The sequence below is a fragment of the Haemophilus parainfluenzae genome (genome assembly GCF_003252725.1).
Classification (GTDB): Bacteria; Pseudomonadota; Gammaproteobacteria; order Enterobacterales; family Pasteurellaceae; genus Haemophilus_D; species Haemophilus_D parainfluenzae_L.
Window position 1 is genome coordinate 1 of the sequence record NZ_QEPO01000003.1, and the last position, 115,343, is coordinate 115,343.

The 115,343-nt window shown below is 40.2% G+C and carries 114 protein-coding genes, 1 other RNA gene and 1 riboswitch (1 of these 116 running past the window's edge); of the genes, 61 read left to right on the top strand and 54 right to left on the bottom strand.

The window, feature by feature from the left end; translation table 11 throughout:
- The coding region (rplS, locus tag DPV85_RS04870) for a 50S ribosomal protein L19 (RefSeq protein WP_111327265.1) at nt 1-317 on the top strand (317 nt) is incomplete at its 5' end.
- A 60-nt stretch (nt 318-377) separates the two neighbouring features.
- Here rplS and rho read toward each other — a convergent pair.
- Nucleotides 378-1,640: a transcription termination factor Rho gene (rho, locus tag DPV85_RS04875; protein ID WP_014064140.1), complete on the bottom strand. Its 1,263-nt coding sequence runs from the start codon at nt 1,638-1,640 to the stop codon at nt 378-380.
- A gap of 230 nt (nt 1,641-1,870) precedes the next feature.
- On the opposite strand from rho, the gene argH reads away from it, so the two are divergent.
- Entirely contained in the window at nt 1,871-3,244 is a 1,374-nt protein-coding gene (argH, locus tag DPV85_RS04880; RefSeq protein WP_054419896.1) for an argininosuccinate lyase, read from the top strand.
- A gap of 58 nt (nt 3,245-3,302) precedes the next feature.
- On the opposite strand, the gene DPV85_RS04885 is transcribed toward argH, so the two are convergent.
- Genes DPV85_RS04885 through serB form a run of 3 tightly spaced genes read right to left on the bottom strand, consistent with a single transcriptional unit; the run spans nt 3,303 to nt 5,240 of the window.
- Nucleotides 3,303-3,779, bottom strand: a complete 477-nt coding sequence (locus DPV85_RS04885) for a hypothetical protein (protein WP_243584652.1) — start codon at nt 3,777-3,779, stop codon at nt 3,303-3,305.
- A 4-nt stretch (nt 3,780-3,783) separates the two neighbouring features.
- Entirely contained in the window at nt 3,784-4,275 is a 492-nt protein-coding gene (locus DPV85_RS04890) for a YajQ family cyclic di-GMP-binding protein (protein ID WP_005695407.1), read from the bottom strand.
- 20 nt (nt 4,276-4,295) lie between these two features.
- On the bottom strand, nt 4,296-5,240 hold the full coding sequence (gene serB, locus DPV85_RS04895; protein ID WP_111327266.1) for a phosphoserine phosphatase: 945 nt from the start codon (nt 5,238-5,240) through the stop codon (nt 4,296-4,298).
- 68 nt (nt 5,241-5,308) lie between these two features.
- On the opposite strand from serB, the gene DPV85_RS04900 reads away from it, so the two are divergent.
- The 5 genes from DPV85_RS04900 to hpf all read left to right on the top strand — a co-directional run bounded on the left by DPV85_RS04900 (nt 5,309) and on the right by hpf (nt 11,028).
- Nucleotides 5,309-5,986 (top strand): YtjB family periplasmic protein, encoded by a 678-nt coding sequence (locus tag DPV85_RS04900; protein WP_111327267.1) that lies wholly within the window; start codon nt 5,309-5,311, stop codon nt 5,984-5,986.
- Nucleotides 5,987-6,071: 85 nt separating this feature from the next.
- On the top strand, nt 6,072-8,069 hold the full coding sequence (gene tkt / locus DPV85_RS04905; protein ID WP_111327268.1) for a transketolase: 1,998 nt from the start codon (nt 6,072-6,074) through the stop codon (nt 8,067-8,069).
- 117 nt (nt 8,070-8,186) lie between these two features.
- A complete protein-coding gene (locus tag DPV85_RS04910) occupies nt 8,187-8,615 on the top strand; it encodes a pyridoxamine 5'-phosphate oxidase family protein (RefSeq protein ID WP_243584654.1) in 429 nt (142 codons plus the stop codon).
- Between the two features lie 267 nt (nt 8,616-8,882).
- Nucleotides 8,883-9,004: riboswitch (glycine riboswitch) on the top strand.
- An 88-nt stretch (nt 9,005-9,092) separates the two neighbouring features.
- On the top strand, nt 9,093-10,463 hold the full coding sequence (locus DPV85_RS04915; protein WP_111327270.1) for an alanine/glycine:cation symporter family protein: 1,371 nt from the start codon (nt 9,093-9,095) through the stop codon (nt 10,461-10,463).
- Between the two features lie 241 nt (nt 10,464-10,704).
- Complete coding sequence (hpf, locus tag DPV85_RS04920; protein ID WP_005695412.1) at nt 10,705-11,028, top strand: ribosome hibernation-promoting factor, HPF/YfiA family; 324 nt, start codon at nt 10,705-10,707, stop codon at nt 11,026-11,028.
- 47 nt (nt 11,029-11,075) lie between these two features.
- On the opposite strand, the gene DPV85_RS09935 is transcribed toward hpf, so the two are convergent.
- From DPV85_RS09935 to pnp, 5 genes are all read right to left on the bottom strand, one after another.
- Nucleotides 11,076-11,219, bottom strand: coding sequence for a hypothetical protein (locus tag DPV85_RS09935; RefSeq protein ID WP_005697833.1), 144 nt, complete (start codon nt 11,217-11,219; stop codon nt 11,076-11,078).
- A gap of 55 nt (nt 11,220-11,274) precedes the next feature.
- Nucleotides 11,275-12,669 (bottom strand): membrane-bound lytic murein transglycosylase MltF, encoded by a 1,395-nt coding sequence (gene mltF, locus DPV85_RS04925; RefSeq protein ID WP_111327271.1) that lies wholly within the window; start codon nt 12,667-12,669, stop codon nt 11,275-11,277.
- Nucleotides 12,670-12,764: 95 nt separating this feature from the next.
- Nucleotides 12,765-14,603 (bottom strand): DEAD/DEAH box helicase, encoded by a 1,839-nt coding sequence (locus DPV85_RS04930; protein ID WP_111327272.1) that lies wholly within the window; start codon nt 14,601-14,603, stop codon nt 12,765-12,767.
- Nucleotides 14,604-14,678: 75 nt separating this feature from the next.
- Nucleotides 14,679-15,620, bottom strand: coding sequence for a lipoprotein NlpI (gene nlpI / locus DPV85_RS04935; RefSeq protein WP_111327273.1), 942 nt, complete (start codon nt 15,618-15,620; stop codon nt 14,679-14,681).
- 63 nt (nt 15,621-15,683) lie between these two features.
- Complete coding sequence (pnp, locus tag DPV85_RS04940) at nt 15,684-17,822, bottom strand: polyribonucleotide nucleotidyltransferase (protein ID WP_111327274.1); 2,139 nt, start codon at nt 17,820-17,822, stop codon at nt 15,684-15,686.
- 242 nt (nt 17,823-18,064) lie between these two features.
- Between pnp and nanQ the strand changes: the two genes are divergently transcribed.
- The gene (nanQ, locus tag DPV85_RS04945; protein WP_049364874.1) at nt 18,065-18,532 is read left to right on the top strand and encodes an N-acetylneuraminate anomerase; all 468 of its coding nucleotides are present in this window, start codon (nt 18,065-18,067) and stop codon (nt 18,530-18,532) included.
- 91 nt (nt 18,533-18,623) lie between these two features.
- Nucleotides 18,624-19,340 (top strand): hypothetical protein, encoded by a 717-nt coding sequence (locus DPV85_RS04950; protein ID WP_111327275.1) that lies wholly within the window; start codon nt 18,624-18,626, stop codon nt 19,338-19,340.
- A gap of 65 nt (nt 19,341-19,405) precedes the next feature.
- Here the strand turns inward: DPV85_RS04950 and DPV85_RS04955 are convergent, their stop codons facing one another.
- From DPV85_RS04955 to polA, 5 genes are all read right to left on the bottom strand, one after another.
- Nucleotides 19,406-19,627: a sulfurtransferase TusA family protein gene (locus DPV85_RS04955; protein WP_005631077.1), complete on the bottom strand. Its 222-nt coding sequence runs from the start codon at nt 19,625-19,627 to the stop codon at nt 19,406-19,408.
- A gap of 9 nt (nt 19,628-19,636) precedes the next feature.
- A complete protein-coding gene (locus DPV85_RS04960) occupies nt 19,637-20,680 on the bottom strand; it encodes a YeeE/YedE family protein (protein WP_111327276.1) in 1,044 nt (347 codons plus the stop codon).
- 164 nt (nt 20,681-20,844) lie between these two features.
- On the bottom strand, nt 20,845-22,149 hold the full coding sequence (locus tag DPV85_RS04965) for an L-cysteine desulfidase family protein (RefSeq protein WP_111327277.1): 1,305 nt from the start codon (nt 22,147-22,149) through the stop codon (nt 20,845-20,847).
- Between the two features lie 19 nt (nt 22,150-22,168).
- Nucleotides 22,169-22,483 carry a cupin domain-containing protein gene (locus DPV85_RS04970; protein WP_111327278.1) on the bottom strand — a complete coding sequence of 105 codons (315 nt, stop codon included), beginning with the start codon at nt 22,481-22,483 and terminating at the stop codon, nt 22,169-22,171.
- Nucleotides 22,484-22,494: 11 nt separating this feature from the next.
- Nucleotides 22,495-25,293 carry a DNA polymerase I gene (gene polA, locus DPV85_RS04975; protein WP_111327279.1) on the bottom strand — a complete coding sequence of 933 codons (2,799 nt, stop codon included), beginning with the start codon at nt 25,291-25,293 and terminating at the stop codon, nt 22,495-22,497.
- A gap of 160 nt (nt 25,294-25,453) precedes the next feature.
- Between polA and DPV85_RS04980 the strand changes: the two genes are divergently transcribed.
- Nucleotides 25,454-25,759: a cell division protein ZapA gene (locus DPV85_RS04980; RefSeq protein WP_111327280.1), complete on the top strand. Its 306-nt coding sequence runs from the start codon at nt 25,454-25,456 to the stop codon at nt 25,757-25,759.
- Between the two features lie 49 nt (nt 25,760-25,808).
- On the opposite strand, the gene DPV85_RS04985 is transcribed toward DPV85_RS04980, so the two are convergent.
- Nucleotides 25,809-26,549, bottom strand: coding sequence for an epoxyqueuosine reductase QueH (locus DPV85_RS04985; RefSeq protein WP_111327281.1), 741 nt, complete (start codon nt 26,547-26,549; stop codon nt 25,809-25,811).
- A gap of 1 nt (nt 26,550) precedes the next feature.
- Complete coding sequence (gene ispB / locus DPV85_RS04990; protein ID WP_111327282.1) at nt 26,551-27,540, bottom strand: octaprenyl diphosphate synthase; 990 nt, start codon at nt 27,538-27,540, stop codon at nt 26,551-26,553.
- A gap of 228 nt (nt 27,541-27,768) precedes the next feature.
- Between ispB and rplU the strand changes: the two genes are divergently transcribed.
- The 4 genes from rplU to cgtA all read left to right on the top strand — a co-directional run bounded on the left by rplU (nt 27,769) and on the right by cgtA (nt 30,657).
- Complete coding sequence (gene rplU, locus DPV85_RS04995) at nt 27,769-28,080, top strand: 50S ribosomal protein L21 (protein ID WP_005695431.1); 312 nt, start codon at nt 27,769-27,771, stop codon at nt 28,078-28,080.
- A gap of 20 nt (nt 28,081-28,100) precedes the next feature.
- A complete protein-coding gene (gene rpmA / locus DPV85_RS05000) occupies nt 28,101-28,358 on the top strand; it encodes a 50S ribosomal protein L27 (protein WP_005539872.1) in 258 nt (85 codons plus the stop codon).
- Between the two features lie 181 nt (nt 28,359-28,539).
- Entirely contained in the window at nt 28,540-29,457 is a 918-nt protein-coding gene (locus tag DPV85_RS05005; RefSeq protein WP_111327283.1) for a DMT family transporter, read from the top strand.
- Nucleotides 29,458-29,484: 27 nt separating this feature from the next.
- The gene (gene cgtA / locus DPV85_RS05010) at nt 29,485-30,657 is read left to right on the top strand and encodes an Obg family GTPase CgtA (RefSeq protein ID WP_049372799.1); all 1,173 of its coding nucleotides are present in this window, start codon (nt 29,485-29,487) and stop codon (nt 30,655-30,657) included.
- A 50-nt stretch (nt 30,658-30,707) separates the two neighbouring features.
- Here cgtA and ykgO read toward each other — a convergent pair whose 3' ends face one another.
- From ykgO to arcA, 4 genes are all read right to left on the bottom strand, one after another.
- Nucleotides 30,708-30,845 carry a type B 50S ribosomal protein L36 gene (gene ykgO / locus DPV85_RS05015; protein WP_005695435.1) on the bottom strand — a complete coding sequence of 46 codons (138 nt, stop codon included), beginning with the start codon at nt 30,843-30,845 and terminating at the stop codon, nt 30,708-30,710.
- 9 nt (nt 30,846-30,854) lie between these two features.
- Complete coding sequence (locus DPV85_RS05020; protein ID WP_014064115.1) at nt 30,855-31,121, bottom strand: type B 50S ribosomal protein L31; 267 nt, start codon at nt 31,119-31,121, stop codon at nt 30,855-30,857.
- A gap of 160 nt (nt 31,122-31,281) precedes the next feature.
- Nucleotides 31,282-31,764 (bottom strand): SsrA-binding protein SmpB, encoded by a 483-nt coding sequence (gene smpB, locus DPV85_RS05025; RefSeq protein WP_049357636.1) that lies wholly within the window; start codon nt 31,762-31,764, stop codon nt 31,282-31,284.
- A 112-nt stretch (nt 31,765-31,876) separates the two neighbouring features.
- Nucleotides 31,877-32,590, bottom strand: a complete 714-nt coding sequence (arcA, locus tag DPV85_RS05030) for a two-component system response regulator ArcA (protein ID WP_049374344.1) — start codon at nt 32,588-32,590, stop codon at nt 31,877-31,879.
- Between the two features lie 179 nt (nt 32,591-32,769).
- Here arcA and DPV85_RS05035 point away from each other — a divergent pair, with 179 nt between their 5' ends.
- The 9 genes from DPV85_RS05035 to DPV85_RS05075 all read left to right on the top strand — a co-directional run bounded on the left by DPV85_RS05035 (nt 32,770) and on the right by DPV85_RS05075 (nt 42,472).
- A complete protein-coding gene (locus tag DPV85_RS05035; RefSeq protein WP_165816484.1) occupies nt 32,770-34,536 on the top strand; it encodes a protein-disulfide reductase DsbD in 1,767 nt (588 codons plus the stop codon).
- A 116-nt stretch (nt 34,537-34,652) separates the two neighbouring features.
- Complete coding sequence (locus tag DPV85_RS05040; RefSeq protein WP_111327285.1) at nt 34,653-35,051, top strand: DoxX family protein; 399 nt, start codon at nt 34,653-34,655, stop codon at nt 35,049-35,051.
- 179 nt (nt 35,052-35,230) lie between these two features.
- Nucleotides 35,231-36,829, top strand: coding sequence for a bifunctional phosphoribosylaminoimidazolecarboxamide formyltransferase/IMP cyclohydrolase (purH, locus tag DPV85_RS05045; RefSeq protein ID WP_111327286.1), 1,599 nt, complete (start codon nt 35,231-35,233; stop codon nt 36,827-36,829).
- Between the two features lie 191 nt (nt 36,830-37,020).
- On the top strand, nt 37,021-38,310 hold the full coding sequence (gene purD, locus DPV85_RS05050) for a phosphoribosylamine--glycine ligase (protein WP_111327287.1): 1,290 nt from the start codon (nt 37,021-37,023) through the stop codon (nt 38,308-38,310).
- A gap of 24 nt (nt 38,311-38,334) precedes the next feature.
- The gene (locus tag DPV85_RS05055) at nt 38,335-39,558 is read left to right on the top strand and encodes a DUF711 family protein (protein ID WP_111327288.1); all 1,224 of its coding nucleotides are present in this window, start codon (nt 38,335-38,337) and stop codon (nt 39,556-39,558) included.
- A gap of 63 nt (nt 39,559-39,621) precedes the next feature.
- Nucleotides 39,622-40,167, top strand: coding sequence for a hypothetical protein (locus DPV85_RS05060; protein ID WP_111327289.1), 546 nt, complete (start codon nt 39,622-39,624; stop codon nt 40,165-40,167).
- A 79-nt stretch (nt 40,168-40,246) separates the two neighbouring features.
- The gene (locus tag DPV85_RS05065; RefSeq protein WP_232087721.1) at nt 40,247-40,819 is read left to right on the top strand and encodes a hypothetical protein; all 573 of its coding nucleotides are present in this window, start codon (nt 40,247-40,249) and stop codon (nt 40,817-40,819) included.
- A gap of 115 nt (nt 40,820-40,934) precedes the next feature.
- Nucleotides 40,935-42,197 carry a serine hydroxymethyltransferase gene (gene glyA, locus DPV85_RS05070; RefSeq protein WP_065243799.1) on the top strand — a complete coding sequence of 421 codons (1,263 nt, stop codon included), beginning with the start codon at nt 40,935-40,937 and terminating at the stop codon, nt 42,195-42,197.
- Nucleotides 42,197-42,472: a DUF1294 domain-containing protein gene (locus DPV85_RS05075; RefSeq protein ID WP_111327291.1), complete on the top strand. Its 276-nt coding sequence runs from the start codon at nt 42,197-42,199 to the stop codon at nt 42,470-42,472. Before glyA ends, DPV85_RS05075 begins: the two co-directional genes overlap by 1 nt.
- A gap of 74 nt (nt 42,473-42,546) precedes the next feature.
- Here the strand turns inward: DPV85_RS05075 and dsbB are convergent, their stop codons facing one another.
- Both dsbB and nhaB read right to left on the bottom strand, forming a co-directional pair.
- Nucleotides 42,547-43,080, bottom strand: coding sequence for a disulfide bond formation protein DsbB (gene dsbB, locus DPV85_RS05080; RefSeq protein WP_111327292.1), 534 nt, complete (start codon nt 43,078-43,080; stop codon nt 42,547-42,549).
- A 19-nt stretch (nt 43,081-43,099) separates the two neighbouring features.
- Complete coding sequence (gene nhaB / locus DPV85_RS05085; protein ID WP_111327293.1) at nt 43,100-44,638, bottom strand: Na(+)/H(+) antiporter NhaB; 1,539 nt, start codon at nt 44,636-44,638, stop codon at nt 43,100-43,102.
- A 133-nt stretch (nt 44,639-44,771) separates the two neighbouring features.
- On the opposite strand from nhaB, the gene fadR reads away from it, so the two are divergent.
- The 4 genes from fadR to ruvX are packed head-to-tail and all read left to right on the top strand — an operon-like array spanning nt 44,772 to nt 47,272.
- Nucleotides 44,772-45,500 (top strand): fatty acid metabolism transcriptional regulator FadR, encoded by a 729-nt coding sequence (gene fadR, locus DPV85_RS05090; protein ID WP_111327294.1) that lies wholly within the window; start codon nt 44,772-44,774, stop codon nt 45,498-45,500.
- 58 nt (nt 45,501-45,558) lie between these two features.
- A complete protein-coding gene (gene rsmE, locus DPV85_RS05095) occupies nt 45,559-46,293 on the top strand; it encodes a 16S rRNA (uracil(1498)-N(3))-methyltransferase (RefSeq protein WP_049362330.1) in 735 nt (244 codons plus the stop codon).
- Complete coding sequence (locus DPV85_RS05100) at nt 46,293-46,853, top strand: YqgE/AlgH family protein (protein ID WP_049364895.1); 561 nt, start codon at nt 46,293-46,295, stop codon at nt 46,851-46,853. The genes rsmE and DPV85_RS05100 overlap by 1 nt, the downstream gene beginning before the upstream one ends.
- Nucleotides 46,853-47,272, top strand: a complete 420-nt coding sequence (gene ruvX, locus DPV85_RS05105) for a Holliday junction resolvase RuvX (protein WP_005695457.1) — start codon at nt 46,853-46,855, stop codon at nt 47,270-47,272. The genes DPV85_RS05100 and ruvX overlap by 1 nt, the downstream gene beginning before the upstream one ends.
- 40 nt (nt 47,273-47,312) lie before the next feature.
- Here ruvX and pgeF read toward each other — a convergent pair whose 3' ends face one another.
- Both pgeF and rluD read right to left on the bottom strand, forming a co-directional pair.
- Nucleotides 47,313-48,059, bottom strand: coding sequence for a peptidoglycan editing factor PgeF (pgeF, locus tag DPV85_RS05110; RefSeq protein WP_111327295.1), 747 nt, complete (start codon nt 48,057-48,059; stop codon nt 47,313-47,315).
- 1 nt (nt 48,060) lies between these two features.
- Nucleotides 48,061-49,035 carry a 23S rRNA pseudouridine(1911/1915/1917) synthase RluD gene (gene rluD / locus DPV85_RS05115; protein WP_111327296.1) on the bottom strand — a complete coding sequence of 325 codons (975 nt, stop codon included), beginning with the start codon at nt 49,033-49,035 and terminating at the stop codon, nt 48,061-48,063.
- Nucleotides 49,036-49,144: 109 nt separating this feature from the next.
- Here rluD and DPV85_RS05120 point away from each other — a divergent pair, with 109 nt between their 5' ends.
- The 7 genes from DPV85_RS05120 (at nt 49,145) to DPV85_RS05150 (ending at nt 55,616) form a co-directional block, all read left to right on the top strand.
- Nucleotides 49,145-49,936, top strand: a complete 792-nt coding sequence (locus DPV85_RS05120) for an outer membrane protein assembly factor BamD (protein ID WP_111327297.1) — start codon at nt 49,145-49,147, stop codon at nt 49,934-49,936.
- Between the two features lie 91 nt (nt 49,937-50,027).
- Nucleotides 50,028-50,225, top strand: a non-coding RNA gene (ssrS, locus tag DPV85_RS05125) — 6S RNA.
- A gap of 26 nt (nt 50,226-50,251) precedes the next feature.
- On the top strand, nt 50,252-50,824 hold the full coding sequence (locus DPV85_RS05130; RefSeq protein ID WP_111327386.1) for a 5-formyltetrahydrofolate cyclo-ligase: 573 nt from the start codon (nt 50,252-50,254) through the stop codon (nt 50,822-50,824).
- Nucleotides 50,825-50,959: 135 nt separating this feature from the next.
- A complete protein-coding gene (gene clpB, locus DPV85_RS05135) occupies nt 50,960-53,530 on the top strand; it encodes an ATP-dependent chaperone ClpB (protein ID WP_111327298.1) in 2,571 nt (856 codons plus the stop codon).
- A 112-nt stretch (nt 53,531-53,642) separates the two neighbouring features.
- Nucleotides 53,643-54,236: a molybdopterin adenylyltransferase gene (gene mog, locus DPV85_RS05140; protein WP_049362318.1), complete on the top strand. Its 594-nt coding sequence runs from the start codon at nt 53,643-53,645 to the stop codon at nt 54,234-54,236.
- Nucleotide 54,237: 1 nt separating this feature from the next.
- Nucleotides 54,238-54,576 (top strand): nitrogen regulatory protein P-II, encoded by a 339-nt coding sequence (gene glnB / locus DPV85_RS05145; protein WP_005697836.1) that lies wholly within the window; start codon nt 54,238-54,240, stop codon nt 54,574-54,576.
- On the top strand, nt 54,576-55,616 hold the full coding sequence (locus DPV85_RS05150; RefSeq protein ID WP_049369524.1) for an AI-2E family transporter: 1,041 nt from the start codon (nt 54,576-54,578) through the stop codon (nt 55,614-55,616). Before glnB ends, DPV85_RS05150 begins: the two co-directional genes overlap by 1 nt.
- A gap of 82 nt (nt 55,617-55,698) precedes the next feature.
- On the opposite strand, the gene secF is transcribed toward DPV85_RS05150, so the two are convergent.
- The 9 genes from secF to DPV85_RS05195 all read right to left on the bottom strand — a co-directional run bounded on the left by secF (nt 55,699) and on the right by DPV85_RS05195 (nt 65,188).
- On the bottom strand, nt 55,699-56,673 hold the full coding sequence (gene secF, locus DPV85_RS05155; RefSeq protein WP_049367187.1) for a protein translocase subunit SecF: 975 nt from the start codon (nt 56,671-56,673) through the stop codon (nt 55,699-55,701).
- A 10-nt stretch (nt 56,674-56,683) separates the two neighbouring features.
- Nucleotides 56,684-58,534 (bottom strand): protein translocase subunit SecD, encoded by a 1,851-nt coding sequence (gene secD / locus DPV85_RS05160; RefSeq protein WP_111327299.1) that lies wholly within the window; start codon nt 58,532-58,534, stop codon nt 56,684-56,686.
- Nucleotides 58,535-58,557: 23 nt separating this feature from the next.
- The gene (gene yajC / locus DPV85_RS05165) at nt 58,558-58,848 is read right to left on the bottom strand and encodes a preprotein translocase subunit YajC (RefSeq protein WP_005695468.1); all 291 of its coding nucleotides are present in this window, start codon (nt 58,846-58,848) and stop codon (nt 58,558-58,560) included.
- Nucleotides 58,849-58,949: 101 nt separating this feature from the next.
- Entirely contained in the window at nt 58,950-59,177 is a 228-nt protein-coding gene (locus DPV85_RS05170; protein WP_005695469.1) for a sulfurtransferase TusA family protein, read from the bottom strand.
- A gap of 3 nt (nt 59,178-59,180) precedes the next feature.
- Nucleotides 59,181-59,693, bottom strand: a complete 513-nt coding sequence (locus DPV85_RS05175) for a hemerythrin domain-containing protein (protein WP_111327300.1) — start codon at nt 59,691-59,693, stop codon at nt 59,181-59,183.
- 52 nt (nt 59,694-59,745) lie between these two features.
- Complete coding sequence (tgt, locus tag DPV85_RS05180) at nt 59,746-60,918, bottom strand: tRNA guanosine(34) transglycosylase Tgt (protein ID WP_111327301.1); 1,173 nt, start codon at nt 60,916-60,918, stop codon at nt 59,746-59,748.
- Nucleotides 60,919-61,029: 111 nt separating this feature from the next.
- Entirely contained in the window at nt 61,030-62,121 is a 1,092-nt protein-coding gene (gene queA / locus DPV85_RS05185) for a tRNA preQ1(34) S-adenosylmethionine ribosyltransferase-isomerase QueA (protein WP_111327302.1), read from the bottom strand.
- A gap of 193 nt (nt 62,122-62,314) precedes the next feature.
- Nucleotides 62,315-63,694, bottom strand: coding sequence for a prephenate-dependent tRNA uridine(34) hydroxylase TrhP (gene trhP / locus DPV85_RS05190; protein WP_005695474.1), 1,380 nt, complete (start codon nt 63,692-63,694; stop codon nt 62,315-62,317).
- A 177-nt stretch (nt 63,695-63,871) separates the two neighbouring features.
- Complete coding sequence (locus DPV85_RS05195) at nt 63,872-65,188, bottom strand: NCS2 family permease (protein WP_111327303.1); 1,317 nt, start codon at nt 65,186-65,188, stop codon at nt 63,872-63,874.
- A 200-nt stretch (nt 65,189-65,388) separates the two neighbouring features.
- On the opposite strand from DPV85_RS05195, the gene DPV85_RS05200 reads away from it, so the two are divergent.
- Entirely contained in the window at nt 65,389-65,919 is a 531-nt protein-coding gene (locus tag DPV85_RS05200; protein WP_005695476.1) for an inorganic diphosphatase, read from the top strand.
- Between the two features lie 679 nt (nt 65,920-66,598).
- Here DPV85_RS05200 and DPV85_RS05210 read toward each other — a convergent pair.
- On the bottom strand, nt 66,599-69,832 hold the full coding sequence (locus DPV85_RS05210; protein WP_111327305.1) for a S8 family serine peptidase: 3,234 nt from the start codon (nt 69,830-69,832) through the stop codon (nt 66,599-66,601).
- A 205-nt stretch (nt 69,833-70,037) separates the two neighbouring features.
- Between DPV85_RS05210 and galE the strand changes: the two genes are divergently transcribed.
- The 4 genes from galE (at nt 70,038) to DPV85_RS05230 (ending at nt 75,275) form a co-directional block, all read left to right on the top strand.
- Nucleotides 70,038-71,054 carry a UDP-glucose 4-epimerase GalE gene (galE, locus tag DPV85_RS05215; RefSeq protein ID WP_005700019.1) on the top strand — a complete coding sequence of 339 codons (1,017 nt, stop codon included), beginning with the start codon at nt 70,038-70,040 and terminating at the stop codon, nt 71,052-71,054.
- A gap of 80 nt (nt 71,055-71,134) precedes the next feature.
- Nucleotides 71,135-72,415, top strand: a complete 1,281-nt coding sequence (locus DPV85_RS05220; RefSeq protein ID WP_111327306.1) for an MFS transporter — start codon at nt 71,135-71,137, stop codon at nt 72,413-72,415.
- Nucleotides 72,416-72,508: 93 nt separating this feature from the next.
- A complete protein-coding gene (gene adk / locus DPV85_RS05225) occupies nt 72,509-73,153 on the top strand; it encodes an adenylate kinase (RefSeq protein WP_049374331.1) in 645 nt (214 codons plus the stop codon).
- A 97-nt stretch (nt 73,154-73,250) separates the two neighbouring features.
- Nucleotides 73,251-75,275, top strand: coding sequence for a hypothetical protein (locus tag DPV85_RS05230; RefSeq protein WP_111327307.1), 2,025 nt, complete (start codon nt 73,251-73,253; stop codon nt 75,273-75,275).
- Between the two features lie 69 nt (nt 75,276-75,344).
- On the opposite strand, the gene lipA is transcribed toward DPV85_RS05230, so the two are convergent.
- The 10 genes from lipA to DPV85_RS05280 form a co-directional block, all read right to left on the bottom strand.
- Nucleotides 75,345-76,307, bottom strand: a complete 963-nt coding sequence (gene lipA, locus DPV85_RS05235) for a lipoyl synthase (RefSeq protein WP_111327308.1) — start codon at nt 76,305-76,307, stop codon at nt 75,345-75,347.
- A gap of 62 nt (nt 76,308-76,369) precedes the next feature.
- On the bottom strand, nt 76,370-77,011 hold the full coding sequence (lipB, locus tag DPV85_RS05240) for a lipoyl(octanoyl) transferase LipB (RefSeq protein ID WP_111327309.1): 642 nt from the start codon (nt 77,009-77,011) through the stop codon (nt 76,370-76,372).
- A 1-nt stretch (nt 77,012) separates the two neighbouring features.
- Nucleotides 77,013-77,291, bottom strand: a complete 279-nt coding sequence (gene ybeD / locus DPV85_RS05245; protein WP_111327310.1) for a DUF493 family protein YbeD — start codon at nt 77,289-77,291, stop codon at nt 77,013-77,015.
- A 108-nt stretch (nt 77,292-77,399) separates the two neighbouring features.
- A complete protein-coding gene (locus DPV85_RS05250; RefSeq protein ID WP_111327311.1) occupies nt 77,400-78,587 on the bottom strand; it encodes a D-alanyl-D-alanine carboxypeptidase family protein in 1,188 nt (395 codons plus the stop codon).
- Nucleotides 78,588-78,605: 18 nt separating this feature from the next.
- Nucleotides 78,606-79,466 carry a septal ring lytic transglycosylase RlpA family protein gene (locus tag DPV85_RS05255; RefSeq protein WP_111327312.1) on the bottom strand — a complete coding sequence of 287 codons (861 nt, stop codon included), beginning with the start codon at nt 79,464-79,466 and terminating at the stop codon, nt 78,606-78,608.
- A 53-nt stretch (nt 79,467-79,519) separates the two neighbouring features.
- Nucleotides 79,520-80,635, bottom strand: a complete 1,116-nt coding sequence (gene rodA / locus DPV85_RS05260; RefSeq protein ID WP_111327313.1) for a rod shape-determining protein RodA — start codon at nt 80,633-80,635, stop codon at nt 79,520-79,522.
- Nucleotides 80,635-82,611: a penicillin-binding protein 2 gene (gene mrdA, locus DPV85_RS05265; RefSeq protein WP_111327314.1), complete on the bottom strand. Its 1,977-nt coding sequence runs from the start codon at nt 82,609-82,611 to the stop codon at nt 80,635-80,637. The genes rodA and mrdA overlap by 1 nt, the downstream gene beginning before the upstream one ends.
- Nucleotides 82,612-82,626: 15 nt before the next feature.
- On the bottom strand, nt 82,627-83,094 hold the full coding sequence (rlmH, locus tag DPV85_RS05270; protein ID WP_111327315.1) for a 23S rRNA (pseudouridine(1915)-N(3))-methyltransferase RlmH: 468 nt from the start codon (nt 83,092-83,094) through the stop codon (nt 82,627-82,629).
- Between the two features lie 39 nt (nt 83,095-83,133).
- Nucleotides 83,134-83,442 carry a ribosome silencing factor gene (gene rsfS, locus DPV85_RS05275; RefSeq protein WP_005695495.1) on the bottom strand — a complete coding sequence of 103 codons (309 nt, stop codon included), beginning with the start codon at nt 83,440-83,442 and terminating at the stop codon, nt 83,134-83,136.
- A gap of 152 nt (nt 83,443-83,594) precedes the next feature.
- Entirely contained in the window at nt 83,595-85,247 is a 1,653-nt protein-coding gene (locus tag DPV85_RS05280; protein WP_111327316.1) for a putative transporter, read from the bottom strand.
- A 165-nt stretch (nt 85,248-85,412) separates the two neighbouring features.
- Here DPV85_RS05280 and DPV85_RS05285 point away from each other — a divergent pair, with 165 nt between their 5' ends.
- The 4 genes from DPV85_RS05285 to mreD all read left to right on the top strand — a co-directional run bounded on the left by DPV85_RS05285 (nt 85,413) and on the right by mreD (nt 90,070).
- Nucleotides 85,413-87,203: an ABC transporter ATP-binding protein/permease gene (locus tag DPV85_RS05285; protein ID WP_111327317.1), complete on the top strand. Its 1,791-nt coding sequence runs from the start codon at nt 85,413-85,415 to the stop codon at nt 87,201-87,203.
- A gap of 171 nt (nt 87,204-87,374) precedes the next feature.
- Nucleotides 87,375-88,430: a rod shape-determining protein gene (locus DPV85_RS05290; RefSeq protein WP_014064069.1), complete on the top strand. Its 1,056-nt coding sequence runs from the start codon at nt 87,375-87,377 to the stop codon at nt 88,428-88,430.
- Nucleotides 88,431-88,517: 87 nt separating this feature from the next.
- Entirely contained in the window at nt 88,518-89,582 is a 1,065-nt protein-coding gene (gene mreC / locus DPV85_RS05295) for a rod shape-determining protein MreC (RefSeq protein WP_070582548.1), read from the top strand.
- Entirely contained in the window at nt 89,582-90,070 is a 489-nt protein-coding gene (gene mreD, locus DPV85_RS05300; protein ID WP_111327318.1) for a rod shape-determining protein MreD, read from the top strand. The genes mreC and mreD overlap by 1 nt, the downstream gene beginning before the upstream one ends.
- 41 nt (nt 90,071-90,111) lie before the next feature.
- Here the strand turns inward: mreD and rhlB are convergent, their stop codons facing one another.
- From rhlB to DPV85_RS05340, 8 genes are all read right to left on the bottom strand, one after another.
- Nucleotides 90,112-91,371, bottom strand: a complete 1,260-nt coding sequence (gene rhlB, locus DPV85_RS05305; protein ID WP_111327387.1) for an ATP-dependent RNA helicase RhlB — start codon at nt 91,369-91,371, stop codon at nt 90,112-90,114.
- 90 nt (nt 91,372-91,461) lie between these two features.
- On the bottom strand, nt 91,462-91,743 hold the full coding sequence (locus DPV85_RS05310; protein WP_111327319.1) for a GNAT family N-acetyltransferase: 282 nt from the start codon (nt 91,741-91,743) through the stop codon (nt 91,462-91,464).
- On the bottom strand, nt 91,740-91,946 hold the full coding sequence (gene yacG / locus DPV85_RS05315; RefSeq protein ID WP_111327320.1) for a DNA gyrase inhibitor YacG: 207 nt from the start codon (nt 91,944-91,946) through the stop codon (nt 91,740-91,742). The genes DPV85_RS05310 and yacG overlap by 4 nt, the downstream gene beginning before the upstream one ends.
- On the bottom strand, nt 91,939-92,559 hold the full coding sequence (coaE, locus tag DPV85_RS05320) for a dephospho-CoA kinase (protein ID WP_111327321.1): 621 nt from the start codon (nt 92,557-92,559) through the stop codon (nt 91,939-91,941). Before coaE ends, yacG begins: the two co-directional genes overlap by 8 nt.
- 86 nt (nt 92,560-92,645) lie before the next feature.
- Complete coding sequence (locus tag DPV85_RS05325) at nt 92,646-93,323, bottom strand: prepilin peptidase (RefSeq protein ID WP_111327322.1); 678 nt, start codon at nt 93,321-93,323, stop codon at nt 92,646-92,648.
- A complete protein-coding gene (locus tag DPV85_RS05330) occupies nt 93,320-94,543 on the bottom strand; it encodes a type II secretion system F family protein (protein ID WP_111327323.1) in 1,224 nt (407 codons plus the stop codon). The genes DPV85_RS05325 and DPV85_RS05330 overlap by 4 nt, the downstream gene beginning before the upstream one ends.
- Nucleotides 94,544-94,551: 8 nt before the next feature.
- On the bottom strand, nt 94,552-95,931 hold the full coding sequence (locus DPV85_RS05335) for a GspE/PulE family protein (protein ID WP_111327324.1): 1,380 nt from the start codon (nt 95,929-95,931) through the stop codon (nt 94,552-94,554).
- A gap of 6 nt (nt 95,932-95,937) precedes the next feature.
- Nucleotides 95,938-96,381 (bottom strand): prepilin-type N-terminal cleavage/methylation domain-containing protein, encoded by a 444-nt coding sequence (locus DPV85_RS05340; RefSeq protein ID WP_049369499.1) that lies wholly within the window; start codon nt 96,379-96,381, stop codon nt 95,938-95,940.
- Nucleotides 96,382-96,523: 142 nt separating this feature from the next.
- On the opposite strand from DPV85_RS05340, the gene ampD reads away from it, so the two are divergent.
- The 6 genes from ampD (at nt 96,524) to tadA (ending at nt 101,167) form a co-directional block, all read left to right on the top strand.
- A complete protein-coding gene (gene ampD, locus DPV85_RS05345; RefSeq protein ID WP_111327325.1) occupies nt 96,524-97,087 on the top strand; it encodes a 1,6-anhydro-N-acetylmuramyl-L-alanine amidase AmpD in 564 nt (187 codons plus the stop codon).
- Between the two features lie 484 nt (nt 97,088-97,571).
- Complete coding sequence (gene rppH, locus DPV85_RS05355; protein WP_049369497.1) at nt 97,572-98,165, top strand: RNA pyrophosphohydrolase; 594 nt, start codon at nt 97,572-97,574, stop codon at nt 98,163-98,165.
- The gene (locus DPV85_RS05360) at nt 98,165-98,959 is read left to right on the top strand and encodes a sulfite exporter TauE/SafE family protein (protein WP_111327326.1); all 795 of its coding nucleotides are present in this window, start codon (nt 98,165-98,167) and stop codon (nt 98,957-98,959) included. Before rppH ends, DPV85_RS05360 begins: the two co-directional genes overlap by 1 nt.
- A gap of 8 nt (nt 98,960-98,967) precedes the next feature.
- Nucleotides 98,968-99,777, top strand: a complete 810-nt coding sequence (lgt, locus tag DPV85_RS05365) for a prolipoprotein diacylglyceryl transferase (RefSeq protein ID WP_111327327.1) — start codon at nt 98,968-98,970, stop codon at nt 99,775-99,777.
- A gap of 10 nt (nt 99,778-99,787) precedes the next feature.
- The gene (locus DPV85_RS05370) at nt 99,788-100,639 is read left to right on the top strand and encodes a thymidylate synthase (RefSeq protein WP_111327328.1); all 852 of its coding nucleotides are present in this window, start codon (nt 99,788-99,790) and stop codon (nt 100,637-100,639) included.
- 9 nt (nt 100,640-100,648) lie between these two features.
- Complete coding sequence (tadA, locus tag DPV85_RS05375; protein ID WP_111327329.1) at nt 100,649-101,167, top strand: tRNA adenosine(34) deaminase TadA; 519 nt, start codon at nt 100,649-100,651, stop codon at nt 101,165-101,167.
- Here the strand turns inward: tadA and ung are convergent.
- Nucleotides 101,164-101,838 carry a uracil-DNA glycosylase gene (ung, locus tag DPV85_RS05380; protein WP_257282558.1) on the bottom strand — a complete coding sequence of 225 codons (675 nt, stop codon included), beginning with the start codon at nt 101,836-101,838 and terminating at the stop codon, nt 101,164-101,166. The genes tadA and ung overlap by 4 nt on opposite strands.
- 249 nt (nt 101,839-102,087) lie before the next feature.
- On the opposite strand from ung, the gene grcA reads away from it, so the two are divergent.
- The 8 genes from grcA to DPV85_RS05420 all read left to right on the top strand — a co-directional run bounded on the left by grcA (nt 102,088) and on the right by DPV85_RS05420 (nt 109,363).
- Nucleotides 102,088-102,471 (top strand): autonomous glycyl radical cofactor GrcA, encoded by a 384-nt coding sequence (grcA, locus tag DPV85_RS05385; protein ID WP_005697846.1) that lies wholly within the window; start codon nt 102,088-102,090, stop codon nt 102,469-102,471.
- A gap of 168 nt (nt 102,472-102,639) precedes the next feature.
- Nucleotides 102,640-104,436 carry a translation elongation factor 4 gene (gene lepA / locus DPV85_RS05390; protein WP_049362389.1) on the top strand — a complete coding sequence of 599 codons (1,797 nt, stop codon included), beginning with the start codon at nt 102,640-102,642 and terminating at the stop codon, nt 104,434-104,436.
- 12 nt (nt 104,437-104,448) lie between these two features.
- Nucleotides 104,449-105,498, top strand: coding sequence for a signal peptidase I (gene lepB, locus DPV85_RS05395; RefSeq protein WP_005697919.1), 1,050 nt, complete (start codon nt 104,449-104,451; stop codon nt 105,496-105,498).
- Nucleotide 105,499: 1 nt separating this feature from the next.
- The gene (gene rnc / locus DPV85_RS05400) at nt 105,500-106,183 is read left to right on the top strand and encodes a ribonuclease III (RefSeq protein ID WP_005699979.1); all 684 of its coding nucleotides are present in this window, start codon (nt 105,500-105,502) and stop codon (nt 106,181-106,183) included.
- On the top strand, nt 106,180-107,094 hold the full coding sequence (gene era / locus DPV85_RS05405; protein ID WP_111327330.1) for a GTPase Era: 915 nt from the start codon (nt 106,180-106,182) through the stop codon (nt 107,092-107,094). Before rnc ends, era begins: the two co-directional genes overlap by 4 nt.
- A gap of 77 nt (nt 107,095-107,171) precedes the next feature.
- The gene (locus tag DPV85_RS05410; RefSeq protein ID WP_111327331.1) at nt 107,172-107,777 is read left to right on the top strand and encodes a CDP-alcohol phosphatidyltransferase family protein; all 606 of its coding nucleotides are present in this window, start codon (nt 107,172-107,174) and stop codon (nt 107,775-107,777) included.
- Nucleotides 107,778-107,788: 11 nt separating this feature from the next.
- Complete coding sequence (locus DPV85_RS05415) at nt 107,789-108,421, top strand: lysophospholipid acyltransferase family protein (protein ID WP_111327332.1); 633 nt, start codon at nt 107,789-107,791, stop codon at nt 108,419-108,421.
- Nucleotides 108,422-108,430: 9 nt separating this feature from the next.
- Complete coding sequence (locus tag DPV85_RS05420; RefSeq protein ID WP_207798035.1) at nt 108,431-109,363, top strand: phosphatidate cytidylyltransferase; 933 nt, start codon at nt 108,431-108,433, stop codon at nt 109,361-109,363.
- Between the two features lie 50 nt (nt 109,364-109,413).
- Here the strand turns inward: DPV85_RS05420 and DPV85_RS05425 are convergent, their stop codons facing one another.
- Nucleotides 109,414-110,628 carry a pyridoxal phosphate-dependent aminotransferase gene (locus DPV85_RS05425; protein ID WP_111327334.1) on the bottom strand — a complete coding sequence of 405 codons (1,215 nt, stop codon included), beginning with the start codon at nt 110,626-110,628 and terminating at the stop codon, nt 109,414-109,416.
- Nucleotides 110,629-110,781: 153 nt separating this feature from the next.
- Here DPV85_RS05425 and DPV85_RS05430 point away from each other — a divergent pair, with 153 nt between their 5' ends.
- The 4 genes in view from DPV85_RS05430 to DPV85_RS05445 are tightly spaced (at most 53 nt apart) and all read left to right on the top strand, a layout consistent with a single transcriptional unit that may run on beyond the window.
- A complete protein-coding gene (locus DPV85_RS05430; protein ID WP_111327335.1) occupies nt 110,782-112,062 on the top strand; it encodes an isochorismate synthase in 1,281 nt (426 codons plus the stop codon).
- Between the two features lie 5 nt (nt 112,063-112,067).
- Nucleotides 112,068-113,774 carry a 2-succinyl-5-enolpyruvyl-6-hydroxy-3-cyclohexene-1-carboxylic-acid synthase gene (gene menD / locus DPV85_RS05435; RefSeq protein WP_111327336.1) on the top strand — a complete coding sequence of 569 codons (1,707 nt, stop codon included), beginning with the start codon at nt 112,068-112,070 and terminating at the stop codon, nt 113,772-113,774.
- A 47-nt stretch (nt 113,775-113,821) separates the two neighbouring features.
- Nucleotides 113,822-114,565, top strand: a complete 744-nt coding sequence (gene menH / locus DPV85_RS05440) for a 2-succinyl-6-hydroxy-2,4-cyclohexadiene-1-carboxylate synthase (protein ID WP_111327337.1) — start codon at nt 113,822-113,824, stop codon at nt 114,563-114,565.
- A 53-nt stretch (nt 114,566-114,618) separates the two neighbouring features.
- A protein-coding gene (locus tag DPV85_RS05445; RefSeq protein WP_049363035.1) for an MFS transporter crosses the window boundary here: on the top strand, nt 114,619-115,343 show its 5' portion. The gene runs 592 nt beyond the window's last position; only the first 725 of its 1,317 coding nucleotides appear in the window; the start codon lies at nt 114,619-114,621; its stop codon lies off the right edge, out of view.

The window sequence follows — 115,343 nt, forward strand, 5'->3', positions numbered from 1 at the left end:
AATTAAAACAAAACGTACCTAGCTTCCGCCCAGGTGATACTTTAGAAGTTAAAGTATGGGTAGTTGAAGGTAGCAAACGTCGTTTGCAAGCATTCGAAGGCGTGGTTATTGCAATTCGTAACCGTGGTTTGCATTCAGCATTCACTTTACGTAAAATTTCTAACGGTGTAGGTGTTGAGCGTGTATTCCAAACTCACTCACCAGTCGTAGATTCAATCACTGTTAAACGTAAAGGTGCAGTACGTAAAGCTAAACTTTACTACTTACGTGAACGTTCAGGTAAATCTGCTCGTATTAAAGAGCGTTTGGGCGAATAATTCGCAAAATAAAAAAGGCTTGGTTTTCCAAGCCTTTTTTGTTTTTAAGTGCGGTCAGAATTAAGACCGCTTCATAATTTCAAAAAACTCATCATTGGTTTTTGCCACCATAAGTTTGTCGATGAGGAATTCCATTGCTTCCACTTCACCCATTGGGTTAAGGATTTTGCGTAGAATCCACATTTTTTGTAATTCATCTGGTGTGGTAAGTAAATCTTCTTTACGCGTACCAGAACGGTTGAAGTCGATCGCTGGGAACACACGTTTTTCTGCAATTTTGCGAGAAAGATGTAATTCCATATTACCGGTACCTTTAAATTCTTCAAAGATAACCTCATCCATTTTTGAACCGGTATCCACAAGTGCAGTCGCAATAATGGTTAAACTACCACCTTCTTCCACGTTACGCGCCGCACCAAAGAAACGTTTTGGACGATGTAAAGCATTTGCATCCACACCACCAGAAAGAATTTTACCGGATGCTGGTGTCACGGTATTGTAAGCACGTGCTAAACGAGTAATAGAGTCGAGTAAAATCACCACATCTTTTTTATGCTCAACAGAACGTTTTGCTTTCTCAATAACCATTTCTGCTACTTGAACGTGACGGGTTGCTGGTTCATCAAAGGTAGAAGCAATCACTTCACCTTTTACCGAACGTTGCATTTCCGTTACTTCTTCTGGACGTTCATCAATTAAAAGCACGATAAGCTCACATTCTGGATAATTGTGCGTGATGCTTTGTGCAATGTTTTGTAACAACATGGTTTTACCGGCTTTTGGTGGAGCCACGATAAGACCACGTTGACCTTTACCAATCGGAGACGCTAAATCCAAAATACGCGCGGTTAAATCTTCGGTTGAGCCATTACCACGTTCCATTCTTAAGCGAGAATTCGCGTGTAATGGGGTTAAGTTTTCGAAAAGGATTTTGCTACGAGAGACTTCAGGTTTGTCATCGTTGACTTGGTCGACTTTTAAAAGTGCAAAATAACGTTCGCCTTCTTTTGGTGGGCGGATTTTGCCTTCGATTTTATCACCAGTTTGTAGATTGAAACGACGAATTTGACTTGGGGAAACGTAGATGTCATCAGGACCAGCAAGGTAGGAACTGTCGGCGGAGCGTAAGAAACCGAAACCATCGGGTAAAATCTCTAACACGCCGCCGCCAAAAATATCTTCACCGCTTTTTGCGTGCTGTTTCAAAATAGCAAAAACAATATCTTGTTTACGTAAACGGGCAAGATTTTCCAAACCCATTTGTTCTTCGCCAAGTTTCACAAGATCAGAAACAGGCGTATTTTTAAGTTCTGTAAGATGCATAATTAATAATGATGGAATTAATAAGAGTTGATAATACTGAATTGTTTGAATGGTGGGCAATGCCCTTAAGAATGCTGCGTAAATTACCACTAAAATGCAGTACTGTCTAGTTTTTGTTAGAAAAAACAGGGTAAAATAGCGGACGATATAGAGATTATCATTGCATATTGATTAATTATGCGTGATAATTGAATAATTAATCATTTTTATAATCGAGATAAGGATAACTTATGGCTCTCTGGGGTGGTCGTTTTACACAAGCGGCAGACAAACGTTTTAAAGATTTTAATGATAGCCTGCGTTTTGATTATCGCTTGGCAGAGCAAGATATTGAAGGCTCAATTGGTTGGTCTAAAGCTTTAGTGAATGTTGGTGTATTAAGTGCTGAAGAGCAACAACAACTAGAGGTTGCCTTAAATGAATTATTAATCGAAGTGCGGTCAAATCCACAAGCGATTTTACAAGATGATGCAGAAGATATTCATAGCTGGGTAGAAAGTAAGCTCATCGATAAAGTGGGGAATTTAGGCAAAAAATTACATACGGGTCGTAGCCGTAATGACCAAGTTGCACTTGATATTAAAATGTGGTGTAAACAGCGTGTAGTCGAGTTGCAAGAGTCAGTTCGTAATCTTCAACGTCACTTGGTACAAACTGCTGAAAATACGCAAGATGCGGTGATGCCGGGGTATACCCATTTACAACGTGCACAACCAATCACTTTTGCCCATTGGTGTATGGCTTATGTGGAAATGTTTGAGCGTGATTATTCACGTCTCACCGATGCTTATAAACGCATGAATAGCTGCCCATTAGGTAGTGGTGCACTTGCGGGGACAGCCTATGCAGTCGATCGTGAGCAATTAGCTACCGATCTTGGTTTTGCTTTTGCGACGCGTAATAGTTTGGATAGCGTCTCTGATCGTGACCATATTGTGGAATTGCTGTCAACGGCATCTTTAAGTATGGCGCACCTTTCTCGTTTCGCAGAAGATATGATTATTTTCAACAGTGGTGAAGCGAATTTTGTGGAGTTGTCAGATCGTGTGACTTCAGGTTCGTCTTTAATGCCACAAAAGAAAAATCCGGATGCTTGTGAATTGATTCGTGGTAAAGCGGGCCGTGTAATGGGCGCATTAACCGGTATGTTGATGACCTTAAAAGGTTTACCGTTAGCGTATAACAAAGATATGCAAGAAGACAAAGAAGGGATCTTTGATGCATTGGATACTTGGCAAGATTGTGTAGATATGGCGACTTTTGTACTAGATGAATTAAAAGTGAATACCGATCGTACACGCGAAGCTGCCCTAAAAGGTTACTCAAATGCAACAGAGCTAGCAGATTATCTTGTAGCAAAAGGTGTACCATTCCGTGATTCTCACCATATTGTCGGAGAAACCGTGGTTTATGCGATTGAAAAAGGCAAAGCCTTGGAAGACTTAACCATTCCTGAATTCCGTCAATTCAGTGATGTGGTAGGGGATGATGTATATGACATTCTTTCGTTACAATCTTGTTTAGATAAACGTTGTGCGAAAGGTGGGGTTTCACCACTTCGAGTGGCAGAAGCGATTGCAGAAGCAAAAGCGAGATTAGCTTAATTAGCGTAAATAAAAAGAGCGGTCAAAAATGTTGTGTTTTTTGACCGCTCTTTCGTTTTTATGGAGTAGGTGGATTCATTAATTCAAGGATTTTATCGGTAGGCTCTTTTATATCGAAACTCGATCCCATTAATAATGAAAAAGTCTCGTCATTTCGTTTGCAAGCAGCATGAGAAATTAGCTTACCTTTCTTATTACGCAAATCGATAGTAACTTGACTGATGCTCGTCTTATCTACTGCTCTTTCTTTTATTATCGTCCACAACTGATTATTTTCTGTTGGTGGAAGAAAAATAGTCGCTTCTGTGGCATAAGCTTGTAAGTAAGCATTATCTATCGTTTGATCAGCCACATTCACATCGTTTTTCATGTAAGTGAATGTTTTAAGATTATTTAGCGCGACCCAAATCTTTTCACCTTTGGTGGTTTCACATTTTACAACATCAATGACGCTCTCACCGAGATTCATAGCATTCTCATTTGCGAGCGAACATGCTGGAACTGCAGCCAAAAATACCCACAGATATTTTTTCATTGAATTAATCTCTGAAGTTATTAAATTGGAATGGTTGGCCTAATTCAGCGCCTTTCACCAATTGAATAACGGCTTGTAAGTCATCACGCGATTTACCGGTTACACGCACTTGTTCACCTTGAATTTGGGTTTGAACTTTGATTTTTGAATCTTTCACTAATTTCGTGATTTTCTTCGCCATCTCTGTTTCAATCCCTTGTTTTAATTTAATTTCTTTGGTGTAAAGTTTACCGTGGTGTTCACTTTCTGTTGGAATATCCAATGAGCTATGCTCAATGCCACGTTTTACAAACGCACCAATTAAGATTTCAATTAATTGTTCTAATTGGAAATCAGATTCGGTCGTCACTTTCACGGTTTCGCTTTTTTCATTTAATTCAATCACCGCTTCCACGCCACGGAAATCATAACGTGTACTTAATACGCGGTTTGCATTTTCAACCGCATTACGAACTTCGTGCATAGTAATTTCAGATACGATATCAAAAGATGGCATAAGTTTTCTCCCAAAATGAATTAAATTCGATCATTTGCACTTAAAAGACATAAAAGTGCGGTTAAGTTAGCAAAGTTTACCACAATTTGCGCTTGTTGTTGCACCTTCGGTTTGGCATGGAATGCTACGCCCAATCCGGCGACATTCATCATCGCCAAATCATTGGCGCCATCACCAATGGCGAGGGTGTTTTTGCGTGGAATATGGTATTCTTCAGCGAGTTTTTGCAAGGTATTCGCTTTGTATTGTGCATCGACTACGCTACCTTTTACATTGCCGGTCAGCGTGCCATCAATAATTTCAAATTGATTAGAAGCCGCAAAGTCGAGGTTTAATAAACTTTTTAAATAATCGGCGAAATAGGTAAAGCCACCAGAAGCGATGGCGGTTTTCCAACCATGTTGTTGTAATGTCTTAATGGTTTCAATTAAGCCTGGCATTAAAGGCAATTTTTCACGTACTTGCTGCAAAATACTTTCTGGTGCACCTTTAAGTGTTCCCACTCGACGACGCAAACTTTGTTCAAAATCGAGCTCTCCACGCATTGCACTTTCAGTAATGGCAGAAACTAATTCACCTGTGCCAGCCAGTTTAGCAATTTCATCGATACATTCAATTTGAATCGCCGTAGAATCCATATCCATTACCAATAAACCTTTTTCTGATAATTTTGCATCAAAATCCAGTTTGGCGATGTCTAATTGCAGGTCATGAGCATGGGCAATAAAATCGGCTAGCCATTTGCCTTTTAAAAGGACAACGGTATTTTTTTCAACGTTCCATGCATCATAACATTGGAAAGATTGACCGCACTTTTGTTGAAATTTGAGTAATTTCGCTAAATTCAGCGTTGTACCGTATAAAATAAACGCATGCGATTCATCGGAGCGAGGCAAATCAGACGAAAGTGCGGTGGGGAATTGGGGATATTTTTGGGTAATGCTTGCAAGGTTTTGAATTTGCATAGAAAATCCTGTAAATTGTGAATACTCATCTATTCTAGCCGATCTTGGCGAAAAAATGGAAAAACAACGTGCAATTAATTAAAGAAAAACTTCAAAAATCACTGATGTTTGGGCTAATCGTGCTGCTTTGTATCGGTGCCATGGCCGTGATTTTGTTTGGTGTTAAACAATTTAAGATTGGTTCACAGCTTTCAAGTGTGAATCAAGTGGCGAATTTATCGCATACTTTGGTTCGTCAGCAAGCCAATTTATTTTCGGTTTTGTTAACTAATAATGCGAAATCCGATCAGCTCGTTGAAAATTTAGATAATTTAGTCAAAGAAAACTTTGTGCTTGATGCGACCATTTATGATTATAACGGTAAAGAATTGGCACAAAGTACCAATACCGGTAATCTTCGAGAGCAACTTGGTCTAGAACATAAAAATGAAGGTGAGTTTTCAACTCAACAAATTGTTGAGCCGATTTATTCCGCTTCCAATAATGCCATTCGAGGTTTTTTGCGGGTAACATTTGACGCGCAATATGCTCAAACGACGCAGAGCAAAATTAATCAAGTCTTCCACCGCTTATATGGTGAAATTGTCGTGGTCTTTTTATTAGGTGCTTTATTCGCCAGTTCCATTCATTATTTTTTAAGTCATTATCGTCGAACATATCGAAAACCAGTAGAAACTAAAACGGTGGTAAATTTACAAGGTAAATCGAGTAGCCAACGTTTCCATCAACGTCGTCGAAGAATTTGATCAAGGTAAATAAAATTGCAGATATTGCTCAAGTCAATCAGTAAATAAGGTAGAATACTCAGAATTATTTAGACAGGAGAAAAACATGGCAACTCGTAGACAACTCGCCAACGCAATTCGTGCGCTATCAATGGATGCAGTACAAAAAGCAAAATCAGGCCACCCTGGCGCACCAATGGGAATGGCGGATATCGCTGAGGTATTATGGCGCGATTTCTTAAAACACAATCCAAACAACCCTAAATGGGCTGATCGCGACCGTTTTGTGCTTTCTAACGGCCACGGTTCAATGTTGATTTATAGCTTATTACATTTAACAGGCTACGATCTTTCTATCGAAGATTTAAAACAATTCCGTCAATTACATTCTAAAACGCCTGGCCACCCAGAATATGGTTATGCACCAGGTGTTGAAACCACAACTGGTCCGTTAGGTCAAGGCATCACTAATGCTGTAGGGATGGCGATTGCTGAGAAAACCTTAGCGGGCCAATTTAACCGTGAAGGCCATGAAATCGTGGACCACCACACTTATGTGTTCTTAGGTGATGGCTGTTTAATGGAAGGGATTTCTCATGAAGCTTGCTCTTTAGCAGGCACATTAGGCCTTGGTAAATTAATCGCATTCTACGATGACAATAACATTTCGATTGATGGTCATGTAGATGGTTGGTTCAGCGATGATACCGCAGCTCGTTTCGAAGCTTATGGCTGGCAAGTGATCCGCAATGTGGATGGTCACGATGCAGAACAAATTCGTGCAGCGACTATTCTTGCTCAAGCAGAAAAAGAAAAACCAACGTTGATTATTTGTAAAACGATCATTGGTTTTGGTTCACCAAATAAATCTGGCTCTCACGATTGTCACGGTGCACCATTAGGTGATGAAGAAATCGCATTAACCCGTAAAGCACTAGGCTGGGAATATGGTCCATTTGAAATTCCGGCTGAGTACTATGCTGAATGGTCTGCAAAAGAAAAAGGCGCTGTAGCAGAAAAATCTTGGGAAGAAAAATTTGCCGCTTATGCTAAAGCATATCCAGAACTTGCTGCAGAGTTTACACGTCGTGTAAACGGTGAATTACCAGCAAATTGGGCGGCTGAATCTAAAGCGTTCATCGAAAAATTACAAGCGAACCCAGCAAGCATTGCAAGTCGTAAAGCATCACAAAATGCAATCGAAGCTTATGCACACGTATTACCTGAATTCTTAGGTGGATCTGCAGACTTAGCAAGCTCTAACTTAACGTTATGGAGCGGTTCTAAACCAATTCGTGCACACGAAAACGTAGGTGGTAATTACCTTAACTATGGTGTGCGTGAGTTCGGTATGTCAGCGATCATGAATGGTATTGCTTTACATGGCGGTTTCATTCCTTACGGCGCAACCTTCTTAATGTTCTACGAATACGCACACAATGCAGTGCGTATGGCGGCATTAATGAAACAACGCACTTTATTCGTTTATACTCATGACTCGATCGGTTTAGGCGAAGATGGTCCAACTCACCAACCGGTTGAGCAAACCACCTCATTACGCTTAATTCCAAATCTTGAAACATGGCGTCCATGTGACCAAGTGGAATCAGCTATAGCATGGCAACAAGCGGTTGAACGTCAAGATGGTCCAAGTGCATTGATCTTTACCCGTCAAAACTTAGCCCAAATGGACCGCACTTCTGCACAATTAGATGCGGTTAAGCGTGGTGCTTATGTGTTAAAAGACTGCGATGGTACACCTGAGTTAATCTTCATTGCAACAGGTTCTGAAGTAGAATTAGCGGTGAAAGCGGCTGAAGCATTAAGTGCAGAAGGTAAAAAAGTACGTGTCGTCTCTATGCCAAGCACTAACCGTTTCGATAAACAAGATGCAGCGTACCGCGAAAGTGTATTACCTGCAGCTGTAACCAAACGTGTTGCGATTGAAGCAGGCATTGCCGACTTCTGGTATAAATACGTTGGCTTTGAAGGTCTCGTGGTAGGTATGAATAGCTTCGGCGAATCAGCACCGGCAGATCAATTATTTAAACTCTTTGGTTTCACCGTGGATAACGTGGTGGCAAAAGCAAAAGAGATTTTATAATCCTTAAAATTGAAGGCAGATATTTATCTGCCTTTTTTATTTAATAAGCAAGGGAAGTATAATATGGAATGTTCTAAGATTAGACGTAAGGATAGGACGATCACTAATTATCATCGTATGTTAGAAATTATGAATCAGTGTGATATTTGCCGTTTAGGATTACAAGATGATGAAAGTGTTTATATTGTTCCATTAAATTTTGGTTTTAAGGCAGATAATGAAGAACTTACTCTTTATTTCCATGGATTTGTTAAAGGGAAAAAGATTGAACTGATTAAAAAGAATAAATTAGCTGGTTTTGAAATGGACCGTAAACATGAAATTGTAAAAGCAGAAATTGCTTGTGATTATTCTTTTTTATATCAGAGCATTATTGGGAAAGGGAATTTATTCATTATTGAAGATAAAGATGAGAAGATTGATGCTTTACAATATTTAATGGAACACTATACACAGAAAAATGATTGGCAGTTTAGTGAGAATGAGTTAAACAAAATCGTGGTTATTAAGATGAATGTGACTCAATGGTCATGTAAAGAGCACTAATTTTATTGCTGAGAGAAGTGCGGTCAAAAATAAGAAAATTTTTGACCGCACTTTTTTTTATCTGCTTTCACCTTGTTATCTAAGCCTTTTTTCGTCAATCCATTGAGTTCGCTTTTTAAGTTTGTTAAAATTTGCAGCACTTTTTGCAATAAGAATAAAACGTAAAAAGTGAGTTCGGAAGAAGGTAGCTGGAGAGTAGGGAATTGCCCCTACGCCGACGAGGTAAAATCTTTCAGGCGCAATCGCAAGATTGCAGGGACTGTTACTGGACGAACCCTTGGAGAGATCCATTGCATTTTATTGATGTAAATGGACGCCGAAGGCGCAAAAGAGCGGTCGATTTTTCGATTGTTTTCCAAACGCTCAGGCAAAAGGACAGGGGCAAAAGACAATCGGTATTATCAAAAATATTTCTATCGGGATTCTTCTTGTCTCCTTGTCGAGTTTATTTGTATTTTAAACGACGAGGAATCATCAATGTCATTACAGACAACCTTATCTGCGATTAGCAGCTTTGTATGGGGACCGCCCCTACTTATTCTTTTGTCCGGAACCGGACTTTATCTCACCCTTCGTTTAGGTTTCTTGCAAATTCGTTATTTGCCGCGTGCATTGGGCTATTTATTTGCTCGTGGTGCGAATAAAGGCAAGGGAGATGTATCTTCTTTTGCCGCACTTTGTACGGCATTAGCGGCGACCATTGGTACAGGGAATATCGTGGGGGTAGCGACTGCAGTACAAGCGGGAGGACCAGGCGCAATTTTTTGGATGTGGCTAGTTGCATTATTAGGCATGGCAACTAAATATGCTGAATGTTTACTTGCCGTGAAATATCGTGTGCGAGATAAATACGGTTTTATGGCTGGTGGACCGATGTACTACATCGAACGCGGTCTTGGTATTAAATGGCTAGCCAAATTATTTGCGCTCTTTGGGGTATTGGTGGCCTTTTTCGGTATTGGTACCTTCCCTCAAATAAATGCAATTACGCATGCGATGCAAGACACATTCAATGTACCCGTTATTATTACGGCAACAGTGGTGACGGTGTTGGTCGCTATGATTATTCTCGGTGGTGTAAGACGTATCGCGACAGCTTCTTCAGTAATTGTGCCTTTTATGGCAATTGGCTATGTGGCGACCTCAATTATCATCTTAATCGTTAATTACGACAAATTGCCTGCTGCAATTGCATTAATTATTCAGAGTGCGTTTAACCCACAAGCGGCTTTAGGCGGTGCAGTTGGTTTTACCGTGATGAAAGCGATTCAATCGGGTGTGGCACGCGGTATTTTCTCAAATGAATCTGGTTTAGGGAGTGCGCCTATTGCTGCTGCAGCGGCGCAAACGAAAGAGCCCGTTCGCCAAGGTTTAATTTCGATGACAGGGACATTTTTAGATACCATCATCGTATGTACGATGACGGGATTAGTACTTGTTATTACGGGGGCATGGAGTAATCCTGAGCTTTCTGGCGCAAGTGTGACCAACTACGCTTTTGCACAGGGCTTAGGCACATCAATCGGTGCAACCATTGTAACGGTTGGCTTATTATTCTTTGCTTTCACTACAATTTTAGGGTGGTGTTACTATGGAGAGCGTTGCTTCCTTTACTTAGTTGGTATCCGTGGTATTAAATTGTATCGCTTCGTATTTATTGTTCTGGTTGGAGCGGGTTCATTCCTCACCTTAGATTTAATCTGGATCTTAGCGGATATTGTGAATGGTTTAATGGCCTTCCCGAACTTGATAGCATTAATTGGTTTGCGTAAAGAAATTATTTCAGAAACTAAGGATTACTTCGAACGTTTAAAAGCAACGCAACATGATCAAGATGAATTAGCCTAATTTATCTCATAAAAAGAAAAGGGAAGCCGAGTGCCTCCCTTTGTTGTTTACAGCTTTACATCATAACAAGTTTATACAGAAAGAAAATCATATTTTTGCAGAAATGAGATCACGATCATATTTTTGAACATTTGTTTTTTTATTTGACTAAAAGCACTTGAAAAAGCAGTGTAAGGTCGATATGTTGTTACTAAAGATGAACTGAACCGAAGGGTTCATTTAACCAAAAGAGGTAAATGCTATGACACTCAATATCACAAGCAAACAAATGGAAATCACCCCTGCAATCCGTGAACATGTGGAGGGAAGACTTGCAAAATTAGAGAAATGGCACACTCAACTGATTAGTCCGCACTTTGTTTTAAGTAAAGTACCAAACGGCTTTTCTGTAGAGGCTTCAATTGGAACTCCACTAGGTAATCTGTTAGCCACTGCAACGGCTGATGATATGTATAAAGCGATCAATGAAGTTGAAGAAAAATTAGAGCGTCAATTAAATAAACTTCAACATAAAGGTGAATCTCGTCGAGCAGATGAGCGTTTGAAAGATTCTTTTGAAAAATAAAGGATAATGAATAAATTGAAAGGGCGAACATGATGTTCGCCCTTTTTTTAGATATCTTGAATCACTAATTGTAATGCATGGCGTTGGAATTGTTTTGCTTTACGGTGTTTTAAGCGTCGTAAACGCAAGTTACGTGAAGCAGAGATATCTCTTGATGCTTTTTTCTTTAAAAAAGTTTTTCTTTTTAACATCTTTTTCTCCTTGTTTTCTTTGAGTTCAATAAAACATTGTTTTTTCTGACTAAACTTACTCTGTCGCAGTCGCTTGGTTTTCTTGAACGCGATGATAATTCACAATACTATTCATGTAACGTCGAATATTTTCGACATATTGGTAGGCTTCATAGCCGCGAGCATAGCCATATTTTAAGTTTGAATAATGACGCTTTTCCGATAATAGCTGAAGATTATTTTTTACATCTAACCAGTTATCAGGATTGCCGCCTAATTTTTTAGTTAGGCGACGAGCATCTAAAATATGCCCTAACCCCATATTGTATGCCGCTAAAGAATACCAAATTCGATCTTCTTCTGGAATACTGTCAGGCATTTGGTCGAGTAGCCAATGCAAATATTCCGATCCCGCTTTTATACTTTGTTCGGCATCCGTGCGATTATTAATATTCATCCGCACAGCCGTATCTTTGGTAAGCATCATCATCCCGCGCACACCTGTTGGAGAGGTAGCATAAGGGTCCCAATGTGATTCTTGATAGGCTACAGCGGCTAATAATCGCCAGTCTAAATTTCCTTTGTATTTTTCAAAGAGCGGTTGATATTGAGGGAGAATTTTTTCAACTGCCTCTAAATAAGCCTGAGTATCTACATAGTCAAAGGCAGTAATATGGCGGAAATATTTTTCCTCAATACGATCAATTAATCCCGTTTCAATGGCATTATTCATAAAATCCAACAAGCCTGCTTGCAACTCATTATAGGATTTATTGGAGAGATACCAATGCACAGTCATTTCATCCGTTAGGTCAAATGCAATTGCTAAGTTAGGGCGAATTTGTTGTGCAGCCGCCACATCAATACTATTTGCAATGGTATAAGGAATTTTGCCTTCCGCCACTTGAATCAATAATTCTTCTTGGGTTAATTGCTTGTTATTCTGCCATTTAAGTGCAGGAAGTTTTTTCTGTGCAAGAGATAATAATTTTTCTAAGTCTTCCCCCGCAGAAATGATAATTTCTTGCTGTACTTGCGCTAAATCTTTCGGACGATTTTCACCTTTTTTATACACAAGCTGCCAAGAGGCAGAAGTATAAGAGGGCCCTAACTGAAATTTTTCTGCACGTTGAGGCTGGAATAAAAGATTCGCAGCTGCAATATCAATATTGTTGTTCTCTAATTCGTTAAAAAGTTGATCGTTATTTTCTAAGGTTTTAATTTGTAAACGAACCCCTAAATAATCAGCAAAGTTTTTTGCTAATTCGTATTCCAAGCCAGATTCGCCCTCATTCCCAATAAAATAGTAAATGGGATTGTTAATGGTGCCAACAATAAGGCTACCGCGATTTTTGATCGCAGTGTAAGGGTTTTGCTCCGATTGCATAATTTTTTGCCAAGGGAACACCATATCCAGTGCCCAAAGTAATAATGCAAAGGCAGCAATAATACGTAAAAATAGACCTTTCAATAGATAAACCTTATAAATTGAAATAAGAGACGATTGTAACGAGAATTAAGACAATAAAAAAGCCCCTTTTACTTCAAGGGGCTGTTAAATAAGGATTAACGTTGGCGATCTCGGCGACCACGTTCATTAAAAGTGCGGTCGTTTTTATCGTTAAATTTACGCTGACGACGCTCACCATTACGTTCACCACGGAAGCGATCTTGACCACGGTCTCCACGATCATTACGACGGCCTTTTCCGCCAAAATCGTTACCACCACGTCCGCTATCTGATTGTGTCGCGCCCATAAAGCTCATTTGCATTTGTTTATTTAAAACGCGAGTTTTACCGAATTGTTGAAGCAATTCTTTTGGCATGCCTTGTGGTAATTCAACGGTAGAGTAGTCATCATAAAGTTTGATATGGCCAATATAACGACTGTTAATATCACCTTCATTGGCGATAGCGCCCACGATATGACGCACTTCTACACCATCCGCGCGACCTACTTCGATACGATATAAATCCATCGGTTGTGGTGTGCCGTAGCCTTTACGTTCACCACGACGTTCAGCTGAACGCGGATTTTCACGGCGATCACCGCGATCATTGCGGTCACGACGACGTTTATCCATTGGTGGATCAGGTGGAAGAATCAGTTTTTGTTTACCTTGAAGCAACATTAACATCGCCGCAGCAATATCCTCTTGATCCTGATCCGCGGTGAATAAATCTTCCAATAAGCTACGATACATTTCCAAGTCGTGATGTTCTAATTGCTTGGTAATCTTGTCTTGGAATTTTTTACGACGACAGGCTTGCAACACTTCATGATTTGGCAATTCAACTTCATTAATTGGTTTTTTCATCAAGTGTTCGATATTACGAAGTAAACGGCGTTCACGTGGTTCAACGAATAATAATGCACGACCAGAACGACCTGCACGACCAGTTCGACCGATACGGTGAACGTACGACTCTGCATCAAGTGGGATGTCATAGTTCACCACAAGACTGATTCGTTCAATATCGATACCGCGCGCAGCAACATCAGTTGCAACCACAATATCAAGGCTCCCATTACGTAAGCGATCTAAGGTTTGTTCACGTAATTGTTGTGTCATATCACCGTTTAATGCCGCAGCACGGAAACCGTGTTTTTCTAATAATTCAGTCACATCAAGTGTGCCCGTTTTAGTACGGGTAAAAATGATTGCCGCATCAAAATCTTCCACTTCTAAGAAGCGTAATAATGCATCATTTTTACGGAAACCTTGAACATACCAACAGTTTTGCTCAATATCAGGCGCATTATCGTTATTTACTTTGATTTTCACTTCTTGCGGATTATTCATGAAGCGTTTTGTGATGCGACGAATTGGCTCAGGCATGGTTGCTGAGAAAAGGGCAGTTTGGTGCTCTTCCGGTAATTCAGCCATAACGGTTTCTACATCATCAATAAAGCCCATACGAAGCATTTCATCTGCTTCATCAAGTACGATCGCTTTTAATTCAGATAGATTTAATGTGTTACGACTGATATGATCCAAAATACGACCCGGTGTACCTACAACAACTTGTGCACCTTGTTTTAATGCACGTAATTGGATGTCATAACGTTGACCACCATAAAGGGTCACGATATTGATGCCTTTTGCATATTTCATGAAGTGTTCACAAGCATCAGCAACTTGAATTGCAAGTTCACGGGTTGGTGCCATCACCAATAATTGTGGATGTTTTGCGGCAGGATCAATTTTTGCCAAAATAGGTAAAGAGAATGCAGCAGTTTTACCACTACCGGTTTGCGCCATGCCAAGTACATCTCTGCCTTCTAGAAGAGCAGGAATACAAGCTTGTTGGATTGGCGAAGGTGTTTCAAAACCAAGGTCAGAAACGGCTTTTAGAATGAATTCAGGCAAGCCTAAATCATTAAAAGTGATTTTGTCTGTCATTAAAATACTCGAATGTAAGTAAGGAAAGCTCAATTTCGCTTTCAGGTTTATTTGTTACACAAGAAAGAGGCAAGTCTAAAAAACAGCTGTTTTTGTGACTGCACTTTTTTCTTCTTTTTCGTCTTCTGTTTGAGCCGGTTTCAATTTCATCAGCTCTAACACGGCAAAACGATACTCAACAAAGTTATACACCTGATTCGCAATAGCAAGTTTGAATAAAGCCGCAGCTTCATCAATTTGCCCCAAATTGAGTTTTTGTTTTGCTAGATAAAAGTAGGTTTCGGTTAATATTTCTGCATATTGTTGTGAGCTTTCTGCAAATTTAGTTGCCCGTTCTTGCAAGTCACTCACAGAAATATTACCTAAATAATATTGAACGATATTTGTTCCCCAGAAGTCCTTAGATAGCCCTTTAGCTCGTTCAACAAGGTTGGCATGGGCCTCTTGTGGTTTTAATTTTTGTTCGTTCAAATAGAGCCAGAGTACGCGATAGGGATCTTTGGTATCGGCTTCGTAAAACTTCATCAAATCGTCTTCAGCAAGATTATAGCGTTCGACGTAATAAAAATTTAAACCACGATTAAGGTGGGTATAGTCATAACTTGGATCCAATTCAAACACCGCATTAAAGGTTTCTAATGCGCTGTCGTAATCTTCTTCAAGCAGTAAGTAAAGCCCTAAGTAATTATAAACGGAAGCCATCTTTGGCTGTAACGCAAGGGCTTGTGTAAAGTCATAACGTGCGAGGCCCCATAAACCGAGGGAATCATATAACACGCCACGTTCAAAGTGAAGCGTCGCCCGTTCTTCATTACTCATTTTACCAACTAATAAAACTTGCCCGATTCGGGTAATCATCACTTCTTGTTCGAAGTGCGTATTCGGCGTTTGATCCGCAAGTACGACTTTATTTGGTGCGACAAACACGTTTCCCGATTGCACACAACCGGAAATAAATAAAGTCAGACTTAGGCTAGATAATGAAACTAGAAAACGGAATAACCGAAAATATTGCATTGTTTTATAAGTTAGTTCGATAATCAAAACGGGTGTGCAAAGATTTTTACACACCCAGTAAGATTATTCTTGTTCTACAGAAGTATCTTCTGCTGGTGCAGATTCTGCTTCAGTTTCTTGTTTTGGTGCAAGATCTTTCATGGTTAAGCGGATACGACCTTGGCGATCGATTTCAACCACTTTAACAGTCACTTCTTGACCCACTTGAAGATAATCACTCACTTTCTCTACACGTTCTTCAGCGATTTGAGAAATATGAACTAAACCTTCTTTATTTCCGACGATAGCGACGAATGCACCGAAGTCAGCAAGACGAGTCACTTTACCTTTGTAAATTGCGCCCGCTTCAACTTCAGCAACGATTTCTTCAATACGTGCCATCACATTTTTCGCTGCACTACTATCTACTGCGGCGATTTTCACTGTACCATCATCATCGATATCGATAGACGTACCGGTTTCTTCAGTTAATGCACGGATAGTTGCACCACCTTTACCGATAACATCTTTGATTTTCTTAGGATCAATTTTCATGGTGTGAATACGCGGCGCGTAGTCAGAAATATCTGCACGTGGTGCAGGGATTGCTTGTTCCATTACGCCAAGAATGTGCATACGAGCACCTTTTGCTTGGTTTAATGCAATTTGCATAATTTCAGGGGTGATACCTTCAATTTTGATATCCATTTGAAGTGCGGTGACACCTTCACGTGTGCCCGCTACTTTAAAGTCCATATCACCTAAGTGGTCTTCATCACCTAAGATATCTGAAAGAACCACAAATTTTTCTTCTTCTTTCACTAAGCCCATTGCGATACCTGCAACAGCGGCTTTGATTGGAACACCCGCATCCATTAATGCTAAAGATGCACCACATACAGAGGCCATAGAAGAAGAACCGTTAGATTCAGTGATTTCAGATACTACACGCACTACATACGGGAATTCTGCAAGGCTTGGCATAACGGCTGCTACACCACGTTTTGCTAAACGACCGTGACCGATTTCACGGCGTTTTGGCGAGCCGATCATACCGGTTTCACCTACAGAGTATGGAGGGAAGTTGTAGTGGAATAAGAAGTGATCTTGACGTTCACCTGTTAATTCATCAATGATTTGTGCATCACGTTCAGTACCTAACGTTGCAACAGCTAATGCTTGCGTTTCACCACGAGTGAAAATTGCAGAACCGTGAGTACGTGGTAATACACCTGTGCAAATATCTAATGCACGAACGGTATCAACGGTACGACCATCAATGCGTGGTTCACCTGCAATGATACGGCCACGAACGATTTGACTTTCAAGTGCGGTGAAAATATCCACGATTTTACCTTCGCTGATCTCTTCATCTTCTGCTGTGATTTGTGCAATCACATCCGCTTTAATCGCATCGATTTGTTCGTAACGAGCTTGTTTTTCAGTAATGCGGTATGCATCGCCTAAACGTGCTTCAGCAATCGCTTTTACTTTGTTGATTAAATCTGTGTTTGGTTGTGGCGCAACCCAATCCCAACGTGGTTTACCCGCTTCTTTTGCAAATTCTTTGATTGCTTCAATCACAACTTGTTGTTGTTGATGGCCGAATACTACCGCCGCTAACATTTGTTCTTCAGTTAAAATGTCTGCTTCAGATTCAACCATTAATACGGCTTTGTCAGTACCTGCAACCACTAAGTCTAAACGGCTTTGTTTTTGTTCAGCCATAGTTGGGTTTAATACGAATTGGTTGTCAATAAAACCAACGCGTGCTGCACCGATAGGGCCATTGAAAGGCACGCCAGATAAGGTTAATGCTGCAGAAGCACCAATCATTGCCACTAAGTCTGGGCTGATTTGTGGGTTTACAGAAACTACAGTTGCCACAACTTGGATTTCGTTGAAGAAACCTTCTGGGAATAATGGACGAATTGGACGGTCGATTAAACGAGCAATTAAAGTTTCGCCTTCAGATGGACGACCTTCACGTTTGAAGAAACCACCAGGGATTTTACCCGCCGCATAAGTACGTTCTTGGTAGTTTACGGTTAATGGGAAGAAGTCTTGACCTTCTTTCACATCTTTTTTAGCCACAACAGTCACGAATACCGTGGTATCGTCCATGCTTGCCATAACCGCAGCAGTTGCTTGACGTGCAATTGCGCCGGTTTCTAGAGTAACGGTATGTTGACCGTATTTAAATTGTTTAACAATTGGATTCACAATGTTTTCCTTCAAAATAATATTTAAAACAAAGCTTTATTTTCCAGATTGCGACTAGCAAAAGAAATCTCTCGAAAAAATGACCGCACTTTGGGCGTTTAAAAATTTCTTTTGATAGCCGCACGCTAATGCAGAAAATAAAGCTCGCTTATTATACAGAGTTTTAAATTTATTGGTAACTTTATTTAATATAAGCAACTTGTTATCATATTCTCATACAAATACATACGTAAGGAGACACTATGATTATCAGTGCATTAAATAACCCAAATTTCAAAGTGGGTTTACCAAAAGTTATCGCGGACATTTGCGATCATCTCAACACGTTAGATCTTGAAGCATTAGAAAATGGTCGTCATGATTTAAGCGAGCAAGTTTATATGAATGTCATGGAATTTGATACGGTTGAAGCGGATAGCAAACAAGCTGAACTTCACCATAAATATTTGGATATTCAATTACTTATTCGTGGTGAAGAAAATGTTGAAGTAAGCGCGACCTATCCAAATCTCAGCTTATACGATGAATATCGTGATGCCGATGACTACCAACTTACCCCACAAATTGAAAATAAAAGCACCGTGACACTTTTACCCAAAATGTTCGCTGTCTTTTTCCCTTATGAGCCACATAAACCAGGTTGCACCGTAAACGGCAAATCAAGTTTTGTGAAAAAATTAGTGGTGAAAGTACCGGTAGAATTAATTTAATTATTTCGATTTATTAAAGCAAAAGTGCGGTTAAAACTATTCCGTTTTTAACCGTATTTTTTTAGCTTTACATTCTGATAAGGAAAGTTTAATGGCGATTATTGATGAGTTTATTAAAAAAACTGGAGAGTTTTATGAGGAACTTAAAGTACAAGATAGACATCGATACCGTTCTTGGGAACATTGTTATGCTCAGTTTTATGAAGCCAGGCAAAATCCTGAAAAAGATAATGTTGATAATTTAAGTTTACATCTGGCGTTCTATTTAGCCAGTTGGGGGATGTATAGAGGTTCGTCCTTTTTATTGCAATATGATTACACTATCCATACTTCTGCAGTAAAAGAAATATTGAAACCTGAATATAACAAATTATTTGGGATAGGGTGTAAAGAGTTAAATAGTGAGCAGACTGTTTTATTACTAAAAAAACTAAATAGTGAAATTGGCAGTATTTATAAGCAGTTTCGTTCAAATGTAGGGAAAGAAGACATAAAACAAGATATTTCAACAACTTTAGTTACTAAGGTTTTATTGGGGGCATTAGGTTGTGTGCCGGCTTATGATCGTTTCTTTGTTGATGCCGTAAAAAAGAATGAAGTGACGACAGGAAACTACAATATAGCATCTTTGCAGAAACTAATTAAATTTTATGAAGAGCATCAAGAAAAACTGGAAAAATTAAGAAGTCAATTTTTAATTGAATATAAATTTGAGGGTAGGAAAAAGACTCTTGATTATCCTCAAATGAAGCTACTTGATATGGGTTTTTGGAAAATTGGTTTTGATTTGTCGAAAGAGCCAAAATAGGTTTCCAAATTTAATAGAAAAAGTGCGGTCAGAAATTTATATATTTTTCTGACCGCACTTTTTTATTATTTAATTACGGTAATTGACCATTTCGCATCATCAATTTGTTCGAAGTTTGTCACTTCATAACCTTCTTCAGCCGCCCAAGCGGGAATGGCTTCAGTGGCTTGTGTGCAGTCAAATTCAATTTCTAGGCCATCGCCTTTATTTAACTTAGCCATAGCTTCTTTGGCTTCAACGAGAGGAAAGGGGCAAACAAGGCCGAGTGTTGGTAATTTAACGATCATATAAACTCCTTATGATGCTTTTGCTAATTTTAAACGTTGTGGACGGATAATGGTAAAGTAGGCGGCCACCCAAGTGCCGAGAATCATCAATGGTAATGATACCCAACCTTGCCAAGAGAAAAAGGCGGTTTCAACTAAGCCATTACCGATAGAACAGCCACCTGCAAGGGTTGCACCGATACCCATGAGAATACCGCCGAGTCCGCTGCGTAGAATCGTGGTGGCATCCGGTACACGGACACGGAATTCATTGCTCGCTTTCGCACCGATGAATGATCCAATAAAAATCCCTAAGACTAAGAATACGCCCCAGTTAATAAATTTACCGTCGCCAGTAACGAGGAATTGCATAATATTAGCTGATGGACCAGTGATCCCAAGTCCAAACTCACGACCTGTAGCGACACTTAGTGGCCAAGCGGCAAGCGCGATTAATCCGATTAATACGGCTGAGAAAAATGGGTGCCAGCGTTTCTCAAATAATAAATGAGCAAGTCCCGTTTTCTTTGGTTTTAATGCCGCGACTTTTACGCTTGGTTTGCTGAGATGTTTGTACACATAGAAAGACGTCGCTAAAGTTAATAGAGCCACTAACCACCAAGGTGAAATACCGAATGTATCGTAAATGTTGCGTTGTTCGATATTGATACTGCGTAAAGTTTTATTGAATTCCCCTAATGGGCCAGTACGCATGATGGCACTTAACAACATATAAGTGAATAACGCGACCCAACTGCCGACTAAGCCTTCCGCAGCACGGTACCAAGTTCCTGTTGCACAACCGCCAGCAAGAACAATGCCGATACCAAACACAAAGGCACCGATAATTACCGCTAAAAAAGCAAAATTTTCAGCCGGATCGACATTTAATACACCGATTTCTTTTAAGAGAAAGAAACCGATGGATTGCACGGTAATCGCCAATAGAAGGGCTACAAACATTTTGTTATTTTTGGTGACATACATATCGCGAAATGCGCCAGTAATACAAAAGCGCCCACGCTGCATCACAAATCCGAGTAAAATTCCGCAAAGTAATCCGGTTAAAAGCATAAATATTCCTTTCTTTTAGAACTAAGTAGGGCAGTATTTTCTAAAAAAATAAGAAGGTAGTGCCAATAACTTTTAGCTAGAAAATATGTTTTTTTGATATAAAAAAGTGCGGTCAGAAATTTGTGTGTTTTTCTGACCGCACTTTATCGTAAGTTATCACGATATTAAGGACAGGGTTTACTCACCATAATTTCAATCACTTGGCGATCAATATGAGGCATACTCTTAGAAGCAATTGAGCATAGATTGTCGATAGTACGATCGAGATCGTGTTCAACAATACCTTCATTACCCGTAACATGGGTTTCATCCATTGCCATGAGAACTGATTTATAGCCGGAAGCCACGCTTGTGGAGACTTTCATGGCACAGCTATTAGATGCGCCATCGCAGATGATTCCACTGATATCGCCGATCATGCTGCAAATCCCCATGCTCACGGTTTCGAATTTACCCGTAAGTAAATAGGCGATACCCGCACAGCTTCCCATTGATGCGGTTGTTACTGCGCAAAGGGCGGACAGTTTGGGTAATTTACTGTGGATATAAATGGCCATTAAGTGTGATAAGAAGAGGGCACGGAGACGTTTTTCTTCACTCACGTTTAAATAATCGGCGACCACAACCACGGGCATAGTGGCGGCAATACCTTGGTTACCTGAACCTGAATTACTCATTGCTGGCAATGTAGCCCCGCCCATACGAGCATCGGAGGCTGCAGTGGTTTCGATCATGATTTTGCTGAGTAAATCATCTGACATTAAGCCACTACCAACTTGTTTGCGTAACGTTCTGCCAATGTGTAAGCCGTAATTTTCACGTAATCCTTCGTTAGACAGCGCTCGGTTGAGTTCGGCAGCCTGTCCGATAAAGCGGATTTTATAGAGCTCAACTTCACAAGAAAATTCAAAGATTTCACGTGTGCTCACCTGCTTGAAAATATCATAAGGATCGCAATCAGCACATTCATCGTGTTCTTTCTCAAAAACAACTTCGCCATTTTTTTCAATTAAAATGATGTTCGTGTGTTGATCTTGAATGGCTACTTTCACTCGGTCCTTATCTGCAAACAACACGGCTTCCGAATATAAAATATGATCGGTTTGATGAATATCCACATTAACGAGCTTTTTATCAAGCATCGCTTTGGCTTGGGATACTTGCTCGGGTGTGATGTGTTTTAACACTTCCAACTCACCCTCAGGGTCACCGCCTAAAGCACCAATCGCCGCGGCAATAGGTAATCCCACCATGCCCGTTCCCGGTACTGCAACACCCAATCCATTTTTCATTAAGTTTGGTGATACTTTAGCTTCAATACGTTCAGGTGTTTTGCCTAAATATTTAGCTGCGGTTGCTGCGGCAAGCGCTAAAGAGATAGGCTCAGTACAGCCAAGTGCAGGAACCACATCGCGTTCCACAAGGTGAAGTAATGGTTTTTCGATTTCGTTGAGTCTTTCTTGATTCATAAAATTCTTTTTAAGTCTGTTAAATGCTGTCTTCTTTCTCTATGACTAATATGCGCGCTTCACCTTGTGGATGCGCAACATGTTCGGTACCGATACCCGCATAAAAAATATCACCCGTATGGAGCAATACTGCTTTCTCTTGGCCTTCTTCTTTGTAGCGCATTTCCACTGTACCATCCATGACAGCAAAGACTTCTTCACCGTCATTGATATGCCATTTGTAAGGTTTATCTGTCCAGTGAAGACGCACGGAGATGCCATTCATATTTGTAATATCAAGGGCTCCCCAAGCGCGTTCAGCCGTAAAGAGGTGACTTCTAATAACTTTATTCATGACTAAATTTGTTAGTGAGCCTCATCCCAGTTGTTGCCTTGCCCCACATCTACAATCAATGGCACCACTAAATTAGCCGCACTTTCCATTTGTGTTTTGATGAGCTCGCTATAAAACGCGACTTTTTCTGACCGCACTTCAAACACCAATTCATCGTGCACCTGCATAATCATCGCAATATCGGGATCGTTTTGTAGTTTTTGATCCAATTGAATCATGGCACGTTTGATAATGTCTGCGGCGGTGCCTTGCATTGGTGCATTGATCGCGACACGTTCGGCTGCTTTACGGCGCATACCATTAGAAGAGTTAATATCTGGTAGATATAAACGACGGCCGAATAGGGTTTCCACATAGCCTTGGGCTTTGGCTTTTTCGCGAATATCGTGCATAAAGGTTTGTACGCCAGGATAGCGTTTGAAATATAAATCCATATAGCTCTGGGCATCTGCACGGCCAATACCGAGTTGACGCGATAAGCCAAAGGCTGACATACCATAAATTAAACCGAAATTAATAGCCTTAGCATTGCGGCGTTGTTCGGACGTCACTTCATCTAGTGCGACACCAAAGATTTCTGCTGCGGTAGAACGGTGAATATCTTTGCCTTGGGTAAAGGCGTTAATTAAGCCCTGATCTTGTGATAGGTGCGCCATAATGCGTAGTTCGATTTGTGAATAGTCGGACGCCACAACAGTAAAGCCTTCGCGCGCAATAAATGCCTGACGAATACGGCGGCCTTCTTCATTGCGAATCGGAATGTTTTGTAGATTCGGATCGCTTGATGAAAGACGACCAGTGGCTGTCACCGCTTGATGGTAGGAAGTATGCACTCGACCCGTTTGTGGATTGACCATTTGCGGCAATTTGTCAGTGTAGGTGGATTTTAGTTTGCTGAGACCACGATGTTCTACCAACACTTTCGGCAATTCATGACTAAATGCGAGTTCCTCCAACACTTCCTCGTTAGTGGATGGTGCACCTTTTGGTGTTTTTTGAATGACTGGTAAACCTAATTTATCAAACAAAATTTCTTGTAATTGTTTGGTGGAAGCTAAATTAAATGGCTGCCCAGCCAAGACATAGGCTTGTTCTTCTAATTCACTTAAACGGTTAGCGATTTCGTTAGATTGCAGGAATAGTGCATCGCTATCAATTAAGACACCACGACGTTCCATACGGGAAAGTACGCCTAACAATGGCAGTTCCATTTCTTTAAAGAGTTTTTCAAGAGTGGGTTCTTTAGAGAGTTTTTCCCATAGCACTTGTTGCAGCTTCATCGTTACATCGGCATCTTCCGCCGCGTACTCGGCGGCTTGTTCTAATGGAATTTGGTTAAAGGTCAGCTGATTTTTACCTTTGCCTGCAATCTCTTCAAAACTGATGGTTTGATGCCCTAAATAACGTTTCGCCAGATCGTCCATATTGTGGCGACCGGTGCTATTGAGCACATAGGACTCCAGCATGGTATCGAAAGCCACACCTTGCACATCAATGCCATTACGGGCAAAGATGGTGAGATCGTATTTGAAGTTTTGACCGACTTTTTGAATAGCAGGATTTTCTAAAATCGGTTTTAACAGAGCAAGTGCGGTTGTTTTTTCGAGAGTTTTTGGTGCGCCTAAATAATCTAATTGTAGCGGTAAATAAGCAGCTTCACCATTTTCTAACGCAAAGGAAATGCCCACTAAGTTAGCAGCCATATAATCCAAATTATCGGTTTCAGTATCTAAAGCAAAAAGTTTGGCTTGATTGAGTTTTTCCACCCAACGATTTAAATCTGCTTCGGTGAGCAAGGTTTCATAACGGCTGCGATCAATTTGAATTGCCGGCAATGTTTCATCGCTATTGTCTTGAGCGAGTGCAGGCGTAACTTGATAGTGATTAATCTTGGTTGGTTGTTCGTTATTATTGGTGATGGAATCAGCACCATTCATCACTTCATTGAGCCAACGTTTAAATTCATAACGGCCGAAATATTCAGTGAGTTGATCGTTATTGCTTGCGCCAAGAGTGAGTTGATCTGGCGTAATATCGAGAGCGACATCGGTTTTGATGGTGGCAAGGCGATAGGATAAATCCGCCATTTCTTTTTCCGCCAATAATTTATCACCTAATTTTTTTGCCCCACGAATTGGCAATTCAGCTACTTTGTCTAAGTTGGCATAAATTTCTGCCATGCTGCCGATACCCTGCAAGAGGCCAAGAGCGGTTTTTTCACCCACACCCGCTACGCCTGGAATATTATCGGCGCTATCGCCCATTAGTGCTAAGTAATCGATGATGAGTTCTGGTGGGATACCGTATTTTTCAATCACGGCCTCGCGATCTAATAGGGTATTATTCATGGTGTTGATCAACATAATGTTGTCATCCACTAGCTGAGCCATGTCTTTATCGCCGGTGCTGATTAAGACTTTTTGATTGGCTTTGGAAGCGGCTACCGCTAGAGTACCGATGACATCATCAGCTTCAACACCTTCAATGACTAAAAGAGGAATGCCAAGGGCACGGATAATATCGTGTAACGGCTGAATTTGTTTGCGCAGATCGTCTGGCATCGGTGGACGATGGGATTTATATTGTTCAAACATTTCATCTCGGAAAGTTTTGCCTTTCGCATCAAAGACTACCGCAATATGGCTCGGTTGCACTTGTGAAATCAGGCTTTTGAGCATGTTCAATACACCGTACATGGCGCCAGTCGGTTCGCCGGCTGAATTGGTGAGTGGCGGAAAAGCATGAAAAGCTCGATATAAATAAGATGAACCGTCCACTAGGACTAATGGATTAGGAGCGATAGTTGGCATAAATATTCCGTTCAAAAATAATGAAAAGTGTCGCATTATAGCGTAAATTGCGAAATGGAGCGAACGGATAAAGTGCGGTCAATTAAACGTAAAAATTATGACGAAGGCATTTGGCTGTGGCATAATAGGAACACTTGAGCATTCAACATAAGGGAATAACATGTCATTAAAACTGGTTGAAGTTGTTGTATTAGGGCAAGTGCTGCGTTTAAATGTCCCTTCCGAACAAGAAGAGATTTTGCGTCAAGCGGCGCGTAATTTAGATCTTCAAGTGTCTGAAATGAAAGAGCGTACAGGTTTATTACAATTAGACCGAGTACTTTCTATTGTTGCCTTGAATTTAAGTTTTGAATTAACCCAAGAAAAGAATAAAAATGCCCAGATTGAAAACGTGTTATGTACGCGAATTCAGCAGTTAGATCATTCTTTAGAGAATGCATTAGGTGGGCGTACCATCGTAGATTAAATAAAAAAAGAACCGCATATTGAAAGTGCGGTTCTTTTTTTATGTGTTTTTAATCAGGCGTGTAATAGAGTTTACCAATTTCAATTTTTTGTCGCCCTGTTTCTTCACGCCATTTATTGCTGTCTCGTAAAGAATAAACGCAGCCACAATATTCCTGTTGATAAAAACGTTCACGTTTACTGATTTCGATCATGCGTTGCGATCCACCTGCTTTACGCCAGTTGTAATCCCAATAAATCACATCATTATATTTTTCAGCAGCACGGTGACCACAACCATTAATTTGATCCATATCTTTCCAACGAGAAATACCAAGGCAGCTGGTAAATACAGGGAAACCATGTTCATGAGCATATTCGGCCGCTTTTTCAAAACGCATATCAAAACACATGGTGCAACGGATGCCACGCTCAGGTTCCCATTCCATGCCTTTTGCGCGATCAAACCATTGTTGGCGATCGTAATCAGCATCAATAAACGGAATCCCAAATTTTTGGGCAAAGCGGATATTTTCTTCTTTACGAATTAAATATTCTTTTAATGGATGAATATTTGGGTTGTAAAAATAAATCGTAAACTCAATCCCAGAGGCCAAAATGGCTTCCATCACTTCACCTGAGCAAGGCGCACAGCAGGAGTGGAGAAGTAACTTATTATGTCCTTCGGGTAATTCGAGTTTTTCACGAATAAAAGGCGCATTGGGATCCTTGCGCACTTTTTGTTTACGTGTTTTTTGAAATTTAGCTTGAGAATCGACCGCACTTTGCGGTTGAATTTGTTCTTCAGTCATATTAATAAGTTCGGTCTACCGATAAATAAGCCAGTGAAATTAAGGCTTTTTTGTATTCGCTTTCAGGTAATAAGGCAATGGCATCAACCGCTTTTTTTGCTTCTTGTTTCGCACGATCCATCGCGTAATCAAGGGATTTATGTTCAGCCATAATCACAAGCACGTCATCGATCGCATCACGTTTTCCGCCTTGTTCAATGGCTTCACGAATAAGCGCAGCTTGTTGTGGATTACCGTGACGCATTGCGTGTAATAAAGGAAGAGTCGGTTTACCTTCAGCGAGGTCGTCACCCACATTTTTACCTAATGCTGTAGCGTTTGCGCTGTAATCTAGCACGTCATCTACTAATTGGAATGCGGTACCGAGATAGCGACCATATTCTTGAAATGCGGTTTCAATTGATTTTTCTGCACCCGCAACAATCGCAACAGATTGTGCCGCCACTTCAAATAAGCGTGCTGTTTTACTATAAATCACACGCATATAGCTTTCTTCGGTGGTATCCGGATCATTCACGTTCATTAATTGTTGAACTTCACCTTCCGCCAACACGTTGGTGGCGTCAGCCATAATGCGAAGAATATCTAGCGATTGTAACTGCGCCACTAATTGGAATGCACGGGTATAAATGAAGTCGCCCACTAATACGCTAGCCGCATTACCAAAGGCAGAGTTTGCCGTTGCGCGGCCTCGACGCATATCAGATTCATCGACCACATCATCGTGTAATAAAGAAGCAGTGTGAATAAATTCTACAAAGGTCGCACAAGTTGCTACTTTATCGCTTTCGTAGCCTAATGCACGCGCCGCTAAGACCGCAATAAGTGGTCGAATACGTTTTCCGCCACCTTGTACAATATAAAAACCAAGCTGATTAACCATCGGCACGTCTGAGTTAATTTGTGCTAAAATAGCTTGGTTGACTTTCTGCATATCCGCATCGGTTAATGCTTGGATTGCATGCATATCCATTAAATCTTGTTTGTTCATCTTCATTTGGTTCGATGGTTGTGTATATAAAAGAAAGTGCGGTGAATTTTACCTGATTTTTCAGGGTTTCTGAAATTAAACTCGAGGAAAAGCGCTTTTTTTTATTTTATTGCAAATAAGTGCTTGCGATCGAGTTGTTTTTTCCGTAGAATTTGCGACCTATTTATATGAATTTTGAAGTGCGGACCGAAAATAGTAACGGAGAAGCACAATTATAGCGGAGTATTTATGTACGCAGTTTTCCAAAGTGGCGGTAAACAACACCGTGTGAGCGAAGGTCAAGTAGTTCGTTTAGAAAAACTTGAACTTGCAACTGGCGCAACAGTTGAGTTCGACTCAGTGTTGATGGTCGTTAATGGTGAAGATGTTAAAATTGGTGCACCAGTAGTAGCTGGCGCGAAAGTAGTGGCTGAAGTTGTGGCACAAGGTCGTGGCGATAAAGTTAAAATCGTTAAGTTCCGTCGTCGTAAACACAGCCGTAAACAACAAGGTCATCGTCAGTGGTTCACAGAAGTGAAAATCACTGGGATTCAAGCATAATTTCAGAGGAGATCAAGTAGATGGCAACTAAAAAAGCTGGTGGTTCAACTCGTAACGGTCGTGATTCTGAAGCTAAACGCCTTGGTGTTAAACGTTTCGGTGGCGAATCTGTATTAGCAGGTAGCATCATTGTACGTCAACGTGGTACTAAATTCCACGCAGGTAACAACGTAGGTATGGGCCGTGACCACACCTTATTTGCTACCGCTGACGGTAAAGTAAAATTTGAAGTTAAAGGCGAGAAAAGCCGTAAATACGTAAGTATTGTAACTGAATAATTTTACATCTGATTTTTAAACGCCCCGCATTATCTGTGGGGCGTTTTCTTTGTTTTCTTACCTGTAATTTACAATCATTAATCAAATTTGTTATCTTAGCAGGATCATTCTCTTCAATATTTCTTAGAATGAAATTTACCTGAATTCCTAACTGTGCTTTAGCCAAATAAAGGAAGACATCATGAAACAACAACCTCTTTTAGGATTTCTATTTGCTTTAATTACAGCGATGGCATGGGGATCTTTACCTATTGCGTTAAAACAGGTTTTATCCGTGATGACGCCACAAACGATCGTATGGTATCGCTTTATTGTGGCATTTCTAGCACTCTTTATTTTGCTTGCCTATAAGAAAAAATTGCCACAATTTTTGAAAGGTGGTCAATTTATTTGGTTGGTAGTAATTGGTGTCATAGGGTTGTCTGGTAACTTCTTCTTATTTAATAGCTCACTTAAGTTTATCGATCCTTCTTCGGCTCAAATTTTTATTCACTTTTCCTCTTTTGGCATGTTGATTTGCGGTCTTTTTGTCTTTAAAGAAAAGCTCGGATTACACCAAAAAATAGGTTTAGCCTTATTACTTGTAGGGTTAGTGCTTTTCTTTAATGATAAACTAGGTGGGTTTCAAGGGGAAAGTCGCTATTTAACGGGTGTATTATTAAGTCTAGCGGGCTCGTTAATTTGGGTTGCTTATGGTATGGCACAGAAATTAATGCTTCGCCGTTTTAGTTCACCACAAATTTTATTAATGATTTATTTCGGTTGTCTTTTGGTATTTACGCCTGTTGCTGAATTTTCCCAAGTGAGAGAGCTCAGCCCGTTAGCATTTGGTTGTTTAGCTTATTGTTGCTTAAATACCTTATTTGGTTATGGTGCGTATGCCGAAGCACTTAATCGCTGGGAAGTTTCTAAAGTAAGCGTTGTGATAACCTTAGTGCCACTATTTACAATTTTCTTTGCTCATCTTGCGCATTATGCGAGCCCTGATAATTTTGCCGCGCCAGAATTAAATATGATTAGCTATATCGGGGCGTTTGTTGTAGTATGCGGAGCAATTTTGTCGGCAATCGGACATAAGTTATTACCGCAATCAAAGTAAAGTGCGGTTAAATATTGGAGAGTTTTTATGAAATTTATTGATGAAGCCCTGATTCGTGTGGAAGCAGGGGATGGTGGAAACGGTTGTGTAAGTTTCCGCCGTGAAAAATTTATCCCCAAAGGTGGTCCTGATGGCGGTGATGGTGGTGATGGTGGTGATGTTTATTTGGTTGCAGATGAAAACTTAAATACCTTGATCGATTATCGTTTTACGAAACGTTTTGCAGCTGAGCGCGGTGAGAATGGCCATAGTTCAGATTGTACCGGTCGCCGCGGTAAAGATATTACGTTACGTGTGCCAGTGGGAACGCGTGCAATTGATAATGACACCAAAGAAGTGCTTGGCGATTTGACAAAGCATGGCGCCAAAATGTTAGTGGCGAAAGGTGGTTATCATGGTTTAGGTAATACACGTTTTAAATCTTCAGTGAACCGTGCTCCTCGCCAAAAAACTATGGGGACACCAGGGGAAAAACGCGATTTATTATTAGAATTGATGCTTCTTGCGGATGTCGGGATGTTAGGTTTACCGAATGCGGGTAAATCTACCTTTATTCGTGCCGTTTCAGCTGCAAAACCAAAAGTCGCTGATTATCCATTTACCACTTTAGTGCCAAGTTTAGGTGTCGTGAAAGTGGATGAGAGTCATAGCTTTGTAGTGGCGGATATCCCAGGATTGATTGAAGGTGCATCGGATGGCGCTGGTTTAGGGATTCGTTTCTTAAAACACTTGGAACGTTGTCGTGTGTTAATTCATTTAGTGGATATTAACCCAATTGATGAATCCGATCCTGCTGATAATATTGCGATCATCGAGTCAGAATTATTCCAATATAGTGAAAAATTGGCAGATAAACCGCGCTGGTTAGTCTTCAACAAAATTGATACGATGACAGAAGAAGAGGCGCATGAACGTGCTCAAGAGATTACCGAACGTCTTGGTTGGGAAGAAGGCTATCACCTTATTTCCGCCGCAACCGGTAAAAATGTGCCACCACTTTGTCGTGATATTATGGATTTCATTGAAGCGAATCCGCGTGACGTTGAAGTAGAAGAAAATAAACCGGAAGAAGTGAAATTCAAATGGGAAGATTACCATCAAGAACAACTCGCTGAACATCAATTTGATGATGAAGATGACGACTGGGATGATTGGGATGAAGAAGATGAAGAAGGCGTTGAATTTATTTACAAACCTTAATGCCTAAATGAAAAAAGAGCGGAAATTTGACCGCTCTTTTTTTATTGGGGTTAACCTTTCTTTTTCCCACCTTGACGCGCTTTAAAGCGAGGGTTGGTTTTCGAAATGACATAAACGACACCGTGGCGACGAACAATTTTGCAGCCTGGACGGTTTTTTGCGCTTTTGAGTGAAGATAATACTTTCATTGAATATTCCTATTTTGATTTAAATGCGCCAAATTTACCGTAACGGCTTGCAAATTCACTTGCACGACCTTCATTACCAATTTGACGAGTTTTACCAGTATAAAATGGGTGAGAAGCAGATGAGGTATCGCACATAAATACAGGGTATTCATTACCATCTTCCCATTTCATGGTGTTGTTGGTTTTAGCACAAGAACGGATGAGAAAGCCTTGTTTTGCGTTGGAATCGTAAAATAAAACGGTACGATAATTTTCAGGGTGAATGCCTTTTTTCATTAGAGCTCCTTATATAACGAAAAGAATTGGGCGAAGATACTAATTCAAAAGAGAATGATTATCAATATAATTTTATTCATGGCTATGAGAATTTTTTTCATATTGAGAAAAAGAAAAATGCCTTTCGATTGAAAGGCATTTTGTCAGTTTGGAGGGAGAGTTATCCACGATGTGCGTTTTTCATAATACGCTCTTTCGCTACTTTCCATTCACGCTCTTTAATATCATCACGTTTATCATGTTGTTTTTTACCTTTCGCAAGACCGATTTTGATCTTTGCCCAAGCACCTTTCCAATAAAGAGAAAGGGCAACAATGGTAAAACCATCACGGCTTGATTTACCAAAAAGATTATCCAGTTCACGTTTATTCAATAAAAGCTTACGCGTACGCGTCGGATCGCAAACCACGTGAGTAGAAGCCAAGCTTAATGGTTGAATGGTCGCACCAAATAAATAGGCTTCACCGTTTTTAAAAATGATGTAGCTGTCGCTGATATTGGCTTTACCTGCGCGCATTGATTTCACTTCCCAACCTTGTAATTCAAGGCCGGCTTCAATTTCATCTTCAATAAAATATTCGTGTCGAGCTCGTTTATTTAACGCAATGGTGTTGGAGCCGACTTTGACTTTTTTCTTGGTCATTGTTATCCGTTGTTTATTAATCGTAAATTGGCGTTGATTTTACCGAATCTCGCCGTGGATAGCAAAAAACAAAAGGCTGATTTGACTCAGCCTTTTATTACTAAATGATCGATTATTCTTCTAACTCACCACAGAAACGATAGCCTTCTCCATGTACGGTAGCAATAATTTCTGGGGTATTAGGATGATCTTCAAAATGTTTTCGAATACGACGAATTGTTACATCCACAGTACGATCTTGTGGTTTTAATTCACGTCCTGTCATTTTTAGCAATAATTCTTCACGAGTTTGCAATTTTCCAGGGTTTTCGCAGAAGTGCAACATGGCACGGAATTCACTACGAGGCAGTTTAAATTCAACGCCTTCAGGTGTGATTAAATTGTGGCTATTTAAATCCAGTGTCCACCCATTAAAACGATAGTTCTCACGTTGTAAATGGGTTTCTTTGCCATTTAGTGTCATGGTGCGATGCAATAAATTTCGTGCACGAATGGTGAGTTCTCTTGGGTTAAATGGTTTAGTGAGATAATCATCTGCCCCAATTTCCAAGCCTAAAATTTTATCGACCTCGTTATCTCGTCCCGTGAGGAAGATTAATGGAATTGCAGCTTTCTCACGTAACTCACGCCCTAGTAATAAACCATTTTTACCAGGTAAGTTGATATCTAATACGATGAGATTGACCGTTTCTGAGTTTAACTGACGATACATTTCTGCACCATCTTGTGCTTGTAATACCTCATAGCCCTCAGCTTCAAAAATTCCTTTTAACGTATTACGGGTTACCGCTTCATCTTCCACGATGAGAATTTTTGGGGTAGCCATTCATTGCTCCTTGTTATATTTTGTTATGAGCGTATTCTATAGTTGTAACATTGCTGTAACAACAGAAAAGTGCGGTCATTTTTAAAATTACATTTAATTTTATGATCTAAGTCATAAATTATTAACATTCCGCTTATCTATGCTAGAATTTCAGCAGGAACAATAGTTGGAACTTTATGATGAAGCGAATTCTTCTTTTTTTATTTTTTATTTTTACCGCACTTTCCACTCAAGCCAGTCTTTTTGATAAGAAACCGGCTTTCTTACCTGTGGATGAAGCTTTTCAATTTTCAGCTGCGAAAAGCGAGAATCAAGAAAATGTGATCGTCAATTGGTCTATTGCAGAAGGGTATTATCTCTATCAAGAGAAAATTTCCGTGAAGCTCAATCAAGAAGAAAATACATCATTTGATGTAGCTACATTTTCTATTTCACCCGAAGATTATAACGATCCTTATTTTGGCTTAATGAAGATTTTCAAAAAGCCCGTGCAAGCTATTTTTAAAGCGAGTCAGCCGCCATTAAAAGCAGAAGATATGGTTGAGATTGCTTACCAAGGTTGTACTGAGGGCTTTTGTTATCCACCTGAAGTGAAAGAAATTAAAGTGGCAGATTTGCCTATTGCACAGGTCGCCAATACTGAAAAAACATCAGAAAACTCGACCGCACTTTCAGCACAACCCAAAGCAGAACAAGACCGTTTAGCGGAAAGTTTATTTAACAGCGAATATGCTGTATTTGGTTTCTTCTTGTTAGGATTAGGTTTGGCCTTTACCCCTTGTGTGTTGCCAATGCTACCACTGCTTTCAGCGATAGTGATTGGCCAAAATCAGCGTCCTAATATGTGGCGCGCTTTTGCATTAAGCTTTGTGTATGTGCAGGGGATGGCGCTGACTTATACCTTGCTAGGCTTGATTGTCGCCGCAATTGGTTTACCGTTTCAAGTGGCTTTACAACATCCTTATGTGATGATTGGCTTATCAATCATCTTTGTCTTGTTAGCCTTGTCGATGTTCGGTGTATTTACCTTACAGCTCCCAAGCTCCTTACAAACAAAACTCTCTTTACTTAGCCAACAGCAAAAAGCCGGCGCTTTGGGTGGCGTGTTCTTAATGGGCATGATTGCGGGACTTGTGGCTTCACCTTGTACATCCGCACCGCTTTCTGGCGCCTTGCTTTATGTGGCGCAAAGTGGTGATTTATTCACTGGCGCAATTACACTTTATCTGCTTGCATTAGGCATGGGCGTACCGCTGATTTTAATCACTTTATTCGGCAATAAAATCCTGCCTAAATCAGGCATGTGGATGGAAACCGTCAAAAAGCTCTTTGGCTTTGTGATGCTTGCGTTACCAGTATTCTTAATTTCTCGTATTTTGCCTGATGAATGGACTCCTAGATTATGGGCAATGCTCGGTACCGCATTTTTCATTTGGTTTGCGTTCGAAATGCCGAAAAATGGCACCGGTTGGATATTCCGAATTCTCTTTTTAGTGGCAGCTATGATTAGTGTTAAACCACTTCAAGCTTGGGTTTGGGGTGAAGGCTCAGTACCAAGTGCGGTCGAAAATAAAGCGGTTTCTCATGTTGAATTTAAACAAATAAAAAGCGAAGCTGAATTGCAACAAGCGCTGGCGGAAAATAACAAATCGCTTGTGATGCTCGATCTTTATGCGGATTGGTGTGTGGCTTGTAAAGAGTTTGAAAAAGAAACATTTAGTGATCCAAGTGTACAAAAAGCCTTTGGTGACATGCTGCTCCTTCAAGTTGATATGACAAAAAACTCCGAAGAAAACCGTGCTTTAATGACAAAATATAAAGTGCTAGGTTTACCGACTATTTTGTTCTTTAACCAAAATGGAAAAGAAATCGAGGGGAGTCGTGTTAATGGATTCATGCCGCCCGTTGAGTTTTTACAGTGGATAGAGAAAATCAGTAAAGCGTAAAATTGTTTCCTAATAGTAAAAAGTCCTTTTCGATTTGAGGTATTGTTTGGCTTTGAGTTAATCATTAATATACACCCCGTTCTCAAATCACTTTTTATTTTTATTAGGAAAACTTTATGAAAAACTTAGAAAAATACTCTCCGTATGTTTTAGCTTTATTACGTATCGTCGCCGCATATATGTTTATTTTGCACGGCACAGCGAAATTCTGGGAATTCCCAATTTCAATGACGGGTGGTAGTGGTGCGGTGGGCGATCCACTGATGATTGTCGGTGGGGTAATTGAGATTGTCGGTTCAATCCTATTAATTTTAGGTTTATTTGTTCGCCCAGCGGCATTTATTCTTTCAGGTCAAATGGCTTATGCGTATTTCTTTATGCACGCTGCAGGTAAAGGGAATTTATTCTTCCCGATCGCGAACGGTGGTGAACTTGCTTTAGTTTACTCTCTCGTGTTCTTCTATTTTGTGTTTGCGGGTGCTGGTGCATTTTCTCTAGACAACCGAAAACGTTAATTAATTATCTTATTAATTTGTTGCCCGCATTTCGCGGGCTTTTTTATTTTTAAAATCGTTTAAATAAATCACCGCACTTTTAAGTGCGCTTACCAGAAAAATTTTTTCTACATAAACGCAAACGTTTGCGCTATAATTCACCCCGCTTATTTTTAACCATTTAATGAAAGGAAAATGTAATGACAGATCGTCCAATTCGTCAGGCTTTACTGAGTGTTTCTGATAAAACCGGTATCGTAGAATTTGCTCAAGGCTTAGTACAGCGTGGTGTAAAACTACTTTCCACAGGCGGTACCGCAAAATTATTGGAGCAGCATGGTTTGCCGGTGACGGAAGTGTCCGATTATACGGGATTCCCAGAAATGATGGACGGTCGTGTGAAAACCTTACATCCAAAAGTACATGGCGGTATTCTTGGCCGTCGTGGTACAGATGACGCTATCATGCAGCAACATGGTATTCAAGGCATTGATATGGTCGTTGTGAATTTATATCCATTTGCCGCAACAGTAGCGAAGCCAAATTGTACGTTGGAAGACGCGGTAGAAAATATCGATATCGGCGGACCAACTATGGTGCGTTCTGCTGCTAAAAACCATAAAGATGTGGCGATCGTGGTAAATAATCATGATTTTAACAACATTCTTGCTGAAATGGATAGACACCACAACAGCCTAACACTTGAAACCCGTTTTGATCTTGCAATTAAAGCATTTGAGCATACCGCTCAATATGATTCTATGATTGCCAACTACTTTGGACAAATGGTGAAACCATATCATGTGGCAGAGGAAGAAGATGCGAATGCGAAGTGCGGTCAATTCCCTCGGACTTTAAACCTTAACTTCGTGCGTAAACAAACTATGCGTTACGGCGAAAACTCTCATCAAAATGCGGCCTTCTATGTTGATTTGAATGTGAAAGAGGCGAGCGTGGCTACGGCTAATCAACTCCAAGGTAAAGCCTTGTCTTACAATAATATTGCAGACACCGATGCAGCGCTTGAATGCGTGAAAGAATTTGATGAACCAGCTTGTGTGATTGTTAAACACGCTAATCCATGCGGTGTGGCTTTAGGTAAAGATATTTTAGACGCCTATAATCGCGCTTACCAAACGGATCCAACTTCTGCATTTGGCGGCATTATTGCTTTTAACCGTGAATTAGACGAAAAAACCGCGAATGAAATTGTGGAGCGCCAATTCGTTGAAGTGATTATTGCACCGAAAGTTTCTGCTGAAGCACAAGAAGTCGTGAAACGTAAGAAAAACGTTCGTTTGCTTGAATGTGGTGAATGGACTTCTCGTTCCGAACGTTTGGATTTCAAACGTGTAAACGGCGGTTTATTAGTACAAGATGCGGATTTAGGCATGGTTGGTTTGGATGATTTAAAAGTGGTGAGTAAACGTCAACCAACTGAACAAGAATTAAAAGACTTATTATTCTGCTGGAAAGTGGCGAAATTCGTGAAATCCAATGCCATTGTTTACGCCAAAGATAACCAAACCATAGGCATTGGTGCTGGCCAAATGAGCCGTGTGTATTCGGCCAAAATTGCAGGTATCAAAGCACAGGATGAAGGCTTAACCGTGGCTGGTTGTGTGATGGCATCTGATGCTTTCTTCCCATTCCGTGACGGCATTGATGCAGCGGCGAAAGTAGGGATTCAATGTGTGATCCATCCAGGTGGTTCAATGCGCGATCAAGAAGTCATCGATGCAGCAGATGAACATAATATGGTGATGGTATTAACTGGAATGCGTCATTTTAGACATTAATTTATATCGTAACTTTGCTCAATGAGCGAATTACTTTTTTACTTATTCCTCCCCCCTCTTTCGCAAAGAGGGGGCTGGGGGAGATTTAAACGATGCTAAATATACTATGAGGTTGAAATAACTTCTGCCAAATCTCCCCTACCCCTCTTTGCTAAAGAGGGGGTTTAATTCAAAAAGATACAAGGAGCATTATGAACATCCTCATCATCGGAAATGGCGGGCGTGAACACGCCTTGGCTTGGAAAGCAGCACAATCTCCATTAGCAGATAAAGTTTTTGTCGCACCAGGCAATGCGGGTACCGCATTGGAACACAAAGTAGAAAACGTGAATATTTCTGCGACAGATATCTCCGCATTAGTGAAGTTTGCTCAAGATAAGCAAATTGGATTAACCATTGTTGGCCCTGAAGCACCCTTGGTGATTGGGGTAGTCGATGCATTTCGTGAAGCTGGATTGAAAATTTTTGGTCCAACTAAAGCAGCTGCACAATTGGAAGGTTCAAAGGCATTCACTAAAGATTTCCTCACTCGTCACAAAATTCCAACGGCAGAATATCAAAACTTCACCGAAGTAGAACCTGCCTTGGCGTACTTGCGTGAAAAAGGTGCGCCAATTGTCGTTAAAGCAGATGGTTTGGCGGCGGGCAAAGGTGTAATCGTTGCAATGACATTGCAGGAAGCGGAAGAGGCTGTGCGTGATATGCTTTCGGGTAATGCTTTTGGCGAAGCGGGTAGTCGAGTGGTGATTGAAGAGTTTCTAGATGGCGAAGAAGCAAGTTTTATCGTCATGGTAGATGGTAAAAATGTCGAACCTATGGCGACTAGTCAAGATCATAAACGCGTGGGCGAAAATGATACAGGCTTAAATACTGGCGGTATGGGTGCGTATTCGCCTGCGCCAGTGGTGACACTAGAAATTCATGATCGCATTATGCGTGAAGTGATTTATCCAACGGTCAATGGTATGGCAGCGGAAGGCAATGTTTACACAGGTTTCCTATACGCAGGATTAATGATCATGCCGAACGGTCAGCCAAAAGTGATTGAATTTAACTGCCGTTTTGGCGATCCAGAAACCCAGCCGATTATGCTACGCCTCGAATCAGATCTGGTAGGATTTTGTCTTAAAGCTTGCGATGGTAAATTGAACGAAGTGAAATCCCAATGGAATCCAAAATCTTCCTTAGGGATTGTTTTGGCGGCTGAGGGCTATCCAGGCGATTATCGCAAGGGCGATGAAATCACCGGTTTGCCACAAAGTGCGGTCGAAAATGAGAAAGTTTTCTTAGCGGGTGTTGCAGAACAAGAAGGCAAGTTAGTCACGAACGGCGGTCGCGTGCTTTGTGTTACTGCGTTAGGCGAAAGCGTATTTGAAGCACAACAAAAAGCCTTAAAACTCGCTGAGCAAATTCAATGGTCTGGACGTTTTTATCGTCGAGATATTGGCTATCGTGCTGTTGAACGTGAGCAGCAAAAATAACGACATTTAATGTTAAGGGATCGAATGGATTATAAAAATAAGGAATTATGTCGTCTTCGCACAATCAGTTTTTTTCTAACGTTACATAAAGATAAAACGCAATGGGAAGATGCACTTTATTCGGTGAAACGTGATGTGGATTTGTTATTACCTGCTGTACAGAAAGCAGGTTATACCTTGCAATCGATTCGAGTGATTACCAATCCCTTTGGTGAATATTTGGATTTAACCAATTTGCAGACAGCAAAAGCAGATTTGCAGTATTTAACGGAATTATTGAATAAATTTAATGAAAGTGGAATTCGTCTTCGATTTGCAATAGGTGCAGCGAGAAATAAAGAGGAAATTGCTTTATTACCAGAGCTAATCGCGGCTTATGGCGACTTGTGTAATGCTTGTGTCAATGTGCCATTAGATGAAAATGGCGTGTTAGATAATGAACTTATTGAGCAATCTGTTTATGCCGTACAACGAATTGCAAATATCACACCACGTGGTGAAGGTAATTTTAACTTTACGGTGAATTTTAACTGCAAGCCATTTATTCCTTATTTCCCCGCCGGTTATCATCTAAGTCATTTACCAAACAGTTTTGTCATTGGTTTAGAAACACCCGATTTATTAGTCGAAGTATTAAAATCTGTGCCAAAATCGCCTCATAATCAATTTTATGCTGATTGTTATCAGGCTATGTCGCAAGCCCTGCAATATCATGTAGATCAAGTATTAGAGATGTTAAGTGCGGTCAAATTATCAGGTGAATTTGAATTTGCAGGCATTGATAGTTCGGCGGCACCATCGAAAAATTGTGCATCCATGACAAAAATTTATGAATTAATGGGATTGCCCTATTTTGGTGCGGCTGGTTCAGTCGAGGTTTCTGCTTTACTGACAAAAGTGTTTAAATCAATCCAACGTGTGCCATTGGTTGGGTTTTCTGGATTAATGTTGGCGGTGACAGAAGATTTAGGTTTAGCCGAAGGTACACAAAAACACTATTTTGATATCCGTGCTTTACTGACTTATAGTGCAGTATGTGGTATCGGTTTAGACACGGTCCCTGTAGCGGGAAATGCTAAGGCTGAAAGCATAGCGGCTATTATGCGTGATACGGGAACGATGGCATTTCGCTTAAATAAACCGCTAACTGTGCGTTTATTCCCGATTCCAAATAAGGTTGCAGGTGAAATATCAGAATTTGAAAGTGATGATTTATGCAACTGCCGCCTTTTACGTATTCCGGATTAAACAAAAATTTCCCTACTTTGTTGTGATAAATGTTATCTCTACTGGCAATAAAAGGATTATCTTATGAGAAAGTTAATATTGGGTAGTTTTGTAGCGGTATTATTAACAGGTTGTGCTGGGGCTTCAAATGTTTCACAAAGCTCAACGTTAGATGGCGAATGGATTTGTCGTACTATACCGACAAAAGATAGACAAACTTACGATCGCTTAGATCACTTTGTCTTAAAGCCAGATGGAACAGGCGCCTTGCGAGGCATTTCCTACATTGAATTGGATAAAGAGACGACTATTCGTTATTTAACAAAAGGTAAGGTGAAATGGCAGAGCCAAAATAATGTCTTGAGTTTTGATTTTGTTAATCGCGCGATGGTGCCTGCTCACAGTAATAATGTGGCTAAAGCCATCAAGCAAGATAAGAAATTACAAAAACAAGAAAAAGAGCAATTAGCTACGTTTTATAGCAAATCAGGCGATCACGTGAATATGCCAATTGAACTTAAACAAAATGGCAATCAACTTATTCTAGGTAAGGATTTTGCGACCTGCCGACGAGTAACAGAGAATGACAAGGACATTCAGTTATTGAATAAGTGGTTTGTAAAGAAATAGGGTCGATTAAGAAAAACAAATACGATTTCAACTGCACTTTATTTTTAGGTGCTGGGATCTGATTAATAAAAGGAGAGTTATGATGAGAAAATTAGTATTAAGTAGTCTTATCGCTGTATTGTTATCGGGATGTGCAACGGCGCATCAACAAACTGAACAGGAAAAAGCCTTAGTCGGCGATTGGATTTGTCATGTAAAACCTGCCGCCAAATCCCCTTTACCCGTTGAGCATTTTGATTACATCACTTATCGTGCGGATCAAACGGTGCTTCTACGCGGCATTTCACAGATTGATACAAAAGAAGGCTGGATGCGTTATTTATTGCAAGCTAAAGCCAAATGGCAGGCGAATGATGGCAAGTTAAGTTATGACTTTACGGATCGTCTATTTAAAACAGCGCATTCACCACAAGTCGCGAAAATTATTGAACAATCTCCAGAATTTAAAGAATTAGATAAGGAATTTGTTTCACCTTGTAATAACTGCGGTAATCATTTGGATATGAAGATTAAAATGAAAAGCCCAACAAGGATGACCAATTTTAATACTTATACGAAAGAAACCAGCCAATGCCGTAAACTTGGTGCTGGCGAGAAAACAAAAGAAGTTAAACTAATTGAGAAATTAGTGAAAGAAAAAGGCTCGATTTAGATAAATGAATGTTTTTCATTGTAATAATGAAAAATATGATCGAAATTTTTGATTAAGTTTTTACTTGGAAACAGGTAAACTATACACAAATAATTCAAACAACGAGGAAAACACAATGTTTAAAAAAAGTATGAACATCGCTGATTACGATCCAGTTCTATGGCAAGCCATTCAGGACGAAAATCGTCGTCAAGAAGAGCATATCGAGCTTATCGCATCTGAAAACTATGCAAGCCCACGCGTAATGGAAGCGCAAGGTTCACAGTTTACGAACAAGTATGCTGAAGGCTATCCAGGTAAACGTTACTACGGCGGTTGTGAGTACGCAGACATTGTGGAGCAGTTGGCGATTGATCGCGCGAAAGAGTTATTTGGTGCGGATTATGTGAACGTACAACCACACTCAGGTTCACAAGCGAATGCAGCAGTATATGGTGCATTAATCAATGCGGGCGATACCATTTTAGGGATGGATTTAGCACACGGTGGTCACTTAACTCATGGGGCGAAAGTGAGTTTCTCCGGTAAAATCTATAATTCTGTACTTTATGGTATCACCGCTGATGGTTTAATCGACTATGAAGATGTGCGTCAAAAAGCATTAGAACATAAACCAAAAATGATCGTGGCAGGTTTCTCCGCTTATTCTCAAGTAGTAGATTGGAAAAAAATGCGCGAAATCGCGGATGAAGTGGGCGCATATTTATTTGTTGATATGGCTCACGTTGCGGGCTTAATCGCAGCAGGTTTATATCCAAACCCATTACCATACGCACACGTTGTGACAACCACCACTCATAAAACCTTAGGTGGTCCACGTGGTGGTTTAATCCTTTCTTCTTGCGGTGATGAAGAGCTTTATAAACGCTTACAATCTTCTGTTTTCCCTGCAAACCAAGGTGGTCCATTAGTTCACATTATTGCGGCGAAAGCAGTATGTTTCAAAGAAGCGTTAGAACCAGCTTATAAAGAATACCAAGCAAACGTGATTAAAAATGCGAAAGCAATGGTAGAAGTGTTTAAACAACGTGGTTATGACGTGGTTTCAAACGGTACAGAAAACCATTTATTCTTAGTGAGCTTCATCAAACAAGGCTTAACCGGTAAAGCAGCGGATGCCGCGTTAGGTAAAGCGAATATCACGGTGAATAAAAACTCCGTACCAAATGATCCACAAAAACCATTTGTGACTTCTGGTATTCGTGTTGGTACACCAGCGGTGACTCGTCGTGGCTTTAACGAACAAGACTGTCGTGAATTAGCTGGCTGGATGTGTGATGTATTAGATGCATTAGGCAAAGAAAACGAAGAACAAGTGATTGCAGCAACCAAAGAAAAAGTATTGGCAATCTGCAAACGTCTTCCAGTTTACGCATAATGCTGATTCAGCTTTTATTTGTGATGTTAGCGGCGGTAAATATCGCCGCTTATTTTTTAATGTGGAAAGACAAAATCCGCGCGGTTCGTCACGGCTGGCGAATTTCTGAAAATACCTTTTTTCTATTAAGCCTTCTTGGTGGGTTTATTGGTGTTTATTGCGGGATGAAACGCTTTCGTCATAAAACTAAACATTTCAGTTTTAAATTTGTCGTTATGCTCAGTGCGTTTATTTGGTTGATCTTAATGCCTTATTGGTATTTCTTTCTTGAATAACGTTGAGCTCAGAATGACTTTCAGTAATAAAAAAGCCTAGAGAATATCTCTAGGCTTTTTAGTTTGTGATTAGACTATTTAAAAATAAGGCGTCGATTTCGACTTTTCTTCACTTGTGAAAGTGTAATTAATCCTAACACAATGACATAGACAGCGAAAATAAATACCAACCATTGCACCATCGTGATGCCAAAAAGTGACCATTGGCTTTCATTACAGCTGCCTGTTGGATTAAAGACCGCAGGCAGCCATTTATGGAATGGTAACGTTTCCGGAAAGTTTGGTATAAATTCACATTGTTTCCACGGTGCCGGATTCATTTGTAAATCAAGGTGACGAATGGAGATCATTAATCCCTTGATTGCACTAAATAAACCCACAATAAGAGCAAGAATGCGGACAATAAGCGAATTTGGCGCTAAGGCACCGATAAGACCAGCAATAAATAACCCTACAACAGCTAAACGCTCATAAACACAAAGTACGCAAGGTTGTAAACCCATGCCGTATTGAAAGTAAAGTGCGGTCGATTCTAAGGCAAATGCGGTAAATGCCAAAAAGATCCACGCTGAACGTTTAAGGGATAATTGCTTAAAAAAGTCGAGCATTCTCTCTCCTTATCTTTCATTAAATTGGAAGAATTAAGCCAAGGTTTGCAAGCCAAATCGTCATTTCAGGTAGGATAAATTCGATTGCAAGGAAACCGACTAGTGTTAATACGATGGTGTAAGGCAATGCCATGTAGACCATTCTACCATAAGAAAGTTTAATTAACGGTGCAAGCGATGATGTTAATAAGAACAAGAACGCGGCTTGACCGTTTGGTGTCGCAACAGAAGGTAAGTTTGTCCCTGTATTGATTGCTACAGCAAGTAATTCAAATTGGTGCGGTGCAATTGCGCCTGTCGCAAGCGCATGTTTCGCTTCATTGATATAAACCGTTGCAACGAATACGTTATCCGAAATTGCGGAAAGTAAACCGTTGAAACCGTAGAATAGTGCTAACTGTGTTTTCTCTTCAGAACTTAATACGAAGTGAATAATTGGAGCAAAGAGTTTTTGATCGATAATCACCGCAACGACAGAGAAAAATACGACTAATAATGCAGTGAAAGGTAAACTTTCTTGGAATGCTTTACCAATAGCGTGTTCATCAGTTACACCAGTAAAGGTTGTTGCAAGGATAATCACACTTAAACCAATCATGCCTACAGCCGCTAAATGGAAGGCTAAACCTAAGATCAACCAAACCGCGATAACCGCTTGGACAGAAAGGCGAATCTTATCTTGTTTAGACATTTTTTGTGCATTTTCACGATCTAAATCTGCTAAGACTTGCCATACTTCTTCCGGTAGTTTTTCACCATAACCGAATAATTTAAATTTTTCGACTAAAATACAAGTGAGTAATCCACAGATAAAGACAGGGACTGTCACAGGAGCCATGCGGAAGAAAAATTCAATGAAATTCCATTTAGCTTGTTCTGCAATGATTAAGTTTTGTGGCTCTCCCACCATGGTCATTACACCACCGAGTGCGGTACCGACACCAGCATGCATCATTAAGCTACGTAAGAAAGAGCGGAATTTTTCGAGAGTTTCGTGATTTTTAATTTTGTTATCATCAGAAATATCAACTGCATCTTGTAGTGTTTTACCGGATGCGACTTTGTGATAAACCCCATAGAAACCCATAGCTACGCTGATAATTACTGCAACAACAGTAAGTGCATCTAAGAAAGCTGAAAGAAATGCAGCACTAAAACAGAACGCGACAGAAAGTACGATTTTAGAACGGATACGGACTAATAATTTGGTGAACACATAAAGCAAAAGTTGCTTCATAAAGTAAATACCGGCCACCATAAAGATTAAAAGTAAAACGACTTCAAAGTTTGCCATGATCTCGGCTTTAACGTGCTCTGCATTCGTCATACCAATAGCAATAGCTTCAACGGCTAATAAACCACCCGGTTGAAGAGGGTAGCATTTTAATGCCATGGCAAGGGTGAAAATAAATTCGGCGACGAGAACCCAGCCAGCAATAAATGGGCTGACGAAAAAGAATAAAATCGGGTTAATTACCAAGAAGGCAATAATAGTTAATTTATACCAATCAGGGCTCGAGCCCAGAAAGTTTTTCATAAAAGCTTGTGTGTAAGTCATATTGAACTCCGTTTTTTATAGTCCTATCATTGTAATATATACTGCTTTAAAGGATAATAGACCAGTTAAAGATTTATTCAATAAATCACATTTTTTTGATCTTTTTAGGCTTTTTTATATTTATTTCATACTCATGCAAACAGATAATACCCTTTTACGGGCTCAAAGCCCAGCTGCGCTTGCCGAAGAATATATTGTTAGAAGTATTTGGGATGATGTATTTCCCGCCGGCACCAATCTTCCTTCTGAGCGTGATTTAGCTGATAAAATCGGCGTAACACGCACCACATTACGTGAAGTATTACAGCGTTTGGCTCGTGATGGCTGGCTTACCATTCAACACGGCAAGCCGACAAAAGTCAATGATATTTGGGATACAGCTGGTCCAAGCATCATTGAAACCTTAATTACCTTAGATCGCCAAAGTGCGCCGTTAATTATTGAAAATATGTTGTCATTGCGTAGTCGCATGTCAGAATCTTATATTTATGAGGCAGTAAAAAATTCACCTAAAGCTTCTGCAGCCTTGTTCAAAGGAATGGATGCTTTAGAAAATACCGCTGAAAGCTACATGGAATTTGACTATGCCTTATTTCGCCAGTTTACAGTAATGGCGAACAAACCTTTCTATCGTTTAATTTTCAATAGCTTACGTGGGGTTTACCATAAAATTGGTTTGCTATTCTTTAGTGACGAAAAACATCGCCAAGTGACATATGATTTTTATGTGGAATTGCGTGATATTTGTGAAAAAGGTCAATCTGATTTAGTGGTGGAATGTATTCGTAAACACAAGCAAGTTACCTCCGCCTACTGGCGAGCCATTTTAGAAAGTTTGCCAAAAGATTTAGCAGCAGAATAATATTAAAAGTGCGGTTGAAAATGACCGCACTTTTTCCTTATATCAAGAACTCAATATTATGCGTATTCCAAGAATTTATCATCCAGAATCCCTTAAAAATCAATCTACTTGCCAACTTTCAGAGGATGCGGCTAATCACGTAGGTCGTGTACTTCGAATGACTGAAGGTGAGCAAATTGAATTATTTGATGGGAGTAATCATATTTATCCAGCGAAAATTATTGAAGCGAGCAAAAAAGCCGTTAAAGTGGACATTCTTGGTTGTGAATTGAGTGATAAGGAGTCGAATTTATCGATTCATTTAGGGCAGGTTATTTCACGCGGCGATCGAATGGAATTTACCATTCAAAAATCTGTGGAATTGGGCGTGAATGTGATTACACCATTATGGTCAGAACGCTGTGGCGTGAAGTTGGATGGTGAACGTATGGATAAGAAAATCCAACAATGGCAAAAAATTGCTATTGCAGCTTGTGAACAATGTGGCCGTAACGTTGTGCCAGAAATTCGTCCATTAATGAAATTACAAGATTGGTGTGCAGAAAATGATGGCGCGTTGAAATTGAATTTACATCCAAGAGCCCAATATTCAATTAAAACCTTGCCTTCTATTCCAAAAGAAGGTGTTCGTTTGCTTATTGGTTCAGAAGGCGGTTTATCACCTCAAGAAATTGCTCAAACTGAACAACAAGGATTTACTGAAATTTTATTAGGAAAGCGTGTGTTACGTACAGAAACAGCCTCTTTAGCGGCGATTAGTGCGTTGCAAATTTGTTTTGGAGATTTGGGATAATGATGGATTTACAAGGGCAATTTTTAATTGCGATGCCACAGTTGGAGGATTATTTCCAAAATACCGTGGTGTATATGTGTGAGCATAATGAGCAAGGTTCGATGGGTTTAGTGATTAATCAACCCACCGATTTAAGCATTGCTGAGTTGTATTCAAAAATGAATTTTATGATGAAAAATGACCGCACTTTTAGCAATGAACTTGTGCTTGCGGGTGGTCCAGTGCATTCTGAGCGTGGTTTTATTCTGCATAAGAAAACCGCGAAAGAATTTGAGCATAGTTATAAAATTACCGATGAGATGTTTCTGACCACTTCGGCAGATATTGTGGAAACCTTTGGTTCAGAGGATGCGCCCGAAAAATATCTTGTTGCGCTCGGTTGTGCAAGTTGGACAGCTGGGCAGCTAGAACAAGAGATTGCAGATAATGCGTGGTTAGTGGCACCTGCTTCAGACACCATTTTATTTGAAACGATTTATGAAGATCGTTATCCTGCCGCGAATCAATTATTAGGGATTAATCCTCATAATTTTGTTTTTTCACAAGTAGGGCATAGTTAATGGGCATCACGGCAATTGCATTTGATTTCGGTACAAAAAGCATCGGTTGTGCAGTCGGGCAAAGTATCACGGGTACAGCGCAAGCATTACCTGCATTTAAAGCGCAAGATGGGATTCCAAATTGGGATGCTATTGAAAAATGCTTAAAAGACTGGAAGCCTGATGTTATTGTGGTGGGATTGCCCTTAAATATGGATGGCACTGAGCAAGATTTAACACTTCGTGCGAAAAAATTTGCCAACCGCTTAAATGGTCGTTTCGGTATCAAAGTGGAATTGCAAGATGAGCGCTTAACGACGGTTTCTGCACGTGATGAAATTTTCCAGCGTGGCGGTTATCGCGCTCTCAATAAAGGCAAAGTAGATGGGATCTCTGCTTGTCTGATTTTAGAAAGTTGGTTCGAAAGTTATTCAGAATAAGCCAAAAATAAACCGCACTTTAAGGTGCGGTTTGTTGTATTTATGAGTTTATTTTTTTTATCCAAATCAGACTCGCCATTCGGCCTGTTTTGCCATCTCGACGATAGGAAAAGAAGGTCTCTTTTTCATTGAATGTGCAATGCTCCCCACCGTAAATTTGGGTAATACCTAATTTGTTGAGGCGTTGTGTGGCGATTTGATAAAGATTGCCGAGGTATTTTCCGGATTCATTCGGATCTGGTCGAAAAGCCGTTTCTGCAATCGGGTCAAAAGCCATAAATTGCTCAATCACTTCTTTGCCAACTTGGAATGCATTAGGGCCGATAGCAGGCCCAAACCACGCAATAATCTCTTCGGGGGCAGATTGGAAGCATTTCACGGTTTCTTCTAATACACCATCACAGAGTCCACGCCAGCCCGCATGTGCCGCAGCTACTTCAGTCCCTTGCTTATTGGTGAATAAAACTGGCAAGCAATCAGCTGTCATCACCAAACATACTTGGTTAGGTTGATTGGTGTAAACCGCATCAGCCTCTAAATTATTACCCTCATAAGGCACCGTGATTACACGAGTGCTGTGCGTTTGAGTTAAAAACAACGGGAAATGTGGCAGATTAAATTTTTCGACCAGTAAAGTGCGGTTAGTTTTGACCGCACTTTTATCATCTTCGACATGATCACCCAAATTGAAACTATCGAAAGGCGGCAGGCTTACGCCACCTTCTCTTGTGGTTGTAAAAGCTTGGATATGTGGTGGAACATTCCAGTTTGGAACAATGGTTTTCATCTTAATAATCCAATTCGTCTTTGTGTTCGAGGTAATCCGCTTTTAAGGCATGCAGTAATTCGACAAAGTCATCTGGCAATGGGGCATACCATTCCATCATTTCACCTGTGATAGGATGAGCTAAACGCAACATAACCGCATGTAATGCTTGGCGTTTAAAATTGCGTAGCACCTCAGTGAAGGCTTCGCTTGCATTTTTAGGTGGGCGAGGACGGCCTCCGTAAGTTTGATCACCTAATAATGGATGTGCAATATGCGCCATGTGCACACGAATTTGGTGAGTACGACCTGTTTCTAAACGTAAGCGTAAACGCGTGTAATTACGGAAATTCTCCATAATGCGATAGTGCGTCACAGCCGGTTTACCCATTGGGTGAACCGCCATCAATGTGCGTTTTGTCGCGTGGCGAGCCATTGGCTGATCTACGGTTCCACCTTTGGTCATAATGCCACTGGCGACGGCTTCGTATTCACGAGTAATTTTACGTTTTTGTAAGTCACGCACGAGTTTGGTTTGTGCTGGAATGGTTTTAGCGACAACCATGAGACCTGTCGTGTCTTTATCTAAACGATGCACAATCCCTGCACGTGGTACTTCAGCAATAGGTGGATAGTGATAGAGTAGCGCATTAAGCACGGTACCATCTGGATTGCCTGCACCTGGGTGAACCACGAGATCTTTAGGTTTGTTAATCACGATAATATCGTCATCTTCATAAACGATATTGAGTGGAATATTTTGTGGCTCAAAACGGTTTTCATCTTCCACTTCTACCGAAATTTCAATTTGCTCTCCGCCATAAACTTTTGCACGTGGAATATCGGCAATTTCACCGTTCATTTTTACCTGTTTTGCTTCAATCCAGGTTTTTAAACGCGAACGGGAATATTCTGGGAACAACTCTGCGAGGGTTTGGTCTAAACGCTGTCCCATTTGTTCGGGCTGAACTTCAGCCGTTAAGGTCATTTGTGGCATAAAAAATCCATCTAAAAATTTAAAAAGTTGGCTTATTGTGTAATGTTCTATACAATATTCGTTAATTGTAACTTATTTATTGATTTTCGTAAAAATTAAGGAAAAAAGAATGCGTAAAATAAAATCTCTCGCGCTTATTGCACTTACCTCATTCGCTATTGCAGCTTGTAGCAGTGGTAATAAAGAAGTGGAGCAAGCTTCTGTTGATGAGCTTTATGCAAAAGGCGCGGCTGCATTACAAGAAGGAAGCTATTCTGACTCGATTCGTTATTTAAAAGCAGCGACAGAGCGTTTCCCTGGTAGTACTTACCAAGAGCAAGCAATGCTTGATTTAATTTATGCAAACTATAAAACGCAAGATTACACCGCAACTTTGGTAACCGTGGATAACTATTTACACCAATTTCCACAAAGTCCAAACCGTGACTATGCAGTGTATATGGCAGGTTTAACGAACTTAGCAACTGCCGATAACATGATCCAAGATTTCTTTGGTATCGATCGTGCAACGCGTGAAACAACTTCAATGAAAACGGCGTTTTCTAACTTCCAAAGCTTAGTGCGTGCGTTCCCAAATAGTCCATATTCACAAGATGCAGTAGCACGTATGGCATACATCAAAGATTCATTAGCTCGTCATGAATTAGAAATTGCGAAATTCTATGCAAAACGTGATGCGTGGGTGGCGGTATCAAATCGTGTAGTGGGTATGTTACAACAATATCCAGATGCAAAAGCGACTTACGAAGGTTTATTCTTAATGAAAGAAGCCTATGACAAAATGGGGTTACAACAATTAGCAAGTCAAACTCAACAAGTCATCGATGCGAATAAAGATAAACAATTTGCAGATGTGAAAAAACCGGAAGAGTCTGATTTAATTCAACCGGTTAAAAAATAATCCCGTCCCTTGTGGGACGTGCTTGAATAAGCAAAATTATTCAAATAAAGGCTAGTCAAACCAATCAAATTGAGCTAGTATAAATTTAAAAGATTTCCTGGGGTGTTCGTGGATGGGTTATGTCCCTGAGCCGATACTTAGAACTTTATAAATCGGTTTCCCGCCATTGGTGTGTAGGCTTGACCTTTGACTTTGTCATTGGACTAAAGAAACCTAAAAATGGCCTTACCGGTTTCCTTGGACCATCGGGTTCAAGGACTACTACTCGTAGCGGCACTCTGGGACCTTCCTTTAAAATCCATTCTTTCCAATCGAATGAAATCAACACAGCAAACGCTTCGCAATCAACTCCGTCAACAAATTCGTAAAACACGAGCGAATTTGACCGCACTTCAGCAGCAACAGGCAGAGAATTCCATTACTCAACAAGCGCTTGCATTAATTGAAGAACGAAATGCGCAGCATATTGCCTTGTATGTTTCCTTTGATGGTGAAATCACCACAGATAAACTTATTAAAACCCTTTGGGCACAAGATAAACACGTTTATTTGCCGGTATTGCACCCTTTCAATCCTAATCATCTTTTGTTCTTACGTTATTTGCCAGATACACCAATGCTGAAAAATAAATTTGGCATTTGGGAGCCCAAACTCAATGTGCAAAACGTATTGCCTTTGGATGAATTAGATATTCTTTTTACACCACTTGTCGCTTTTGATAAACAAGGTAATCGCCTTGGCATGGGCGGTGGTTTTTATGATCGTACCTTACAAAATTGGCGAAATTCTTCTTTTATCCCTGTGGGATTAGCCCATCAATGTCAGCAAGTCGAACAGCTTCCAACTGAAGCGTGGGACGTGCCACTTCATCAAATCTTAGTCGCTTAAACCTATCAAGAAGTAAAGTTTGATAGAAAAAATTAAAAATTGTTGATTTTTTCTCTTGAAATACCAAAAAAGGGTCTTATTTAATAACTCGTAAAGGGGATGACCCCAAGAATTTAATCAGGAGAAGATAAGCATATGAATATTGAAAAATTTACCACAAAATTCCAACAAGCACTCAGTGAAGCACAATCATTGGCGCTAGGTAAAGATAATCAGTTTATCGAACCAGTGCATTTATTGACCGCACTTTTAAATCAACAGGACGGTTCAATTGCACCAATTTTAACGACCAGTGGCGTGAACGTGGCATTATTGCGTAATGAATTAAATGCCGAATTGAATAAATTGCCACAAGTGTCGGGTAATGGCGGTGATGTGCAAATTTCCCGTCAATTACTTAACTTATTGAATTTATGTGACAAATTAGCTCAACAAAAACAAGATAAATTTATTTCCAGTGAATTGTTCTTATTAGCTGCGCTTGAAGAGCGAGGCGCATTAAATGACATTTTGAAAAAATGTGGTGCGAAAAAAGAACAAATTTTACAAGCGATCCAACATATTCGTGGAGGACAAAGCGTGAACGATCAAAATGCAGAAGAAAGCAGACAAGCTCTTGAAAAATATACAATTGATTTAACCGCTCGTGCTGAAAGCGGCAAACTCGACCCGGTGATTGGTCGTGATGAAGAAATTCGTCGCGCCATTCAAGTATTACAACGTCGTACCAAAAACAACCCTGTATTAATTGGTGAGCCTGGTGTAGGTAAAACCGCTATCGTAGAAGGTTTGGCACAACGTATTGTTAATGGTGAAGTGCCTGAAGGCTTAAAAAATAAACGTGTACTTTCTTTAGATATGGGCGCCTTGATTGCCGGTGCGAAATACCGCGGTGAATTTGAAGAGCGTTTAAAAGCGGTATTAAATGAACTTGCAAAAGAAGAAGGTCGAGTGATCCTCTTTATTGATGAAATCCATACCATGGTTGGTGCAGGTAAAACTGACGGTGCGATGGATGCAGGCAACTTATTAAAACCAAGTTTAGCTCGTGGTGAATTACACTGTGTGGGTGCAACAACATTAGACGAATATCGCCAATATATCGAGAAAGATGCGGCGCTTGAACGTCGTTTCCAAAAAGTCTTTGTAGATGAACCAAGTGTAGAAGATACCATTGCGATCTTACGTGGTTTGAAAGAGCGTTATGAGATCCATCACCATGTAGATATTACTGACCCAGCAATCGTGGCAGCGGCAACACTTTCACATCGTTATATTTCCGATCGTCAGTTGCCGGATAAAGCCATCGACTTAATCGATGAGGCTGCTTCAAGTATCCGTATGGAAATTGACTCTAAACCTGAGCCACTCGATCGTCTTGAGCGCCGTATCATCCAATTAAAATTGGAACAACAGGCATTACAAAAAGAAGAAGACGAAGCCAGCCGTAAACGTTTAGAAATGTTAGAAAAAGAACTTTCTGACAAAGAACGTGAATATGCTGAACTTGAAGAAGTATGGAAGTCAGAAAAAGCAGCACTTTCAGGTTCTCAACACATCAAACAAGCGTTAGATGCAGCGAAAACCGAAATGGAACAAGCGCGCCGTGCTGGCGATTTAAGCAAAATGTCTGAGCTTCAATACGGTCGTATTCCTGAATTGGAAAAACAACTTGCTGCCGCTGAAACTGGCGAAGGCAAAGAAATGAGCCTATTACGCTATCGTGTGACAGATGAAGAAATTGCGGAAGTACTTTCTAAAGCAACCGGCATTCCAGTTTCTAAAATGATGGAAGGTGAGAAAGAAAAACTCTTACGCATGGAAGAAGAATTGCACAAACGTGTGATTGGTCAAGAAGAAGCAGTCGATGCTGTAGCAAACGCGATTCGTCGTAGCCGTGCAGGGCTTTCAGATCCTAACCGCCCAATTGGTTCGTTCTTATTCTTAGGTCCAACAGGTGTAGGTAAAACAGAGCTTTGCAAAACTTTGGCGAAATTCCTCTTTGATAGTGAAGATGCGATGGTGCGTATCGATATGTCAGAGTTTATGGAAAAACACAGCGTATCTCGTTTAGTGGGTGCGCCTCCAGGCTATGTCGGCTATGAAGAAGGTGGTTACTTAACTGAAGCAGTACGTCGTCGTCCATATTCGGTGATTTTGTTAGATGAAGTGGAAAAAGCCCATGCGGATGTATTCAACATCTTATTACAAGTGTTGGATGATGGCCGTTTAACTGATGGTCAAGGTCGTACTGTGGACTTCCGTAACACCGTGGTGATTATGACCTCTAACTTGGGTTCTGATTTAATCCAAGGTAGCAAAGACGAAAGCTATGGTGAAATGAAAGCCTTAGTGATGTCAGTGGTGAGCCAACATTTCCGTCCGGAATTCATCAACCGTATTGATGAAACTGTGGTATTCCATCCGCTTGGTAAAGAAAATATCCGTGCGATTGCAAGCATCCAATTAGAACGTCTAGCAAAACGTATGGAAACTCGTGGTTACGAATTAGTGTTTACCGAAGTATTATTAGATTTCATTGCTGAAGTGGGTTACGACCCAATTTATGGGGCGCGTCCATTAAAACGTGCAATCCAACAAGAGATCGAAAACAGCTTGGCACAACAAGTTCTATCTGGTCAATTATTACCAGGTAAAGTGGTCACAGTGGATTATGTGGATGGCAAAGTTCAAGCCAGACAATAATTTGTAAAATGAAAAGCCATTTAGTGAAAGCTAAATGGCTTTTTTATGCTTTGGTAAAAGATAAAATAGGGTAGAATGACGCTGTTTATAGCGTATAGAAATGAGGAAAAAAATGACCGCACTTTTAAAAATTGGTTTGGTTTCAGTATCAGATCGTGCATCAAGTGGTGTGTATCAAGATCAAGGGATTCCAGAATTACAACAATGGTTAGAGCAAGCGTTGGTGGATCCTTTTGAAGTGGAAACTCGATTAATTCCAGACGAGCAACCATTAATAGAACAAACATTGAAAGAATTAGTGGATGAGCACCATTGTCATTTAGTGCTCACAACGGGTGGTACAGGACCGGCAAAACGTGATGTGACACCTGATGCAACGTTAGCAGTAGCCGATCGTGAAATGCCAGGATTTGGTGAGCAAATGCGTCAAGTAAGTTTGCATTTTGTGCCGACAGCAATTCTATCACGTCAAGTTGGCGTTATTCGTAAAAATAGCCTAATCTTGAATTTACCGGGTCAGCCAAAAGCCATCAAAGAAACCTTAGAAGGCGTGAAAGATGAGCAAGGCAAAGTCTTAGTGAAAGGGATTTTTAGTGCGGTGCCTTACTGCTTGCAATTAATCGACGGTATTTATATTGATACCAAGCCTGAAGTAATTACAAGCTTCCGACCGAAAGCCGCCCGCCGTGAAAATTTGGAGAAATAAGATGAAAAAAATCGAAGCCATTATTAAGCCATTTAAATTAGATGATGTGCGTGAAAATTTATCTGATATTGGCATTAGCGGAATGACCGTGACTGAAGTCCGTGGTTTTGGTCGCCAAAAAGGGCATACAGAGCTTTATCGCGGTGCGGAATATATGGTGGATTTTCTACCTAAAGTGAAAATGGAAATTGTCGTGCCGGATGATTTACTTGAACAGTGCCTTGAAACCATTGTTGAAACTTGCCAAACAGGGAAAATCGGTGATGGGAAGATCTTTGTTTATGATGTAGAACGCGTGATCCGTGTTCGTACAGGCGAAGAAAATGAGGAAGCCATTTAGTGGAAAAAAACTTAAATTTTAACCGCACTTTAGTCGCAATGGCGGCTTTAGTGATTGTGTTTGCGGGAATTAAACTGGCGGCGGAGATTGTCGTGCCTTTTTTATTGGCATTATTTATCGCCATTATTTGTTCGCCAGTGATTAAAGCGATGACACAACGCAAAGTGCCACATGGCATCGCCATAGCCTTGTTGTTTATCTTAATTTTAATCGTATTCTTTTTCCTGGCGGGATTAATTAACAGCAGCGTGCAGGAATTCACACGCTCGATTCCTCAATATAAAGTGCTGCTTTCGGAACGTATAAATGACGTCATGGCGTTAGCTCAAAAACTGAAATTGCCGATTGTGATTTCTCGCGAAGCCATTATGGAGCATTTTGATCCAAGTGTGATCATGAACTTTGTGAGCCGTTTATTATTAAACTTTTCTGGCGTGGTGACGAATGTTTTTGTGTTGATCTTAGCGGTGATTTTTATGCTGCTTGAAGCGCCAACCATGAAGCATAAACTTGCTTTAGTTTTAAGTGATAATGAACATGATGTTGTCGCGGAAGAACATCACATCGATCGTATTTTAGATGGTGTGATTAGTTATCTTGGTGTGAAAACGGTGATTAGTCTGCTTACCGGCGTCTCGACGTGGATTTTGTTGGATGTAATGGATGTCCAATATGCGATTTTATGGGCAACCTTAAGCTTCCTATTAAATTACATTCCAAATATTGGTTCGATTATTGCAGCCGTGCCGATTGTTGTCCAAGCGTTATTGCTGAATGGATTTGGTGTGGGTATGGGCGTGACAGCTGGTATCATTGCATCAAATATTGTGATTGGTAATATTATTGAACCAAAAATGATGGGAAAAACTTTAGGGCTTTCTACCTTGGTCGTATTCTTTTCGTTGCTTTTCTGGGGATGGTTGCTCGGTACGGTCGGTATGTTACTTTCAGTGCCGCTGACAATGGCGTTTAAAATTACCTTGGAAAGCTCAGAATCAACGAAGAAATATGCGGCTTTATTAGGTGATGTAAACGACTAAAGTGCGGTCATAAAATGTCATAATTTTAGCAATAAAAAAGCCACCGTTATGGTGGCTTTCTTTTTATCTGATGTTTAATAGATTAAGGTAAATCATCTACTTCTTTATCCACTTTTGGTGGAATCATATGTTCACGGCGTAGGCCGATATCATAAGCAATCGCAATCGCGATAAAGATTGATGAATAAGTACCAAAACCGATACCAATTAATAACGCTAATGAGAAGTTATGAATTGATGGACCACCAAAGAAGAACAAGGCAATCACAACAAGAAGCGTTGTGAGAGATGTCATGATGGTTCTCGATAAGGTTTGCGTTAAGGAAATATCAATAATATCGATGGTTTCTACACGGCGAATTTTACGGAAGTTTTCACGCACACGGTCGAATACCACGATACTATCGTTGATAGAATAACCTACAACGGAAAGAATCGCTGCCACGAAGGTTAAATCCATTTCGACTTGTAATGCAGAGAATACACCGAGTGTAATCACCACGTCATGCGCAAGTGAGGCAATACCACCAAAACCTAAACGCCATTCAAAACGTGAGCCCACGTAAATTAACATCATTGCTAGGGTTGCAAGGGTCGCATAAACCGCACCTTGAGCCAGTTCTTCACCGACGTTCGGACCGACGAATTCGATACTGTTAATATGAATATTAGGATCAATTGTTTGGAGCATGCTTTTAACGTGATCACCAATCGCAGAGTCGTTATTGTCAGCCGGTAAGCGAATCATCACGTCTTGTACAGAACCGGTTGTTTGTACAATTGGGCTTGCAATACCATGTTGATTTAATGTGCCACGGATTTTCTCTAAATCAGCCGGTTGTGAGAAGTGCGTATCAAATACCACACCACCGGTAAAATCCAAGCCCCAGTTGAAGCCCTTTGTCACAATGAAGAAGAGGGAAATCGCCATTAAAATCGCAGAAAATGCATATCCCACAAATCTCACTTTCATAAATTCAGTGAGAGGGAATGGCAATTTAATCCCATTCACTTCACGGATAAAATGTCCGTTTTTATCTTTTGCAAATAATCTCATCTTATCCTACCTAAATTGATAATTTTTCAAGACGTTTACCGCCGTATAGGAAGTTCACGATAGCACGTGTTCCGGTAATCGCTGTAAACATTGAAATTGCCACACCTAATGCAAGAGTTACTGCAAAGCCTTGAATTGGGCCGGTACCCACAGCATAAAGAATGATTGCCGTTAAAATTGTGGTTAAGTTCGCATCGAAGATAGAGGTGAATGCACCGTTATAACCTTCGTTAATGGCTTGCTGGATTGGACGGCCATTACGAATCTCTTCTTTGATACGCTCAAAAATAAGTACGTTGGCATCCACCGACATCCCCAGTGTTAATACGATACCCGCAATCCCTGGCATGGTGAGTGTTGCACCAGGTAGGATAGACATCAAACCGACTAATAAAACGATATTAATCACCAAGGCGAAGCTTGCGATAATACCGAAGATTTTATAGTAAATCAGCATGAAGACTATGACGGCAATTAAGCCCCAAAAGCTTGCATCAATACCTTGTTCTACGTTTTGTGCACCAAGAGAAGGACCGATTGTACGTTCTTCAACAATTTGCACTGGCGCGATTAATGCACCTGATTTTAATAACATAGAAAGGTTTTGTGCTTCTGCAGAACTGCTTACACCCGTAATTTGGAAGTTAGAACTAAAGCGACCTTGAATTGTTGCGACGTTAATCACTTCTTCATTTTTCTCTAAAATGGTTTTGCCATTTTCGTCTTTTTTACCGTTGTCTTTGTATTCTACATACAAGGTTGCCATTGGTTTTTTGTAGTATTTCTTGGTGGTTTGCGACATGATTTCGCCGCCTTCACTGTCCAAGGTTACACTTACTTGTGGTGTGCTGGTGTTTTGGTCTAAACCAGAACTTGAGTTGATGATGTGCTCACCACCTAATACCGCACGTTTGTAAAGTGCAACAGGTCTACCTTGACGGTCATATTTGATTTCTGTGTCAGAAGGTAACATACCACGAGCAGCCGATTCAGGATTTACTAATGAATTCACAATACGGAATTCAAGTGTTGCAGTTGCCCCTAAGATTTCTTTTGCACGCGCCGTATCTTGAACACCCGGCAATTCGATTACGATACGTTCTGCGCCTTGACGTTGGATAACCGCTTCAGCTACGCCTAATTCAGCAACACGTTTACGTAAAATCGTTAAGTTTTGCTCGATGGCTAAGTTACGTGATTCTGTTAATGCCGCTTCTGAAAGGGCAAGGTTTAAGGTGTTGTCACCAATGTCAGACACGTCTAATGTTGGGTGTAACTGACGAATAATACGCGCTGCTTTTGACATTTGGTCTGCGTTTTCTAATGTGACCGTTGTACCAAATTTGTCGCCATTTTTAATCGCCGTAAACTGAATTTTTTCTTTACGTAATTCGTTGCGTAATGTGTCTTGTAACTGTTCTTGACGTTTAGCCAATGCAGAATTCATGTCCACTTCCATCAAGAAACGTACCCCACCACGTAAGTCCAAACCCCATTTCATTGGATTTGCACCAATGCTGCTTAACCAAGCCGGTGTTGCCGGTGCAAGGTTTAATGCGGTGGTGTAGTTAGTGCCAAGTTTTTCTGCAATTTTATCTTTGGCAAGAAGTTGGTCATCTGTGTTGGTGAAACGGGCAAGAATGGAGCCATTTTCAAGAACGATAGATTTGGTTGGAAGGTTATTTTCTTTCAGTACATTTTGTACTTCAGTTAATGCGGTGGTGTCTGCTTGTTGTCCGCGTGTACCGGAAATTTGCACCGCAGGATCTTCACCATAGATATTTGGAAGAGAGTATAAAGCACCAATGGCGACCACAAGGATCACCATTAGATTCTTCCATAATGGGTAACGATTTAACATAGTTTTCCCTTTAGGAATTTAAATTAGAGAGATTTTACAGAACCTTTCGGTAATACTGAAACGATGTAGTTACGGTTAATCGTGATTTCAGTAGTATCGTTTAAAGCGATAACAATTTCAGCACCTTCGGTTACTTTGGTGATTTTACCAATCAAACCACCAGCGGTTAATACTTCAGTGCCTTTCGCTAATTCAGACATTAATTTTTTGTGTTCTTTGTTACGTTTCGCTTGTGGACGGTAAATCATAAAATAAAAAATTAAACCGAAGATCACGAAAATAAATAACGTGGACATTGGGCTTTGTGCTTCCATTGTGTTTTCCTTATAAATGAAAAGTTAAAAGTGTGCGTAAAATACCATAAAACGGCATTCAGTAAAAGCCGATGAAGGCAATAACAACGAGAATTTTAGGATTAATTGATTTTTTTCAAGCAAACTTCGAAGATTTGCTCGGAAAGCCAATGTTTATCCACTAATTCACATTGATTTTCTTCACAAAAAACAACAAAATTTTCTACCGCACTTTGACGATTTAATTGCAAAACTAATTCATCATTTGGCGCTAAATTTGCCAAAGCTTTCTTCGCCGTTAAAAGCGGAATCGGGCAGGAAAGTGCGGTCAAATTTAATTGATATTTCATGGTTTAAGCTTGGCGACGAGCAAACATAATTTTGCCCATAGCTGTGAGTTGTTCTGCGGATAAATATTGCTTACCAAGCTCAAATAGCGGCTCTTCAAGGGCAAGATGTCTATCATAACTTGCTACAAATAGCGTAATCAGTCTTTCATCTACATCAATCCGTTTCTCTGCAATCAATTCTTCTAGTTGTTCAGAAAGTTTTGCCCAATTTTCATGCAAAGTAACATGTTGGCGTTCTAATTCATCTACCGATTCTTTCGCTTGAGGCGCTTTTTCAATTAAAGCAGGGAAAAAATCTTTTTCTTCATCATCATGATGAAGTGGTGCCGCGTGATTAAAATACTGCAAAATGGTTTTCACATCATTTAATACGGCTTGATTCACGCCATTTTTTTCTAAGTAGCCAGGAAGAATGGTGAGTTGCTTACAAAAGCGTCTCACTTTGCTATGACAGGCATAAAGCATATCAATCGGCTCATTCCAAGTGGCAAATTGTTGAGGTTCAAGGATTTGCATAAGGTTTCCTTTGTTAAAAAGTGCGGTCATTTTTGACCGCACTTTGCATGTGTTATTCTGATAATTGTGTTTCAGAAGATTGAGTAGGATCTAACTGTAATGGTGGAACAGGTTTGCCCATACGAGCATAGAATTCCACCACAAAATCATCAAAACGATCGTCTTCGATAGCTTGACGAATTTCCACCATTAAACGTTGATAATAGCGTAAATTGTGAATGGTATTTAAGCGTGCACCTAAAATTTCACCGCATTTATCTAAATGATATAAATACGCTTTGGTGTAGTTTTTACAGGTGTAGCAATCACATTCAGGATCCAATGGGCTCGTATCATCACGGTATTTTGCATTACGGATTTTGACAATGCCGTCCGTGACGAATAAATGGCCGTTACGTGCGTTACGGGTTGGCATTACACAGTCAAACATATCAATACCACGACGCACGCCTTCCACTAAATCTTCCGGTTTACCCACGCCCATTAAATAGCGCGGTTTATCAGCCGGGATTTGTGGGCAGATATATTCTAAAATGCGGTGCATATCTTCTTTTGGTTCGCCTACCGCTAAACCGCCCACCGCATAACCGTCAAAGCCAATATTCACTAAACCTTCTAGTGATACTTTGCGTAATTCTTCAAATACGCCGCCTTGAATAATACCGAATAGCGCATTTTTATTGCCTAATTCATCAAAGCGATTACGGCTACGTTTTGCCCAACGAAGAGACATTTCCATGGATTTTTTCGCATAATCGAAAGTCGCTGGATAAGGCGTACATTCATCGAAAATCATCACGATGTCAGATCCTAAATCATATTGAATTTCCATAGACTTTTCAGGCGAAAGGAAAATACGCTCACCATTAATTGGGTTTTGGAATTTTACGCCTTCTTCCGTGATTTTACGTAATTTACCTAAACTGAATACTTGAAAGCCACCACTGTCCGTCAAAATCGGACGATGCCATTGCATAAAATCATGCAAATCGCCGTGTTTACGCATCACTTCCTGTCCAGGACGAAGCCATAAATGGAAGGTATTACCCAATAAAATTTCTGCACCTGTCGCACGCACTTCTTCTGGCGTCATGCCTTTTACGGTGCCATAAGTACCCACTGGCATAAACGCAGGGGTCTCAACGGTGAACGTGCCTTGTGGACGTTCAAATACCAAGCGACCACGACGCGCACTGCCGCTGGTTTTATCTAATTCATATTTCATTTTTTTCCTCAACGAATAAACAGTTCGTAGGTTGTTATTCAATAAAAAAGCCTGTTAGTACAGGCTTCTTGATAGGTATTTTATGAGTTGGTTGAAAATAAGTCAAACCACTTATTCTAAGCCTTTCACATTGGGATTTTTAGTAATGAACATCGCATCGCCATAACTGAAAAAACGGTAGCGATTTTCGACCGCACTTTTATAGGCGTTCATGGTGTGGCTAAAGCCTGCAAAGGCAGACACCAACATAATCAACGTACTTTCCGGTAAGTGGAAGTTAGTAATCAACGCATCCACCACACGGAATGATTTACCTGGGTAAATAAAAATAGACGTATCAGAAAAATAAGCTTCAATTAAATCTGGATTGCCATTTTCTTCTGCAGATAGAGCAGCGGTTTCAACAGAACGCACTGATGTTGTACCTACCGCAATTACACGTTTACCCGCTTTCTTTGTTTCAATAATGGCATTACAGACTTCTTGAGAAAGCTCCACATATTCTGCGTGCATAATATGATCTTCGATATTGTCAACACGTACGGGTTGGAATGTACCTGCGCCCACATGCAAAGTCACAAATTCAAAATTGACGCCTTTTTCGTGTAATTTTTGTAAAAGCTCATCATCAAAATGCAAGCCAGCCGTTGGCGCAGCCACTGCACCTGGCACTTTGTTATACACGGTTTGATAGCATTCTTGATCCGCTTCTTCATCTGGACGATCAATATAAGGCGGCAAAGGCATATGACCGATTTCTTGCAACACATCAAGCACATTGCGGTTTTTATCCGCTAATTCCACTTCAAAAAGGGCATCTTGACGACCAATCATAATGGCTTTTACGCCATTATTTTCACCGAGTTTATCTTCACCTAAAAATAATTCAGCACCTTCTTTCGGAGCTTTTGACGAACGAATATGCGCTAAGAAATGGTGTTCACTTAAAACACGTTCCACCAACACTTCAATTTTCCCGCCGCTGGCTTTACGACCAAACATACGAGCAGGGATTACGCGCGTATTGTTAAAAATCAACAAATCACCTTCGTCGATTAAATCCAATACATCCGTAAAAGTGCGGTGAGAAATTTCCCCGTTTTCACCATTGAGTTGTAGCAAACGGCAAGAAGAGCGATCTTCTTTAGGATAACGAGCAATCAGCTCATCGGGTAAGTCAAAATGAAAGTCAGAAACACGCATAATTGTAAATAATGAAAGCTAAAAATGGGGCATAGTCTAGAGCTATTCGGAGGAAAGAACAAGAAAAAAAGCCCTTTCAAAAAGGTGAAAGGGCAAAATATTTGGAGTCATACTATGAGTTGTTGAATTAACAAATCAGGTATGGGATGTATTATAGTACATTCTTTAACAAATGCAACAATTTTTTAACAAATTAATTATGTGGATTGCGTGTGTTGGTGTTGACCAAGTTACGCATTAGCAACGCATAATCAAGTTGGATATCTTGTGGCACATCTAAAAAGACAAAGTGGCCATCGCCAAGTGCGGCTTCCACATTTTCGTTTTTTCGATTGAGCATTTTTTCAATTTTAAAGACGATGTTGCCTTGTGGGGTCATCATTTCCACTTCATCACCAAGCAAGAATTTATTTTTTACTGCCACTTCAGCCATACCTTGCTCATTACGTTTACCGGTAAATTCACCGACAAATTGTTGGCGTTCAGAGATAGAGTAGCCATATTCGTAATTTTGGTATTCATCGTGCGTATGGCGACGTAAGAACCCTTCGGTATAACCACGATGAGCAAGGGATTCCAACGTATCCATTAAGCTTTCATCAAATGGTTTGCCTGCTGCTGCGTCATCAATGGCTTTGCGGTAAACTTGTGCGGTTCTTGCGCAGTAATAGAATGATTTAGTGCGGCCTTCGATTTTTAAAGAATGCACACCAAGTGCGGTCAATTTTTCTACGTGCTGTACGGCACGCAGATCTTTTGAGTTCATAAAGTAAGTGCCGTGCTCATCTTCAAACGCCGTCATTTGTTCATCTGGCTTTTGTGATTCGGTGTAAAGGAAGACTTTATCCGTTACTGCACCTTCGCCTAAAGTTGGTGCCACATTTTTCACTTCGATTTGTTGAGCGGGATCGATTTTAGGCACGATGTTGCCTACTTCATCCGTAGTGCCTTCTTCCATTTTGTATTCCCAACGACAAGCATTCGTGCAAGTGCCTTGGTTTGGGTCGCGTTTGTTGATATAGCCAGAAAGTAAGCAACGGCCAGAATACGCCATACACAACGCACCATGTACGAAAATTTCGAGTTCGATATCGGGCACGTGTTGGCGAATTTCAGCGATCTCTTCAATGGATAATTCGCGCGATAAAATCACACGCGTTAACCCCATTTGTTTCCAGAATTTTACCGTTGCCCAGTTTACGGCATTTGCTTGTACAGAAAGGTGAATATCAATATCCGGGAAGTTTTCACGCACCAACATGATTAAGCCTGGGTCAGACATAATTAAGGCATCAGGGCCCATGTCGATGACAGGTTGTAAATCTTTAATAAAGGTTTTGAGTTTGGAGTTATGCGGCGCAATGTTCACTACTACATAGAATTTTTTGCCAAGCGCATGGGCTTCATCGATCCCGATTTTTAAATTGGCATGATTAAATTCATTGTTGCGTACACGTAAGCTGTAACGTGGTTGGCCTGCATAAACGGCATCTGCGCCATACGCGAAGGCGTAGCGCATATTTTTGAGGGAGCCCGCAGGGGAGAGTAATTCAGGTTTAAATGGGGTTGTCATAATATTCTCTTGTCTGATTTCAGGTCAGTAGCTTGCTTTTGGCAAGCCGTATTAAAGGCCTGTATTTTAGGCGGATTTAGGGATTTGTAAAGTAAAAGTGCGGTTGGTTTTGGGATTGTTTTTAAGGCGAGAAATAAAAAGGCGAACTATTCGTTCGCCTTATCATGATGCATTTAATTAAATCGCCCAGCCGCCAGCATAGAATGCGACAAGCACAACAGCGATGATAATTGTGCCGATGTTGAGTTTTTTCACATCGCCACTCACGATACGGCCGATAACTAATACCGCAAAGCCAAGCATGATGCCGGTTACGATGTTTGCTGTTAACACGATGAATACCGCACAAACTAAGCCGCTCATTGCGCCCACGAAATCATCGAAGTCTAATTTGCTTACATTGCTTAGCATTAATAAGCCCACATACATTAACGCCGGCGCAGTTGCGTAACCTGGCACTAAGAATGCAAGTGGTTGGAAGAATAACATTAATAAGAATAATACGCCGACCACGATAGCGGTGATACCCGTTTTACCGCCTGCGGCTGTCCCTGCTGCTGATTCGATATAAACAGCGGCTGGTGCAGTACCAAATAAGCCTGAGAATAAGCTACTTACAGAGTCAGAGGTTAAGGCTTTGCCACCGTTGATGATTTGTCCGTCTTTATCTAATAAGTCAGCTTGTCCTGCAACGGCACGAATAGTACCTGTTGCGTCAAATACGGCAGTCATCACTAAAGCAAACACAATCGGTAAAATGGCTGGTTGTAATGCGCCTTGTAAATCTAATTGTAAGAAAAGTGAGTTTTCACCAAAGGTTGGCATTTTGAAGATTTGGCCATTGAATGTTACGTTTGGATCGAAGATTAAACCTACGATAGTAATCGCGATGATGACCCATAAAATCCCACCTTTCACTTTCATTTTTTCTAAGCCGATAATGAATGCAAGGCCAATTAAAGACATCATCACAGGGAATGAAGTGAAATCACCTAATTTAACCGGTAAACCCGCTTGGTTGCCGACCACTAAGCCTACGCCATTTGCGGCGATTAAAAGTAAGAATAAGCCGATCCCGATCCCTGCACCGTGCGCAATGCTTGATGGCAGGTTACGTAAAATCCATGAACGAATACCTGTTGCAGAAATTAAGGTGAACACCAAACCCATGAGGAATACGGCACCTAATGCCACAGGAATAGAAACATGTTGACCAATCACTAAGCTAAATGCGGTGAAAGCAGTTAATGAAATCGCACAGCCGATCGCCATTGGCGCATTTGCCCAAAAGCCGATTAAAATCGATCCAAGACCCGCGACTAAACAGGTTGCGATAAAGACAGATTCAGCCGGAAAGCCTGCATCACCAAGCATTTTAGGCACAACAATCACGGAATACACCATGGCTAAGAAGGTGGTTAAACCCGCGATGATTTCTTGACGAACCGTTGAACCGCGTTTGCTGAGTTCAAAGGTTTTTTCTAAACTTGACATAAAGTCCCCTAGGTTAATAATCAAAAAAAGACGTGCTATTTTATAGCAAATTATTTAAATGTAAACGTTTGCGCAATCGTTTTTTTGTCAGGCTGGCGGGGAAGTGCGGTCAGTTTTGAGGATGTTTTTTGCATATTTTTTTATCGACTAAAAACTGCTATACTCTGAAAGTTTTTAACGTAATCAAAAAAGGAAAAACAATGGCTGATTTTAATCAAATTTTAACGCCAGGCGATGTAGATGCCGGCATTATCAATGTGGTAAATGAAATTCCAGAAGGGAGCTGCCACAAAATCGAATGGAACCGCAAAGTTGCAGCGTTCCAATTAGACCGTGTTGAGCCAGCGATCTTCGCAAAACCAACTAACTATGGTTTCATTCCACAAACTTTAGACGAAGATGGCGATGAGTTAGATGTTTTATTATTAACTCGCCAACCACTTGCGACAGGTGTATTCCTTGAAGCAAAAGTAATCGGTGTGATGAAATTCGTTGATGATGGCGAAGTGGACGATAAAATCGTTTGTGTGCCAGCAGATGACCGCGATACCGGCAATGCATACAACAGCCTTGCCGATGTGCCAGCCCAATTAATCAAACAAATTGAATTCCACTTCAACAACTACAAAGCATTGAAAAAACCAGGTTCAACGAAAGTGACTCACTGGGGCGATGTAGAAGAAGCGAAAGAAGTGATTCGTGAATCAATCAAACGTTGGAATGAACGTTAATTTTTCATGTTAGTAAATTTAAAAGGCATCAGATTGATGCCTTTTGTTTTTATAGATGAGTAAAAATACTATTAAAATGGACTAAATACACTCCTAGGAACAGGATGTTTTGACCTTATTCGTAATAAGATTGAAAAAGTAAAATATGGGTGTTATATGACAAGATTTTTGATAAAGTAAGGTTGGGGTGTAGATTTAAAATGTTTAATGTTTTTATTCATGCTTGAAACTTTGGCTATACACTATGCTCTAGCTTTTTAAGAGGGAATCTATATGCTAAGTAGATTAATAGAGTTTTTAGTTTATTTTATAGGTTATTCTCTATTCGTATTTATATTTGGTTTTATTGGTATATCTTTTCTTATTATATTATTCAAATTTATTGTAAGTTTTGGAAATATATCTATGAAAGATGTTACTAATGTATTGTCATTTAACTTATATGGTTTTTCTAGATTATCGCCATTAATAGTATTATCAATTCTTATATCTAAAAAACTAAGAGGTAGAAACGTATAGAAAGTGTTTAATTTTTGGTGTTAAATTCTTAGAAGTTTGTGGTCTGTTTGATATTTAAACAGGCTACAATTTAAAATACAGAAGAACAAAGTGCGATCAATTTTCAAAGAGTTTTAAAACTTCTTAAAAATTGACCGCACTTTTGCATCATTAGATATCGTTAAAACGAGAAACGTAATTCCGCATTCACATTATTCGCTTTGGTATCGTGGTTATAAGCACCTTGATAGCCGATTTTTACACTCAATACTGGTGTAAATTGCGCTTGTAATGCCACACCTGTCGTGACGACATTTTTCAATTCTTTACCATAAAGATTTGCTACACCTTGATTATTGATCACCAAGCTGCCTTCCGCCGCTCTATCTTTGTGGAAGCGATGATACGCCACATCACCTAATAGATTTAATTGAACGCCACCGATTGCAAATGGAATGGATGGACGTAAACCTACAGAGGTGACGATTAAATCACGATTGTTGTCTTTTAACTGGACTTCGCCTTTTGTCACGTCTTTGTTTTTGATATGCATATAGCTTACGCCGGCATAAGGTTCAATCGCAAAATGTTCGCCTTTTAAGCCAGTGTAGGCAAGCTCAGCAAAGACATTTTGTGTTTGGCTATGGCTTTTCACACCTTGTGCAAATTCAGCACGTTGTTCGTGTTTACCCCAACTTTGAATAAAACCAATTTTCGGTGTTAATACGTTGAAACGATGTTCTGCCGTTAAACCTAAATGCACAGCACGATCTTTCGAAGTGCGGTCAATTTTGTGGATGTTTTGTGTTGAACCAACAAATACACCTACATGTTTGTTTGTATCAATGGTTGCATCAATACCCACAAGTTGATTGTACGCATGGCTGCTTAAACTATCCGTGCTGAAGTGGGTGAAGGTGCCACTTGTCCAAATTTGTGTACCTGCATTAAGTTGAGCTCTTACTGCCCCCGGTTGGGCAAGTTGCTGACGAAGCAATAAGCCATTTAACACGTTGTGTTGTTGGGCGGCGAGATCTTCATCATAGCTTAAACGAGCAAAGGCTTGGCGAGCATTCTCTTTTGTTCCCCAAATGAGGTTTTGATATGCCGGGCTGTTTGTTGCTGCATCTAATGCATTGGCGATAGCTACTTCATTTTCAGTGGTTGCTGCAGATGAAAGGGCTTTTTTCTGAACGGTTACTTTCAGCGTATTTGCATTACTTTCATTTTTAACGGCAAAGAAATCATAAGTGCGAGGTGTTTCAACTACCGCATTTTCAGCTCCCACAAATGAGCCAGTACCCTGCACTGACACCGCTTTTTGTGGATTTTGTTGTAATTGAGGCAGAATTTCTTCGTCAAATTTATTTGGTACTAAAATAGAACCGTCAGCAAAGGTTGCATTGACGTTAGCAATACCATTATTCAGTAAGAAACGACCACCTTTTTCTACCGCAGCAGTGACTGTTTTCGCCGTGCTGGTTAAGGTTTCGGTAACAAATCCATTCTCACTAGGTTTAGTTACTTCCGCTTTCGGTAATACTTCCAATGTTGCACCTTGTTTTACGATGACTTGTTGTGCTGAACCAAGGGATTGATTTAACCCTGAAAGCTGACCTTCATTTACAGTAATTGCACCTGTGAAGCTGTTATTACCAGTGAGGGTTAAGGTGCCAGCTCCATTTTTAGTTAAGGCACCAACATAGCTTTGTGCGGCACGTTCATTACGAGCCACTTCACGCGCTAAACCTACTTGATATTCAGCTTTTTCTTCTGCTGTCGCGCCCGCACGATTTTGTATCAACGCTTGTAATTCAGCTTTGCGTGTTGTCCAAGTTGCCGCTTCAGCTTGATCTTCGACTTGACGTGCTTTGATGGCTTTATCGCTAATATCATTTGACCAAACATCATTTTGATTGAGGTTGATTTTCATGTTTCCTAAGAATTGACCAGGGCCAAACATCGCTTTGCCAAGATCTAAAATCCCCCAACCCCAAACATTACTTGGTACACCTTGTTCGGTTTCCCATCGTTCTAATGGTTTACCTTCAAGCCCTTTACGAAGCGTGGTTTGTCTTGCCGTAGTGAGCATAACATCGCGAGCTTGATCGGTTGTCATATATGGATAGCGAGAAAAGATGACACCTAATGCACCACTTACGTGTGGGGCAGCCATTGAAGTACCACCAGCTGATTTGTAAATAGGCTCACCATAAGTGTTGTTGTCTTGTAATTGAATGTAGGAGGAATAGATGTTGGCAGATGGCGCCGCAATCGTCCACCATTTTGAATGGCCGGCTAGGTTAAATTCTTGAATATCTGCACCTGCTTTTTCATCACTCACATCATTATTCGAATCATTAGGATAGCCTTCACCACCGACTTGCCCCGTGACGTTTACCCAGTATTTTTCTGCATCAGGTCTGAAATAAGGCAACATCGCACGCGTAAAGGATTCCGCCATCATACTGCGGTTACCCGCTGTAAAGACTTGAATCACTTGTTTATTTTTTGCCACTTCATAAGCCGCATCAACAAAGTTTTTTTCACCACTCGTGACAAATTGATAATAAGCTTTTTCAGCCTCGCCTAAGTTACTTAAATAAATATGTGCCGCAGGACTAGATATTGGCTCAGGTGCTTTTGGTACATCATAATATTGCACGCCATATTCAGGCACATCACGCCAATCATATTTTGGTTTATAGCCTAAGGCACCGGCAAAGGATGAATTGACACGACGGTTTGAACCCCAACTGTTATTAATTACTTTGGCACCGGCATCTGCTAGTGCAGAGTAGCCTTGTAAGAAGAAATCATAGTCTTGGTTTGGACCATAGGTCATGTTGTCGTTACCACCAGTATTGGCAGAATAGAGGTTAGCGCCGAAAGCCACACCGTGCATTTCATTGCCGTCACGGCTTGCCGCCATTGTTCCGCCAACGTGCGTACCGTGTGCATCATTGGTATATTTATGCCATGCACCGTCAATATTGAAGGCTTCACCTTTAGTGAAGATGCCATTATCTGTTTTATCAAAATTGCGTTTGCCGTTTTTTACTGGTTCATTTTTATTAATTGGACCATTTCCCACAGATGCATCGGGATAACGCATGCCATCTTTACTATAAGTCCCTTCCGTTTTTACAACGTGGATTCGACCGTCTTGAAATTCAGGGTGGTTTAATAGCACACCTGAATCCATCACGCCGATTTTTACGCCTGAACCATTAAAGCCAAGAGCATAAGCCGTGGAGGCATTCATTGAGGTTAAGCCCCAGTCTTTGAGGTATTCAGTGCTTTCCCAACTTTTTGTATTACCGGCTTGGCCTTGTTCAGAATAAGCTGCTGCATTAGCAGCATACCAACCAACAAGTAGTGCGAGTGCGGTTTTTTGAAGTGTTTGAGGTTTCATATTGTCTTCCTTTATCTTTTTGATTTTAGGAGACTATTATTCGCCTCATTGCGAAGCGCTTCAATGACTCAAATCAAAATTCCAGAGAAAAATGTTTATTCTGTGACAACGATCACACCAAAGTGCGGTCAAAAGAGGGGATAAATTTATGTATCGTAGAAATCAATGTTATAATTTGCGAACAAAAATGATTAAGGAGTAACTCATGGCTATTTTAGTAACGGGTGGCGCAGGCTATATCGGTTCACACACTGTAGTAGAATTATTAAATGCAAATAAAGAAGTGGTGGTATTGGATAATTTATGCAATTCATCCCCAAAATCTTTGGAACGCGTAAAAGAAATCACGGGCAAAGACGTGAAATTTTATGAGGGCGATATTTTAGATCGTGCTTTATTACAAAAAATCTTTGCTGAAAACAGTATTCAATCGGTCATCCATTTTGCGGGTTTAAAAGCCGTGGGTGAAAGTGTTCAAAAACCCGCTGAATACTATATGAATAACGTATCAGGCACGATTGTTTTGATTCAAGAAATGAAAAAAGCAGGCGTGTGGAACTTTGTATTTAGTTCATCTGCAACAGTTTATGGCGATCCTGAAATTATTCCTATTACAGAAGATTGCAAAGTGGGCGGCACAACCAACCCTTACGGTACATCTAAATACATGGTGGAACAAATTCTGACAGATGTTGCGAAAGCTGAACCGCAATTTAGCATGACGATCTTACGTTATTTCAACCCAGTAGGCGCTCACGCAAGTGGCTTGATTGGTGAAGATCCAAACGGTATTCCAAATAACCTATTACCTTACATCAGCCAAGTTGCGATCGGTAAATTACCACAACTTTCGGTGTTTGGTAGCGATTATGATACTCATGATGGCACAGGTGTACGTGATTATATCCATGTGGTGGATTTAGCGATTGGTCACTTAAAAGCATTAAATCGCCATGAAAATGACGCAGGTTTACACATTTATAACTTAGGTACAGGTACGGGGTATTCTGTGCTTGATATGGTGAAAGCGTTTGAACAAGCGAACAATATCGAAATTCCGTATCGTCTTGTGGCACGTCGTCCTGGTGATATTGCAACATGCTATTCCGATCCAAGCCTTGCAGCGAAAGAGTTAAATTGGACAGCAGAACGTGGTCTTGAGCAAATGATGAAAGACACTTGGAATTGGCAAAAAAATAATCCGAAAGGATACAGAGATTAATCTCACTTTTGTTGGGCGGAGCATCATTCCGCCCTTACTATTTTAATCAGATAAAACACGCTCAAAAATAACCGCACTTTATGTCAGAACAATCCCTTTCTAGTCAAATATTTACCCGAAAAATGCTGATCTGTGTTTTCACTGGATTTAGTTCGGGTTTACCACTTTTCGTGTTATTGCAAATGTTGCCAGTGTGGCTGACAGATAAAGGGCTTTCCGTTGAATTAATCGGTGCATTGACAGGGGTGATGGTGCCATATGGTTTGAAGTTTTTATGGGCGCCGTTATTAGATCGCTATTTCCCACATTTTTTAGGGCGTCGTCGTAGTTGGTTATTGATTTCTCAAGTGATTTTGCTGATTTCCCTTTATGCGATTAGTCAGTTTGATCCCGTGGCAGAGTTAAGTACGGTGGCTAAAATTGCCACATTTATTGCCTTTTTCTCTGCGACACAAGATATTGTACTCGATGCTTATCGTCGTGAAATTTTAACGGATAATGAATTAGGATTGGGGAACACCATCCATATTAATGCTTATCGTGTTGCAGGCTTAATTCCTGGCGGGCTCTCGCTTTATTTAGCGACGATTTATCCATGGGAAACCGTCTTTTTATTGACCGCACTTTGTATGCTAGCGGGCATATTTATGACGCTCTTTTTAGCGAAAGAACCAAACATTGCACAGGTCGATCGTGATCAACCTTTCTATGTGGTGTTTTGGATACCTTTGAAAGAGTTCTTCCAACGCAAAGGTGTCGCCCAAGCGATCGGTTTTTTACTCTTTTTATTCTTGTATAAATTTGGCGATTCATTTGCTACTACGTTACAAACGAAATTCGTCTATGACATGGGCTTTGAAAAAGAGCATATTGCGTTGGTGGTAAAAAGTACCTCACTTTGGGCGAGTATCTCTGCCGGTCTCGTGGGGGGTGTGATTATGTTGCGCCTAGGCATTAATCGCGCATTATGGGTATTTGGTTTTATCCAATTGATTACTATTGGTGGATTTATTTGGTTGGCTGCATTTGGGCATTTTGACCATATAGGTGCTGCAGAACTTTGGAAATTAGGTTTCGTGATTGCGGGTGAATATATCGGTGTTGGTCTTGGTACCGCCGCCTTTGTCGCCTTTATGGCTCGCGAAACGAATCCGCTTTATACAGCCACTCAATTAGCTTTATTTACCAGCCTTTCTGCTTTACCAAGTAAAGGGCTTGGTATGTTATCGGGTTACTTGGTTAAAGCAGTGGGCTACTATCATTTTTTCTGGATTTGTTTATTCCTCGCTATCCCAGGAATGATTTGTTTATTCTGGGTGGCACCATGGAATGAAAAAGGAAATAAAAAAAGCTTAAAATAAAATAAAGTGCGGTCAAAATTTACAGTAAAATCATTTGACCAAACAAGGCTTTAACGGTATTTTAAACAGGTCTATTATTTATTGGAGATTTGTATGAAAATTATTCTTTTAGGTGCACCTGGTGCAGGAAAAGGCACACAAGCACAATTTATTATGAACAAGTTTGGCATCCCACAAATTTCAACAGGGGACATGTTCCGTGCAGCGATTAAAGCAGGGACAGAATTAGGCAAACAAGCAAAAGCATTAATGGATGAAGGGAAATTAGTACCGGATGAATTAACCGTGGCATTAGTAAAAGATCGTATTTCTCAACCAGATTGTGCAAATGGTTTCTTATTAGATGGTTTCCCACGTACGATTCCACAAGCAGATGCGTTAAAAGAGTCAGGTGTGAAAATTGATTACGTTTTAGAGTTTGATGTACCGGATGAAGTGATCGTTGAACGTATGAGTGGTCGTCGTGTACACCAAGCGTCAGGTCGTTCTTACCACATCGTTTACAATCCACCAAAAGTGGAAGGTAAAGATGATGTAACGGGTGAAGATTTAATTATCCGTGCAGATGATAAACCAGAAACTGTATTAGATCGTTTAGCGGTTTACCACAAACAAACCAGCCCATTAATTGATTATTACCAAGCTGAAGCGAAAGCAGGTAATACGCAATATTTCCGTTTAGATGGTACTCAAAAAGTGGAAGCTGTAAGCCAAGAGTTAGATAAAATCTTAGGCTAAAATAGACTGGAAACTGACCGCACTTTGAAGAGAAAAGTGCGGTTAATTTTTCAAAAGGATTTTGAGATCATAAATTGAGATCGTATTTGGGGACATTATGAGCAAGAAAAGAACAATAGCATTGACGATTTCGGCTATCGCAGTGGCACTTGGGATCGGCGCACAATTTTATACCAATCACAAAATCGATCAGGTATTAAAAAATTTCCCTTACTCTTTGGATAATCAAGCAACATTGAATGTGACGCAAACCGCGAAAAACTTTTTTATTCGTGAGTTGATCTTTAGTGTAAAAGATATCGATGCGAAAAGCACAAATGTGATTTCAACTAAGCTCACCGCGCTGCCTTTCTTCATTACAGCAGAGTCTCAGTTATCCGATCAATTAGTTCGTCAATTAAATAAAACATTAAATATCACGATTGATAAAAACACGATTAATAGTAAATTTTCGCCGGTAGGAGATTATTTACAGTCTGATATTTTGACGGAATTCCGTGATTTCGCGAATAAGTCCCAAAACCTTTCTATCGGTCTTCATTTCTTAAAAAATAAAGAAGTTGAGCTGAAAACTACCTTAAGTGGTTTTAATTACGATAAAGACACGAAACTTGAAGAAATTGATGGTGAAGCTCGCCTTGTGCCTGTCGGTGCAAATCAATACGACCTATCAAGTATTGACCTAACCGCAAAAAATGCCGAAGTAGCATTGTTAAATGGGGAAAATACCCATGTTTATATGAAAAATGCGACTTATCATTTTGACGTAAAACCAGGCGAAGCAGATAAGCGTGATCTGAGTACAAAATTCAGCAGTGATATTTTGCGCGTTGCCAATAAAAGTCGTACGACAGAAGAAAGCCAAGCAACAGCGGGTGGTTTAAATTTATTGATTAAACAAAATGGCGTGCCAAGTGCGGTCAATTTTCATCATGAATTTAAAAAATTAAGTGATGGCTCACTAGACATTAAAGACGGCGTCAATTTGTTAACGAAAATTTTTACACAAAACGATCGTTTTGATGGTTCGTTATCCGTGCTTTCTGTCAATGTGCCTAAAAATAATCAACCTTACTTTAACTTACAAAATGCCGGTCTTGAACTTAAGTTGGCGAATACGGATTTAACCAAGGCTAATGTAGATTTTAAACTGAATGTTGATAGTGTGAAGCAAACCCCTGCCGATGAAGAGCGTAAATGGGAAGCTAAAGGCGGTAAAGTTAATATTCAGTTAGATGATTACAACGTGGCAAACGAATTAGCGTTTGTACCGTTTTTATTAGATGCTTTTGCTGAGAAAGAGGCACCATCAAAAGACAATAAAGACTTCTTGAATGCCAAAGATAAATGGGTGAAAGAATTTAGTGGCAAAACCAATATTGAGGCAGCCTTAAAATCATTTAATATGGCCGATTTAGTGCTTGATGACGTATCAGCCAGTGATAAGACGGAAACATTAGACAATGATCAATATAATGAACATATCACATTGTCTGCGAATAAAGCCAGTTATCCAAGTGCAGGGTTCCAATTTGAAAAATTAGTAGCTGATGCACCATTTAAAATTAATCACAGCAAAGCACATTTATCAGCAAGATTTTGCTCAGCACCGTTTTATGGGGCTTTATGCAGCACGCATTTAACGTCAGCCACATTTGATAAGTACATTAAAAACTCTTGGAAAGAGCTTGATTTAATCGTTGATAATGCAACGTTGAATTTAAATCTTAATACTTATCCGGAGACCAATGCTTATCCAGTTAAATTGGAAGTGAGTGGTATTGTGCCCCAAGTGCCTGAAGATGATTCATCAGACATGATTCCAGATAATATTGAAGGCACATTTAATCTGACATTAAGTAAAATGTTGTTTGATGATCAAAATGAAAAAGCCTTAGCCATTAAGGAAAATTCATACTTTTGGCAATATTTAAGTAGTTTTGTGAAACATGATGGAAAACTTCACCGAGAATTTGTGGAAGAAGGTGATAATTACGTTTCTAGAGTGGAAAAAACGGAAAATGGTTACTTAATTAATGGTCGTACGCTTGAAGATCTTCGTCAAGAAAGCATGATGGAGACTGATGAGGGCGAAGAAGAGAAGCCTGCAGCAACTGACTAGTTGAAAGGATAATATAAAAATGACCGCACTTGAGATTCAAAGTGCGGTCATTTTTTTATCTGTTTTTGATTACTTCACTAATCCACCACTTGCTTGTAAATCAGCATGGTAGGAAGAGCGAACAAATGGGCCACAGGCTGCGTGTTCAAAGCCCATTGCGTTGGCTTTATTACGGAACTCATCAAATTCGGCTGGTGGCACATAGCGCGCAACCGGTAAGTGATGGCGACTAGGTTGAAGGTATTGACCCAGTGTAAGCATGGTGACGCCGTTTGCACGTAAGTCTTCCATCACTTCAAGAATTTCTTCATTGGTTTCACCCAATCCAACCATTAAGCCTGATTTAGTAGGGATGTTTGGGAACATTTCTTTGAAATCATGAAGTAATTTCAAAGACCACTGATAATCAGCACCCGGACGAATTTCTTTATATAAACGTGGCACATTTTCCAAGTTGTGGTTGAACACATCCGGTGGATTGTCTTTTAATTTTTCTAAGGCTTGAGTAATACGTCCACGGAAATCAGGAACCAAAATCTCAATTTTGATGCCAGGGTTTAATGCACGCACTTCTTTTACACATTCAGCAAAATGACCTGCACCACGATCAGGTAAATCATCACGGTCTACAGAGGTAATCACCACATATTTCAACTTCATATCTTGGATAGTTTCAGCTAATTTACGTGGTTCATCCGGATCGGGTGGTAATGGTTTACCATGTGCAACGTCACAGAAAGGGCAACGACGAGTACAAATCGCCCCTAAAATCATAAAGGTTGCCGTACCATGGTTAAAGCACTCGTGTAAATTTGGACAAGACGCTTCTTCGCAGACAGAATGTAGGCCATGACGACGCATCCCGTTTTTGATAGTCTCGATCTTTAATGAGCTAGATGGCAATTTGATTTTCATCCATTCCGGCTTTTTCAATAATTCTTGATTAGGATCGATGTTTTTAACAGGGATGATCGATGTTTTGGCAGCATCGCGGTATTTCACTCCGCGTTCCATTTTAAAAGGCGTTGACATTGTTCTTTCCTAAAGAAAAATGCCTGATTCAGGCATTTTTAAATGTGTTATAAAAGTGAATGTTATAAATTTGTAACATTATAGCCCAAAAGTTCAGCAAAGTGTTTAATTAATTTTGGGGAAACCTTGTCAAGTGTCGCCTCTTCTTTACCGATAAAATCAGCAAGCTGACACATTTCAAGTCCTGCATAGCCACAAGGATTAATGTAGTGGAAAGGATTGAGATCCATATTGATATTAAACGCAAGCCCATGGAAAGAGCAGCCTTTACGGATACGTAAACCTAATGAACAGATTTTTTTGCCATCAATATACACGCCAGGTGCATCAGGTTTGGGATAACCTTCAATGCCATAGTCTGCAAGGGTTTTCACAACAGATTGTTCAAGTGCGGTCACTAATTGACGAACATTTAAATGTTCATGACGCTTGATATCAATGAGCACATACATGACCTGCTGACCAGGACCATGATAGGTAATTTGGCCACCACGATCCGATTGTACAACAGGAATATCACTGCGTTGTAATAAGTGTTCTGGTTTGCCCGCTTGGCCTTGTGTGAAAACAGGATGATGCTCAATTAACCAAATTTCATCGGTGGTTTCTGCATTTCGATTATCCGTGAATTCCTGCATTTTGTGCCAGATCTCTTGATAATCTTGTAATCCTAATTGACGGACAATTAAATCTGTTTTGTTCATCTTAGATAACCATTTTGACACCTTCAACTTTAGCAAGCTCTTTGTAAAGCGTTTCTACTTGCTCAAAGTTTTGTGCCACGATATCAATTGAAACAGAATTATAGGTTCCTTTGCTGCTGGGTTTTTCCTTTGGAATATAATCACCCGGTAAATATTTTTGTATCACTGCTACGATGTCTTGCGCTAAACCTTCACGGTTAACACCTGCGACTTTAAATGTCATTGCAGCGGGAAATTCCATTACTTCTTTTAGTTTTTCATAATCGTTTTCGGTTGTCATGTTGTTTCCTTAATTTAAGAATAAGGTGCGTGAATCAGCTAAATTAACACACCTTACGAATTTATTGATGTGATATAAATGGGGAAGTGCGGTTAATTTTCAAGGTGTTTAGTCAAATAATCCTTTAACTGTTAATACTAACCAGTCCCAACCTTTACCTAAGAAGCCGCCTTCTTGTACATCTTCTAATGCTTGAAGATTTACGGTAGCGACATCTTTGCCGTCTAATTGATAAACGATTTTACCCACCACTTGGCCTTTTGCTAAAGGTGCTTGTAAGTATTTGTTATCTAATTCATAACGTGCTTTTAAGTCAGTTTGTTTACCTTTTGGCACAGTGATAAAGCCATCTTCTAATACACCAAGTTTAACGTCACCTTTATCACCGTAGTAAACAGATTGTTTGGAAATTTCTTCGCCTGCTTTTTGAGTTTTTAAGGTTTCAAAGTTAGCAAAACCCCATTGTAAGAGTTTTTTACTTTCTACTTCACGGCCTTTATAGGTCGGTACACCCATTACAACAGAAATTAAACGCATATTGTTTGGACTTGTTGCTGATGCGACAAGATTGTAACCTGCTTGGCTTGTGTGACCGGTTTTCATACCATCCACGTTAATGGTTTTATCCCATAATAAGCCATTACGGTTAGGTTGTTTGATTTTGTTAAAGGTGAAGTCTTTTTCAGCGTAGATTTTATATTCTTCCGGTAAATCACGGATAATGTGCGCACCAATAATCGCCATATCACGTGCAGTTGAATATTGGTTTGGATCGTCTAAACCATGTGGAGTCGTGAAGTTTGTATTTTTTAAGCCAAATTGTTGAACGTATTTATTCATGGTATCAACGAAGTTAGCCACGGTACCCGAAATATGTTCAGCTACTGCGACACAAGCATCATTACCAGAAACAATGATAATCCCTTTGTTTAAATCACCCACAGACACTTGTTGATTTAAATTTAAGAACATTTTTGACGAATCAGGGAAATTTCTACCCCAAGCGCTTTCACTAATTGTCACCATATCTTCATTATGGATTTTACCTTGTTTTAATGCTGCCCCAACCACGTAGCTAGTCATCATTTTCGTTAATGAAGCGGGGTATTGACGTTGGTCTGGGTTAAGTGATGCAAGTACCGCACCAGAATTGTAATCCATTAAAACATAAGTTTGCGCATTCACTTCCGGTACTGCGATACCGTATTGAATATCTTCAGCAGCAGCAAATGTTGATACTGCCATTAATCCCGAGCAGAGTGCAATTTTTTTCAATTTTGCAGATTGTTTTAACATAGCATTTCCTTTAATAGCTTATTGGTTTTTATAAGTATAAACGATTACGGGTTGCCCATTGATCGTTTTTTGTAATTTTGTTTTTAATTGATTCATATCCGCTTGATCCGCAATTGGTCCAAAATGGATTTCATAGTTTCGCCCGTTTTGGTTAATTTCGGTTTTTATGTCGTCTAACGCGAGCTTTGTGATGATGCTTTCTGCTTGATTTTTTGACGACAGCGCGAGTAGTTTTAGCTTGAAGACAGTTTTGGCATCGTTTGTGCTGTCTAAGTTTTGATTTTTTTTTTCGTTATTTTTATTGATAACTAAACGATCACTGGCCTCTTGCGTTTTAGCATGCTTGGCGAGTGTTTTTGCCCCTGCACCTGAAATTTGACCTTTGTGATCCACATGTAACGCTTCAATTCTTACTTGCCCTGTACCACGAGCAATAAGACCCAATTCTTTCGCAGCAGAATGGGATAAGTCAATGATACGTTTCTCACTGAATGGACCGCGATCATTAATTCGCACAATCACTTTGCGATTATTATGCAAGTTTGTGACAACTGCATAAGAGTTTAAAGGCAACGTTTTATGGGCTGCAGTGAAAAGAGCCGAATTATAGCGTTCACCATTAGCTGTTTTACGACCATTAAATTTATGGTGGTAATAACTTGCTGTCCCTTCTTTTGAATAGGACTTTGCCTCATCACCTTGTGTGGTGTATGTTCTACCATTCACTTCATAGCTTTGTGGCGCTTGAACGGTCGTAGTAATCGACAGCGAATCCCCTTGAATACCATACATTTTTTGTGTATCGGCAAAAGCAGAGAAACTTGAGCTGCTTATCAAGGTGAAAAGTGCGGTCGTTTTTAAGATGTTTTTTAATGTCATACTTATTACTTTCAAGATTATCGGTGCTCTTCATAAGAAAGCCAAAAGGAAAATTAGTTCCCTTTCATAAAGCGAGGTTTGTGAGTATGAATAGACATCACTAAACCAAAGCTCGCCATAATGGCCACATATGAAGTACCGCCGTAGCTAAAGAGTGGTAAAGGCACCCCTACGACAGGCAAAATGCCGCTCACCATACCAATATTCACGAAGACATAAACGAAGAATATCAGTGTGGTTGCACCAGCAAGAATACGCCCGAAAGAGGTTTCTGCATTTACCGCAATCATTAAGCCACGGATAATAATAAACAAATAAATTGCCATCAGAATAAGAAAACCGACCATTCCATGTTCTTCACTCATCACGGCAAAAATAAAATCAGTGTGTGGTTCAGGCAAAAATTCTAATTGGGATTGTGTCCCTTGCATCCATCCCTTGCCAGATATACCGCCTGAACCGATGGCAATTTTGGATTGCAAAATATGGTAACCCGCACCAAGAGGATCTTTCTCGGGGTCAAGTAACGTTAATACACGCATGCGTTGGTAGTCATGCATTAAATACATCCACATGATAGGAATAAATGCCGCTAATCCAACTACAGCAGCAAGAATAAGCCACCAACTCATCCCTGCTAAGAATACCACGAATAAGCCTGATGCACTAACCAGAATTGATGTGCCTAAGTCTGGTTGAATAGCCACAAGTAAAGTTGGCACAATAATCATGGCAATAGCAATAAAGGTTTCGCTCATTTTCGGTGGTAGTGGACGGTTACCTAAATATACTGCGACCATTAATGGTACCGCGAGTTTGACAATTTCAGAAGGTTGAAAGCGAATAAACCCAAGATCTAACCAACGTTGCGCCCCTTTACTGGTTGTTCCGATAGCATCAACCAAGATCAGCATGATAAAACCCACCAAATATAGGTAAGGAGCGAGTCGCTGATAAAATTTAGGGGGAAGTTGCGCCATAATCATCATCACGGCAAAACCTAATATGACCTGAATAATACGATTTTGGAACATGACTTCACTGGCGCCTGATGCACTATAAAGCACAAGCATGCCATAAGCCGTAATAGCGGCTAATCCAATAAATAATAAAAAATCAATATGTAAGCGTTGCCATAATCGCAAGCATAAAGGCACTTTTTCTTCCATTATTCATTCTCACTTGGTTGAGATTCTAGTGCTGGCGCATCTAAATCAGTTTGGTCCGTCTTTTTCTCTTTTTCAGCATTTTCTTGACGTTCAATTTGTGGCAAGCGTTTATTCAAGTAGAAATCCATAATTTGCCGTGCAATTGGTGCCGCATTACTTGAACCACCGCCCGCATTTTCTAAAATAATGGTGACAACTAATTTCGGATCTTCATAAGGCGCATAGGCCGTGAACCAAGCATGGTCATGTAGTTCTTTTTTCAATCCCGCCGCATTATATTTTTGGTTTTCTTTTAAGCTGAATACCTGTGCGGTACCGGATTTCCCTGCTACGTGGTAATTCGTACCGATAAAGGCTTTTCGTCCTGTCCCTGCACCTGAATTCACCACATTGAACATACCGCGCTTAGCGGCATCCCAATAAGCTTGTTTCGGATCGGTAATATCTTCATATAAAAGCGGATCTTGATACGGCTCAATGGTGGCACCTTCAACCGATTTCATTAAGTGCGGTGTATGAATTTTACCGTTATTGACCACAATAGAGGTCGCTTTTGCCACTTGTAATGGTGTAGCCGTCCAATAACCCTGACCTATACCCACTGAGATTGTATCGCCTTGTACCCAAGGTTTTTTGTAACGTTTTTGTTTCCATTCTTTACTCGGCATATTAGCCGTGGCTTCTTCTTGAATTTCAATCCCTGTTGGCATACCAAAGCCAAAACGTTTCATCCACATGGAAAAACGGTCAATACCTAAATTAAAGGCGGTTTGATAGAAGAAGGTATCCGATGATTCAGTAATGGCTTTGTTTAAATCCGTATAACCATGCCCTGTTTTTTTCCAATCTCGGAAACGTTTTGTTGAGTTTGGTAATGTCCAGTAACCTGGGTCAAAAATCGTGGTGTTAGGTGTAATCACCCCTTCAGTTAATGCCGCAACTGCAACGAATGGTTTTACGGTAGAGGCCGGTGGATAGACCCCTTGTGTCGCACGACTGTAAAGTGGTCGAGTAGGGTCTTCTAGTAAACGCTTGTAATCGCTAGAAGAAATGCCATCGACGAATAAATTATTGTCATAGCTTGGTGTGGAAACCATCGCCAGTACGCTGTTATCTTTAGGATCAAGCACAACAACAGCGCCTTTTTGACCTGAAAGAAGCGACATAATAAAGCGCTGAAGGGTAAAATCGATAGTCAGATGAATACTTTTACCCGCGGTGGCAGGTTGCTCACGTAATTTTCGAATAACTTTACCACGATTATTAATTTCAACCTCTTCAAACCCAGTTGTACCATGGAGTTGTTCTTCGTAATAACGCTCAATACCCAGTTTTCCCATGTCCGTAGAGCCGGAATAGTTAGCAAATTTTTCTTCTTTTTTTAGGCGCTCAACATCTCGGTCATTAATGCGTCCAACATAACCCAAAATATGAGTCATGGCTTCTCCATATAGGTAATTTCGTTTGAAATAAGGACGTACATCAAGGCTTGGATATTTATACTGGTTTACTGCAAAACGGGCAATTTGTTCTTCCGTTAAGCTTGGTTTGAGTAAAATCGGCGTATAACGTGTACCACGACGGCGCTCTTTTTTGAAATGCTCAATGTCTTCATCAGTGAGTCCCACAACATAGCGCAATTCTTGAAAAGTGCGGTCTAAATTTTCTGTTTTTTCTGGCACGATATATAAACCGAAAAAAGTGAGGTTTTCTGCCAGTAACTCGCCGTAACGGTCGTAAATTAATCCGCGAGTAGGAGGAAGCGGAAGTAATTTAATACGGTTACCATTTGAGCGAGTTTGGTACATGTCGTAATTCACCACCTGGAGATGGTAAATATTGGCAAATAGTACGCCGCTGAGAGCCAAAATACCGATGAATGCCACCAATGTTCGACGCGCAAACAAATTCCGCTCCGCTTTTTTATCGCGGATCGGTTCATTAGTTGGTGCAGAAAAGAATTTTTTTAAATTCATCGGTAATGTAATGCGTTATTCTCTGTGATAAGGATGGTTTGTTGTCAGTGACCAAGCGCGGTATAAACTTTCTGACACAACAACTCGCACTAACGGATGGGGCAGTGTGAGTGGTGACAGGGACCAACTTTGTTCTGCTGCAGCTTTACATTCAGGGGATAAGCCTTCTGGCCCGCCAATAAGCAAGTACACATCACGACCATCATTTTTCCAACTCTCTAATTGCTCAGCAAGTTGTGGTGTTGTCCAAGGTTTACCTGGGATATCTAATGTTACCACTTTGCCTTTTCCGCAAGCGGCAAGCATCGCTTTACCCTCTTGCTCTAAGATGCGTTTAATATCCGCATTTTTTCCACGCTTGCCTGCAGGAATTTCAATGAGTTCAAAAGGCATATCTTTAGGGAAACGACGTTGGTATTCTTCAAATCCAGTTGTCACCCAAGCCGGCATTTTTGTGCCTACAGCGATTAATGTGATTTTCATCCTTTTCCCTTTCAAAATACAGTCAAAATTGACCGCACTTTATGCCCAAAGTTTTTCTAACTGATACATTTCACGTGCATCACGTTGCATAATATGTACGATGGTTTGACCGAGATCCACCACGATCCAATCAGCTGTATTACGTCCTTCTTCACCAAAGGTTTCATAACCCGCTTTTTTACATTCTGCAATAAGGTTATCTGCCATAGCAGACACTTGGCGGCTAGATGTACCAGTACAAATAATCATATTTTCAGTAATCGATGATTTGCCTTTTACATCAAAATGCACAATTTCCGTGCCTTTTAAATCATCGAGTTTATCAATTACAAATTCAACTAATGACATTTCTTTTCCTATTTGAATAAAGCGATGAATTCTATCATTGAATGAGGGAAAGGGGTAGGCTTAGGGCGGATTTTATTTGAATTGTTTTATGGTTGTAACAGTGCTTGGCATAAACATTGGGGCAGTGATAGTGCCCCAAGTTTGAAAGGGTATTAAACCCATAAAAGAATCGCTAATAATTGTGGTGAAATGATCCGCAGGAACATTGTGAGCGGATAAACCGTCGCGTAGGAAAGGGATGCTGCACCACTTCCTTCTTTCAGTTCGTTTGCGAAAGCGAGCGCTGGCGGATCAGTCATCGACCCCGCCAATAAACCACAAAGTGAAAGATAATTTAATTTGGCATATAAACGCGCAATAACACCTACAATCATTAATGGTACGAGTGTGATAAAAATACCGTAGCCCATCCATTCAAGACCAGAACCATTGGTGAGTGTGTCTACAAAGCTACCGCCAGATTTTAAACCGACTACAGCAAGGAAGAGTACAATACCAATTTCTCGTAAAGCTAAGTTAGCACTTGGCGGCATAAACCAATAGAGTTTACCGATGGAGCCAATTCGAGCTAGGATTAACGCGACAACTAATGGTCCACCAGCAAGACCTAATTTTAATGCTACTGGGAAACCAGGAATGTAAAAAGGAATAGAGCCGAGTAACACCCCTAAGCCAATCCCAATAAATACTGGTAACATTTGCACTTGTAGCAGTTTTTGTTTAGCATTACCGATAACTGAAATGGCTTGGTTGAGAATGTCAGTTTTCCCCACCATGTGCAATACGTCACCGAATTGAAGGGTGGTATGGGCTGTTGGCACCAATTCCACACCCGCACGATTTAAACGTGAAATGACGACACCGTATTTTTGATGAATGCCGAGATGACGAATTTTTTTACCTAATACTTTTTCATTGGTAACCACAACGCGTTCAGAACGAATTTCGCCACTCAAGCTTGCGACCGGAACATCTACTTCTTCCCCGATAATAAGATGCATTTTTTTCAAGCCTTCAGGATTACCAACTAAATGCAAAATGTCACCAAGTTGAACATCGGTATCCGCTTTTGGCACAATGACTAATTCACCTCGTTTTAAGCGAGAACAAACTACATCTTCATCGTCAAAACCAGGGATCTCAATTAAATGGATACCATTAAGATTGGTATTAGTGACTTTTAGAGACATGCTTTTGAGCGCCTCTTTGTCGTGGCCACTTTCTTTTTCAAAATTCGCCGCTTCTTCATCCACTTTAATTTTAAAGAAAAGGCGAATAAGCCACATAGAAAGCAAAATGCCACAAATCCCAAAAGGATAGGCCATCGCATAGGCCATCCCCATGTTAGATGTCGTTTGTGACATCCCTAATTCGGAAAGAATTTGCTGACCCGCACCGAGAGATGGCGTATTTGTGACCGCACCCGAGTAAATACCAAGTGCGACATCGAGGGGAATATCGGCAAACTTATAAATGAGAATCGTCACTAACGCACCGAGCGCAACAATTAAGATCCCTAACCCATTTAAGGTTAGTCCCGACTGCCTTAAGGAAGCAAAAAAGCCCGGCCCCACTTGAATACCAATCGTATAAACAAACAGAATTAAGCCGAACTCTTGCACGAAATGTAGTGTATGGCTGTCCAGTTTAATGCCATATTGCGTGGTAAAATGGGCAACCAAAATACCACCAAATAGCACGCCACCAATACCTAATCCTACACCTTTAATTTTAAAATGCCCGATCCATAGACCAATTACAGCAACGAGGGCAAGCAAACTAATGGTAATCGCAGTTTCACTCATACCAACCTCTAATTTATTCAAAATTTAACTATTTTGGATTATAACAATTTGATTTCCTACCCGCTTGTAACAAAGTCAAAAAATGTTATCTCCATCACATTTTTTCTTGCTTAAAAATAAACACCGCCTAAAATGACCGCACTTTTTTGATTTTATAGGTTGATTATGGATTACGCTCAAGAGGCCATTAATTCGCTTTTATGGATAATAAAAACACTAGCGATGACAGCTGTTGTGTTTAGCTTTGGTATTTTCTTATTAGTCCGTTTTACCCACTGGGGTAAACAATTTTGGCAATTTGCGGGGGGGTATCTTTCACCACGTCGAAGTATTAAACCTTTGCTATTTTTCTTGTTAATTGTGGCGATGACATTAGTCAGTGTGCGTATTAGCTTGGTGCATTCAGAGTGGTATAACAATATGTACACGTCCTTACAGGAATTTAATGAACCAGTGTTTTGGGATCAAATGGTGCTGTTTTGTGTGATTGCGACAAGCTCTGTCATGACGGCATTACTTAGCTATTATTTAGAACAACGCTTTTCTATTAATTGGATTGAATGGTTGAATAGTCAGTTAGTCGATAAATGGATGGATAATCGTGCGTACTACAAAACGCAGTATGTTTCCGCTAACTTAGATAACCCCGATCAACGTATTCAACAAGATGTGCAATCTTATGTGAGAACCTCGCTTTCCTTAAGCACTGGTGTGATTGATGCTGTCACCTCGATGATTTCTTACACGATCTTATTGTGGGGATTAGCGGGGCCAATGATGGTATTTGGTACTGAAATTCCTCGTATGATGGTGTTCTTGGTGTTCACTTATGTGATTATCACAACCGTGATAGCATTCCGTTTAGGACGACCGTTAATTATGTTGAATTTCGTCAACGAACGCTTAAACGCTAACTATCGTTATTCTTTAATTCGTATCAAGGAATATGCGGAAAGTGTAGCATTTTATGCCGGTGAGAAAGTTGAGAGTAGCCAACTTTATAAACAATTCGGATCGGTGATCAATAACATGTGGGATATTGTTTATCGAACCTTAAAATTCTCTGGTTTTAACCTAGTGGTTAGCCAAGTTTCGGTCGTGTTCCCTTTACTCATTCAAGTGGGACGTTATTTCGAGAAGCAAATTAAACTCGGCGATCTTATGCAAACGCTACAAGTATTTGGTAAGTTGCATTCAAATCTTTCATTCTTCCGTAATTCTTACGACGGTTTTGCCGGATATAAAGCCACATTAGATCGTTTAACTGGCTTTAGTTATGCGATTGATATGGCGAATCGTCAATCTACGTCGCATTTACATGAACACGAAACAGACGTGATCTTTAAGGATTTAAGCATCAGTAATCCATTTGGAAAAACCTTAATTGAGAATTTAAATTTGACGCTGCCAAAAGGTTCAACCCTATTAATCCAAGGTAATTCTGGTGTGGGGAAAACCACGTTGTTGAGAACCGTGGCAGGGCTGTGGGCGTATTCTGAAGGGGATGTATATTGTCCAACCCACCAGCTTTTCTTATCGCAAAAACCTTATTTACCACAAGGTAGTTTATTGACTGCACTGGCTTATCCGAATGAAGAAAAGGTCTTTAATCGTGATGAGATGATTGAGGTATTAAAACAAGTGTCTTTAGGGCATTTACAAGATCGTTTAGATCAAGAACAAGACTGGACACGTATTCTTTCTCTCGGTGAGCAACAACGTTTGGCTTTCGCACGTTTGTTATTACATAAACCAAACGTCGCTTTCTTGGATGAAGCAACTGCGAGTATGGATGAAGGCTTAGAAGATACGATGTATCGACTATTAAAAGAACGTTTACCTAATACAACGGTTATTAGCGTGGGGCATCGTTCAACTTTACAAGCTTTCCATCAGCAACAATTGATGATCTTAGGTAACGGGAAGTGGCGATTCACTGATCGAAATCTCGTATAAAACACCATTAAAATTGACCGCAGTTACCTTGTTAGAAAAAATAGTGAGGTAAGTGTAGATGAACAAAGTAAAAAATCCTGTTATCAAACTCAATTTTTTGATACATTTAGGACAATTTTTTTCTATGCTCAGAAATGAGTAATTTTTCACCAAACTAATGACGGAATTCTTATGTTATTCAAAAAAATTCGTGGTTTATTTTCAAATGATCTTTCAATCGATCTAGGTACAGCAAATACATTAATTTACGTGAAAGGCCAAGGTATCGTACTTGATGAACCTTCAGTTGTGGCAATTCGTCAAGACCGTATGGGCGCATACAAAAGTATTGCGGCAGTAGGTAAAGAAGCAAAACAAATGCTTGGTCGTACCCCAAAAAGTATCGTGGCTATTCGCCCGATGAAAGATGGTGTAATTGCTGATTTTTCTGTGACAGAGAAAATGTTGCAATACTTTATCAAACAAGTACATAGCGGTAACTTTATGCGTCCTAGCCCGCGCGTGCTCGTTTGTGTACCGGCTGGTGCAACTCAAGTTGAACGTCGTGCAATCAAAGAATCAGCATTAGGTGCAGGTGCACGTGAAGTGTATTTAATTGAAGAGCCAATGGCGGCTGCTATCGGTGCTAACTTGCCGGTTTCTACAGCGATTGGTTCAATGGTCATTGATATCGGTGGTGGTACTACTGAAGTTGCTGTGATTTCTTTAAACGGTATCGTGTATTCATCTTCTGTACGTATTGGTGGTGACCGTTTTGATGAAGCGATCATCTCTTATGTTCGTCGTACTTTTGGTTCTGTTATCGGTGAGCCAACTGCAGAGCGTATCAAGCACGAAATTGGTTCAGCTTACATTCAAGAAGGTGATGAAATTTTAGAAATGGAAGTGCACGGTCATAACCTTGCTGAAGGTGCGCCTCGCTCATTCAAATTAACCTCTCGTGATGTACAAGAAGCTCTTCAACAACCATTAAATGGTATTGTTGCAGCAGTACGCACGGCACTTGAAGAATGCCAACCAGAACACGCTGCAGATATTTTCGAACGCGGTATGGTGTTAACGGGTGGTGGTGCTTTATTACGCAATATTGATGTATTGTTATCAAAAGAATGTGGCGTACCAGCAATCATCGCAGAAGAACCATTAACTTGTGTAGCTCGTGGTGGCGGTGAAGCAATCGAAATGATTGATATGCACGGCGGCGATATTTTTAGCGACGAAATTTAATCTCTAAAAGTGCGGTCAGAAAAATCGGCGTTTTTTAATTTGTCTGATTTTTTGACCGCACTTTTCCTTTCAACCCTAGGACAGTGAATGAAACCCATTTTTGGTAAAGCACCACCATTAGGTATCCGACTCGCATTAGCGGTGATTGCTTCGATGACACTCATTTTAGTTGATGGGCAAACCTCATCAATGACGAAGGCGCGTAGTGTGATGGAAACTGCCGTGGGAGGATTGTATTACCTTGCGAATGGACCAAGAACAGTTCTAGATGGTGTATCAAGCAATTTGGTGGATACCAATAAACTGCTTATTGAAAATAAAGTATTGCGTGAGCAGTTGCGTGAGAAAAATGCTGATCTTTTATTATTGGATCAACTTAAGGTAGAAAACCAACGTCTTCGTTTGCTGCTTAATTCACCTTTACGTACGGATGAATACAAAAAAATTGCTGAAGTGCTCACCGCTGAAACTGACGTCTATCGTCAGCAAGTGGTAATCAATCAAGGTGAACGTGATGGCGCTTATGTCGGTCAGCCAGTGATTGATGAAAAAGGAATGATTGGACAGATTATATCTGTTGGTGAGAACACCAGCCGAGTGTTGCTTTTAACGGATGTGACCCATTCTATTCCCGTACAAGTTTTACGTAATGATGTACGAGTAATCGCGAGTGGCACAGGGCACTCAGATGAACTTACCTTAGATAACGTTCCTCGTTCTGTGGATATTGAAAAAGGCGATTTATTGGTGACTTCAGGTTTGGGCGGCCGTTTTGTGGAAGGCTATCCTGTGGCTGTTGTGCAAAGTGTTTCTCGTGATGGCTCAAATTACTTTGCAACGGTAAAAGCGAAACCTTTGGCTGAGTTAGATCGTTTACGTTATTTGCTTTTACTTTGGCCGAGCAATCTTGATATGTCGAAAGTCAAATCCATGTCGCCGGAAGAAGTACGTCGCCTTGTACAGCAACGTTTAGAAAGTCAAGCTAATGAAGCAACTCATTCAGTGAGTAAAACCAAAATTACAGATGATCAAGAGGATGGAGTACAGCCGCATACAGGAAAAGAAATTGTGGATCCTGACATTCCGACCACAATGCCTCAACAAGAGGAACCCATTTCTCCAGATCAGCAACAACATAGGGAAGAAGACTAATGCAAGGGCGTTTTATTTTTCAATGGGCGACCATTTTATGCTTCTTTGTTGTGGCATTAATTATGGAATTAGCCCCATGGCCAGCAGGCTTTCAAGCTTTTAAACCGTCTTGGTTGGTTTTAGTTTTGCTTTATTGGACGCTTGCGCTACCCGATAGAGTAAGCATTGGTTGGGCATTTTTACTCGGGGTTTTATGGGATATTGTGCTAGGCTCTATTCTTGGGGTTCATGCACTGGTGCTTTCTGTGGCTTTCTATTTTGTTTCCAAATATTACCTAATTTTGCGCAACCTTTCTCTTTGGTTCCAAAGTTTATTGGTACTTCTTTTTGTTTTTGCGATTCGAGTGGCTATTTTCTTGGTTGAATTCTCTTTGCATGGGGCATTTTTCAACTGGCAGGAAATCTTTGGTGCCATCGCATCCGGTGTGTTATGGCCATGGGTTTTCTTATTGATGCGTACTACACGTCGAAGAGTCGGATTACATTAATCATAAAAAAAGCTGATGAAGGAGTTCATCAGCTTTTCTTTTTAGTTTTTACGACGGTAGTTTGTTTTTCTCGTCGTAGTATTTCTTGTTTGAGGCGCAGGATTGCGTTTTAAACGATAAGGTTTTGGAATATCACTAATCAATGAATTCGGGTCATATTGGCTGACCGGAATAGAATGACCAATGTATTCTTCAATTGCCGGTAAATTCATCGCATATTCTTCACAAGCAAAGCTGATAGACGCACCACTTTCACCCGCTCGACCAGTACGGCCAATACGGTGAACGTAATCTTCTCGGTCATCGGGTAGATCAAAGTTAAAAACATGAGTCACGTCTGAAATATGTAATCCACGCGCTGCAACATCGGTTGCAACGAGAATATCGAGCTCACCATCGGTAAATTGTTTGAGCAATGAAAGACGTTTTTTCTGTGCTACATCCCCTGTGAGTAATCCCACACGATGGCCATCTGCCGCTAAATAGCCCCAAATTTCTTCACATTTATGTTTAGTATTTGCAAACACAATACAGCGCTCCGGCCATTCCTCTTCCATTAATGTCAGTAAGAGAGGAATTTTGTCTTCATTTGACGGATAGAAAAGTTCCTCTTTAATTCGATGTCCCGTTTTTTGTTCTGGTTCAATTTCAATGTATTCTGGGGAATTCATATCTTCAAAGGCAAGTTCGCGCACTTTGTAAGAGAGCGTAGCAGAAAAGAGCATGGTTAAGCGTTCTTGCGGAGAAGGGCACTTGCGTAATAAGTAACGAATATCACGAATGAAACCTAAATCAAACATGCGATCCGCTTCATCTAGTACCACAACTTGAATGTCATCTAAACGAATAATGCCTTGTTTAACATAATCAATCACACGGCCAGTGGTACCAATTAAAATATCCACACCGGCTTCGATAGCCTTGAGCTGTTTATCATAGCCATCACCACCATAAGCAAGTGCGGTTCGTAATCCACTTGTTTTAGCTAATAATTCTGCATCATTATTAATTTGTACAGCTAGTTCGCGGGTTGGTGCAAGAATTAATGCACGAGGTTGATTGGTAGCAAAATCAGGTTGATGCGTTAATAAGTGATGAAATGTTGCCGTTAAAAATGCCATTGTTTTACCCGTGCCGGTTTGTGCCTGGCCAGCAACATCTTTTCCTTGTAAGGTAATTGGTAATGATAACGCTTGAATTGGGGTGCAATATTCAAATCCCTTATCTTGTAGGGCTTTTTGTACGATAGGATGTAATGGAAGATCAGCAAATCGCTGCTGACTTAAATAATTTTCTTGCATAATAAATAATAGGTTCTCAGAAATAAATGGGGCTAAGGATAGCACGAAGCCGGAAAAATATCCTTAAAAATAAAACGCTTATTAACAGGTTTAAGCTTGGGATTGAGCAGATTGGGTTCGTTCCCATTTTCTTGCAATATAGCTACAAGTTGGGTGCAAAGTCAGCTTTTTGGCTTGGATAAAATGAATTAAGGCTTGATAGAGTTTGTTTGCCACACCTTGTCCTCGAAGAGAATCATCAACAAACGTATGATTAGCATTAATGGTATCGGGTGTTTCATAAAAATAGGTAAGTTTCGCGATTTTCTTCCCTTGCTCATCGAGTAAGAAAAACTCGCCTTGTTCACCATTATCGTGATGCTGAAGACTCATTTGATACTCCATTCATCACTGAGATTGGGATCCATGGCAAAATCTGCTGTGTCACTTGGAATGGCTTTTTCTTCTGCAGCCCATTCACCTAAATCAATGAGTTGGCAACGTTTGCTACAAAAAGGGCGAAATAGACTTTCCTGAGTCCAAGGTACAGGCTTTTGGCATGTCGGACAGGGGACTTCAAAAATTTCATCAGACATTTTTCTTTCTCGATTCACTTAAATAAAATTGGTGTAATTCTAGCACTTTTTGTTTTAAGTGCGGTAAGTTTTCAGGCAATTTTGCATCATTTGAAATAATATCATCTGCCCATTTTAATCTTTCTTCACGGCTAACTTGTGCATTCATAATAGCTTGAATTTGCTGAATATTATTATGATCTCTCGATGACGCACGAGCCAGCTGAGTTTCAGGTTTTACATCGACAACAAGTATGCGGTCACAAAGCGTGGTGAGCTTGTTTTCAATAAGCAGTGGAACAACAAACAAGGTATAAGGAGCGGTCTGAGCATTTAACTGTGCCAGCATTCTTTCGCGAATAGCGGGATGTAATAAATGATTGAGCCAGTTTTTTTCATCTTCGTCTGCAAATACTTTTTTTCGTAGCTCGGCCCGATTTAATTCGCCTTCTTCAGTCAAAATCGATTTACCAAAGTGCTCAGCAATTTGAACAAGTAGCGGCGAGCCTTTTTCAACCACTTCTCTTGCTACAATATCTGCATCAACAATGGGTACACCAAGTTTAACAAAAAGATTTGCAATTGTGCTTTTTCCACTACCGATGCCGCCAGTGAGGCCTACAATATAAGTCATAATATTCCTTGCTACTTGATTTAGGGGGGATGTTTTACATCTATCCCCTAAACACAATATTTTTCAATGTTGCCAATATATTACATTTATAGGGTTATTGCACTGGTGATGATTAAAGATAAGCAAAGAAAGGGACCGAAAGGTAAAACGGACTTACGAGAAATCCAATAGACTATGATGCCTAATAAACAGGCAGTGAATAAGAAAAGTGGTAAGTGTGCGATGGTGAGATAAGTGCCTATTCCTAAAGCGAGCCAATAATCGCCACGGCCTAAAGCTTCCTTCTTATAAAACCATTTAGACAAATGATAGATAATATAAAAAACACCGAAAAAACTAACCGCACTTTCTAAACTTTGAGAAAGCATCAGAATTGAAAATTCTTGATGTGCGCCGAATAAACCCAAGAAAAATAAAAACAGGCAAGGTGTCGGTGAAATCAGTTGATAATGCCAGTCTAGCCAACTGATAACAAACAGTAGACTAAGCGTAATTGCTAGCCATAAAGTAAATAATTTATCCTGAAGAAAATAACAGAGTGCAGCAAAACAGAGTCCAAACCCTAAAAAATAAAGACAAATATGACCGCACTTTTGAGATTGAATCGCTGCTTTTTCGCTATGGAAAATAGGACTGTTTTCAGGATAAAGTTCGATGTAGTTCTGATAAATTTCTTGTTGTAGATTGGGGATAAAACGATCAATATAAAGCCAAACAAAGATACCCACTAAACCACCCAATAAGAAAAAGGCTAATATCATCATTGGATTACGGATCCCATATTAAAAATCGGCAGATACATGCCCATCATAATAATACCGATTAAACTACCAATGATGAGCATCATTAAAGGCTCTAAAAGTTGGGAAAGTAAATCAATTTGATGATTGAGCTTTTCTTGATAGTTATCAGCAATATGACGCAACATCAAAGCAAGTTTTCCACTTTTTTCTCCAATCTGTAGCATTTGTTGTGCTTCCATTGGGAAAAGATGACTACTGACACTTTCTGAAAATGGATAACCTTGCGAAACCCACTGTAAAATTGACCGCACTTCTTGTTGTAGCAGAATATCACCTTTTAAGGTACGTTGTGTTTGCCAGGTTTGTTGTTTGGGGAGGAAGCTATTTAAGGCTGGCGTTAATGCCACTCCGGATTGAAGCATTAATTGGAGGTTATGGCTAAAACTGATTAGGCGAGAAAGGCAAATGATATTGCCCCAAATTGGCATGCGGCTAATTAGTGCATTCTTTTTTTGATTTAGCCAAAGGGAATGTTTTAATGCCATCTTCAACATAAAAATAGCGAAAGTGCAGGCAATCATTAACGCAACAAAATGATGTTGTAGGAATTGAGACATAGCTAATAATACGGCGGTTAATGTAGGCAAATCAGCGGAATTTTCGCCATACATTTCAGCAAATTGTGGTACAACGAAGAGTAATAAAATCAACGTAAGTGAAAGCGAAATACCTAATACCATGGCTGGATAAAGCATAATTTTTTGTAATTTGCGTTGAAGCGTTAATGATTGCGTTCGACGTTCTGCAATTTTAGTGCATACCTCTGCCAGTTTTCCTGTCATTTCTCCCACTTGAATAAGTTGAATCTCTTGAAAGTTTAAATACTTTCCTTGTATTTCCAAGCTTTGTGAAAACGGAAGACCACTTTCAATTAACTCAATTAAGGCGCTAAGCCACTGATGCAAACCCAATTGTGTGCAGTTGTCTTGCAAAATATGTAGTGCATTTTTTAATGGAATGGCAGAACTGAGCAATGTAGCCAGTTGATTCAATAAAGCACTGATTTCTGCATTTTTCGGTTTCTGATTAAGTTGCCAATCTTGTTGCAAGCGAATGTGACTAAAACCTTTTGCAATTAACAGAAATTGTGCGGCTTGTTTAGATTGAGCAACAAGGCTACCTTTTTGCCATTGTTGTCGCTGATCATAGGCTTGGAAATAAAAGAGTTTTTGCTTTGCCATAGAGACTCCTATTTTTTACCTAACACACGTTGAATTTCATCAAGATCGGTGATGTTATCTTTTACTTTTTCTAATGCACTTTGATAAAGTGAATCGAAATCAGTTTGGTAACAGTTATTTTCACATTGTAAAAATTGATACACCCCAATACGCCCTTGATACCCCTGATGGCAATCGCAAGAATCACTAAAATGTTGACCGCACTTTAAACAACGTTTACGCACCAATCTCTGTGCGATAACTAATAAGAGACTATTTTCAATTTCATGAGATTGAATGCCTAGTTGTTGCAAGCGTGAAATTGCTGAGAGGGCATCGTTGGTATGTAAGGTCGAAAGCACTAAATGGCCGGTTTGAGCTGCTCTTAATGCCATTAATGCACTTTCTTCATCTCGAATTTCACCAAGCATAATAATGTCGGGGTCTTGCCGTAAAAATGTACGAAGTAATCGGCTAAAATCTAAACCGATTTGTGGATTTACTTGAGTTTGAATAATACCTTCCAATTCAATTTCAATGGGATCTTCTGCCGTCATGATATGTTTATCTGGCGTATTGAGCCATTGAAGTGCAGTATAAAGCGAAATACTTTTTCCGCTTCCCGTTGGCCCAGTCACGAGGATTAAACCCTGAGGTTGACCGAGTGCATGTTGAAATTGATTTTGTTGGTTTTTTGTCATGCCAAGTTCAGCAAAACTTAACTGAACAGGTTTATTTTGTTGTAACCGTAATACCGCTTTTTCTCCCCAATGCGTGGGCAAGGTAGAAAGGCGGAAATCTAAAATATCGGAGAATGTCGTTTTGAATTGAAAGCGGCCATCTTGTGGTAGCCGAGTTTCACTGATATCCAGTTTGGCTAAGAGTTTTAAACGAGAAATTACACGATTGGCGAGTGATTTACTGATAATCGGCTGTGGTTGGAGTACGCCATCAATACGTAAACGAGTTAAGAGCCCATTTGGCTGAATTTCTAAATGAATATCGGAGGCATTTTTTTGTAGGGCAGTTTCAAAAACACTGTTTAATAATTGAATAACAGGTTCATCTTCATTAGATAAATTGGCAGTGCTTTCATCTTCTGAATGATGATAAAACGTCGTTTGCTCTTCTATTTGATTGGCTTTCGGTGCAAGGGATTGTAAAAGTTGTTTAAGTTGGGCCGTTTCAAATAAAATCGGTTCAACTAATTTTCCACTTAAAAAAGCAAAGGTTTCACAAGCTGCAAGATTATTCAGCGAATCTACTGCAAGCCATAAATGGTGTTCGTCTTCTTTAATAGGGAGTGCAAAGTAACGTAACAGCAATGCTTGTTGCTGTTGGTTTTGTTGCCAATATTGTGGCGAGATTTGGTAAATCTCGCCATTTTTTGCGATTGCTTGATAAGCCATGTTTCGCTATTTAGCTGAAGAGCAGAAACCTGCAGGGAATAAATCTGCATTGCTTGGGCAAGCGGTTGTCCAGGTGACACCTGATGAGGTTGAACCTGTCGCCGTTAAAGAATAACTGATCCCATCTAATGCACCATTTCCTGTCACCGTAATCACCCCCGATTTCGTGGTGATGGATTTGACATAGCCTTTTGCGGTTGTGATGTCTGCAGCAATTCCATTTGAGCCACCTGAACAGTTTGTTGGGGCATTGGTGCTATAGATACATAGTTCCACATCAGATTTATAAGGTGCAGAAGCTTGTAACAATTCGGAGATAGCCGCTTTTTTGGTATAATTTTGATAAGACGGAATGGCGATCGTCGCGAGAATAGCAATAATCGCAATTACGATCATCAATTCAATTAACGTAAAACCTTTATGTAAAGGTTTAGAAAAAGTCAGTTTCATTAAATTAAATTTCCTTTTGGTTGAATAAAAAAATGCCAGAATTGGCGGCAACATTGTCTAAAAGGGAAAAATGAAAGTAAAACTGACCGCACTTTTTTTGCGATCTCGATCGCAAAAATGAAATTTAATCGCAGAAAAACAGATGAATAAGATAAAAAATGGCTGGTTAAGCCAGGCAAGAAAAGTGATTTCACCCCATTTTGATGAACGTCCTGATGTAGAGGATATTTCATTACTCGTCATTCATTACATCAGTTTACCGCCAGAACAATTTGGTGGGGGATATGTAGATGATTTTTTCCAAGGAAAACTCGATCCCACTATTCATCCTTATTTTGAAGAGATTTATCAATTTCGTGTGTCAGCCCATTGTTTAATTGAACGGGATGGCAAGGTGACGCAATATGTGAGTTTCGATGATAGAGCATGGCATGCGGGACTTTCTTGCTTTGAAGGACGCGATAAATGTAATGATTTTGCGATTGGTATTGAGCTAGAGGGCAGTAATGAACAGCCTTTTACAGAGGCACAATACCAAGTGCTTGCTGCATTAACACGAGATATCATGCAAGCTTATCCGAAAATAACGCTCGATCGTATCGTTGGTCATTGCGATATTTCGCCAGGTCGTAAGATCGATCCGGGTCAATATTTTGAGTGGGAACGCTATTTAGCGTTAGTCAAAAAAGGCTTGGATAAAAAATAATCACTAAAATTTTTGATTGAATGTGAGTAAGATAATTTCTGGGAATAAGCCTTATCTTAATGAAATTAAAGAGAAAATTTTCTCTCTAAAATTGAGGCTAAAATGCTGAGAAGAGTTATGCAACACTCGCCATTTGCTCAATCACAATTTTATCCACAGAAATATTGAATAACTCACAGCTATTATTTCTTCACCAAACAAGGAATGTTTAAACTAAAAAATGGCTGAATTTTTGACCGCACTTTGATGAGAAAAAGTGCGGTCATTTTTTTTGGAAAATTTTTGATTAAAGGTTATACAAAAATGAAAAAAGTGAAGTGTGAAAAGCGATTTTTGATCTTTATACACAGTTAAATTTAGATTATCCAAGTGTTACCCACAGAGTTATCCACAATAGGGTAAATATGCCCATTCGGTTGATAAAAAAGCGAATTTATGAAACAATCTGTAAATTATTTTTGTACAAAATTTAAGGTGAACGATAGTGATCGATTTTGATGGCTACCGTCCAAATGTAGGCATTGTCATTTGTAATCGCAAAGGGCAGGTGCTTTGGGCTAAACGATACGGGCAGAATTCGTGGCAATTCCCGCAAGGTGGAATTAACGATAACGAAAGTGCCGAACAAGCCATGTATCGTGAATTATATGAAGAGGTTGGCTTGCAACCCAAAGATGTGAAGGTGCTTTATGCCTCTAAACATTGGTTGCGTTATAAGCTGCCGAAAAGATTGCTGCGTTATGACAGCAAACCCATGTGTATTGGGCAAAAACAACGTTGGTTTTTGTTGCAATTAGTGGGTGATGAAAAAAATATTAATATGAACACAACAAAATCACCCGAATTTGATGGTTGGCGTTGGGTGAGTTTTTGGTATCCCGTACGTCAGGTAGTGTCCTTTAAGAAAGATGTTTATCGCAAAGCGATGAAAGAGTTTGCTCAAGTGATGTTTGGCAACGAAAAAACATTGCTTGAAAATACGCAAGAGCATGAGACAAATAAACCTTATCATGCGCTGCGTAAAAATGGTTTTTCTAAATATCAAAAACGTTCATCTTATAAATCAAGGGGACAATAATGCTCACTTTTATTCTGCTTTGTTTGATTGTTGGGTCTGTTGTTGGTTTTCTTGCCGGATTATTTGGTATAGGTGGTGGGTTAATTATCGTCCCAACTTTAGTCTATTTATTGCCGATGGTAGGCGTGCCTGAACCCTTGTTGATGTCCACGGCATTAGGGACTTCATTTGCGACCATTGTGATTACTGGATTTTCTTCTGCACAGCGTCATCATAAACTAGGCAATATAGTTTGGAGTGCAGTTAAAGTATTGGCACCGATGGTCATGATTTCGGTCTTTATCTCTGGTTTGTTTATTGGCAAGCTTGATCGTGATGTATCAGCTAAAATCTTTGCCTGTTTAGTTGTGTATTTAGCGGCAAAAATGGTGATTTCTATTAAGAAAAACACAGGGAAAACCAAACCTTTAACAACACAAGCATCTGTTATCGGTGGTATTTTAATTGGGATGGCATCAAGCGCAGCGGGCGTAGGCGGTGGTGGTTTTATCGTGCCATTTTTAAATTCCCGCGGCATTGATATGAAAAAAGCCATCGGTTCTTCCGCATTCTGTGGGGCACTTCTTGGTTTATCAGGCATGTTGAGTTTTATGGTGAGTGGTTGGGGCAATCCTGCCATGCCAGATTATTCTCTGGGTTATGTTTATTTACCTGCCGTGCTTGGTATTACGGGTACTTCATTCTTTACTTCTAAACTAGGGGCAACCGCCACCTCCAAACTCCCTGTCCCAACCTTGAAAAAAGGCTTTGCCTTGCTATTAGTTGCGATCGCAGTTGATATGTTTATGAAATAAGGAATGTTATGAATTCAGAATTTTTGATGCTTCCACATTTTGATCCGACTATTTTCACTTTAGGTGATAGCAATATAGGGTTGCGTTGGTATGGCTTAATGTATCTATTAGGTTTCATTTTTGCCCGCTGGTTAGCTGTTCGTCGTGCAAATCAACCGAATAGTGGTTGGACGGTCGATCAAGTGGATACGTTACTTTTTAATGGCTTTATGGGCGTATTCTTAGGTGGTCGCATTGGTGATGTCTTTTTCTATAACTTCGATCATTTTGTGCAAGATCCGCTGTATTTATTCCGTGTTTGGGAAGGCGGAATGTCATTCCATGGTGGATTAATTGGGGTGATTATCTCAATGATTTGGACCTCTTATTCTCAAAAAAGAAGCTTTTGGCAAACGGCAGATTTCGTGGCGCCCTTGATTCCATTTGGTTTAGGGATGGGCCGAATTGGTAACTTCATCAATTTAGAACTTTGGGGACGAGAAACGGATGTGCCTTGGGCCATGATTTTCCCAAATGATCCATTGTTATTACCGCGCCATCCTTCACAGCTTTATGAGGCGTTCTTAGAGGGTTTCGTGTTGTTTATTATTCTGAATGTCTTTATTAAAAAGCCTCGTCCTGTGGGTTCAGTAGCTGGATTATTCCTGGTTTGTTACGGTATTTTCCGTTTTATTGTTGAATATGTCCGTGAGCCAGAAGTGGAATCTTTCTTAGGCATCATGACACGTGGACAAGCCCTTTGTTTGCCGATGATTATTGGCGGTGGATTAATTATGGCATGGGCATACAATCGCTCGAAAAGTGCGGTTCATCACTAAGGAGTTTTTTATGAAACAATATTTAGATCTTTGCCGACGCATTGTAAATGAAGGTGAGTGGGTTGCTAACGAGCGTACTGGCAAGCGTTGCCTGACGGTGATTAATGCGGATTTAGAATATGATGTTGCCAATAATCAATTCCCCTTAATTACCACGCGTAAAAGCTATTGGAAAGCAGCGATTGCGGAGTTTTTAGGTTATATTCGTGGTTATGATAATGCGGCAGATTTCCGTAAGCTTGGCACCAAAACGTGGGATGCAAATGCCAATGAAAATGCAGCATGGCTTGCCAATCCACATCGTAAAGGCACCGATGATATGGGCCGCGTTTATGGCGTACAAGGCAGAGCATGGTGTAAACCGAATGGCGAAACCATCGATCAACTTCGTAAAATTGTGAATAATTTAAGCCGAGGGATTGATGACCGCGGTGAAATTCTGACTTTCTTCAACCCAGGCGAATTTGACCTAGGCTGTTTGCGTCCTTGCATGCACACACATACTTTCTCTTTAGTAGGTGATACATTGCACTTAACGAGCTACCAACGCTCTTGTGATGTGCCACTTGGCTTAAACTTCAATCAAATTCAGGTCTTTACTTTTCTTGCTTTGATGGCGCAAATTACCGGTAATAAACCGGGTAAGGCATATCATAAAATTGTAAATGCGCATATTTATGAAGACCAACTTGAGTTAATGCGTGATGTGCAATTAAAACGTGAACCATTCCCTTCACCACAATTAGAAATTAATCCTGATATTAAAACCCTTGAAGATCTTGAAACTTGGGTAACGATGGATGATTTCAAGGTGGTGGGTTATCAATCTCACGAACCAATCAAATATCCTTTCTCTGTTTAGGCATTCAAAGTGCGGTCAGATTTAGACGAGAAATTTATGCAACACGCCCTGATGCTTGCCGATCGTGCAGAAGCACTTGGCGAGATTCCTGTTGGGGCGGTATTGGTAGATGATGAGGGAAATATTCTCGGTGAAGGCTGGAATTTATCTATCATTGAAAATGATCCGACCGCTCACGCTGAAATTGTCGCATTGCGTAACGCCGCACAAAATATTCAAAATTATCGTCTGCTCAATACTACACTCTATGTCACCCTTGAGCCTTGTACCATGTGTGCGGGTGCTATTTTACATAGCCGGATTAAGCGATTAGTCTTCGGTGCATCAGATTATAAAACGGGGGCAGTAGGTTCTCGCTTTCACTTCTTTGATGATTATAAAATGAATCACACATTAGAAATTACCACTGGCGTGCTCGCAGAAAAGTGCGGTCAGAAATTGAGTGATTTTTTTAAAAAAAGACGAGAGCAGAAAAAGGGAGAAAAGCGGGAAAAGAATCTCCCGCTTGATGTTGAGTCGCAATCTTAAACTTGCCAATCAATTTCACTTAAACCATTTTGTTTTAAATATTCGTTAGTTTTAGAAAAATGATGACATCCTAGAAAACCACGATGTGCCGAAAGTGGAGAAGGGTGTGGGGCAGTTAAAACATAATGACGATTGCGATCAATAAATTGCCCTTTTTTCTGAGCATGGCTTCCCCAAAGTAAAAATACGACTTTTTCACGGTGTTCATTAAGTGCTGCAATCACTTGATCTGTAAAAACTTCCCAACCAAATTTAGCATGTGAATGTGCCATGCCACGTTCTACCGTTAGCACGGTGTTAAGCAACAGTACACCTTGCTCCGCCCATTTCACCAAGTAGCCATGATTTGGCATTTTAAAACCTGGGATATCGTTAGCCAATTCTTTGTACATATTCAGTAGAGAAGGCGGAATAGCAACCTCAGGTTTCACCGAAAAAGCTAAACCGTGCGCTTGATTTGGTCCATGGTAGGGATCCTGCCCTAAGATGACGACTTTCACCTCATCAAATGCCGTATATTTAAAGGCATTAAACACTTCGTCTTGCGGTGGGTAAATGGTTTTTCCCGCGAGTCGCTCTTGATGGACTTGTTGTAAAATGTGTTTAAAGTAAGGTTTTTCTTTCTCTTGACCGATAACATCTGTCCAGGTTTTCATTCTGTATTTCCTTATTGGATAAGCTTGAGTACATTATAAATGAAATTGCTTAGAAAGGCTTTATCTGAAGTTATGTTAATATTTTGTTAAATGAGATAGTGTATTGAGGCCTTGCAGTGTCAGAAACTTTAATCTAGATCAATTTTTAAAAATTAGTCAGAAAAAAGAACCTGTTTTAGGTCAAAATTAATTGAATTCTTCAAATAGTTTGATAAAATTTGCACAGTTTAATAAATATACAACCGCCAAATTAGGAGGCACTTTATGATCAAAGGTATTCAAATTACTCAAGCAGCAAATGACAATCTTTTAAACTCATTCTGGTTATTAGACAGCGAAAAAAATGAAGCTCGTTGTTTATGTGCAAAAGCTGAATTCGCAGAAGACCAAGTAGTAGCAGTGAGCGAATTAGGCCAAATCGAATACCGTGAATTACCGGTAAACGTAGCACCAACTGTTAAAGTTGAAGGTGGTCAACACTTAAACGTAAACGTATTACGTCGTGAAACTTTAGAAGATGCTGTAAACAACCCGGATAAATACCCTCAATTAACTATCCGTGTTTCTGGTTACGCAGTACGTTTCAACTCTTTAACGCCAGAACAACAACGTGACGTTATTACTCGTACTTTCACTGAAAGCCTATAATTTCAGTTTGAATGAAAAAAGAAACCCCGAAGTAATTCGGGGTTTTGTTTTATCTAAAAGGTTTGAAAATTTGACCGCACTTTTCCCTTTCATCCCTAGCGATTTCCACGCTTTTCAGGTACAATCCGCCAGTTAAATTTAATGATTTTTGAGAAAACTAATCTATTTATGAAGAATATTCGCAACTTTTCTATTATTGCCCATATTGACCATGGTAAATCGACCCTTTCTGACCGATTAATTCAGACCTGTGGAGGCCTTTCGGATCGTGAAATGGAAGCGCAAGTGTTGGATTCCATGGATCTTGAGCGTGAGCGCGGTATTACCATTAAAGCGCAGAGCGTAACTTTAAATTATCAAGCCAAAGACGGTGAAACATACCAATTAAACTTTATCGATACACCAGGGCACGTGGACTTCTCTTATGAAGTGTCGCGTTCTCTTGCGGCTTGTGAAGGGGCATTGTTAGTTGTAGATGCGGGACAAGGTGTTGAAGCCCAAACCTTGGCAAACTGCTACACCGCCATTGAAATGGATTTAGAAGTAGTGCCGATTTTGAATAAAATCGACTTACCGGCAGCAGATCCTGAACGTGTTGCAGAAGAAATTGAAGACATCGTGGGTATTGATGCGATGGAAGCGGTACGTTGTTCGGCTAAAACCGGTGTGGGTATCGAAGATGTATTAGAAGAAATTGTTGCGAAAATCCCCGCGCCAGAAGGTGATCCTGATGCACCATTACAAGCGTTGATTATTGACTCTTGGTTCGATAACTATTTAGGTGTGGTGTCATTAGTTCGTATTAAGAATGGTGTGTTGCGTAAAGGTGACAAAATCAAAGTAATGTCCACAGGACAAGCTTACAACGTCGACCGTTTAGGGATTTTCACGCCAAAACAAGTGGATACGACCGTATTAAATACCGGCGAAGTAGGTTGGGTTGTTTGTGCGATTAAAGATATTTTAGGGGCACCAGTAGGGGATACCTTAACTCATCAACATAATCCAGCAAGCCATGTATTGCCAGGCTTTAAGAAAGTAAAACCACAGGTTTATGCAGGTTTATTCCCAGTGAGCTCTGACGATTATGAGGCTTTCCGTGATGCGTTAGGTAAATTAAGCTTAAACGATGCATCGCTGTTCTATGAGCCAGAAAACTCAACGGCTTTAGGTTTTGGTTTCCGTTGTGGCTTCTTGGGGCTTTTACACATGGAGATCATTCAAGAGCGTTTAGAACGTGAATACGATCTTGATTTGATTACCACAGCACCAACTGTAATTTATGAAGTTGAAATGACCAATGGTGAAGTGGTTTATGTGGATAGTCCATCAAAACTGCCACCATTAAATAATATTGCAGAAATTCGTGAGCCGATTGCAGAGTGTAATATGCTCGTGCCACAGGAATTCTTAGGTAACGTGATTACCCTTTGTGTGGAAAAACGTGGCGTACAAACTAATATGGTATATCACGGTAACCAAATTGCGTTAACTTATGAAATCCCAATGGGCGAAGTTGTCTTAGATTTCTTCGATCGCTTGAAATCAACATCGCGTGGTTATGCGTCTTTGGATTATGGTTTCAAACGTTTCCAAGCAGCGGACATGGTACGCGTGGATATCATGATCAATGGTGATCGTGTTGATGCGTTAGCATTAATTGTTCATAAAGATAATGCCCCTTATCGTGGTCGTGAATTAGTTGAAAAAATGCGTGAACTGATTCCACGTCAACAATTTGATATCGCGATCCAAGCCGCGATTGGTAACCACATTATTGCGCGTTCAACGGTAAAACAATTGCGTAAAAACGTATTAGCAAAATGTTATGGTGGTGACGTGAGCCGTAAGAAAAAACTCTTACAGAAACAGAAAGAAGGTAAAAAACGAATGAAATCTTTAGGTAACGTGGAAGTGCCGCAAGAAGCGTTTTTAGCGATCTTACATGTAGGTAAAGATAAATAGGAAAGTAGAGCAATGTCGAATGTATTTTTTATTCTGTTGTTAGCCGTAGGCTTTGCTGGTTGGAAAGCGTTAGATTATTTCCAACTGCCTAACACATTCAGTATTTTATTGCTGATTTTAACCGCACTTTCCGGCATTTTATGGTGCTATCACCGCTTTGCCGTGATGCCAAGACGTCGTCGTCAAATTGCACGCGCAGAACAACGTTCAGGCAAAGCATTAACAGACGAAGAAAAAGCGAAAATTGAGCCTATTTCAGAAGGTTCAGAATTTATTTCTTCGCTTTTCCCTGTGTTATCCGTGGTATTCCTTGTGCGTTCATTTATTTTTGAACCATTCCAAATTCCATCAGGATCAATGGAAGCGACGTTGCGCGTAGGGGATTTCCTCGTTGTTAATAAATATACTTATGGTATTAAAGACCCCATTTTCCAAAATACGATTATTGAAGGTAATAAACCAGAACGTGGTGATGTGATCGTGTTTAAAGCGCCGGAACAAGCGTTACTTCGTACAAGTTTAGGGGCAACGCGAGCGGCTTATGCTGAAAATCTTGCATTAACATCTAAAAACAATATGTCTGGGGTAGATTACATTAAACGTATTGTAGGGAAAGGCGGTGACCGCATTATCCTTGATGTTGAAAAAAGTGCTTTAACACTGGTTTATGGCAAAGATGGCAAACCTTGCGAAGTAGATTGCCAAACTAAAGCGTTTGAATATAAACAAGAACCTACAAATCCAGCATTCCCAACGCAAGTGGAATATTTGGAAATCGGTGACGTGACACACAGTATTTTAGTGGAGCCAATGCGCCGTTATTCGGGGATTGAATTCTATCCACAAGAAGGCTTACCTACTGCAGAATGGATTGTGCCAGAAGGGCAATATTTTGTGATGGGTGATAACCGTGATCATAGTGATGACAGCCGTTTTTGGGGATTTGTACCAGAAAAAAATATCGTGGGTAAAGCCACTTATATTTGGATGAGTTTAGAAAAAGAACCAAATGAGTGGCCTACAGGCTTCCGTTTAGACCGTTTCTTTACAAAAATTAATTAATATGAATCATTTAGATCGTCTAGAACGAAAAATTGGTTATCAATTTTCCGATCTAAAAAATTTAAAATTGGCACTGACACACCGCAGTGCCTCCACTCAACATAATGAACGCCTAGAATTTCTAGGTGATTCGATTCTCAATTATGTCATTGCTGATGCGCTTTATCATCAATTCCCTCGTTGTAATGAAGGTGAACTGAGCAGAATGCGTGCAACATTAGTTCGAGAGCCAACTCTGGCGATGATTGCCCGTAATTTTGAGCTTGGAGATTATATGTCCTTAGGTTCAGGTGAATTGAAAAGTGGGGGATTTCGTCGCGAATCTATTTTGGCCGATTGTGTTGAAGCGGTAATTGGCGCAATGGCATTGGATTCAAGCTTTGATAAAGCGGCAGATATTGTGCGTAGTTGGTATAAAACCTTATTGGCTGAAATTAAGCCTGGCGATAACCAAAAAGATGCAAAAACGCGTTTACAAGAGTATTTACAAGGTAAGCATTTCGCTTTACCAACCTATGAAGTAATAAAAATTGAAGGTGAAGCACATTGCCAAACCTTCACCGTGGAATGTACAGTAAAAAACGTACCCAATATTGACCGCACTTTTATTGCGAAAGGTTCTAGCCGCCGTAAAGCAGAACAAGCGGCCGCAGAACAAATCTTAAAAACATTGGAAATTAAATGACCGAATTAAATCAAGAACAAGAGACCTATTGTGGCTTTATCGCTATCGTAGGTCGCCCAAATGTAGGGAAATCTACCCTGTTAAATAAAATTTTGGGACAAAAAATCTCGATTACATCTCGCAAGGCGCAAACTACACGTCATCGTATTGTGGGAATTAAAACGGAAGGTATCTACCAAGAAATTTACGTAGATACGCCGGGGCTTCATATTGAAGAAAAACGAGCGATTAACCGTTTAATGAACCGTGCAGCAAGCTCGGCAATCGGGGATGTGGATCTTATTATTTTTGTCGTGGATGGCACACATTGGAATGCTGATGATGAAATGGTGTTAAACAAATTACGTAATGCCAAAGCGCCTGTTGTACTCGCTATCAACAAAGTTGACAATGTTAAGAATAAAGATGATTTATTGCCATTCATTACAGAATTAGGCAGTAAGTTTGATTTCGCACACATTGTGCCGATTTCTGCACAACGTGGTAATAACGTGCATCAATTAGAGAAAATTGTTCGTCAGTCCTTACGTAAAGGCGTTCATCACTTCCCTGAAGATTACGTGACCGATCGTTCACAACGTTTTATGGCGTCGGAAATTATCCGTGAAAAATTGATGCGCTTTACCGGTGAGGAATTACCTTATTCTGTGACTGTTGAAATTGAACAATTCAAAGTAAATGAGCGTGGTACTTACGAGATTAATGGTTTGATTTTAGTTGAGCGTGAAGGTCAAAAGAAAATGGTGATTGGTGCTCAAGGACAAAAAATTAAAACCATTGGTATGGAAGCGCGCGCTGACATGGAACGCTTATTTGATAATAAAGTACATCTAGAACTTTGGGTCAAAGTGAAGTCTGGTTGGGCGGACGATGAACGCGCCTTAAGAAGTTTGGGGTATATGGACGAATAAAAACTTGAGTAATACTCTATACTATTCTATTATTAGCGAAATTTTTATGTTTACTAATAAAAACAAGGAGATGGTAGATGAGTATCTATGCCTTAAAACCCAAATTTCAGAATTTACTTCGGCCTTTAGTTAGGCAATTAGCGGCAAAAGGCGTAACAGCAAATCAAGTTACGCTAATTGCTTGCTTACTTTCTATTTTATTAGGTGTGGTTCTCGCACTATTTCCGACATTTTCTTCTCTTTTCTTCCTTATCCCTATTTGGTTATTTTTGCGTATGGCGTTGAATGCTATTGATGGAATGCTTGCACGTGAATTCAATCAAAAAAGTCGATTAGGGGGGTATCTTAATGAAATTACTGATGTCGTCTCTGATGCAGCACTTTACCTTCCTTTTGCTTTTGTCGCACCTTTTGATGGTATTCAAATCTCAGGTATTATTTGGCTTGCCGCGTTGAGTGAGTTATGTGGTATTTTGGGGCAAGTTCAAGGCAAAACGCGTCGTTATGATGGTCCAATGGGTAAAAGCGATCGTGCGTTTGTGTTTGGTGTACTCGGTTTACTCTATGCGGTGAATGGTAGCTTGCATTCACTTTTCTGGTGGGTAGCCAATATCCTGATTATCTTGCTCATCGTGACTTGTATTAAGCGAGTAAAAAATGGATTAGCGGAAGTGGCAGAGTAATAGGAGTAAATATGATCGCGAGATTAATCGATTTTTTATTGTGTCGTTTTGCCTCTTTTATTACAGGTGTTCGACCTCAAGCAGCAATTGCTGAACAATCTTCAGAGGGGCATCGTGTCTATTTTGCCAATCATAATAGTCATGGGGATTTTATTTTGCTTTGGATTTCATTGCCTTATGAAGTGAGAAAGCAAACCCGCCCTGTTGCAGGCAAAGACTATTGGACGAAAGGCGCAATTCGTCGCTTTTTAGCCTATAAAGTTTTCAATATGTTACTCATTGAGCGTAATAACCAAGATCCAAAAGCCGCCATACGACAAATGAGTGAAGCATTAGTCAATGACTCCCTGATTATTTTCCCTGAAGGAACTCGTAAGATGGATGATGATTTGCCTCTCCAACCCTTTAAAAGTGGTTTGTATTATCTAGCAAAAGAAAATCTTGATTGTGAATTTGTCCCAGTTTGGATTAGTAATATGAATAATGTTTTACCAAAAGGCTTTATTTTACCGATCCCGTTGTTATGTGATCTTTATGTCGGTGAACCATTAAAAATTGGGACAGATGAGACTAAAGGTGAATTTTTAACACGTGCGCAATCGGCATTATTAAGTTTAAACATCAGTGAAAAAGGCAAATCTTAGGAGTAAATGATGACGGAAATATGGCAACTCTTCGGTGGTTTATTCATCGCCTTAATTTTTGCTTCCACAGTGGGATATATTTTAAAACGCAGATCGGGCGTGGATACACCTAACAGTGTTATTGATAACCTAAACGCACGCATCAATGCTTGGTGGGTGATGATTGGGATTATCTTTATTGCGAGCTTATTAGGCTTTTATGGCGTGATTGTGCTCTTTTTGATTATTTCATTTATGGGATTGCGTGAGTTTCTTTCTCTGTTGAATATTCGTCGAGGCGATCATCTTGCACTCGCAGCCTGTTTTTATGTGATCTTGCCATTGCAATATTTTTTAGTCGCCATTGATTGGTTTAGTATGTTTACTATCTTTATTCCCGTATATGGCTTCTTATTTTTACCGATTCTTTCAGCATTACTGGGTGACCCAGCGAATTTCTTAGATCGTTCTACGAAAATTCAGTGGGCATTGATGATTAGCGTATTCTGTATTTCACATATCCCCGCTTTATTGACACTTGATATCTCAGGTTATGAAGGAAAAAATCTTTTATTAATGATCTTCTTAATCTTGGTAGTACAGTCAAGTGATGTGTTGCAATACGTTTGGGGTAAACTCTTCGGTAAACATAAAATTGCGCCAACCTTGTCACCATCCAAAACGGTAGAAGGTTTTGTTGGTGGGGTATTAAGCGCAAGTTTATTAGGTATGCTACTTCATTGGATGACACCATTTTATGCATGGCAAGCCTTTTTAATGAGTCTGTTAATTTGCTTAATGGGATTCTTAGGTGGACTCGTGATGTCGGCAATGAAACGCAGTATGGGTGTGAAAGACTGGGGGAATATGATCAGTGGCCATGGTGGTATTTTAGATCGAATGGATTCACTTTGTTTCTCCGCACCTATTTTCTTCCATGTGGTGCGTTATTTCTGGGCATAGTTATAAATCATGAAATAAAAAAAGAGCGGTTAATTAACCGCTCTTTTTTATTATTGACGATAAGTTTCTAAGAATCGCGCCAATTTGCCAATGGCTTCTTCTAATTGACCGGTATAAGGAAGTGTCACCACACGGAAGTGATCCGGTGAGTGCCAGTTAAATCCTTTACCATGCACGAGAAGTACTTTCTCTTTACGTAATAAATCGAGCACAAATTTTTCATCACTATGAATGTTGAATTTTTGGATGTCGAGTTTCGGGAACATATACATCGCCCCCATTGGTTTTACGCAGCTAATACCCGGGATTTGAGTCAGTAACTCATAGGCTTTATTACGTTGTTCCAGTAAACGCCCGCCCGGTTGAACAAATTCATTAATACTTTGGTAGCCGCCTAATGCTGTTTGAATGGCGTGCTGCATTGGTACGTTTGCACATAAACGCATAGACGCTAGCATATCTAAGCCTTCAATATAGCCTTTAGCATGTTGTTTCGGCCCATTTAAAATCATCCAACCTTGACGAAAACCCGCAACACGATATGCTTTTGATAAGCCATTGAATGTAATGGTTAATACATCTGGTGCAAGGGCTGCAATATGATGGTGGACAGCACCATCGTAGAGAATTTTGTCATAAATTTCATCCGCAAAAATAATGAGATTATTTTCACGTGCAACTTGGATAATTTCTTCGAGTAACTCTTTGCTATAAACCGCACCCGTCGGGTTGTTCGGGTTGATCACTACGATAGCTTTAGTTTTGGCATTGACTTTCGACCGAATATCATCAATAGCAGGGAACCAACCCGCTTCTTCATCACATAAATAATGCACCGCGTTTCCGCCCGCTAACGTTACCGCCGCCGTCCATAATGGATAATCCGGCATTGGAACCAATACCTCATCACCATCATTAAGAAGGGCTTGCATGGACATGGTAATCAATTCAGATACACCGTTCCCGATGTACACATCGTTTACTGTCGCATCATGAATACCTTTAGACTGATAGTATTGCACGATAGCTTTACGTGCAGAATACAAACCTTTGGAATCGCAATAACCTTGTGCAGAAGGTAAGTTGCGGATTACATCGACTAAAATTTCATCTGGCGCTTCAAAACCAAATGGGGCAGGGTTGCCGATATTAAGTTTTAAAATTTTATTGCCTTCTTCTTCTAGGCGTAAAGCTTCTTTGTGAACCGGTCCACGAATATCGTAGCAAACGTGTTCTAATTTGTCTGATTTCGGAAAAGATCTCATTAGTAACATCCTATGATAATTAGATTTTCATTCAAAAATTGTGTCTAATTTACGCTTAAATTCTTATCTTGAAAAGATTTAATAAAAAAATTTTTTGAATGTATTAAAGTGCGGTAGAATATGGGCTAATTTTTTTGTGTTTTATTATTTTTCATGGGCCCTTTAGAACAAGCTAAATCTGAGCTAATTCGCCAATTTGAAACTTTGGCGATAACTGATCAGCAACCCGCTATTGCACGTCTTCAGATGAAGATGAAATTGGGGGTTGATCTTTTGGCATGGATGAAAGGACAGCTTGTTTATCCACAATTTTATTTACGTTTTCGTGATGAAGATAAAACCGTCGCAGCGGTGGGGAAAGTGCGGTCATTTTCAGATGTGAATTTAGCACAGAAATTTATTCAAGATCACAATTTCCCGTTAGTGGGCGGTTTACAGTTCCAAGGTGAAAGTCAGTTTATTTTGCCGCAAGTTTTAATTGAACAGCAAAATGGTGAGAGCGTGGTTTCAGTTTTTGTTGAGCCAAATGAGCTTGATTCGGCAAAAATGATTTTGAATTCATTTGAAAAAATGACCGCACTTTCACCGCTTAATCAATTAACCATCAAAAGTGTAGAGCCAAAAGCGAATCAAGACACCTGGTGTAACTGGGTCAATCAAGCACTCACTCGAATTCGACAGGGTGAATTGACTAAGCTCGTTTTGGCAAATGAAACCGTGTTTGGTATTCAGGGTGAGCTAAACGGAAAAGATTTTCTTGCTGCAAGCCAAGCAAAAAATAGTGGTTGTTACCATTTTTTATGGGCAGATAATGCTCAAAACTGTTTTGTGGGATCGACACCAGAACGCTTATTTGCACGTGATGATCGTCAGTTATTCACGGAAGCGCTTGCAGGGACAGCACCTGTTAGTGATAATCCGAGTGAAAATGACGAACGTGCGAATTGGCTGTTAAATGATGAAAAAAACCTCAATGAAAACTGGTTGGTGGTTGAAGATATTTCACAAAATATCAGTCACTTAGTGGAACAAATTACTGTTGATGATGTCGCATTAAAGTCACTACGCAAAGTGCAGCATTTAATTAGAAAAATGCAAGCAAAATTGACCGCAGTTTGTACGGATGCCGATTTGCTGAAAGCGATCCATCCAACGGCGGCTGTATCCGGCTTACCACAGCAGCAAGCGAAGAAAGCCTTGGCTGAAATAGAAACCTTTGATCGTCGTTGGTATGCCGGTACATTAGGTGTGATGAATCAACATCTATCAGAATTTTGTGTCACCATTCGTTCGGCTTTTATCGAAGAAAAACAAGTGCGTGTATTTGCTGGAGCCGGTATTGTAGAAGGCTCACAACCTGTAGAAGAGTGGTTGGAAATTGAACGTAAAGCGGCAGGGCTCATTTCCCTGTTTGCAGAGAATAACGGAGAATAAGAAGAATGTCTGTAAGCGTATTTAATCGTTGTTGGTCAAAGGTGATCTTAGAAACCTTGGTTCGCCAAGGGGTGAGTCACTTTTGTATTGCGCCAGGTTCACGATCAACACCTTTAACGCTAGAAGCTGTGCGTTTACAAAATGCCTCTCGAGCAACGTGCCATAGTCACTTTGATGAACGTGGCTTAGGCTTTTTTGCGTTGGGTATTGCAAAATCCACGCAAGCACCTGTTGCCGTGATTGTAACCTCAGGGACTGCGGCAGCAAATTTATATCCAGCGATTATTGAAGCTCGCCAAACAGGCGTGAATTTAATTATTCTTACTGCCGATCGACCACCTGAATTGTGGGAATGTGGTGCAAATCAAGCGATCGTGCAACAAAATATGTTTGCTGATTACCCAGTGGCAAGTGTCAATTTACCGAAACCTCAAGCAGATTATGCGGCAAAATGGTTAATTTCTACGTTAGAACAAGCTTGCTATAAACAAAAACAACAACCAGGCGTGGTGCATATCAATGTGCCTTTTGCAGAGCCACTTTATAATGCTCAAGAGCAAGAAATTGACGGTCATCCATGGTTAATGCCAATTCAACGTTGGTTAAGTCAGCCGAAAAATTGGGTTGATCATCAACCATTACAGCAAGAAGTGTTGATGCACGAGAATTGGGATACTTGGCGTACGAAACGTGGTGTGATTGTGGCAGGGCAATTAACGCCTGAACAAGCAATGGGTATTAACTCATGGGCAAATACCATGGGTTGGATTTTGCTTACGGATATTCAATCAGGTGTAGAACCTCTCATGCCTTATGCGGATATTTGGCTAGCAAACCAAACTGTGAAGCAAAAATTACTTCAAGCTGATATCGTGATTCAATTTGGCTCTCGCTTTATCAGTAAACGGATTAACCAATTCTTATCGGAATTCCAAGGCGAATTTTGGGTGGTGGAGCAAAGTCAAAATGCAGTTGATCCAAACCACCATACGCAAACTCGCTTTAACGCCAAAGCTCATCATTGGTTGCGTGCACACCCGCCATTGCGTCAAAAACCTTGGTTACTCGAACCACTCGCGCTTTCAAAATTCTGTGCAACTTTTATCGAGCAACAAGTCGGTGGTAATCTTAATGAAGCCTCACTAGCACATCATATTGAGCGTGTTTTACCTTACAACGGTATTTTGTTCTTAGGAAATAGCCTTTTTGTGCGCTTGGTTGATGCGTTAACGAAACTACCAGAAGGATACCCAATTTTCACCAATCGTGGTGCAAGCGGGATTGACGGCTTATTAGCAACAGCTGCAGGTATCGGTATCGGAGCCGATCAACCAGTGGTAGCCATGATTGGTGATACGTCCACACTTTATGATTTGAACTCTTTAGCCTTATTTAAGAATGTCACTCAACCGACTATTATTTTTGTGATTAACAATAATGGTGGTGCGATCTTTGATATGTTGCCGGTGGATGAAGAGGTAAAAGAGCAGTTCTATCGCTTGCCACATAATGGTGATTTCTCTCAAGTCGCCGCAATGTTTGGTTTAAAATATGCCTTGCCTTACACCTGGGCAGATTTAAGCTCCGTGTTAAAACAAGCTTATACTCGCCGCCGTGCGACATTAATTGAAATCAAAACAAACCCAAGTGATGGCAGCGCAACCTATAAGCGCTTGATTGAACAAATCAGCCACGCGGTGATTGGTGAATAATTTCTTTCCCCTCTTATATAGAGGGGATTTCTTTATATGGCATTATTATGATGAATCTTGTTTTTCTCCATGGCTTATTAGGTACGAAATCAGATTGGCAAAAAGTTATCGAAAATCTACCGCACTTTCGTTGTTTCTCTCTCGATTTACCGTTTCACGGTGAGAATAAAGCTGTTGCCGTTGAAGATTTTGAGCAAACCGCTCAGTTCCTTGAAGAACAAATTCAACATCTCATAAAAGATGAGCCTTATATCTTAATTGGTTATTCACTTGGTGGACGAATCGCACAATATTATGCACTACAAGCGAAAGTGAAAATAGGGCATTTAAAGGCAGTCATTTTAGAAGGGGCTAATTTAGGCTTACAATCTGAACAAGAAAAACAAAGCCGTCTAGTTAATGACAAAATGTGGGCTGAGCGTTTTTTCCATGAAAAGCCTGAAACCGTGCTCGAAGATTGGTATCAACAACCTGTTTTTTCTCATTTAAATGAACAGCAACGTAAGGCATTAATTGAAAAGCGAAAAGCCAATTGTGGGGCCAATATTGGCCGAATGTTATTAGCCACTAGCCTTGCCAAACAGCCTGATTTTAGAGAAAAAGTGCGGTCAAGTTTGCTGCCATTTTTTTATTTTTGTGGTGAACGAGATCAGAAGTTTCGTCAAATGGCTGAAGCTAATCAACTCAATTTAACGCTTATTCCTGATGCTGGTCATAATGCCCATTTAGAAAATCCGACATATTTTGCTGAAAAAATCGAAAATATCGTATTAAAAATTGCTCAACCTTAAGGGAAATGCTAGGATTTAGCCCTTTCATTTTATTTGACTCTTAAGGAAGCAAAATGTCCTCACAACTTCGTAATGATCCACTTAAGGTTGCTTTAGCATCTATGGTGGGTACCGCAATTGAATTCTTCGATTATTATATCTATGCCGCTGCGGCAGTATTAGTTTTTAACACGCAATTCTTCCATAGTGGCGATCCCCTTTCAGATGATTTGCTTTCTCTTTCAACACTAGCCTTAGCGTTCTTTGCTCGTCCGATTGGCTCAGCTTTATTTGGGCACTTTGGTGATAAGATTGGTCGTAAGAAAACCTTGGTCGCCTCTTTGGTTTTAATGGGCGGATCTACGGTCGTTATCGGTTTATTGCCGACTTATTCTCAAATTGGTATTTGGGCACCGATTTTGTTATGTATTTGCCGAGTCGGTCAGGGTATTGGTCTTGGTGGTGAATGGGGCGGTGCTGCTTTAGTGGCAACAGAAAATGCACCAGAAGGAAAACGTGCTTGGTATGGTACATTCCCTCAATTAGGTGCGCCAATAGGTTTATTTGTGGCTAATGCGACCTTCTTCTTAGTGAGCTATTTCTGGGGGCAACAAGCCCTTGTTGAGTGGGCATGGCGTATCCCGTTTGTTTCTTCTTTAGCCTTAGTTTTAGTTGGGTTATATGTTCGCTTAACCTTACATGAAAGCCATGTCTTCGTTGAAGCGGAAGAAAAAGGGAAAAAATTAAAAGCACCGGTGAGTGTGGTTTTCACTAAACACTTTAAACCGATGGTGATTGG

Bases quoted from the DNA above. Each gene is read 5' to 3' on its own strand.
- rho (WP_014064140.1), bottom strand. From the start codon at position 1,640: ATGCATCTTACAGAACTTAAAAATACGCCTGTTTCTGATCTTGTGAAA.
- argH (WP_054419896.1), top strand. From the start codon at position 1,871: ATGGCTCTCTGGGGTGGTCGTTTTACACAAGCGGCAGACAAACGTTTT.
- DPV85_RS04885 (WP_243584652.1), bottom strand. From the start codon at position 3,779: ATGAAAAAATATCTGTGGGTATTTTTGGCTGCAGTTCCAGCATGTTCG.
- DPV85_RS04890 (WP_005695407.1), bottom strand. From the start codon at position 4,275: ATGCCATCTTTTGATATCGTATCTGAAATTACTATGCACGAAGTTCGT.
- serB (WP_111327266.1), bottom strand. From the start codon at position 5,240: ATGCAAATTCAAAACCTTGCAAGCATTACCCAAAAATATCCCCAATTC.
- tkt (WP_111327268.1), top strand. From the start codon at position 6,072: ATGGCAACTCGTAGACAACTCGCCAACGCAATTCGTGCGCTATCAATG.
- DPV85_RS04910 (WP_243584654.1), top strand. From the start codon at position 8,187: ATGTTAGAAATTATGAATCAGTGTGATATTTGCCGTTTAGGATTACAA.
- DPV85_RS04915 (WP_111327270.1), top strand. From the start codon at position 9,093: ATGTCATTACAGACAACCTTATCTGCGATTAGCAGCTTTGTATGGGGA.
- hpf (WP_005695412.1), top strand. From the start codon at position 10,705: ATGACACTCAATATCACAAGCAAACAAATGGAAATCACCCCTGCAATC.
- DPV85_RS09935 (WP_005697833.1), bottom strand. From the start codon at position 11,219: ATGTTAAAAAGAAAAACTTTTTTAAAGAAAAAAGCATCAAGAGATATC.
- DPV85_RS04930 (WP_111327272.1), bottom strand. From the start codon at position 14,603: ATGACAGACAAAATCACTTTTAATGATTTAGGCTTGCCTGAATTCATT.
- nlpI (WP_111327273.1), bottom strand. From the start codon at position 15,620: ATGCAATATTTTCGGTTATTCCGTTTTCTAGTTTCATTATCTAGCCTA.
- nanQ (WP_049364874.1), top strand. From the start codon at position 18,065: ATGATTATCAGTGCATTAAATAACCCAAATTTCAAAGTGGGTTTACCA.
- DPV85_RS04950 (WP_111327275.1), top strand. From the start codon at position 18,624: ATGGCGATTATTGATGAGTTTATTAAAAAAACTGGAGAGTTTTATGAG.
- DPV85_RS04955 (WP_005631077.1), bottom strand. From the start codon at position 19,627: ATGATCGTTAAATTACCAACACTCGGCCTTGTTTGCCCCTTTCCTCTC.
- DPV85_RS04960 (WP_111327276.1), bottom strand. From the start codon at position 20,680: ATGCTTTTAACCGGATTACTTTGCGGAATTTTACTCGGATTTGTGATG.
- DPV85_RS04965 (WP_111327277.1), bottom strand. From the start codon at position 22,149: ATGAATCAAGAAAGACTCAACGAAATCGAAAAACCATTACTTCACCTT.
- DPV85_RS04970 (WP_111327278.1), bottom strand. From the start codon at position 22,483: ATGAATAAAGTTATTAGAAGTCACCTCTTTACGGCTGAACGCGCTTGG.
- polA (WP_111327279.1), bottom strand. From the start codon at position 25,293: ATGCCAACTATCGCTCCTAATCCATTAGTCCTAGTGGACGGTTCATCT.
- DPV85_RS04980 (WP_111327280.1), top strand. From the start codon at position 25,454: ATGTCATTAAAACTGGTTGAAGTTGTTGTATTAGGGCAAGTGCTGCGT.
- DPV85_RS04985 (WP_111327281.1), bottom strand. From the start codon at position 26,549: ATGACTGAAGAACAAATTCAACCGCAAAGTGCGGTCGATTCTCAAGCT.
- ispB (WP_111327282.1), bottom strand. From the start codon at position 27,540: ATGAACAAACAAGATTTAATGGATATGCATGCAATCCAAGCATTAACC.
- rplU (WP_005695431.1), top strand. From the start codon at position 27,769: ATGTACGCAGTTTTCCAAAGTGGCGGTAAACAACACCGTGTGAGCGAA.
- rpmA (WP_005539872.1), top strand. From the start codon at position 28,101: ATGGCAACTAAAAAAGCTGGTGGTTCAACTCGTAACGGTCGTGATTCT.
- DPV85_RS05005 (WP_111327283.1), top strand. From the start codon at position 28,540: ATGAAACAACAACCTCTTTTAGGATTTCTATTTGCTTTAATTACAGCG.
- cgtA (WP_049372799.1), top strand. From the start codon at position 29,485: ATGAAATTTATTGATGAAGCCCTGATTCGTGTGGAAGCAGGGGATGGT.
- ykgO (WP_005695435.1), bottom strand. From the start codon at position 30,845: ATGAAAGTATTATCTTCACTCAAAAGCGCAAAAAACCGTCCAGGCTGC.
- DPV85_RS05020 (WP_014064115.1), bottom strand. From the start codon at position 31,121: ATGAAAAAAGGCATTCACCCTGAAAATTATCGTACCGTTTTATTTTAC.
- smpB (WP_049357636.1), bottom strand. From the start codon at position 31,764: ATGACCAAGAAAAAAGTCAAAGTCGGCTCCAACACCATTGCGTTAAAT.
- arcA (WP_049374344.1), bottom strand. From the start codon at position 32,590: ATGGCTACCCCAAAAATTCTCATCGTGGAAGATGAAGCGGTAACCCGT.
- DPV85_RS05035 (WP_165816484.1), top strand. From the start codon at position 32,770: ATGAAGCGAATTCTTCTTTTTTTATTTTTTATTTTTACCGCACTTTCC.
- DPV85_RS05040 (WP_111327285.1), top strand. From the start codon at position 34,653: ATGAAAAACTTAGAAAAATACTCTCCGTATGTTTTAGCTTTATTACGT.
- purH (WP_111327286.1), top strand. From the start codon at position 35,231: ATGACAGATCGTCCAATTCGTCAGGCTTTACTGAGTGTTTCTGATAAA.
- purD (WP_111327287.1), top strand. From the start codon at position 37,021: ATGAACATCCTCATCATCGGAAATGGCGGGCGTGAACACGCCTTGGCT.
- DPV85_RS05055 (WP_111327288.1), top strand. From the start codon at position 38,335: ATGGATTATAAAAATAAGGAATTATGTCGTCTTCGCACAATCAGTTTT.
- DPV85_RS05060 (WP_111327289.1), top strand. From the start codon at position 39,622: ATGAGAAAGTTAATATTGGGTAGTTTTGTAGCGGTATTATTAACAGGT.
- DPV85_RS05065 (WP_232087721.1), top strand. From the start codon at position 40,247: ATGATGAGAAAATTAGTATTAAGTAGTCTTATCGCTGTATTGTTATCG.
- glyA (WP_065243799.1), top strand. From the start codon at position 40,935: ATGTTTAAAAAAAGTATGAACATCGCTGATTACGATCCAGTTCTATGG.
- DPV85_RS05075 (WP_111327291.1), top strand. From the start codon at position 42,197: ATGCTGATTCAGCTTTTATTTGTGATGTTAGCGGCGGTAAATATCGCC.
- dsbB (WP_111327292.1), bottom strand. From the start codon at position 43,080: ATGCTCGACTTTTTTAAGCAATTATCCCTTAAACGTTCAGCGTGGATC.
- nhaB (WP_111327293.1), bottom strand. From the start codon at position 44,638: ATGACTTACACACAAGCTTTTATGAAAAACTTTCTGGGCTCGAGCCCT.
- fadR (WP_111327294.1), top strand. From the start codon at position 44,772: ATGCAAACAGATAATACCCTTTTACGGGCTCAAAGCCCAGCTGCGCTT.
- rsmE (WP_049362330.1), top strand. From the start codon at position 45,559: ATGCGTATTCCAAGAATTTATCATCCAGAATCCCTTAAAAATCAATCT.
- DPV85_RS05100 (WP_049364895.1), top strand. From the start codon at position 46,293: ATGATGGATTTACAAGGGCAATTTTTAATTGCGATGCCACAGTTGGAG.
- ruvX (WP_005695457.1), top strand. From the start codon at position 46,853: ATGGGCATCACGGCAATTGCATTTGATTTCGGTACAAAAAGCATCGGT.
- pgeF (WP_111327295.1), bottom strand. From the start codon at position 48,059: ATGAAAACCATTGTTCCAAACTGGAATGTTCCACCACATATCCAAGCT.
- rluD (WP_111327296.1), bottom strand. From the start codon at position 49,035: ATGCCACAAATGACCTTAACGGCTGAAGTTCAGCCCGAACAAATGGGA.
- DPV85_RS05120 (WP_111327297.1), top strand. From the start codon at position 49,145: ATGCGTAAAATAAAATCTCTCGCGCTTATTGCACTTACCTCATTCGCT.
- DPV85_RS05130 (WP_111327386.1), top strand. From the start codon at position 50,252: ATGAAATCAACACAGCAAACGCTTCGCAATCAACTCCGTCAACAAATT.
- clpB (WP_111327298.1), top strand. From the start codon at position 50,960: ATGAATATTGAAAAATTTACCACAAAATTCCAACAAGCACTCAGTGAA.
- mog (WP_049362318.1), top strand. From the start codon at position 53,643: ATGACCGCACTTTTAAAAATTGGTTTGGTTTCAGTATCAGATCGTGCA.
- glnB (WP_005697836.1), top strand. From the start codon at position 54,238: ATGAAAAAAATCGAAGCCATTATTAAGCCATTTAAATTAGATGATGTG.
- secF (WP_049367187.1), bottom strand. From the start codon at position 56,673: ATGAGATTATTTGCAAAAGATAAAAACGGACATTTTATCCGTGAAGTG.
- secD (WP_111327299.1), bottom strand. From the start codon at position 58,534: ATGTTAAATCGTTACCCATTATGGAAGAATCTAATGGTGATCCTTGTG.
- yajC (WP_005695468.1), bottom strand. From the start codon at position 58,848: ATGGAAGCACAAAGCCCAATGTCCACGTTATTTATTTTCGTGATCTTC.
- DPV85_RS05170 (WP_005695469.1), bottom strand. From the start codon at position 59,177: ATGAAATATCAATTAAATTTGACCGCACTTTCCTGCCCGATTCCGCTT.
- DPV85_RS05175 (WP_111327300.1), bottom strand. From the start codon at position 59,693: ATGCAAATCCTTGAACCTCAACAATTTGCCACTTGGAATGAGCCGATT.
- tgt (WP_111327301.1), bottom strand. From the start codon at position 60,918: ATGAAATATGAATTAGATAAAACCAGCGGCAGTGCGCGTCGTGGTCGC.
- queA (WP_111327302.1), bottom strand. From the start codon at position 62,121: ATGCGTGTTTCTGACTTTCATTTTGACTTACCCGATGAGCTGATTGCT.
- trhP (WP_005695474.1), bottom strand. From the start codon at position 63,694: ATGACAACCCCATTTAAACCTGAATTACTCTCCCCTGCGGGCTCCCTC.
- DPV85_RS05195 (WP_111327303.1), bottom strand. From the start codon at position 65,188: ATGTCAAGTTTAGAAAAAACCTTTGAACTCAGCAAACGCGGTTCAACG.
- DPV85_RS05200 (WP_005695476.1), top strand. From the start codon at position 65,389: ATGGCTGATTTTAATCAAATTTTAACGCCAGGCGATGTAGATGCCGGC.
- DPV85_RS05210 (WP_111327305.1), bottom strand. From the start codon at position 69,832: ATGAAACCTCAAACACTTCAAAAAACCGCACTCGCACTACTTGTTGGT.
- galE (WP_005700019.1), top strand. From the start codon at position 70,038: ATGGCTATTTTAGTAACGGGTGGCGCAGGCTATATCGGTTCACACACT.
- DPV85_RS05220 (WP_111327306.1), top strand. From the start codon at position 71,135: ATGTCAGAACAATCCCTTTCTAGTCAAATATTTACCCGAAAAATGCTG.
- adk (WP_049374331.1), top strand. From the start codon at position 72,509: ATGAAAATTATTCTTTTAGGTGCACCTGGTGCAGGAAAAGGCACACAA.
- DPV85_RS05230 (WP_111327307.1), top strand. From the start codon at position 73,251: ATGAGCAAGAAAAGAACAATAGCATTGACGATTTCGGCTATCGCAGTG.
- lipA (WP_111327308.1), bottom strand. From the start codon at position 76,307: ATGTCAACGCCTTTTAAAATGGAACGCGGAGTGAAATACCGCGATGCT.
- lipB (WP_111327309.1), bottom strand. From the start codon at position 77,011: ATGAACAAAACAGATTTAATTGTCCGTCAATTAGGATTACAAGATTAT.
- ybeD (WP_111327310.1), bottom strand. From the start codon at position 77,291: ATGACAACCGAAAACGATTATGAAAAACTAAAAGAAGTAATGGAATTT.
- DPV85_RS05250 (WP_111327311.1), bottom strand. From the start codon at position 78,587: ATGTTAAAACAATCTGCAAAATTGAAAAAAATTGCACTCTGCTCGGGA.
- DPV85_RS05255 (WP_111327312.1), bottom strand. From the start codon at position 79,466: ATGACATTAAAAAACATCTTAAAAACGACCGCACTTTTCACCTTGATA.
- rodA (WP_111327313.1), bottom strand. From the start codon at position 80,635: ATGGAAGAAAAAGTGCCTTTATGCTTGCGATTATGGCAACGCTTACAT.
- mrdA (WP_111327314.1), bottom strand. From the start codon at position 82,611: ATGAATTTAAAAAAATTCTTTTCTGCACCAACTAATGAACCGATCCGC.
- rlmH (WP_111327315.1), bottom strand. From the start codon at position 83,094: ATGAAAATCACATTAATCGCTGTAGGCACAAAAATGCCGGCTTGGGTG.
- rsfS (WP_005695495.1), bottom strand. From the start codon at position 83,442: ATGTCATTAGTTGAATTTGTAATTGATAAACTCGATGATTTAAAAGGC.
- DPV85_RS05280 (WP_111327316.1), bottom strand. From the start codon at position 85,247: ATGAGTGAAACTGCGATTACCATTAGTTTGCTTGCCCTCGTTGCTGTA.
- DPV85_RS05285 (WP_111327317.1), top strand. From the start codon at position 85,413: ATGGATTACGCTCAAGAGGCCATTAATTCGCTTTTATGGATAATAAAA.
- DPV85_RS05290 (WP_014064069.1), top strand. From the start codon at position 87,375: ATGTTATTCAAAAAAATTCGTGGTTTATTTTCAAATGATCTTTCAATC.
- mreC (WP_070582548.1), top strand. From the start codon at position 88,518: ATGAAACCCATTTTTGGTAAAGCACCACCATTAGGTATCCGACTCGCA.
- mreD (WP_111327318.1), top strand. From the start codon at position 89,582: ATGCAAGGGCGTTTTATTTTTCAATGGGCGACCATTTTATGCTTCTTT.
- rhlB (WP_111327387.1), bottom strand. From the start codon at position 91,371: ATGCAAGAAAATTATTTAAGTCAGCAGCGATTTGCTGATCTTCCATTA.
- DPV85_RS05310 (WP_111327319.1), bottom strand. From the start codon at position 91,743: ATGAGTCTTCAGCATCACGATAATGGTGAACAAGGCGAGTTTTTCTTA.
- yacG (WP_111327320.1), bottom strand. From the start codon at position 91,946: ATGTCTGATGAAATTTTTGAAGTCCCCTGTCCGACATGCCAAAAGCCT.
- coaE (WP_111327321.1), bottom strand. From the start codon at position 92,559: ATGACTTATATTGTAGGCCTCACTGGCGGCATCGGTAGTGGAAAAAGC.
- DPV85_RS05325 (WP_111327322.1), bottom strand. From the start codon at position 93,323: ATGATGATATTAGCCTTTTTCTTATTGGGTGGTTTAGTGGGTATCTTT.
- DPV85_RS05330 (WP_111327323.1), bottom strand. From the start codon at position 94,543: ATGGCAAAGCAAAAACTCTTTTATTTCCAAGCCTATGATCAGCGACAA.
- DPV85_RS05335 (WP_111327324.1), bottom strand. From the start codon at position 95,931: ATGGCTTATCAAGCAATCGCAAAAAATGGCGAGATTTACCAAATCTCG.
- DPV85_RS05340 (WP_049369499.1), bottom strand. From the start codon at position 96,381: ATGAAACTGACTTTTTCTAAACCTTTACATAAAGGTTTTACGTTAATT.
- ampD (WP_111327325.1), top strand. From the start codon at position 96,524: ATGAATAAGATAAAAAATGGCTGGTTAAGCCAGGCAAGAAAAGTGATT.
- DPV85_RS05360 (WP_111327326.1), top strand. From the start codon at position 98,165: ATGCTCACTTTTATTCTGCTTTGTTTGATTGTTGGGTCTGTTGTTGGT.
- lgt (WP_111327327.1), top strand. From the start codon at position 98,968: ATGAATTCAGAATTTTTGATGCTTCCACATTTTGATCCGACTATTTTC.
- DPV85_RS05370 (WP_111327328.1), top strand. From the start codon at position 99,788: ATGAAACAATATTTAGATCTTTGCCGACGCATTGTAAATGAAGGTGAG.
- grcA (WP_005697846.1), top strand. From the start codon at position 102,088: ATGATCAAAGGTATTCAAATTACTCAAGCAGCAAATGACAATCTTTTA.
- lepA (WP_049362389.1), top strand. From the start codon at position 102,640: ATGAAGAATATTCGCAACTTTTCTATTATTGCCCATATTGACCATGGT.
- lepB (WP_005697919.1), top strand. From the start codon at position 104,449: ATGTCGAATGTATTTTTTATTCTGTTGTTAGCCGTAGGCTTTGCTGGT.
- rnc (WP_005699979.1), top strand. From the start codon at position 105,500: ATGAATCATTTAGATCGTCTAGAACGAAAAATTGGTTATCAATTTTCC.
- era (WP_111327330.1), top strand. From the start codon at position 106,180: ATGACCGAATTAAATCAAGAACAAGAGACCTATTGTGGCTTTATCGCT.
- DPV85_RS05410 (WP_111327331.1), top strand. From the start codon at position 107,172: ATGAGTATCTATGCCTTAAAACCCAAATTTCAGAATTTACTTCGGCCT.
- DPV85_RS05415 (WP_111327332.1), top strand. From the start codon at position 107,789: ATGATCGCGAGATTAATCGATTTTTTATTGTGTCGTTTTGCCTCTTTT.
- DPV85_RS05420 (WP_207798035.1), top strand. From the start codon at position 108,431: ATGACGGAAATATGGCAACTCTTCGGTGGTTTATTCATCGCCTTAATT.
- DPV85_RS05425 (WP_111327334.1), bottom strand. From the start codon at position 110,628: ATGAGATCTTTTCCGAAATCAGACAAATTAGAACACGTTTGCTACGAT.
- DPV85_RS05430 (WP_111327335.1), top strand. From the start codon at position 110,782: ATGGGCCCTTTAGAACAAGCTAAATCTGAGCTAATTCGCCAATTTGAA.
- menD (WP_111327336.1), top strand. From the start codon at position 112,068: ATGTCTGTAAGCGTATTTAATCGTTGTTGGTCAAAGGTGATCTTAGAA.
- menH (WP_111327337.1), top strand. From the start codon at position 113,822: ATGATGAATCTTGTTTTTCTCCATGGCTTATTAGGTACGAAATCAGAT.